We start from the raw sequence: 86,684 nt of genomic DNA, 5'->3' as shown, positions 1-86,684 counted from the left end.
AGGCGCTTTTTTATAAACTGTCCGTAAATGGGGGTACAGTTCAAAGCCAGTGCCTGTTCTTATTTGAAAAATGCCAACCTGCTCCAGATCCAGCTCTTCTTCAACTAGATCCAGATAAGTATTTACCACTACTATATGTACCTGCGTACATAGGTCATCCTAGACTATTGATTTATCTGCAGTCTAAAACTAGTTTCAGATAAAACCTCTTGAACAAGGGATGCTACTTGCTGGTTGGATTGATCATCCTTTATATACTGTGATTCATCGAAGCTGCGGGCATTGACAATTACTTGTTCTGTCAGGACATTGGCATGCAGGCTTCTTATGATTAATCTGAGCTGGTTTAGTGCATTGAATCCTCCGACAGCACCGCCTTGTGCTGGTTGTAATTGCAACTGTCTTTTTCTTTAATTGTTCTATGCCCAGGAAGTCTAGGGCGGGAGATTGCTTCAATCTTTAATTCCTGTAACCCTCAATTTTTTTCAAGTTACACTGAGACAGGGTCCAAGTGTATAACTTCGGAAATATGATTGATTATTAATGTCTGCAGCAAACTTTGATGTTTAGCTGGGATACCCCACGTCAACAGCCAGAATATGATATAATTCAACTGATAAAACTAGAACCGGGTGAAGTTATGTTATTATCAGTTGTGATTCCTTGTTTTAACGAGGAGGCTGTAATCGATCGTTTTTATGAGGAGATAAATAGGGTGCTGGATACTGCTGATTTTGGGTATGAGCTGATTTTTGTAAATGATGGCAGCAGTGATCGTACGCTTGATAAAATAAAAGCTTTGGCCGGGGCTGATTCCCGGGTCCGGTTTATATCTTTTAGCCGGAATTTTGGCAAAGAAGCAGGGATGCTTGCCGGACTGAAGTATGCATCAGGGGATGCGATGCTGATTATGGATGCGGATTTGCAGCATCCTCCGGCTTTGATTCCGCAGCTGGTGAAGGGCTATGAAGAGGGCTATGATCAGGTGATTGCGAAAAGGAACCGCAAAGGGGATGCGGTTGTGCGTTCTGTTATTTCAGCGATTTATTATCAGATGATGAACCGGTTTGTTGATATTGAACTGACAGATGGGATCGGAGATTTTCGTCTGCTGAGCCGGAAAGCGGCGGACGCATTATTATCCCTTTCAGAATATAATCGTTTCTCTAAAGGATTGTTTGCCTGGATTGGTTTTAAGGAATTAGTGATAGAGTATGAAAATGTGTTAAGGGAAGAGGGCAGCAGCAAGTGGTCTTTTTCGAAGCTTTTAAATTATGGAATGGATGGAATTATTTCCTTTAATAATAAGCCGCTGCGCCTTTCTATTTATTTGGGCTTCCTGGTTACCTTTGGCGGCCTTTTATATGTGCTGCTGACGCTGATTAATATTCTTATGCACGGAATTGACGAACCGGGCTATTTTACTCTTATTGCTTCCATTCTATTATTCGGCGGCATTCAGCTGATTTTTATGGGTATTATAGGAGAGTATATCGGAAGGATTTATTATGAAACCAAAAGGCGTCCGCACTTTATCATCTCTGAGGAAAATATGACAAAAAAGATTAAGGAAGTTGATTAATGTTTGTTTTCAGCAAGCAATTTTGGCGGTTTGTAATGGTTGGATTTACAAACACCTTCAATTATTATGTATTATACCTGTTTTTTAATCATCTTTTGAATATGCCATATTTAGGCGCTCATATATTAGCGTTTTTGATCAGCATGGTTGGCTCGTTCTTCTTAAATTCTTATTTTACGTACAAAACAAAACCGACGTTAAAAAAGTTTCTGCAATTTCCGTTAACCTATGTCGTTAATTTTGTAGTTACGACGTCCGGGGTATTCATTCTGGTGGATATTTTAAAGCTGGACGAGAATATTTCCCCTTTGCTTGCATCTGTTATTGCTATTCCATTTACATTTATTGTTTCGAAGATGATCTTATTAAAAGAGGGATAAAACAGAACCTTGCTTAAGATGGGCAGGGTTCTTTTGCCGTAATGAGGAGGAGCGGTCGTGGTACATACTATAAAAAAGCATATCCTTGCGCTGCTGATTATGATCGGAGCCGTTTTCATCATTCATATCTATTTCCTGTTATCGGGTTCGTATTATAGTCCGCATAAATCAGATGCCGGGAAACAATTTGTCTTTTTTCGGTACTTTCTGCATCAGCTCTTCTCAGATGGAGAGTTTTTCTGGTCCTGGAAATACGGGCTCGGCGGGGATATATGGGGGCAATTTGCTTATTATTATGCTTCATCTGTATTTTTTTGGATCAGCATGCTTTTTGATATTCAAAATATTAAAGATGTTTTAAGTCTTAATCTGGCATTCAGTTTCATCAAGACCTTCCTGGCGATGGCATTTGTTTATGGACTTCTTCAATATAAGCAGAGAAGCAGGACAGGATCCATCCTTGCTGGATTATTATATGGAGGAGTTATTTTCTTTTCGGTGTATTCCCTGAGGGTCGATTATATGGCTGAAGCTTTTATCTGGCTTCCGCTTGTCATATTGGGATATGAAATTTATTTAAAAAAGCAAAATCCCATCTGCTTTATTTTGGGTGTATTTCTGATCGTTATCACGAATTTTTATTTTGCATTTATTACAAGTATTTATATTAATTTATACTGCGTTTTTGTTTACCTGCGGAATCATAGGCAATACCGCTTTAAAACTTTTATCAGACATTACAGCAAGATGGTGTTTTATTACGGGATTGGGTTTGGCATGGCCGGCATTTCTTTTCTCCCGTCAGTTTACGCCTTTTTGCATGCGGACCGGTTTTTTCAGGATTATCAGATCCCGCTTTTATTTGATCTGAAAACCTATAAAAGCTTCTTTTTTACACTCTTTTTCCCGGGAGAGTTTCCTATTACCGAACTGTTTAACTACACATTAGCGATGCCGCTGCTGGTTTTTGTTCTGCTGGCTGCCGGTATGACATTACATCGCTGGGAATCCCGCATTTATGCTGCCTTTTCCGGTTTCTTTCTATTGCTATATTTTTTGCCGTATTCGTATTCATTTTTCAATGGCCTATCAGCAATGCAGCCCCGCTGGCTTTACTTGTTTGTTTTTACAGTCAGTCTGGCCATCGCATTTATATATGATGATTTGCGCCTTGAGACAAAAAACATGAAACGGACAGGGATAATAGTTGGATCGGGAATCACTATCTTTGGATCTGTCATCCTGAAAAATGAATTAACCGGGAATCCTGCCAGAATGGTGGATGTATGGATTATGCTGCTTGGAATGGTTGGTGTCTTATTGCTGCTAATCAGCAGAAAAGTTCCGCAAAGGTTCACTTCCGCAGGTTTAGTTGCTGTTATGCTGTGCCATATCGGCACCGCCAATTATCATTTTTTTACGGAGCATTTAGGGCCTTATTCAGAACAGGCAGCGAAACATGAAATGAACTTCACCAATAGCGGCTATGACAACGAAGATGAGAAGGAAATAGCAGCATATCTAAAAAAACGGGATGCCGGTTTATATCGTGTAACCTGGATGAACCAGCTGGAAAGCAATACGCCTATGCTTTACGGCTTCAATGGATTTAGCACCTATCAAAGCCTGGTTTCTGCCAATATTCATCAATTTATGAAAGAACGCTTTAATATCCTGCAGCCTGTAGACTCTCCAAGCATCTTTCATAATCTGGATGAAAGGCAGTATCTGGAGACAGCTTTAAGCAATAAATTCTATATCATTCCGGAAGCAAACGGATACCGTCCATTTGGCTATCAGCTTGTTCAAACGATGAATGGGTTCAATATCTATGAAAATGAATACTTCCTTCCATTTGGCTATTTGTTAGAGTACGGCATAAACCAAAGTAAATTTGAGAACCTGAGCCCGCCTGAAAAAGATCAGCTGCTGTTCTCGGCAGCTGTTGCAGAAGATCTGGAAAAGATGAACCTTCTGCCGATGGATGAAGAAAAGCTGGATACAAAGCTGGTGCATCAAGGCTTTGAGGGAGTGGAGCTTCATGATATAAAAAGAGAAGGTTCAACTTTTCGGGCTTCCGGTGAAAAAGCCTATTTGAACTTAAAAATCGATAAACCGGAGGAACCGGGAGAACTACTGGTCGAATTGAAAGTGAAAAGTCTGGAAAACAAACAGTTTACCGCCAAAGTGAACGGCAAGCAGTTTGTAAAACGATCTCCGAAGGATAAATATGCGTATCCAAAAGAAACATTTTTGGTAAAAATAAACCCTCACTTAATCAAGGAGAATATTCATATCTTTCTGTCTGAGGGACGATATGAAATAGATCAGTTAAAGGTGTATTTTAATTCCTACAAAAACTATGAATCCCTTGCAGAGGAGCGGGTAAACCAAAGTTTTCAAGTTGAGGAATACTCTGAAAGCTCTGTGAAAGGCCAAATTCAAGCCGAGAGGGACAGTATGCTTTTCTTCCCGATACCATACAGCGAGGGATGGACCATTGAAGTTGACGGCAAGCAGGTTCCTTTTCACGAAGTAACCTATTCTTTTATAGGGGTTCCGGTGGAAAAAGGGAGCCATGAAGTGGTTCTCGCCTATAAAACCCCTTACTTTAACCTGGGATTGAGCGTTTCTGTTATCTCATTAGCGGTGTTTTTAACCGTAATTATCTTACACAGAAGAAGAAAGACAGCCGGTTCTTGATGAACTGGCTGTCTTTTGCTTACTTAAGAGTGTTGCGTAGCTTTTCCGCTTCTATTAATAATTTACTGTTGAACTAGTTTTCTGGCATGATGCCTTTTATGAGAGAATTACCTTTGAGATGGTTTCTCATGCTTGATCTATACTGCCTTGATCCGATAGTGTTTGTACCTGATCTAATAGCGCTTCTTTAGGGCTCAATGTATGTTTTAGTTTTCAACATAAGTAAAACAGCTCTGCGAAAATACCTAGTAAAGTTTTCATGCTGGGACGTGGTGCCGTCCCCTTGGCCCTCCGACCATGATCATAATTGTACACGTGACAGTTGATGCAGGAGATTCCGAAATCATAGTATTTTTTATTCGGGCAGGAAGTTAACAAGCTAAATACGATGACAAGCAGTATAAAATCCCTGGGAATTTTTATAAAAAATAGTAATATAGTGCTATGATTATAAGTACATAATCATTAAGGGGGTTAAACGATGAGAAAATATATGGGTGCAATTATTTTAGCACTATTTGCTCTAACGTCTTGTTCTGAAGAAACCGGAAAGAGCGGAGATGAAAAAGAGAATAAAGAGCAAAATGAAACACTTGAAGCACCTGTTAAAAAAGAAGCCTCAGAGGCTAAGGAAAAAGAGGGCAAAGAAGAAGCTGCAAAAGAAGAGGAGTACACTTTTAAGGAGTTTGTTAAGTTAAGTGAACAACAGCAGCGAGAAACTATTATACCCATGGTTAATAAATTGGGCTATAAGGATGAATTAGGCTTAAAATTGTTGACATTTATTAATGAGGAAGATTCGGATCTTGCTGAATACTATAAAACTATAAATGAATATGTAACTTATTATATTGAAAACTCCAGTATGCCGTCTGTTCAATTAGAAACGGCAATAGCAGATAAAGGTTACCAGCTGCCAGAAGGTGTTAACCTGACAGAAGAAATCATTAACAAGAGAATTGCCGCAGTAAAAGGAAAACCTTTATTTGAGATTACAGAGACTGATCAGCTGACCATCTTGGGGATTGGAATTGGTGATTCCTATGAGGGGGTTGCTGCAAAGTTAGGTGAGCCAGACCATGTAAATAGAATTAAGCAAAGTGGTGTAACACACAATGAATACCATTTTCATATACCAGGAAATACACTGGCAGAAGGGTTGAACCGATATCAGTTTATCTTACGATATTAAGATAATGGAGAAACGCCAGATGCGATCAGTAAGATTAAATTGATTGTAGATAATAAAGACGATATTAAACCATCGGTAGAATTACCAAGTGAGTTTACAGCCAGGTTTTCAGGCGAAACTTATATTCATAGTCCTGTAGACTTTGCGTTTACTAATTATGGTGACAACTTTACGATTAATTTCTTACATTATACGGGCGTTTATCAAGTGCTTGAATTCCTTTCGAAGGGGAATGATTTCGACTTAACTGCAAGTGTATGGGGTTATGATGAGATGCAGGTATTCGAAAGAAATAAGGGAAATATCTTTAAAGAAATTGAGTTAGAAAATGCTGAAAAAGTTCTGAGAAATGAAGAACCTGAAAATTAATAAAATAGGGGATACCATATAAAAAACAAGGCAGCTATAGGGGAATAGCTGCCTTGTTTGTGTTTCATCAGTAATCCTGAGAATCAATCAAAGTTATTTCAGCATTATCAGGATTCAGCGTCCATGTATTAAGAGTCCAAACCCCGTCAGCATTGTTATAGTCTTTTGTCTGATAAGTAAGCTTGTCAACCGTTGATGGACGTGTTGTATAGCCGATAGCGGCCCATCCGGAACGCATGACTCTGAATAGCTGGCCGTTATGGACATAATAAAGATCAGCTGATTCAAAGTTTGAGCTTTCTGTATTGGCAATCGCTAAGAGGTCCGGCTGGCCGATATAATAAGTAGGAACTTGGTACATCATCTTTCTTGATGCGTTATACACATAGTCCTTTATTTGAATTCCGGTATCAGCGATTACAGGCGAATTTTGTTTCTGTAAGTAGAGTTTGTAATTTCCTTTATAGAGTACATCTCCTTCTGAGATCCCAGCCCATACACTGTTCCAGGTTGCTGAGGAAGAAAAAGAACCGTAAGCTTTTTGCTCGTTGGATCCGACAGCATACACCTTATAGGAAATGCCTTTTGAGTCCTTAAGTGTGAAGGTTGCTCTGCTCTTATTGGCGATGGTGCATACCTGAATCTGTTTTACTTGCTCCAGTTTTGTTTTGGACGGAGTCTGGTAAGTGACGCGGCTGTCGCGTTCAACAAAGTAACCTCCCCCCACACTTAATAAACCTGGCTTAAACGCATAAATCCGGTAAAATTCCCCCGCTTTTAAAGTGCGGGAAAGTGTCCTTTTTTCACCATTAAGCTTGAATAAAGGTGTATCCTTTTTAATGGTTAAGCGGCCGATTTGGCCAGGCTTTAATTCAATGCCATCCCACCAGACCTTACTTCCGCTTTTGTAGTTTTGGCAGTTGTCTGCAGCGCTTGCAGAAGAAAAAAGACATAAAAATACGATTAATGATACTAAGAGCGCTCCGAATTTTTTCATAGGTCTTCACTCCTTCGTTATTTTAAGATGAAATTTATGAACTGAGTAAATTTTACCATAAATACTTTAGGAGAATTAGTTAAAATTGTAAAAACTGTGGAAGGTATTAAAAACATAAATCATAAAGAAATTCAGAAGAAATGGCAAAAGTTAATGATTAACAAACTATTCTGCAGCAGAACCACTATGCAGGACACTGCGTTGTATAAACTTGAAGGAGATAAAAAAGTTCCTGCCCGGACACTGAAAAAGGGTGAATTGTATCGAATTTATGCCTTTAAACCAGGAAAATTGAGTGTAGGCGGCGGGTATTATGTTGACCGGGATGTGAAAATCAAATACGAAACACCTTCGAAGACTAAGCTTGCCCAAGCAAATTGTTCTGTAAATAAATAGTCTGGAAAGTACTTAGTTTAATAATAGCTCCGCGGATCACCTGCGGGGCTTTTCTTAATGCATCAGCTGTATTTATTGACAGCAAAAAACAGCAACGAGGTACCTGTAACCATGGACCATATAAATTATTTGTAAATTTATCCGATAATAATTATGGGTACAGCCAAAGAAATTTGGTGTCACAAAGCTATAGGGGCTAAGGAGTGATTCTATGCCAGCCAGCTGCCAGGCCCTAAAATTTTGAAGGAGGAATAGGGAATGAAAAAATTTATACCTGCAGTAGCTGCCGTTCTTACATTGGGAATGGTGTTCTCAGGTCCGGCTTTTGCAGTACCAAAAGATAATCCTAAGCCGGAAAAGGTACAGAAAGTGAAGGAGAATCAAGAGTCTAACAAAGGTCAAACTCAGCAGTTAAAATCTATTGACAAGCAATTAGATAAGATTGAAGAAAAATTAACCCATTATCAGGAAAAGCTGCAGAATCTTTATAAACCTATTGAGGATTTGGAAGAAGAAACTGCCGATCCAACAGTAGAAGAAGAGACTCCTGAAAGCAGTGATCAAGGAGCGGAAGAGCAATCAAGCGAACAAGAGGACACAAATGCTCTAAGTGAGTCTGGCACAGAAGAAACAAATGAGGATTCCAGTGAAAATGAAAGTAATGTTGATGCTGCCGCAGATAATGAGGATGAATCTGAAGAGGAACCTATTAGTGAAGATGATAGTGACAGTATAGACAATGATGAAACAACTGAAGTCGATGAAGAAGATAGTTCAATTGACGAAGAAGCTGGGGAAGTAGAAGAAGAATTAAATGAATACCCTGGTTATGCCGGCAAATTCAATGCACTTCAAAACCGCTTAGATGCAGTAAATAATCGTCTGGATTCACTCGCTGCAAAAGGAACAGCTACCGAAGAATTGCAATCTCGTTATGGCAGAATTGAATTGCTTAGTACTCAGGTTAACGTAGTTTTAACGGCGCTTAAAGAATTACAGAATGATGTACAAGAAAAAGTGGATAATGATGAATCTGCAGAAGAGATGGAACCAGCAAAATCAGAGGTCCCGGCATCAAAAGAATGGAACATAAAATTTGCTCAAAAACTAAATGAAAAAACACTTTCAAACTTAGATATAATCGTTCTTGATACAGCGGAAAACCTTATTGAGACATCAATCAGTTATTCTGAAGAAACAAAATCAATAACAATCAAACCAGCCCAGCCGTATAAAGCAGGCGAAACTTATACACTATACATCGGCAAGGATATCTCAGGGGAAAATGGCTTAAAGCTAAAGAACTCTGTGAAAATGACTTTTTCAATTGAATGATTTGGAGCCTCACTCAGTATCGAAAAGCTCAATTTTTCATAGTTGAGAGCTAAATGAAGTTTTAATGAAGCTCTGGTGCTATGAACTAAATTCAAAGAGAAAGAAGGGAACTTCTTGAAGTTTTTAAAATTATTTTTATCTCTCATTCTGCTTCTGGTCATTAGTGCAAATCCTTCAAATATAAGTGCGGCCGGTACAGAGGACGATTTTTGTTCCCAATTTAAAGGACAATCAAAAATTTGGTGGGATGGGATTGAGTTAAAGCCAGGGCAAATCGGACGATTGAGTATTAAGCAGAATACACCTCTGTTTAAATTAGAAGGAGAGAAAAAGATTATTTCCCGTACGTTGAAAGCAGGAGAGTTTTACCGTATCTATGCTTTTAAGCCGGGTATGCTAAGTGTGGGTGGAGGATATTATGTTGATCGTGATGTAAAAATCACCTATCAAACTCCAAGTAAAACAAAACTAGCAGCGGTAAAATGTATCAACAACTCATTAAAAGCTGTTTCTTATAAGGAACTTGAGAAAGCAGTCATCTATGAAGGAGACCTTGGCAAAATTGAGAAATACCTAAGCAATTATGATGATAAAGATGATCTTTCTAAATTATTGGCTCAGGTATCTTATTTAAGTACGGATAGAAATAGCTTTGGATATAATGAAATTGCTGTCTTATTACTAAATAGCGGTGCAGATCCAAACTTCAAAGATTTTCAAGGGTTTACGCCACTGTCTCATGCCGTTCTCCAGCAAAACGCCGGTTTAGCCAAAATATTAATCGAAGCAGGTGCAAGCGCAGACTTTGTTAATCCTATTTCGGGTGAACAATTAATAGATGAAGTTTATGAAACTGGAAACTCCGACCTTATAAGACTATTCGAAGAAAACTGGGTAATTTCCGTCTCATAAACATCGAGACGGTTCTGCTGCTTCCTTTGAAGGAAAGCTCTGTGGAGAGAAACCTCTGCAGGGCTTTTCTTATTGCGGGAAACCGAATCCGTTCCATCTACAAGAAACCTGTCCCTTTGCTTTCATCATTCCATCACCTTTATTCCTGATTGCTTATTTCATATCCCTTAATTCTTCAACAGAAATGCCATAAAGCGCAGATAACTGTTCCATCCTTACTGCACTGGGAAAATATCGGTCATTCTCCCAGGCGGAAATCATATAAACGCTTACTCCTATTATTTTTGCTGCCTCTTTTTGGGTTAAGTTACGGGCCAATCGTTTCATTTTTAATTTGTGACCGATAGCTGGATACATATTGAAAACCTCTAAGAATGATATTTATAGGTATATTTTACTAATGAATGACAATTATAGTAGTTCTATTGTCACTTAATTAGGGAGGTTCTCGCCAAGAAAAGTGATGTTTATTAGTTTGTTCCTTTCAGTTTTATAACTTTAGGCATATTCTTACTACAGTTGAAATTCAAGTCAGGGATACTACGGCGCCCTTTTCGGCTGCTTTGGGAAGTTAAATGAGGATTTGACTAGTAAGAAAAAAATCACATTCAAAATCATTTATGTAAATTTGTAAATATACCAATTTTTGCTATAATCAACAATGTGAAAGGATAATAAAAGCTGCTGTTTAACTCCTACATAGACACCGGAAAAGAGGTGCAAAATTGAAACGTTTTTTGTTTTTCTTAATCCTGCTTTTAGCACTTTCTGGCTGTACTCAAAAAAGCGAAGAAGGAATTCGAACTGAAATTTACACAGCAGGAACAAACTATTTTGAATCCATGCAGAAAAGCGTGGAAGAACTCGACCAATCTCCATCAAAGAGTGTTATATCTAATTCAGATCACTTTAAGGATGTATGTACAAAAAAATTTGATTACAGTAAGCTCTCAAAAAAAGAAACAAAGTTTATTGATAGTGTTGGAGATTTAAGAATAGCTTACGAACACGTAACAGATAGCCGCAATCCTAAATATAAAGACAGTTTCAATGAAGAAGCAGCATTAAGCGAATTTAATAGTTTATCACAAAAATTTATAAATAATTATAAAGTAGATAAATAGAGTAAGATTATAGCGTATTAAGAGCAAAGGTCCAGCCAGAGCTGCCGCTTCCGGCAGCTTTTTCATTAATTATGAATGTCAAGGGTTGTGGACACCTTTTGTATATAAAATATAGCTGGGATAAAATAAGTTAGCTTTTTTATCTCTATTTAAATGAAGGCAGTTTTCGTAAAGTTTATTGCTTTTTCATAACTTTGTTTAATTTGCTGAGATGATTTTCGATGTGGGCACTTGATCCTCGAAAATGCTGACGCATTTCCTTCGTGCGGTGTTCATTCGAGGACGTTTATTCAATGTCCTGCGGGAGGAGAGGGAAGTGTGAGACCCCGCAGGCGAAGCCGAGGAGGCTCGCATTCCTCCCCGCGGGTTCGCTGCGTGCCTGGAGCGGAAATTAACGGGCAGAATTCATAAACCAAAGACAACAAACTTTGAAAAAAGAGCCTAAATGAAAGAAGGCGAACCAAATAGAAGTTCAGCAGAAAATTGATAAATTTAATGAGCTATTAGAAGATATGAAGAAATTTATCCAGCCTAAAAGAGAAAAAACCGTGTTTTCCATAGGCGGAAGAGGGCATTATGAAAATCCCATCAGTGATGTAATGGCTTTTTATTTGGATCCAAGTGAAGAGCATAATTTTGGGACACTTTTCATATCAAGTTTCTTAAAAGTGTTAGGGAAGAACTTAGAGATTATTGAAGAGAGTCCTATCGAAAAGATAGAACGTGAAGCAGTAACTCTCTCCGGGAACCGTATCGATATTGTGGCTGCAAGCGAGAATTGGGTTCTTGTTATCGAAAATAAAATATATCACTCTTTGCTTAATCCGTTAGATGACTATGAATTATATGTAAAGGCGAAATACCCTAATAAAGACCATATACTGGTTGTGTTATCGTTAAATGGTTTATCGGGCATTCCTGACAATTGGAATAACATCTTGTATCAAGAACTGATAGAAGAAATTAAAAAACAGGCTGGGCCTTTCATGTTCACCTCGGGTAATGCCAAATGGTCCTTTTTCTTAAGAGATTTTATATTGAATTTAGAAGAATTAATAGGAGAGCAAAAAGTGGACAAACAATTAATGGATTTTGCGCAAAAAAACTATAGCAGAATGCTCGAGCTCATTGAGATTAAAGAACAATATATTGATTCCTTAAGAAGGATGTTTTCATCAAGTTTATTAGAGACCACAGGCAGCGCTGTGCTGGATAAGGTTCATAACTGGTCAAAAAGAACAGCTATACGATTCTATTGTCCCGATAAATGGGGAGAGAAAACAAATCTTGTTTTAGTGGTGCTTCCCCAAGGCGATTTCAAAATTTATTATTATGTTTACGGAATTGAAGAACAGCATCATGAGGCTGAAAATAAAAGATTGATAATGAATGACTATAACCATTGGAAGGAAAATAAGGGAACAATATTATGCTATAAATCAGAAAAAAGATTTGATATGGAAGGTGCAGAAGTAGAATTTACATTTGCGGCACAGCAACTGAACCAGTACTTTTCCTCTTAGGAAACAGTGATTTCTATTATCCAAATGAAAACTTCAGGAGGAGATTCGAGAATGAAATTTAAATTATATTTAGCAGCGATACTGTCAGTTATTACTTTTGTATTTTCCACAGTAAATGCCGAAGCTGCATCTGCAAAGGTCTGGTGGGATGGTACAGAATTGAAAAAGGGACAAATAGGCAGAGTGACGATGCTGAAAACCGGGTTCTCTATCTTTAAATTAGAAGATGGGGAAATGGTTCCAGCCCGTTATGTGAAAAAGGGTGAAGTATTTCGCGTTTATGGAATCTACCGTGATGACTACACAACAAATTATGCTTTGGGAGCCAACCTGTTTGCCTATAGAAGCAGCCACCGATTGGATGGCAGCAACGAATATTTTCAAAAGAATTTATTCTATGAGACACCTTCTATAGCTAAGCTGGGGTTAGTAAAACAATTAAATAACTAGAATAATAGCCAGATTATAAGCTGGCTACTTTGATGCAGTTACAGTACTGACGGGCTAATAAGCGTAATAAATAATTTTATGTGATAGGAGTATATTTAATCTATCTCTTAAGACCGGAAATCCAGGCTGGAGGCATTGAACTTTGGATTTACAGCTAATTGGACTAATATTACTCACGTTAATCATTCATTTAATTGATACTCTGGCATATTCCGTTCGCCTTAATTCTGTTAAGAGCGGAAAATTTGCACTCTCCATTTCATTGTTTAATATCTTTGTGCTGTTATCAAGAACGGCAAACATGTTTCAGGCACCTTTAATCGGCGGTTTAATCGGCGCCAATATTGCTGCTGGACAGGATTCGCTTCCTGATATCAGGCTGGTCATTTTTTCTTCAACAGCCGGTACACTGCTAGGTATACTATGTATTCCTACTTTTCTCAGGATTTTTTCTAAAGCTGTTGACAAGCTTGAGGTTACTGGATCTGTTCCGTCTATTGTAGCAGAGTCCTTGAAGATAAATACGATAAAGCGAATAGTTAAGAGCACAGCAAGCCCTCGAAGAAGGATACTTTTTAGCATCAGATATAAGCAGATACCCAAGCGTTTCCTGCTCCTAAATACAATTATAACCGCCATATATACGATTGGTGTTTTGTCTGCTTATTATGCAGCCTCTTTTGTGCCTGAAGAACATCGCCTGGCTGCCTCTGCATCTTCCGGTATGATAAATGGTATTGCAACAGTTCTATTAACATTATTGGTTGATCCGCAGTCAGCTATTATTACAGATCAGGCACTTAGACAAAAGCGGCCATATGAAGATGTGAAAGCACTTGTTATTTTGCTTATTGGTACAAAATTGCTGGGAACTTTAATTGCACAGATATTTGTATTACCAGCTGCAAAAATTATTGCGAAATTCTATAGTTAGGAAGTTGCCATCGAATTGAATGACGATGGATCCATCTCCATTGAAAATATACAAAAGTTGGAGCATATATAGGAACATTCTATGAAGTACAAGACCAATTCTTCGAAATTTTATTGTTTAGATGAATAGCTCAGCGATTGGAGAGTTAAGCGGGAGTTTAATTCTGTTAAATAAATAATCTAACGAAATTAGTAGCCAGCTGCTTAGCTGGCTATTTTAGTGTGAACAGCATTGTTCCTCAAAGTGAAATACTCATCTCTTTCTAATCCGGGAACACCAAATTTTATAAATTATTAATACCATTTACCTATATAAAATTACCTAATTTATGTATAATTATGTTAAAATAAACTAATTTTAATAGGTATAAAGAATCTTTGTGGTGTTCTTTTGTTTATCAGGAGAAGGAGAAGGATAATGAATCATCTGAGGATTTATTTTGCAGGAATTATTTCAGCATTAATTCTGTCCATGCTTTGGTTGCCCAATGCATCGGCAGTTGATCAGCGCATTGTGGATAATAATAGGAATGGTTTAGATGATAATTGGGAAAGAAGATATAACCTGAAATCAGGCAAAGAGACGGAATTAGAAGATCCAGACAAAGATGGCTTGAGTAATTTTTTTGAGTATCAGCTTAATTTAAGTCCGATCACAAATGATACAGATAAAAATAAGGTCGCGGATGGGTTTGAGGATTTTGATAATGATGGATTATATAATCTTGCCGAAGTAAAAATGGGACATAATCCGAAAGTGCCACATATGGATAAAAATAAAGTTTTACATGTGTCGGATTTGATTGATCAGCCCCTTGCTAAGAATAATCGCGATATGACGGAGCTATTACAAAAAGCATTAAAGCTTGGAGCCGGCAAAATTGTGGTTTTACCACATGGAAGTTCATTTAAAATCAGTGGGTTAAAAATCCCGGACAATACTATTGTTGTCGGCTATGGATCGAAGATATACAACGATAAAACACACCAGACCCTGCTGACGATTGGCAGCGGAGTAAAGCTTTATGGAATCGAGCTGCAGGGTGCAGGCAATAAAAAGGCGGACAGCAAAGGAATTGGGATAAGGGTTAAGGGTGCAGATGTTAAAGGTTATGCCAAAAATATTATCATCGAGGATGTAATTATTCACAATATGGGCTTCTATGGTATCCTTGCTGAATTTGCTGATGATGTAAAGATATCAAATGCTGCTATTCATGATATTGGTTTTGCAGGTGTTGGGGGACTTTCTGTAAAAAATATGCATATTGATAACAGTCACATAAAGGGAATTTCACCTGGAAGCAAAGGGAATGCCTATGGTGTTTTTTATTCGCGAAAGGGTGCTGAGAGCAGTCTGAAAACGCATCCTAGAAGTGCGGATAGTTCGGTGACAAACAGTATCATAGAAGACATTCCGTTATGGGAAGCACTGGATACTCATGGCGGGGAGAATATTGTATTTAACAATAACACGATACGCAATGCGAAGGTTGGCATCGCATTTGTTAATGCAACCGGGAAAGGCGGAAATGAATTATTTGGTTCTCAAAAATGTACGGCAAAAAGCAACCGGATAGAAGGAATCGGTAAGGGGTATGGAATTGTGGTAGCCGGATCTTCATCTGATAACAGCAGAGGCTGTATAATTGAAGGAAACCAATTAACAAAGGCCGGACAGCAGGGAAATAGCATATCGGGTGCTATTCAGGCGTCTTATAGCAGAGACTTAGTTATAAAAAATAATACATTGGTCCATTCCTATGCAAATGGCATTCACTTATATACTCACAATCAGGAGTTTTCAATTGTGGGGAACAAGGTAGAAGATGTACAGGATAATGTGTATAAGGTGCCATCTGCCATCGCCTTTCGATCTGGCCATAATTCAGGGACTATATCAGGAAATACCCTCTTAAGAAAAAACGGGAAATTAAACGCTTATGTCTCTTTGAGAGGGATCAACATTTCTACACAGGAAAGAATGGATCTGGTGATTGGCAAAAATAGCAACAACTTTGTTCTTCCTGTAGCTGGAGGAGCAGGTAAACATGTGAAGTATATTTTAAAGTAAAAGCCCTCTGTATGGACGAAGAGGGTTACATCATTGCTGAGATAATTATTCTCTCTTAAATAATTGAAATAAATGAAGGAGCTTCCGTTATTCGGAGGCTTTTTTTGTTTTTTCCCTATATGTACCCTCCACATAATGACCCATCTCTTTCTTCCTCTTTCCCCTGATTTTTCAAAAAGTTAATTGTGATAAAAGAATTGTTTGAATAGTAGTATTGTTCCAATTTTCAATAATTAAGTTTTATAAAAAAAGTCAGTGGTATAAACGACTGTGAAATAAATTCCAATATTGGTTAAAAAACTTATTTATGTAAGAAGGAGTGAATCCCAGGCAATAAAATGATTATTTCATCCAATAGGGTGAAGGACTGCTCAGCCAAGGATTCAATAGCTGGCAATACATAAAACTGAGTCGATTGGTAACCCCTTCAGCTGCTGATACAAGAATAATCTCTTGCATATTCATGATCAATCCGTAAATGGATTGGCCATTCTTAAAGGGGGTGGTTAGCTGCAATTTAAAGATACTTAACAAGCTCCAGGCAAGAGAATGGAGTTCAAGTAAAAGAGGATTGGAAGGTGACAAGGTGTTATTAAAAAATAAGCTTAAAAAGGGATTGAGGATCACAGCGCTGAGTCTCGGAATTACTGCCGTATCTGCCTGGCCAATGACAACGGCAATGGCAGACAGCAGCGCAGACACTCCAGCGCAGCAATTAGTTGATTCATTGAATGTAATGAAGCTTGATCATGTTGATTATTTGTATGCATATCTGCAATCAGTTGAACTGTCGGAAAATGAATATAGCCAGATAAAAGACAATACAGGCCGGGCAAATCAAATTATCCGGAATACCAGCAGTATAGACAGCCTGCCGAATTCAGCAAAATTGGAGCTTTTGCGTATCTTTATGGACAATATTAAGCTTCTTCAGCTTGATGCCAGGATGGTAGATGATTTCGGCAATGAAATTAATATTTTGAACTATGAGCCTGGAACTACTGGTGTAAAGATTCAGCTTCTTGACAGAGACGGAAATTTGCTTGCCATTATGGATCCAACAAGAGAAGATTTGTCCCCTGAAGTCCTGCTTGGCAAAATCAATGCATTGCTTGAGGCGGTTGAAGCCTTGAGAGAAATGAGTGAGACTGGAGTCTTTGTTCCAATGCCGGCGGCTGAATTGCCGAATACGGCAACTGCCCTGCCAAATATGATCATGCTTGGAGGTTTGCTCATTGCCATTGGCGGGACAGCTCTTATTCCTGCAGTCGCAGTTTCAAGAAAATCGAAGAAACCGGCAGAGGCATAAATTGAATGAAAAAGAAAAGAAAAAGGCGGAAGGTATGGAAGTGGATTCTGTTTGGTATTCCAATCTCTATCATCATTTTAGGAGTTGGGATTGTCGGTTTTTTTGGAATGGATTTGACCAAGCAGTCTGTCATGCTGGCCCGATCAGCAACAGCCGAGTATGAACCTGAAATGCCGCCAAAAAAATTCAAGCAGGCTTGGCCGGAGCTTCCTGCACCTGGTGAAAGTCTTGGGGAGCTTAACTTTCCATCCCTTGATTTAGCTGTGCCTGTGGTGCAGGGAACACATGATGAAGAATTGAAAAAGGGAGCCGGGCATTTTGCCGGCAGTGCCCTCCCCGGTCAAGGAGGCCATGTCCTATTAAGCGGCCACCGCGACACGGTTTTCACTAAGCTTCAGCACTTAAAAGAGGGTGATCAGGTGACCTTCAAAACTGAATACGGGGATTTTGTATATGAGGCAGTCAAGTTTGAAATTGTTCCTGCCGATGACATGACCGTTAATGTGGCAAAAGATTATGAAGCTCTGACGCTTACAACCTGCTATCCTTTTGATTTTATTGGAGATGCGCCTGACCGCTACATCGTGTATACCAAATTGGTTTCCATGCCTGAAATAGATACATGACTGTAGCTATGGGAGCTATGGAGAAAGGAGAATAGGGCAAAGCACTTGGCCTTATTCCCTTTTTCTTCTCATTCGTTATTTTGATAACCTTTATTTCTTTTATATCTCATTAGCTGGGTTTTAAACATTGTAATCGTTTTTTACATATACAAAAATACTCTGTGCTTCATTTTGTTAGGAGGAACCTATGGAAGAAACCATTAGTTTAAGAGAATTACTGCACACACTCAAGAAAAGAATGTTTTTAATTCTTTCTATTACTTTTACTGCTGTCCTCCTGAGCACTTTGTTCAGTTTATTTTTTCTAACGCCAATCTACCAGTCATCAACACAGCTTCTGGTCAACCAGGCCAAAAATGATCAGCCGGTCTTTAATCCAAGTGAGATCCAAACCAATCTGCAGCTGATTAATACGTATAACGTCATAATAAAAAGTCCTGCCATTTTGGATCTGGTTCGCCAGGAGCTGGACCTGGACTTATCAGCCGATCAGCTTGATTCAAAAATATCAGTGGCCAGTGAAAAAGAATCGCAGGTTATTGCCATTACTGTTCATGATCCTGATCCCTATACCGCCGCCGACATTGCCAATACCACTGCAAAGGTATTCCAGAATGAGATTGTCAATATTATGAATGTCGACAATGTCAGTGTGCTGGCAAAGGCATCGGTAAAGGAGAATGTTGCCCCTGTGAAGCCAAACACTCTTTTAAACGCTGTAATTGCTTTTATTGTCGGGTTAACGGTAAGTATTGGACTGGCATTTTTACTTGAATATCTTGATAACACAATTAAAAACGAACAGGATGTGGAACAAAGCCTTGAAGCTCCACTCCTGGGTGTTATTTCTGTTATTGAGGATTCCGGCAGGGAGAGAAGAGTGGAAAGGGCAGAGGGCATTAAAAAAACAGGCGGTGAGAGCATTGTTTAAATGGAAAGCCAAAAAAAAGACAGGGGAAAATAGCCGGAAGCTAGTCACCATGATAAACCCAAAATCCCCGATTACAGAACAGTACAGGACCATTCGGACCAATATACAATTTTCGTCAGTTGATAAGGAGATCAAGTCCATAATGGTGACTTCTGCGGGCCCTGGAGAAGGAAAGTCCACCACTGTTTCAAATTTAGCTGTTGTTTTTGCAAATCAGGAAAAAAAGGTGCTACTGGTGGATGCCGATTTACGAAAACCCACGGTGCATTATACATTTAACTGCAGCAATATTACTGGATTAACCAATGTACTGACAATGAAAACGTCAATGAATAGTGCCATTGTAGGAACAAACGAACCCAATTTGTCTGTGCTGACGAGCGGGCCTATTCCTCCCAATCCGGCTGAGCTTCTTGGTTCCTTAGCCATGCAGGAATTTCTTAAAGCGGCCTATCAGGAATTTGACATTATTCTATTCGATACACCGCCAGTATTGGCAGTTGCAGATGCACAAATAATGGCCAACCTTTGTGATGGAAGCATCCTGGTGGCTCGCAGCGGTGAGACAGAAATAGATAAGGCGAAGAAGGCAAATGACTTAATAAAGTCGGCTAAAGGAAAGATTCTTGGAGTTGTTTTGAACCATAAAAAATTGAAGGATTCTACTTATTACTATTATGGGGAGACAGATAAATAGAGCTGTTGCAAGTTTATTAGTTTCCAGGTAAGGAGGAAATCCTATGATTGATATGCACTGCCATATCCTTCCCGGTTTGGATGATGGTGCACGAGATATGGATGAAGCCATTCATATGGCGAATACTGCAGTTAAAGAAGGAATCAGTACAATCATTGCGACACCCCATCATAAGAATGGCCGATATGATAATAGCAAAAAGGATGTTGTTGGAAATGTTAAGGTGCTTAATGAAGTGTTAATGGCTAAAGGAATCCCATTGGAGGTTTTGCCTGGCCAGGAGTGCCGTATTTTCGGCGAATTCCTTGAGGAATATGAATCCGGAAACATCATGTCGCTTGCTTGTTCCCATTTTGTTTTGATTGAGCTTCCTTCAGGCCATGTGCCGCGATACACCGAACGCCTGCTTTATGATATACAAATGAAGGGTTTGACGCCAGTCATCGCCCATCCGGAACGGAATTCAGAGCTTACGGAGCGGCCGGAATTACTATATAGCTTAGTGAAAAATGGCGCGTTATCCCAGATTACTGCTGCCAGTGTGTGCGGTTATTTTGGAAAGAGCATCAAGAAGTTCTCACGGCATTTAATTGAAGCAAATCTGGCACATTTAGTTGCATCAGATGCCCATAATACGGCCAGCAGGTCTTTTTGTATGGAAGAGGCATTTCAAATAATTAATGCTAAGTATGGCGTTGAAATGGTTTGCCTGTTAAAAGAAAATGCAGAGCTGCTCGTTAGAGGACAAACTGTAATGAAAGAAATTCCCGAGAGAATTCAAAAGAGAAAATTTCTTGGATTGTTTTAATAAGTCATTAAGAATCAGGTTTCCCATAAGTACAGGAAATGCATCGGAAAGGCATTGATGAATTGCTTGTAAAGCGTAATAAAAAGGAGGATTGCGAATTGACCTATCAAAAACGGCTGACACTGCTGATGTTTCTGGATTCCGTCATCGTATTAGGTGCTATTTACCTTAGTGTGTTAATGCTGGTTCCAGCCATTCGGATCTTTCATTCAGAAACCCTATTGGTCAGCTCGATCACACTGCTGCTGAGCCACCATATTTTCTCCTTTATGTATGGGCTGTACAACAAAGCCTGGGAGTATGCAAGTACAGGTGAATTGCTGACGATTACTAAGGCAGTAAGTTTATCGGTTATTTCGACTGCATTTATGCAGCAGATTCTCGTACAGGATGTTTATTTCAGGGCTCTGGTGCTGACATGGATGCTTCATGTTCTGCTGATTGGCGGTTCCAGGTTTTCATGGAGAATCTACAGAGATAGGTATATTAAGCCAAAGACAACCCAGCAAAGGGCTTTAATTATTGGTGCAGGTGCAGCAGGAACGATGCTTGCCCGTCAGCTGCTAAAGAATCGTGAAGCAAGCATCATGCCGGTTGCATTCATAGATAATGATCCGCAAAAGCATAAGTTATATATACACGATATACCCGTTGTTGGATGTACAAAACTAATAAAAAGGACGGTTGAGGTATTAAAAATAAGTAAGATCGTAATTGCCATTCCGTCCCTGAGCAAAGAGGAAATGAAGCGAATATATGAGGAATGTGCAGGAACAAATGCCAAAACGGTCATTATGCCAATGGCAGAAGACGTATTGCTTGGCAAAGTATCTGTTAATCAGTTCCGTGATGTTCAGGTTGAGGATCTGCTGGGACGGGAGCCGATTGAACTTGATATAAAAAGGATTTCCAAAAAGCTCACAGGGAAGACCATTATGGTAACAGGCGCAGGCGGATCGATTGGATCTGAAATTTGCCGCCAGGTATGCAGGTTTAAGCCGAAAAAGATTCTTCTGCTCGGGCATGGAGAAAATTCGATCTATCAGATTGACATAGAATTAAGGAGCAAATATAAAGAGGAAATTGGAATGGTACCGGTGATTGCGGACATACAGGATAGAAACCGGATCTTTGAGGTGATGGAAGATCATAAGCCTGATGTCATCTATCATGCTGCTGCCCATAAACATGTGCCTTTGATGGAATATAATCCAAAAGAAGCTGTGAAGAACAATGTTATTGGAACAAAGAATGTAGCAGAAGCTGCTGACACTTATGGTGTTGAAACTTTTGTGCTTATTTCTTCAGACAAAGCTGTTAACCCGACAAACGTTATGGGATCGACAAAGCGAATTGCCGAAATGGTTATTCAGGAGCTGGACAGAAACAGTGCTACGAGGTTTGTGGCCGTCAGGTTTGGAAATGTGCTGGGGAGCAGAGGCAGTGTGATTCCTTTATTTAAGAAGCAGATTCAGTCCGGCGGGCCAGTTACAGTCACTCACCCGGAAATGACCAGATACTTTATGACGATTCCGGAAGCATCACGGCTGGTCCTTCAAGCAGGTGCCCTGGCAAACGGAGGCGAGATTTTTGTTCTGGATATGGGTAAGCCTGTCAAGATTGTGGACTTGGCGCGAAACCTGATTACCCTTTCAGGCTATAAAGAAGATGAAATTGAGATTCGTTTTTCAGGCATTCGTCCAGGTGAAAAAATGTATGAAGAGCTGCTTGGCAAGAATGAAGTGCATGAAGAGGCTATTTATCCTAAGATCTTTATTGGGAAGGCAGTTCATATTAATTTCGGCCGGGTGACTTCATTAATAAAAGAATATGATTCTTATAATGATTCAGTACTGGCAGATTATGTTCTTTCCATAGCAAATAATAAAGAGCCGCTGTTAATGACAAGTGTTAACTAGATCGGCCCTTTCCGGAAAAGGGCGGTATAAAATGAAAAACTTATTAAACCTGATAGGCGGGAATGTAGTTTCCCACCTGATAACTTTTGCAGCTGCGCCTCTTATTACAAGACTTTACTCTCCCGGTGAATTGGGAGATCTATCAATGATGATAGCAGCTCTAGCCATATTAAATGTTTTTTCTACATTGAAATTTGAACTGGCTATTCCTTTGGCAAAAAATAATAAAGACACAGCGAACCTATTGGTCATTTGCTTCGCTGCTTTACTGGCAACTTCAATCATATACCTATTGCTTGCAGTCGGATTTGCTTTATTAAGCCCTGGGAACAGTTTAGGTATGGCCGTTTTATTATTTCCCATTATGCTTTTGGGAGAAGGTCTTTTTACGATTGCAGTCCATTACGGATTAAGGTTCAAAAAATATAAACATATTTCATTAATAAAGGTGAATAAAAGCATCATAATGAATTCAGGACAAATTGGATTCGGCTTAATAAGCAGCAGTTCTTTTTCGATAATAATGGGAGATTTGATGGGCCGGCTGCTGGGTGCAAATAAAATGTTAATGGACATGAAAAGCTATATAGCTTCCCATAAAGCATTCATTAGCAAAAACAGCATGAAAAAGGTTGCTGTTGAGTTTAAAAATTATCCATTAGTTTCTTCCTTCTCTTCCTTTTTAAATAGCATATCCTTACAGGCTTTTCCGCTCATGCTGGGAGTTTTGTATGGTTCAGCCTCTTTGGGGATTTATGCACTGTCCCAGAGGATCCTAATTGGGCCGCTATCATTAGTTTCGCAGGCTTTTTCACAGGTTTTCCTAAGTGAGGCAGCGGAAAACATCAGGAATGGAAGCACCAGGGGACTAGTAAAACTCTTCATGTATACTGCGGTAATATTGCTTCTGTTTGTATGCATCATTCTTTCTATTTTCCTTTTATGGGGAGAGGAAATTATTAATCTCGTATTTGGTTCTGATTGGACCGGATCTCATGACATTATTAAATATATGAGCATCATGATCCTGTTTCAGTTTGTAGCAAGCCCTTTATCACAAACATTAAATCTGCTGAGTAAACAAGCATTTCAATTTTATTGGGATTTAGCGAGATTTATCATCATCAGCTTATTTTTGCTCGTTATTTATTTGTTTGGAGTTGGATTTTACCTGACAATTTTCATCTATAGTGTACTAATGGCCATTATGTATATCACTCTATTTGGGATCATTATCAAACAATTATTCAGTCTTGAAAAGAGGAGCATATGCTAAAAAATAAGATTCTGCCGTTTACAGCATCCGTCATTGCTTATAAGGCATTATGTGATTATTTCTATATAAATTTTGTTGCTGAGCTATTTTTCTATGATGGCTATTATGTAAATATCAATTACCTCAAATATATAGAGACATATTTGCTTATTATTTTTTCGGCGTGCATTCTATACGCCTCCTTAAGAAATTACACGGGGCCGAGCAAGATCATTCTTTATATATTTTATCTAAATTTAATTATCCCCCTCATATCTATATATGCATTGGAAGACCAATCGAGAGTGTATATCTATACGATTATGCTAGGATTTCTTCTTACATTATCTCTGACCAGAACCAGGAAGGTCAGGCTTCCGGCCGTTCAAAATGGGAAGCTTCTGTTAACCGTTTTCTTTGCCTTAATGACAACCTATGTTTATGGATATTTAATAGCTACTGGCGGGTTATCCAGAATGAACTTTGACCTGAGCTTGGTATATGAAACAAGAGCTCAGTATTCCAGTACTGCCAATGGCTTGTCTTCCTATTTAATTCCCTGGCAGGCGTATGGGGTTAATAATATGATCATTGCCCTGGGCATCATCTTCCGCAAGCGGTTTTTATTGCTTCTGGGTCTTGGCCTCCAGCTATTATTGTTTGGAATGATAGGGCAAAAAAGTTTTTTATTTGCCCCAGTGCTCGTCATTTTCCTGAGTTACTTTTTAAAAAAGAAATTTATTTACAATAACATCATGACATTGATTGCTATTGGATTTTCAGTTATTACGCTCCTTGGCTTTCTGCACTACAAGTTTACCAGCGACCCGCTGATGGGATCCATTTTTATAAGGAGGCTGCTTTTTACTCCTGCAAAGCTGCATTACATCTATTATGAATACTTTTCAGAGATGCCTAAGATGTATTTATCCCACAGCTTTTTCTCGTCCTTTGCGGAAAATTCATATAGGATGGGGCCGGTAGAAGTAATAGCGAATCAAATATATGGCAGAGATTTTAGCCCGAATGTGGGCTTTTATGGGGATGCGTACCTGAATTTTGGCTTAGGAGGAATCCTTTTTTATTCCATTATTCTGGGGATTATTCTAAAACTGCTGGATGGAATTTCTTTAGGCCTGCCAAAGAATATTAGTATAACCATCGTCATTATACCGTTTATGGCCATGCTAAACTCAGCTCTGCCAACAAGCCTTGCGACGCATGGCATATTGTTTTCTCTTTTTTGCTTATGGATTTTGTCAGGAATATTAAAGCAGTATAAGCCGGTAATAGAAATGAATGGAGGGATGGGGAAATGAAAGTTTGCCATATTACCACGGTACATCCATATAAAGACATAAGGATTTTTATAAAAGAAGCCAAATCCCTTCAAAAAAATGGTTATGAAATGCATCTAATCGCGCCAAATGCTCCTTCTGCCATCATTGATGGTATACAAGTTCACGGAATTAATCTGAAAAGGGGAGAAAGGCAAAATAGACTTGGCCGGATGATAAAAACCACCAATCTCGCCTATAAGAAAGCGATGGAAATTAACGCTGACTTATATCATTTTCATGATCCTGAATTAATTCCTGCCGGCCTGAAATTAAAGAGGCAGCAGAAAAAAGTCATCTATGATGTTCACGAAGATGTTCCCCGCCAAATACTGCAGAAAAATTGGATACCAAGAATATTAAGAACAACAATTTCCGGTGTTTTTGAAGAATACGAGACAAGGGCAGTGAAAAAATTGGATTTTGTTGTAGCTGCTACCCCTTTTATAAAGAATCGATTTACTTCAATTGGATGTAATTCAATAGATGTTTGCAATTATCCGATACTTTCAGAGTTTGGTCATGGACATTCTGAAGAAACGGTGAAGGAAAATGCTGTTTGTTATATTGGGGCTATATCGAAAATAAGGGGAATTTTTGAAATGGTTGATTCTATGAGCCTAGTACCCGATGTTCACCTGTTTCTGGCTGGGAAATTTGCATCTGATACCGAAAGGGAATTGGTGAAACAGCGTAGCGGATGGAAAAAGACATCAGAAATGGGATACCTCGAACGTGAAGAAATACGGAGTGTGCTTTCCAAATCTTTAGCAGGTTTAGTGGTACTACATCCCACTATTAATTATAAAGATGCCCTGCCTATTAAGTTATTTGAATATATGGCAGCAGGCATCCCTGTTATAGCTTCAGATTTTCCGTTGTGGAGGGAAATTGTAGAAAAGAGCGATTGCGGTATATGTGTAAATCCTTTAAATCCCAAAGAAATTGCGGATGCCATTCAGTTTTACATCGAGAACCCTGGAGAGGCTGAAAGAATGGGGGAAAACGGGAGAAGGGCAGTGGAGCAGATATATAATTGGGATTTGGAAAGCAAAAAGTTAGTTTCGCTATATCGGACTCTGCTTCCGGAGAATCGGGTTGTAAAGAACAGGGATGAGGTTTTAGGATGAATATCTGGATATTTAATCATTATGCTGCCGCTCCCGCACATGTGGGGGGAACCCGGCATTATGACCTTGCCAGGCATTTACTCGAAAAGGGGCACGATGTAACCATTTTTGCCTCCTCATTTAACCATTTCTCAAAAAAAGAAATGATTTTTAAAGATAATAATAGCAATTTTCAATTGGACACAATCAATGGGGTCAATTTCATATGGGTTAACACTCCTTCCTATAGAGGCCTCTTAGGAAGAGCCAGAAATATACTGAGTTATACAATTAAAAGCTTTCAAAGGGCGAAAAGGGATTGTGGAATGAAAAAGCCCGATTTAATTATTGGTTCAAGTGTTCATCCGCTGGCTGCTGTTATAGGATATCTTTTAGCGAAAAAAGCGAAATGCCGTTTTTACTTTGAAGAGAGAGATCTCTGGCCTCAGACGTTTGTGGATTTTGGGAAAGTATCCGCTAAAAACCCCCTTGCTGTAGGGCTCTATAAATTTGAAAAGTTCCTATACCAAAAAGCGGACAGGGTTATCGTCCTGTTTGATAAAGCTCAGAATTATGTCCGCTCAAAAGAGACCGACCATAACAAGGTTATCTATCTTCCGAATGGAGTTGATCTATCAAATTATAAAAAATTAAAAAGATCAGATTCTGCTGATCGCATTTTTAAAAGTTTAGAAGATAAGTTTGTGATTGTCTATACCGGATCACATGGAATAGCCAATCATCTGGAACCCGTCATTGAACTGTTTTTCAGATTGCAGGATAATCCCAGGCTTCATCTTTTAATGGTTGGAGATGGTGCGAGAAAGAAGGAATTAATCGCGCTTGCTAACGAAAAAAGAATGAAAAATATCACTTTTGCGGATTCCATTCCGAAATCTGAGATACCTTATTTATTAAATAAAGCGGATATGAGCATTATTTCTATAATGGATTCTCCTTTATACAAATGGGGATTCAGCATGAACAAAATCTATGATTATATGGCTGCCGGGCTTCCTCTCGTTATGATCGCAAACCCCAGTAATGCAGGTTCGCTGCTGGAAGTTCCTGGTATAAAAGCCAGCAATGTACTGGAAGAAAATGAACGAGCCATCAGCCTTTATTTCAATAATCCGGACACGCTTAAACACGATAGCAGGCTATTAAAAGACTATGTGAGAAAGCATTATTCCTGGGAAGTGCTATCAGACAAGCTGGAAAACTATATCTATCAAGATGTTGATAAGGAGGAAGCAGATGAAAAGATTATTTGATTTTAGCTGTTCCTTGATTGGCTTAATCATCCTATCCCCTCTTTTATTAGTTGCTGCTTTGCTTATTCGGGTGAAATTGGGATCGCCAATTCTCTTCAGGCAAATGAGACCAGGATTGTATGGAAGACCATTTTTTGTCTATAAATTCCGCACAATGACTGATGAAAGAGATGAAAATGGAAACCTGCTGCCGGATGAGGAAAGGTTAACCCCGTTTGGGCAGTGGCTTAGAAAATTCAGTATAGATGAATTGCCTCAGTTATTTAATGTATTGAAAGGAGATCTTAGCCTGGTGGGTCCCCGCCCATTATTAATGGAATATCTAGAGCTGTATTCACCTGAACAGGAACGCCGCCATGAAGTCAGGCCAGGCATCACAGGCTGGGCTCAGGTTAATGGACGGAACACTATTTCATGGGAGGAAAAATTCAAATTAGATGTATGGTATGTGAATCATCAATCTTTTTTTCTTGATATAAAAATAATTTTCCTGACTGTTTATAAAGTGTTCAAGCGGGAGGGAATCAGCCAGCAGGGGCATGTGACAATCGAAAAATATTCTGGACAAAAGGCAGGAAAGTCATTATGAAGCCAATTGCCATAATTGGTGAAGGTGGCCATAGCAAAGTCATCAGGGATTTAATTAAATTAGCAGGAGAATACGAGATTATTTGTATTCTGGATGATAAGTATGATGAGCCAGTCCATATGAATGGAGTTACCTTTGCTCCAGTCTCCTATGCTTCCCAGCTGATTGCCGAAGAAAATCCTTATTTTTTTATAGCTATTGGAGATAATGCTGCCCGGAAGAAAATAGACGAAGAGCTTTTGAAAGCAGGTGCTCATTTTGCAGCACTTATTCACCCTTCAGCTGTAATAAGTCCGTCGGCAAAAGTGGGGGCTGGGACAGTCGTCCTGGCTAACAGCGTTGTGAATGCGGATGCAGTCATCGGCAGACATGCCATTATAAATTCCTCATCAGTAATTGAGCACGATAATAGGATTGGTGATTATGCGCATATCTCTCCAGGGGCTATATTAGCAGGGAATGTTCAGGTTGGAAATGGCACACACATAGGAGCAGGGGCTGCTGTTATTCCGGGAGTGAAAATTGGAAAGTGGTCAATTATTGGTGGGGGATCTGTGATAATCAGGGATCTTCCAAGCAATGTTACTGCAGTGGGTGCACCTGCAAAGATAATCAAAAATCAAAAACAAAATGAGGTGAAACGCATGGCAGAGCCATCAAAGATTTTTCTTTCTCCTCCTCATATGAGCGGGGAGGAACAGAAATACATAAATGAAGCATTTGAAACAAATTGGATTGCCCCCCTTGGACCCAATGTGGATGCATTTGAAAAAGAGCTTGCCGAATATGCGGGGGTCCGTGATGCGGCTGCTGTCAGCTCGGGCACAGCTGCTATTCACTTGGCTCTGCGCCTCCTGGATGTAAAGCAGGGGGATGTGGTATTCTGCTCGGCGTTAACCTTTGTCGCAAGTGCAAATCCAATCTTATACCAGGGAGCCGAGCCGGTTTTTATTGATTCTGAACCTGACTCATGGAATATGTCACCTGATGCACTAGGGAGGGCAATGATCAGAGCCGTTAACGCTGGAAAACGGCCAAAGGCAGTGATCATTGTAAATTTATATGGGCAAAGTGCAAAAATGAATGAGCTGCTGGCCATTTGCAATCAATATAATGTTCCAGTAATTGAGGATGCGGCAGAATCACTTGGAGCAGAGTATCAAGGCAAAAAAAGCGGGACGCTTGGCAAGTTTGGAGTGTTTTCCTTTAACGGTAATAAAATTATTACTACATCAGGCGGAGGAATGCTCGTTTCGAATGATGAAGAAGCTCTGCAAAAGGCACGCTTTTTGGCCACTCAGGCACGAGACCCAGCTGCCCATTACCAGCATAGCCTGGCAGGGAATAACTATAGAATGAGTAATATATTGGCCGGAGTCGGCAGAGCCCAGCTAAAGGTGCTTGACGAGAGGGTAAGAGCAAGACAGGAAGTATTTAAACGCTACAAAGAGGCATTAGGTAATATAGAAGGCATCACATTTATGCCCGAACTCCCAAATACGATGCATAACAGATGGCTGACTACACTTACAATTAATACTAAAATCCTCGGTTTAACACCTATAGACATAATTAATTTTCTTGCTGATAAAAATATTGAAGCACGTCCAGTGTGGAAGCCTCTGCATCTTCAGCCGCTATTTAAAGGAGCAGAATATTTCCCTCACACATCCACAAGAAGTGTTTCAGGTGAGCTCTTTCATTCTGGAATCTGTCTTCCTTCAGGTTCAAATCTTTCGGAAGAACAGCAGGCGAGAGTTATTGAAGGTGTGATAAGTGTCTCTCAGAGTCAATTGAAGTTTACTTCACGGAAGGGCTGAATATAGCGTTTCACTAGTTAAATGGAATAAGTGGAAAAAAGTGTAATGTTTTTTAAAAAGGGAAGTAAAGAGCTCAGCTGCAGATATTTCGGCTGGGTTCTTTTTTGTCTTGAAAATTTGAAAATAGTGAAAAAATATCTCCCTGATAATTAAAAATCGTATATAATATCACAAACATTGGGGCGGTTCTGCTGCTTCCTTAGAAGTAAAACTCTGTAGAGAGAAATCTTAACAGGGCTTTTCTTTTTGCGAGGAACCGAATCCGTTCCATTTACAAGAATTCTGTCCCTGTGCTTTCATCAATTTGTCGATTGGTGGAATGATGATCTCGTTGTCTATACACTTTATATCAACAAGGCAGCTATCTAAGTGGATAGCTGCCTTGTTTTCAAATAGATTCCTATCTATACAAAAGGCAAAATTTACTTTCCAAATATTTGCCTTCCCATAACAGCGTGACTCACCCCAATTGCTTTAAGAGAGTCTAGCTTATCATAAGTGATAGCCCCATCCACCCAAATGTCGGTTTTCTGGTTAAAACTCCGGACAGTATTAATTTTTTCTGCCATTTCAGGGATGAACATCTGGCCTTTCCCATCAGGTTCAGCTGTCATTATGAGAACACCATCAACATTATTTAACAAATACTTATACTGATTCACTAATGTCGACGGGTTGAATGCAATGCCGCATTTAATACCCTTTCTCCTGACACGCTGGATAATATCGCTCATATAGTCAACTGACTCAACGTGTATAAAAATGATACTGGGGTTTAATGAGAAGATGTCTTCTAAATATCTATAAGGATCATTAACCATTAAGTGAAAGGAGAAAGGGAGAGATGTTATGGATCTTAGTGATTTAATAGTCTTCATGCCAAAAGTAATGTTAGGGATAAAGTTTCCATCTTCAATATCTATATGAAGATCTTGATAAGAGTGTTCGATGCGTTTTACTTCCTTTTCCAAACACAACTGATTAGCTGAAGCAATTGATGGAGATATAATCATCTGTTTTTTCTGCAATGCTTATACGATCCTTTCTCTATTATCAATGCTGTGGCAACATCATTGTCCTGCCTCTTCTTGTGCTTCCTCTAAATTCTTGCCTTTACGGAAGAAATACAGCATTCCTCCTGTTAAAAGGACAATCAGGATGGCGCCAATAAACTTTAACTTTGCAAACATTAAAATCACATATGCAATCCAGTTGCCTGCTGAAAGTGCTGTGATTTTAGCAGCACCTTCTGGGAATTGGAATCCAGTATTCATAGCTGTTTCGGTAATAATTGGTGCGAAATAACTGGCGAATGCTAATACAACTCCCATCACGATTGTTCCGCTTATTAATGTTCTGAAAAAATCTCCTTTGTGAATGGGAGTAGCCATTGCTATAAAAAAGGCGGTGGCGGCCAAATCGCCGAATGGCAATGTAGTATTAAAGGGAAGTACCATTGCTAGAATAAGTGCTACAGGTATTAGTAAAATTCCAACTGTGATTGTATTTGAATGGCCGAGGAGAACTGCTGAGTCTAAACCAATATAAAATTCAGAGCCTTTAAAACGTTTTTGCATGAAGGATTTGGCTCCATCTGAAATCGGAATCAAACCTTCCATAATGACTTTAACCATTCTAGGTAATAGGAGCATTAGTGCTGCCATAGCAATTCCAAGCTCAGCGGTTTGTTTTAGATCATATCCAACTGCGATTCCGATGATAATACCTAGAACTAGACCTATCATTAATGGTTCGCCCATAATTCCCAACTTCTTGTTAATGGCTTCGCTATCAACTCTTCTATTCTTGAATCCGGGTAATCTATCGTATATTTTGTCTAATAGCATATAAATGGGGACTGTAGTGATCGCAAACCCTTGAGGAATTGAGACTCCAGGAAGACCCAGCTCATCTTGTACTCTTTTAGCGGAAATATCAGCAATTTTTAAAGCAATGACTGCGTGGGCAGCAGCACCTAGTAATCCGTACCAAAAGCTGCCGGATATGGTCATAATGACCCCGCCGGTAAAAGCAAAGTGCCAGTAATTCCATATATCAATATTGACCGTTTTTGTCTGTTTCGTGATGAGCATGAGGATGTTGACTAGTATAATGAAGGGGATGATGACTACTCCGACTTTGGTAGCAAAAGCTAGCCCTGCTGCTGCTGGCCATCCGGCATCCACAACTGAAAGGTTTAAGTTGAATTTTTCAATAAGAATAGTGGTGACAGGCCCAATATAATCCCAAATCAAATTTAATACGAGATTTAAGCCGATGAATCCTATCCCGACCATGACTCCTGCGCGTATGGCTTTTAATATACTTAATCTAAATAAAAGCCCAACAATAGCGATCATGACGGGGATCATAACAATTGAACCAAGATTGCTGATGTAATCAAAAAGATTAACAATTAAATCCATAGAAGTTCCCCTTTTCTATTAAAATTTAGGAGTTTAAATGACTCAATATCAAGCTTTCGGTTTCCTCTTGCCCAACTCCGGTAATAAAAGACACTGCTGTAATAGAAGGGATTTCAAAGTTTTTATTCAATTTCATCGATGTGACAATAAGGTCAGCATATTTCGTATGACCTTCAATTTCTCCAAGGTTACATTGGATAATTTTTGCTCGAATTTGATGATTCTTTAATAGGCTGTTTAGTCTATCAACAATAAGAGTTGAAGTAGCAACACCTGCACCACAGGCAACTATGATTGTCTTCATATATTAATCACCTCCCAATAACAAGGTCTATAGCAATTACAATTATGTTTTCTCAAAGATGATCTATAAATAACCCATAAGGGATTATCCAAATTTAAATTAGAATCACATCTTAAGAACGATAATATTAAAGATCATTAACTTCTGTTTCTTAAATAACGATAGAGCTCTTCGGGAGTAGAGGATGAAGTTAAATGTGATAGTGCTTCTTCATCTTGGAAAACCATCATTAATTCCTTTAATACATTTAAATGACCATGGGGATCTTTGAGAGCTAACATAAATACAAGATTGGTTTCTATCTTTCTTTGGGGATCTTCCATGCTGCAAAAGTAAACAGGCTCTTTTAGAACTCCTATAGCAATAATATTCCTGTTCACATGTTCAATGTCAGTATGGGGTATGGCGATTCCCGCTGATTTGGTTTGTAAGCCGGTAGGAGAGGTTTCTTCTCTCTGTAAAACAGCTTGTTTAAACGAGACATTCACTACTTTCTTATCGAATAAATAATCAGCGAGAATTGAAATTGCCTCCATATCTGTAGAAGCACTAACATTTAGAAAAATAAACTCTGGACTAATTAGATCTGAATGGTGCAAAATTATTCCCTCCTATTCCGCTATTAAAATTTCCACACCCTGTTCTTTAAACTGCTTCACTGAGATCTTTTTATGGATTCCATTATCCGTAATAATGAAATGAACAGCAGAAACTTCATCAATTTTCATGAAAGCAGCACAATTAAATTTACTGCTGTCAGCTAATAAAATTATGCTATTTCCTATAGTAAGCATTGTTTTTTTGATATTGGATTCATCGATATTTGAGTTAGTAATTCCATTTTGCAAATCGATTGCATCTGCACCAAGAAATACCTTATCAACATGTAATTGATTTAGAATGGATTCTGTTAAGGGGCCAATTAGGCTATATACTCCTTTACGCCTTTGTCCCCCTAGAACAACTAAGTCAATAGAATCATTCTCGGATAAGCACATTGCTATTTTTATATCATTAGTAATCACAGTGATGTTCTCAAAGTTCACAAGCTGTTTGGCCAACATTAATGTGGTTGTTCCGCTATCAAGGAGAATTGTTTCCCCAGGCTGCACCAGCTCTTTAGCTTTTATTGCTATACTCTCTTTTTCTGAGTAGGAGGTCTGTTCTTTTGTCATATGTGTTGGTTCAAAATTCGTACCTTTATGAATACTTTTGGCTCCTCCGTGAGTACGAATGATGGAACCGTCTTTTTCTAATTTTAATAAGTCCCTTATAATAGTAGGTTTTGAGACTTTGAATAAATCAATAAGTTCATTGGTTTTGACAAACCCCTGTTTGTTGATGTATTGAACGATTCTTTCGGTTCTTTCATCTTGAAGCATGAATTTCACTCCTTCTAATGAAAGCATATGAATCGAAATGATAAATAATGATAAGGGATGAGAAAATTATCTAGGAGGTAAGTTGTGTATAATTAAAATTCAGAATGATCAAGTAATGATCATTTGTGATCGTTCATATATTTAAATATAGAAAAATGATTATTTTTTATAAAAAAAGAGTCAATTAAACACGGTTTGAGGGTTTAATAATTATTTTTTAAAAATTTTCAGATAATTATTGATCATTTATGATCATTTGTGATAAATTAACTACAAGGAGTTTGATATAAATGCTTATTGGAAGACATAAAACAATCTTAAACCTTCTGGAGGATGTTTCTACACTTAATGTAGAAGACTTGGCGTTAAAGCTGAAGGTTTCTGAAGTGACTATTCGAAGAGATCTGTCGTTTCTTGAGAAACAAGGATTAATTGTGCGTGAAAGAGGAAAGGCGACTCTGCAGGTACCTGGGTTTGAGCCTTTGTATAATCAAAGGCAAAGGAAGCATATCGAAGAGAAAAGAAAAATTGCCAAATACGTGGTAGAGCAGATAAAAGAAGGGGAAGTAATAGCTCTGGATGTCGGAACAACAACAGCGGAAATTGCCAAGGAACTTTTAAAAAGATCAAATATAACTATTTTTACATCTTCCCTGCAAGTCGCGAACATACTTTCACGGAGCAGCAGTCTTGAGGTTTACATGATTGGCGGTTTAATTAGGAAAAATGAGATGTCTCTAATTGGAAGTATGGCTCTTGAGACAGTCAAAAAGTTTAACTTTGATAAGTATTACTTCGGTGCTGCCGGGATGGAATTTGAATCTGGACCAACTGATTACAGTATAGAAGAGGCTGAAGTTAAACGTGCTTTTATATCACGGTCAAGGAAAGTCATTGCTGTAGTAGATCATTCAAAGTTTATGGAAAAGGCGCTAGTGAGATTATGTGATTTTAATCAGATCGATGAAATAGTAACGAATGCAAGAGAAAGTCACCCATTACATCCTGGTTTAAAAAATATCACGAATGTCACCTTCGTCTAATATATAAAGAGGTGGTGTAGCGGTTGTCCTACGTTATGGGAGTTGACATTGGAACCTACGAGTCAAAAGGCGTTCTTGTAAATCAAGCAGGAGAAATAATGATTAGTTATGCTGTACCTCATCGGCTTGAAATACCATACAAGGGCTGGGCAGAACATGATGCACATCAAAATTGGTGGATGGAGTTTGCGGAAATCAGCCATACTCTCCTAACCAGGGGGGAAATTGAGCTTGGGATACATGCTTCTGATGTTAAGGCAGTAGGAATAAGTTCTATTGCTCCAGCCGTTGTACCTGTGGATTCAGAAGGGAATCCTTTAAGGAAGTCAATTCTTTACGGAGTGGATACAAGGGCTGGGCAGCAAATACTTCATTTAAATGAGCGAATTGGGAAAGACAAAATTCATAGTATCACTGGCCATAGTCTCTCTTCTCAATCAGCAGGGCCGAAGATATTGTGGATAAAGGAGAATGAGCCGGAAGTCTATAAAAATACCCGGACATTTCTTTGCGGTTCAGGGTTCATTGTATATAAACTAACTGGGGAAAAAACAATAGATCATTATACCGCCGTATCTTATTCACCTCTTTATGATATCCATAAAAAAGACTGGAATGAAGAAATGCTTCTGCACATTACTGAAAGGGATAAACTGCCTAGATTAGCTTGGAGCTGTGATATTGTGGGGGAGGTTACGAGGGAAGCTGCCAATATTACGGGGCTGCAAGCCGGAACGAAGGTTATCGCCGGAACAGCGGATGCTTTATCAGAATCTATTAGTGCAGGAGCGGTAGAAGAAGGTGATTTGATGCTTATGTATGGGAGTTCCACTTTCTTTATTCTTGTTACAGGCTTATTAGCTCAATCAGAAAAACTCTGGCCAAATTTACATGCAGTTCCAAAGTTAAGTACCCTAACAGGAGGCACGGCAACTGCAGGTTCCCTTACCCGCTGGTTTATTGATCAATGGAGAGACGAAAGTGGAGTGAATTTTAATGAACAATCAGCTATGAGTATAAGTGAAAGTTATCGGTATTTTACAGAACTGGCAGCTAAAAGTCCTGTTGGATCAAATGGCCTTATAACTCTGCCGTATTTCAGCGGCGAGCGCACACCTATTCATCATTCAAATGCCAAAGGTGTATTTTTCGGCTTAACTCTTCAGCATTCAAAAGGGGATATGTACCGATCCATTTTAGAAGGAGTAGCTTGTTCTATTAGGCATAATCTTGATGAAATGTTAAGAAGCGGATTTAAAATAAACCGTATATTCGCAGTTGGCGGGGGAACAAAGAATAAGCTTTGGCTTCAGTGTGTAAGCAATATTTGTGGATTAACTCAGATTGTGCCGAAAGTTTCGATTGGGGCTGCTTATGGAAATGCCTTTTTATGCTCGCTTGCATTAGGCTGGAATGAAAGAATAGAAGAAATGGAAAAATGGGTGTCAGCAGATTACGAGGTTAGGCCAGAGCCAGATAAAGAACAGGTTCTTGAAGGTACTTACAAATTATATAGGAAACTATATGAGCAGACTAGGGATCTCATGGACATTTTGTAACTTGAAAAAGGAGGTTGAATAATGGAACAAAGACTTGAAGATATGATAGAAAGACTAAAAGAATTAACATCAATTATTGCTCTGTCGGGTTATGAAGATTCAATGATCAACTATGTATCTGAGAAATTGGCTCCTTTAGCAGAGGAATTAAGCATTGATCCACTAGGAAACGTAATTGTCCAGATGAACAGGTCAGAGGATAACAATCCATTTAAAGTTCTGGTCTTCGCCCATATGGATGAATTAGGGCTTGTTGTGAAAAAAATAGAAAAAAATGGTTATCTCCGGCTTGAGCGATTAGGGGGTATTCCTGAGAAAAGTCTGGCAGGTACACCTATTATTATAGAGACAGAGAATAAAACCTGGCAGGGGGTCATCGGAGCAAAATCTCATCATGTGACAAAGCATGATGAAAAATACCGTGTTTTGCCTGTAAATGAAATATATGCTGATTTTGGGTTCCAATCAAGCAGTGAAGCATTGCAGGCAGGAATTGATATTGGTACGCCTGTAGCTTACGCAAGACAATTTTTTAATAATGAAACTTTGGTTTTTAGTAATTCTCTCGATAACCGGGCAGGGTGTTTATCATTGCTTGAATTGGCAGATCGTATGAAAGATAAAGAGTTTCCTTGCGAAGTTTACCTGGTGTTTTCAGTGCAGGAAGAATTTAATTTGAGGGGGGTGCTTCCGGCTATAAGGAAAATAAAACCTGATATCGGAATTACATTGGATATCTCTATTGCAACAGACACCCCGGATTTAGGAAATGAGGGAAATGTTCAGCTGGGAGGAGGGCCGACTATTGGGTTATATACTTTCCATGGACGAGGCACATTAGGTGGAGTAATTCCTAATCCAAAATTTGTAAAGTATATAAAAAATATAGCAAATGAAATGAGCATGCCACTTCAGCCAGCAGTTTGCATGGGGATACTTACAGATGCATCATTCAGTCAACTGGAGAATGATGGGTTTCCAATCGTAGACTTGGGTTATCCAGCCCGCTATTCTCACTCTCCAATAGAAGCAATAAACTTAAAAGATGTAGATCAGTTAACAGATTTACTTGTAAGCATTTTACATTCGCTAGATGGCACAAATAAGTTTGCAAGAGGATAGAATATCAAGTTTTATCAACGACAAGGGGGAATTTATTATGACATGGTTAAATGAAGTAATCGGAACAGAAAAGGCTATTATTGCTATGTGTCACTTGCAGCCTTTGCCGGGAGATCCGCATTATGATAAGGACAGAGGAATGGACTATGTGGTTCAAATGGCGCGTAGAGATTTACATGCTCTTCAAGAGGGCGGCGTTGATGCTGTAATGTTTTCCAACGAATTTAGTCTTCCGTACTTAACAGACGTGAAAACTGAAACAGTCGCGGCAATGGCAAGAGTAATTGGAGAATTAAAATCTGAAATTAAAATCCCTTTTGGTGTCAATGTCTTATGGGATGCGAAAAAGTCGCTTGATTTAGCTGCAGCTACGGATGCACTATTTGTCAGGGAAATCTTCACAGGTGTATATGCAAGTGATTTCGGAACTTGGGATACGAATGTAGGAGAAACCATCCGCCACCAACATCGGATTGGTGCAGAAAATGTTAAGCTTCTTTATAATATTGTACCGGAAGCGGCCAAATATCTTGCTGATCGGGATATAGAGAGTATTGCGAAATCTACAGTTTTTAACAATCGTCCGGATGCTCTTTGTGTTTCTGGTATGACAGCAGGTGCTATGACAGACTCTCAAACGCTGATGAAAGTGAAAAAGGCAGTTCCGGAAACTGTTGTTCTTGCCAATACAGGAGTCAGGATTTCAAACTTGGAGCAGCAGCTGACTATTGCTGATGGGGCAGTGGTAGGAACGACTTTTAAGGTTGATGGGAAATTTGAAAATATGGTGTGCCAGGAGCGGACAAGAGAGTTCATGGATAAGGTAAAAGAATTTCGTGCAGCAAAAGTTTACTGAAAATAAAAATAATTGCAAAACATCTTTAGCTTATACTAAGTGATTGTCTATATTGAAATATTTTAGTAGCAAAAAACAAGGGGGAATTTGTCAATGAAAAAAGCAAGTTATTCTATCTTAAGTATGCTGCTTATCCTTACTTTAATTCTCGCCGCCTGTGGAAATAACGGAGAAGAGCAAGTTACAGGTGAAGAAAAAGATGGTGATGGCAAATATAAGATTGCCACAGTTGTTAAATTGACTGGAGTTGCCTGGTTTGACCGTTTAGAAGAGGGCATAGAAAAGTTTGGGGAAGATACTGGACATGAAACTTTTATGCAGGGGCCGCAAAAAGCAGATGCAGCTCTTCAAGTGCAAATAATTGAAGACTTAATAGCGCAAAAAGTGGATGCCATTACAGTAGTTCCATTCTCGGCAGAAGCGTTAGAACCGGTATTGAAAAAAGCAAGGGACAAAGGAATAGTGGTAATTACCCATGAAGCAGATGGAATGAAAAACACTGACTTTAATATTGAAGCTTTTGATAACTATGAATACGGCGCCTTTTTAATGGATAATCTCGCTGAAGCCATGGGAGAAGAAGGCGAATACATGACAACAGTTGGAAGTTTAACAACTCAATCCCACATACAATGGGAAGAAGGCGGCTATAAACGGCAATTGGAGAAATATCCAAATATGAAAGCGGTTGCCAGGAAGCTGGAAACAAATGATGACCTTAAAACAGCGAGCGAAAAGTTTAGAGAGACTATAAAGGCATATCCTAATTTAAAAGGCTTCCAGGGTTCTTCCGGTAATGATGCCGCAGGAGCTGCACTGGCAGTAGAAGAGATGGGGCTGAATGGAAAAGTGAGTGTTGTTGGAACAAGTGTTCCTTCGGTTAGTAAACAATACTTAGAGAGTGGAGCCATGTCACAAATTGGGTTCTGGGATCCTGCTGATGCCGGTTATGTGATGAATAAACTTGCTGAAATGGTACTGGATGGAAAGAAAGAGGAAATTAAAGAAGGGGCAGATCTTGGTGTGCCAGGATATGAAAATATTAAAGTTGTGGATGGAAAATATATCTTTGGCAGTGCATGGGTAGGCGTCGGGAAAGAAAATGCATCTGACTACAACTTCTAAAATCCGCTTCTGGAATAGGAAGGATGATTAAGGAATGGAAAGTCCGCTTATTCAATTGGAGAATATAACGAAGTCCTTTGGTGGAGTTAAGGCATTAAAGGGAGTCAGCCTGACAATTCAACCCGGAGAAATCCATTGTTTGGCAGGTGAAAATGGCTGCGGGAAATCAACGTTAATAAAGGTCATGTCCGGTGTGCATACACCGGACCATGGCCAAATTTTTATCAATGGCAAGAAGTATAAACATTTAAGTCCATTAGAAGCCATTAAAGAGGGAATTCAAGTAATCTACCAGGACTTTTCAATATTCCCAAACTTAACAGTAGCTGAAAATATAGCTTTGGGCAGTGAACTTTCTGCTAAAAGAAAAGTAGTCAGTTGGCCAAATATGAGGCGTATTGCAAAGGAAGCACTGAGTAAAATAAATGTGGATCTTGAGTTAAACGAAAAAGTTGAAAATCTATCTGTTGCAGATAAACAGTTAATTGCTATTTCAAGGGCACTGATGCAGAAGGCAAAATTAATTGTTATGGACGAGCCGACTACCGCGCTTACACATAAAGAGGTTGACGCGCTATTCAAAGTAATTAATGGATTAAAACAGGATGGCATCTCTGTATTATTTGTAAGCCATAAGCTTGAAGAGATTTTTGCAATTTCGGAACGCATCACGATCCTGAGAAATGGCTCCAATGTAATTTCAGAACAGGCCAAAAATATGGATACAGAGAAATTAGTTTATCATATGACTGGCAGAAAGCTGCAGGATAAATACTATGATGTTGATGTCAAAAATAAGGTGCCAATTCTAAGAACAGATAAATTTGGTTTAGATCATTCCTTTGAGAATGTCTCAATCGAAATTTATCCTGGTGAAATAGTGGGGCTTACTGGTTTACTAGGTTCAGGGAGGACTGAGCTCGCTGAATCATTATTTGGATTATTGCCAGCAACCAGTGGAAGGGTTTTTATAAATAGCAAAGAAATTAAGATAGATTCAGTGCAAAAAGCGGTAAAGGAAAAAATTGTATACGTACCAGAGGACCGTCTTACTGAAGGTCTGTTTTTAGAACAATCTATAGAGAGAAATATTATTGCAAGTACAGTGGTTAGTCTCTTGACCAAATTAAAAATGTTAAATCAGGACAAAATAAATCAATCCGTTGAAAATTGGATTGACAAACTAGGGGTTGTTACACATTCCTCCAAGCTTCCGGTCAAAGCACTATCAGGAGGGAATCAGCAAAAAGTTGTATTAGCAAAATGGTTATCCAGCAATCCAAATATTTTAATATTGAATGGGCCAACTGTCGGGGTTGATATTGGAGCTAAGGAAGATATCCACAATATCATAAAGGATTTAGCAAAGGATGGATTAGGTGTGCTATTAATTTCAGATGATCTGACTGAGCTAAGGCAGAACTGCAATCGTGTTCTGGTTATGAATAAGGGAAGAATATCTGGTGAGGTAAGAGGCAGAGATTTTAATCAGAAAACATGGTCAGAACTTCAAGAAGCTTAGAAGAGTTATCAGAAAGAAGGTGTTCTATGTATAATAAATTCTTTCAGACTACTGAATTTTATTTAATTGTAATTATTAGCTTACTGTTTTTGACGATTGGCAGCCAAAATAGTGCTTTTTTTTCAATAAATAATATGTTTGATTTGATTAGAAGCGGCATTGTTCCTGGAATCTTTGTAGTTTGTGCTTTGATTGTCCTTGTATCAGGGGGGATTGACGTATCATTTCCTGCCATTGCAGCATTTAGCATGTTTACTACCACCACGATTTTATCAGAAGCTGGTTTTAATGGTCCTATTATTGTTCCCTTTCTCATTGGAGGTGCAATAGGGTTTATTCTGGGAATTATTAATGCTGTTTTTATAGCTTTATTTAAGCTTCCCACACTTATTGTCACTCTTGGTACATCCTCATTATTTAGTGGTTTTTTACTTACGTTTATTGGAAGCAGCCAAATTAGCAATCTTCCAACTTCAATGCTTAACTTCTCAAAAATGCAAATTCTGAAATTTACTGATGAGACAGGTATTGTGGTAGGTCTCCCTATATCTGTATTAGTAACAGCAGGTATAGTGATTTTAGTCTCGTTATTATTGAAATATACGATGATAGGCCGTTCCATTTATGCCTTCGGAGGAGATCCGGCATCAGCAGAAAGAGTTGGTTTTTCACCTGTCTTTATTCAGTTTTTCGTGTATTCCTTTGTTGGAATGTTGTCCGGCATAGCCGGAATTATGCATACAAGTATGATGAGAAATTCTAATCCTGTGGATTTGATGGGGTCAGAGCTTTTGATCATAGCAGCAGTGGTCCTTGGGGGAACACGAATCTCTGGCGGGCATGGAACCATTAAAGGTGCACTATTAGGCCTTCTTCTTGTTATAACAATTCAAAATAGTTTAATTTTAATGGGAATTCCATCTTACTGGCAGCGATTTGTAATCGGAGCGCTTATTTTAATTGGAACTGGTCTTACAGCTGTTCAGGTAAAAAAGACAAATGCAAAGAGAAAATCGATATTAACATAAGCAGTACGTCAGGAGGTTATTATGTTAAATATTCCAAAGCCAAACCCTGGACCTTTAGAACCTGGCCAAAGAAAACAGTTGATTCTTCCAATTTTAAACAAAGACGGAAATTTAACACGTCTATTCTTTATTATGATGTTTGTTTTTATTTTAATGGGCAGCATTAGTCCTTCAACATTTCTATCCTTAGATAGTTTTATTTCGATGGCATACCAATTCCCTGTATTTGGAATTCTGTCTATAGCTATGATGATTACTATGGTGTCAGGAGGAATAGACCTTTCAATTGTCAGTATTGCGAACCTGACATCAATTCTTGCAGCTGGTATTATGGTGAAGTTTCTTCCTCCTGATGCGTCATTAATGACAAGTATACTAATTATTGCAGGGGCAGTAGCTTGTTCGGTTATCATGGGTTTACTATGCGGCTTGGTCAATGGGATCGCTGTATCATTAATTGGAATTCCTCCTATATTAGTAACCCTTGGGACAATGCAGCTGTTTATGGGAATTGCAATCGTAATAACAAAAGGCCAGGCAATTGTTGGACTGCCGATGTTATTTTCCGATATTGGAAATGGAAGTCTTGGGATTATCCCCTTCCCTCTGATAATGTTCATAATTTGTATCATCCTGGCCTACATTCTTCTTAACAAGCGGGCATTTGGCTTAAAGCTTCAATTAGTAGGTACCAACCCGGTCGCTTCTAAATACTCTGGCATTAGCAATTCAGTTGTTTTATTAAAAACGTATGCTTTCAGCGGATTATTTGCTTCAATAGCAGGATTGCTTATTATAGCAAGTACGAACTCTGCAAAAGCTGATTTTGGTACCTCATATATATTACAGACCATTCTTGTTGCCGTTATGGGGGGAGTAAATGTTAAAGGCGGATTTGGAAAAATATCCGGAGTAGTTATGGCAGTTTTAACATTGCAATTTTTATCAACCGGGTTAAATGCGCTGCATGTTGGGAATTTCTTCAAGGATTTTATTTGGGGTATAGCTTTACTTTTGGTAATGGTTATAAATGAAGTGAGTAATCGGATTAAAGAGAAGAAACTGGTTAAGCAAAATTAAATAAAACTTAAAAATAAAGGGGTTAGACCGGGAGAGCCAAATTTGGCTGTCTTGGCAGCCTCTTTTAATACATACATCGGGCATAGGCTTATCGGGAAGAAAGAACAAAAATGCTGCCTCTTGACTCAACAAAAAACCGATAGGAAACCTATCGGCTAATGAACAAATGGATTGTGTACGAAAATAAAGTTATCAGAAGGAAATTGGTCTGCAGTTGGGTCCAGGTAGAGCACTTCCGCTTTTTTATGATCATCCCCGATTTTCAAAGGATTTCCGGCTATGCGTTCCTTATAAAATCCCTTCTCAATTTGAAGCAAACTAAACAGCTTTCTAGGTTCTTTTAAAGCATGGATAATCACATCATGCCTTATAGGACACCAATGATACCAAATAAAAATTTGAATGTTATTTAGGTTAGAAAGTTCTCGTGGGTGACTGTAGCTATTTCCTTTATTGTTCGTGTACTTGATGCTTTTTCTAACAGGTAATAACAACCTTTCTGATTCATAGCGGCAGGCCTTAATTTGAACGTTTATTTGCATTGGATTTTCCGGATAATTAAAATCAGGATGGGAAATTGATAAAATTTTGTCAACGCAATATACCCGGTCCAGATATTCGCTGGCATTCTTAATACTCCAGTTCCATAAGTCTGGGGAAAAGTCGGAAAATTCCTTCGCATAATGCAGCATAATCGACTCATAAAGGTTATATTTATAAGCAGCAAAGTTATCGACAAGTATAGAGATATGATTATTTAGGTCAAAATCATATCCTTTGTAATTATCCTTAGCTTCGTAAGCATTTACCACTTCTGATTGCAATTCCAGTATCCTCTGGAGGCGGTTTTTCTCTTCGTCCTTCTTCGGTGAAATCTGTTGAATTTCTTCATGCCAACTAATAAACTCCATTTTCACTCATCCTTCCATAATCATGTAAAAAAGCTTGATGGAAGGACTCCATAAAGGAGATGCCCCAACCATCAAGCTATAAGGTTGGAGCAAGCTCCAGTATGAAATTGTCAAAGGTCAGTCATGCATTTGATTCGAATATTCCAATCTTATTTTTTTATTATCTGCCGACTCTTTTTCTATTCTTTTTTTGCCTATAGGTCAGTTGTGAATCGACCCAGCATCCTGAACACCGGAGGTTATGGGGTTGATTTTCTGCTGCATTGAATCTGGATTTATTCATTCTTTTTACCTCACTTTATATTTTTTTTTAGTACTACGATAATGATATGCAGAAAAACCTGAAATAAGAACAAAGTTTTTTAGATGGCTCTGTCTACAGGTGGTCACCTTTATGAAAAATTGGAGAATACACCCAATTTTTTAATAATCATATATAATACTAATATACTAGTTGTTGGGGAGTGAACAGATGAGAAAAGGACTAAAAGCACTGATTGTGTCCCTTATTATGCTTGCGGGATTTTATCAGCCGGCAAGCGCAGCGGGAGAATGCAATGCCTACAAAGAAGCCACAAAGATATGGTGGGATGGCGTGGAACTGAAAGAGGGCCAAATCGGCAGGCTGAATATCGAGAAGGATACACCCTTATTCAAGCTGGATGGCAATAAAAGAATCACTTCAAGAACTCTGAAAAAAGGGGAGTTCTACCGGATATATGCCTTTAAGCCAGGAATGCTGAGCGTCGGAGGCGGCTACTATGTGGACCGTGATGCGCGGGTCACCTATGAAACGCCAAGCAAGGCTAAATTAAATGGAGCGGATTGCGTACATAACCGTTTTGTAAACCTGGGCTCACAGATACATAATACAATTGCCATCACTGGTGCAGCCGGATATGCGCCTGATGGGACAGCTCTCATGTATGTGCTGCTGCAGGGGGAGCCGGCCAAGTTTGTGGCGATCGATATTGTTAAAAATAAAGTATGGGATGAAAAAACTTTGAATGGTGCTACAAGTGCCTGGGCAGTATCTGCAGACAGCAGCGGGAATGTCTGGATTGGCGGTACACCGAACGGGCATTTATACCACTATAGCTCTAAGACAAAATCGTTAACAGACAGGGGCAAGGCAACAGTGAAAGGGACATCCATCCATGACCTTGAAGCAGCAGGTTCAGGTACTGTTTTTGGCAGCACCTCCCCGAATGGAAGCGTGTTTAAATATGAAACCGGCAAAGGATTCACAGACCTGGGACAGGTTTTATCCGGAAAAACGTTAGCGAGAAGTCTGGCGTATAACGAAGAAACCAATACACTATTTGCCGGGGTGGGGGCAAAAGCCCAGCTGGTGGCATGGAATCTAACCACAAATAAAAAGCAGAGCATCCTTCCGGGTAAATACCAGGGTGAAACATCTGTTTACGATTTAGATGAAGAAAATGGCCTTCTTTTTGCCAAACTGGAGCCGAGCAAAAAGATCCTGGTATTTGACAGCCGCACCTATGCTTTTAAGGAGGAAATTCCTGCGAGCTCCCGAGGAGTTTCACAGGTTAGTGCGGATGAGAACTCTGTCTACTATTCACATGGCTATGCTCTTCGCAAGTATAACCTGAGCAGCGGTGAAACAAGCAGCATACCGGGAACACTCAAAGGAACCGAAGCTGTTTCCATTGATTTGATTGATTTGAAGCATAAAGATTACCCGGGCGACACAGTGGTTGGCCTTTTAGGGAATTCAGGCACGTATTTATTGTACAACCCAGCCAAGGGTGAACTGCAGGTAAATAAGCTGAATCTGCCGAATCAGTCCATTCCGATTTACAATATAGAGCGGGGACCCCGGGGACAGATAATCTCAAATGGTTTTGTCTCAGGGCAGGTAAGTGCATACAATCCGCAGACGAAGGAAACGAAAGAGCTTTTAAAAGTAGGCCAGGCAGAATCGATGACGGCATTAAATGACAAGCTATATCTGGGAGTTTACCCTGGTGCGAATTTATTTGAGTACGATCCATCAAAGCCTGTTTCCGGCGGAAAACTTCTTCCGCTCTTTAGTATAGGAAACGGACAGGATCGCATTGTGGCTATGGCAGCTGATGAAACAACTAAGAGCCTGTTCATGGGAACACATCCGAAAAACGGCGAAACTGGCGGAGCGTTAGCTGTATACAATCCTGCTTCCAAAAGCAAAACGATCCGGAGGAATATAGTCCCTGAACAAAGTGTTGTATCGCTGGCGTCAAGCGGCGGCTATATTTACGGAGGAACTACAATTTTCAGCAATGGCAAAAAAGAATCGCAGAAAACAGCTGTATTCTTCCGTTTAAACGGCAAAAATCCAAACGGGAAAATAGAGCAAATACCGCTGCCTCTGACAAAGCCAAGGATGATTCATAGCCTGGCTGCTGCTCCTGATGGCACGATTTGGGGCTTATCGGACGGAAACTTGTTTGCTTACGACCCAAAGACGAAAAAAACAAAAACAATGAACATCACCCCAGCCACGAGCGGCCGATTCAAAAATGGAACACTTGTGATTGGCAAAGATGGCATGGTATATGGGACTGTCGAGGAGAAGCTGTTTTTGGTGAATCCGAAGACAATGAAAAAGACCATCTATCCTGGTGTTGCAGCTTCCGACATTACAATGGATAACAGCGGGAATGTTTATTTTAAAAATGGGGCAGATTTGTGGATGTTTAGGTAAAGCTTCTCTCTTTTATAACAGATTTTTTGAAGGCTCATTTCTCTTTTAGAGACAATGAGCCTTTTATGAATCTAAAGGCCTATGATATATGTCACCAATAATTCTCATATTCTGCTATAATAGGAAAGTCATAATATGTAAATTAAGGAGGATTTTTGGTGCATAAAAGATTTAAGTCTATTACTTTTGTCATAATTTTGGCTTTCGTGCTAAGCAGTTTTTCTTCCAGTTCTTATGCGCAGAGTCAAAATGAAAATATTGCTGGTTCACCGGTGCTCACTTCAAGCCAGATGGGGGATTTTGTTTTGATGCATAATCCATCTCCATTGCTGCAGGGAGTAACGATATATCAGCTGGCTGATTATTATTTGAACATTGGACGGGTTGAGGGAATTCGCGGTGATATTGCGTTTGCCCAGGCGATTAAGGAGACCGGTTACTTTAAGTTTGGCGGAGATGTCATTCCTGAGCAGAATAATTATGCAGGTATTGGCACAACAGGCGGCGGTGTGAAGGGTGCTTTCTTTAAGACTGCTGAGGAAGGGGTCCGCGCCCAAATTCAGCATTTAAAGGCATATGCTTCAAAAGAGCCGTTAGTTACGGAGAATGTCGATCCTCGTTTTCACCTCGTTACACGGGGGATTGCACCAAAATGGACAGACCTGAATGGCCGCTGGGCTGTGCCGGGAAATAATTATGGCCAGGAAATTCTCGAAATCTACAATAATATGGAGAAGATGACAATCCAGATTCCGAATGTGTCTTTGCCTTCCAACCATAAATTGCCGGTGGCCAAGCTGGTGCCGCGCAGAAATGTGGCGATGTATGCTCCGGATGGCAGGCCTTATAATACACTGCAGAAAGATGTTCATTACCGTGTATACGGTGTGAAGGGAACCTATTATGATGTGGGCGGCGGCTACCTGGTTAAGGGAGACAGCAGCAAAGTGGGAATTTATATCGGAAGAGTCTACATAAAGGATACAAATATTCCTCTTTATGGTCCGGATCACAAAATCAAACGATACCTGAAACGGGGAGAAACGGTCCGCGTTTACAGCTATGATCACAGCCGTTATGACGTAGGCGGCGGTTATTATATTAAAAAAGGAAGCAACCAGACCTATTATTTAGGCACAGCAACACTCAAGCAAAATACCGTTCTTTATGATAAGAGCGGAAAGGCTGTCCGCACGCTTAAAAAGAATGAATCATACCGTGTATATAAAATAGACAGCAGAAAGCTCGATCTTGGCGGCGGCTATTATATTAACTATGATAAAAAGATGATAAGCTATGTGAATTAAAGGGGAAGAACAAAAGGCCGGCAAATTTTTTGCCGGCTGTCTTCTTATTTCAGCTTAAATTGATGCGGTGTCATGCTTTCATTCAATGGCGCCAGAACATAGCCGCGCTTCTTTAATTGGGATAACAGTGACGGCAGGGCATTTACTGTTGCTTTGCGGTCATGTATCAGAATGATGGGAGCCTGGCCTTTTTTCTCCTGCATATCCACATAATGAAGAGTGTAGTTAACATAGCTGGAGCTATTAAACTTCCAATCCAGGCTGTCTACATTCCAATCCCACATGATGAAATACTCTTTAGTCATCGCATTTCTGTAGTTTTGCTTCATATAAGGGATGCTGCCATAAGGTGTCCTGATCAGATTGCTGGTAACGCCTGTTACTTTCTTAATGGAATTCCTTGTAGTCTTCATTTCACTGACAGCTGCTGCCGGGGAGCGGTAAAATTTATTTTTATCATGTGTCACACTATGCGATCCTACGGCGTGTCCTTCAGCTACCATACGTTTAACAGCTTTCGGGTATGTATTGATGTTGCCATTGACCATAAAAAAGGTCGCTTTTGCATCGTATTGATTCAGTGCATCCAAAAGTTTATTTGTATAGACGGTCGGTCCGTCATCAATGGTCAGGTAAGCGACCTTCATTGGCCGGCTGGTTACTGACTTTCCGGGAATCCAGCCTTCCAGTCCCTTTCCTGCAGAGACTTTATACCAAACGTCCCCGGATCCATTCATGAACTCTGAAGTAATTTTCACTTGTTGACCATATGTAAGATTACTGACAGTTTTGTAAGATGCAGATGCTCCGCGCCGGATAGCAGCACTTTGATCTTTAACATACATGTAAGCAGAATAATTAACCTGGTTCGCAACAGAATCAGCCGGAACCCAGCCGGTTCTCTTGCCATCGGCTATTCGATGCCAGACTTCTTTCCCGTTAATAAGCGTGCTTTGGATAGTAACCTCCTTTCCTTTCTTAAGTGTGTAAACTGCTTTTGCAGCGGATGAAGCTCCTCTTTTTACTTGTGTATCACTTTTAACAAAAACAGGTTTGTTTAAATAGTTTTTTGTTCCCTCGAAGAGCTCCAAATCCTGAAGCCTGGACCATCCTGTCACATTACCATTGGACAAACGAACCCATATTTCTCCATTTTCACGGATGAAGGTGTCAATGATCTTTACCATTACTCCATGCTTTAGATCCCCTGTGTGCTGATAAGATAGGGAAGCACCTCTTCTGATCGGAGTGTTAGCTGCTGAACTGGTTAAATACTGGGCGTTCAGGTCCATTCTTCTGATTCCGGTATCTTTGATCCAGCCGGTTTCTCCGTCATATTTAATACGAAGCCAATGTTCATTTAAGGAATTAGTGAATTCTCCTATAATAATGAATTCACTGCTCTTAGAAATGAGTGCTTTTGCTTGGTATTGATCGCTTGCACCTGAATGCATGGTGATATCCGCTTGAGCCGCAGCTGCGGGACTAAGGTCTGAAGCCATGGTGCTGCCTGTAAATGGCATGAACAGGAAAGCACAAATTAAGATTAAGATTAGCCGTTTGTTACTCATATTTATCTCCCTTACTATATTTATATAAAAGTATAATATAGGTAAAATTTGCTATATTCAATAAAAAATTACAAAAATATAGTCTTTTATTCCTATAAAAAGGAGAGAATATGATTGTGGAAGAATCGTTTTATAGGTATAATCAGCTTAATTACTACAGCAAACTACTAGATTTGCTTAGGGATCAATAGGTTGGAGGATAATAGAAATGAATTTTAAAAAATGGGTATTAAGTGTTCCGTTTGTATTAGTGCTTATGTTAGGCTTTAATGTCGATGCAGAAGCAGCCGAAGCGCCAATCGGTGTAAAATGGGGAAATTCCATCTTGATTAAAGGTCAAATCGGAAAAGTAACTATCTTAAAAGATACAGATCTTGTAAAAGAAGAAAAAGGGAAGCTTAGTGTAATCCGCAAGCTTAAAAAAGGAAGCGAATTCCGCGTTTATTCCTATAAAGACCGTGATGGCGGAATTTACGGCCTTGGAGGCGGTGCTTTTGTAAAGAAAACGGCTTCTGTTAAGTATGAGACGCCTTCCCAGACAAAAAAGAACCAGATTGCACGCCTGAGCATGTTCCAGGAGGGCTTCCTTGCATCTGCAAAGAAAGGAATCCTCAAGGGCCAGCCGATTCCAATAGGCGGATATGAAGATTTGTATGATGTGTATGATTATTATGGCATGTATCCAACTTGGGAAGGCTACGTGGATGGCGGTCTTGGAAGAGCATTTGGAGATGACAGCAATTATATCTATTATACGGGCGGGGAAGATGATGCTGAACTGTCAGGCATCGACTGGTGGAATGACGATCTCGTTTTCCTGACACCTTACATCATTAAGAAGACAGTCGGTGTGCCGACTTCAGAGGGCATTGATGAGATGGAGCAGACGTGGTACATGTATTACGACTGCGGTGACTACGATTTGTACTTCCTATTTGAAGATGGAAACCGATCCAACCTGGATTTCGTAAGACTTAAATAATAGAAAAGGAGAGCGTGAGTGCTCTCCTTTTCTATTCCATTACAATTATCGGCTTCTTAGCAGGCTCAAGCCACTGCAGGATTTTCGCCAATTCTTTTTCCTCAATAGCTATACAGCCTAAAGTGTAAGCAGTGCCGGAAGTTCTGATATGCAAAAAGATGGCGCTGCCTTCACCTTTAATAATAGGGTCTTCATTGTACCTGATGACTACTCCGTATTTATAGAGAGGATGTTTCATTCTTTCGAAGGATTTCCAGCGCGTATTCGGATCTCCGGTGTAAGTGATCCATTTGTTATAGTCCGCTGAAGCTACATCATCCACCCAGTAATCATTAGACGTTACAGCCTTAAAAGGGTAGCTCATGCCTGAGGGCTTCGGGCCCCACCCAAAAGAGGTTCCAAGCCTATAGGTCCCATAAGGGGTCCTGGCATCTCCTTCTTGGGTTTTTCCCATGCCTTCTTTTCCAATTACTGCGGAGATAGGGGAGGAAGCCTGCACCCATTTCCCGTTTTGTTTCTGATAGGTTTGCAGTGTGGCGGCTGTCTTCACGGATGATTTCTTCACGACAATCATCTGCTGTGCTTCATTCTTCAGCTGTGTATCTTTCTGATAGACACATGCCGCGATCTGCAGCTTGGTTTTAGAAGGAGTCTGGTAGCTGATCAGGGCATCACGCTTCACATACAATCCTCCTCCAACACTTAAAAGCCCCGGTTTAAAGGCGTACACCCGGTAAACCTCTCCTGCTTTTAAAGTGCGGCTGTAGCTCAGCTGATCTCCATTTAACTTATATAGCGGCGCATCCTTTAGGACCGTGATTCTGCCGATTTGTCCCGGCCGGAGCTCGGCGCCATCCCACCAGACCTTTGTGCCGGTTCTGATTTCATTGCAGTCTATGTCTGCAGCCTGAGCAGGATTGCTGTATAGCAGAGCGGCCATTCCAATTAAAACCAATAATAGCTTCACATATTTTGACATATATTCACCTCATTTTAGTCATAATCATACACGAAGAAGCATTCATAGGCATCTATCATTTGGCGTATTCAATATATTTTTAGGCATCTTTTCCTGCATTTTTATCTTCACACAAACATATGCATAACAGTAGGAATCAGGTTATAAGCAGGAGGTTTGATGATGAAGATAGGCAAATTACTAGTTATGTTTTCCTTTGCAATGGCTTTACTGCTGTTCTCCAATCAGGAGGCTCAGGCGGGATCAGCCCCAATCGGTGTAAAGTGGGATAACTCCATTCTTATTCAGGGCCAGATAGGAAGGGTCACCATTCTTCAGGATACCGCTCTTTACAAATATGAAAAAGGCAAACTGATTACGATGAAAACTCTCCGAAAGGGAAATATCTATCGGGTCTATTCCTATAAGGATCAAAATGGCGGTGTATACGGATTAGGCGGAGGGGCTTTTGTCAAGAAATCCTCATCTATCAAATACGAGACACCTTCTAAGACCAAGCGCATTCAGCTTGCCAGAATTGTATTTTTTGATGAAGGAGATTTTCTGAAGCTGGCCAAACAGGGCGTTATGAAGGGGCAGCCGTTTTCACTTAAAAATGATGATTTGAATGATGTGTATGATCACTTCGGAAACACTCCATCATGGGAAGGGTATTATGAGGGAGGGTATGGCAGGCAATTTGGGAACTACATTTATTTCACCGGCTGGGAAAATGATCCGGAATTTACAGCGTTCATGTGGGCAAATGATGGGTTGACGCCTTTAACGCCCTATATTATAAAAAATACAGTTGGAAAGCCATCCTGGGAAGGCATCAGCGAAATGGACGGACATTGGATGATGTATTACGATTTGGGCTATTATGAGGTTTATTTTTCATTTAATGGGGATAATCGCTCGGATTTGTATAGTATTTTGCTGAAGAGGAGTTACAGATAGCTGCGGGGCAGGGGGAAACCTCTGTCTTTTTTTGTGAAACCGAGTGTGAAAGCTAATAAATAAAAGAAGTAAATTTTATATTGACAGTCATTTTAGAAAAGTCTATTATTATGTTAACGCTAACATAATATTTCCTGCAGAAGTATTTTTTTTAACGAAAAAATGTTAACGTTAACATTTTGAAAAGAGTAAGAAGGATGATGCGGGTGACTCGAAGTTCAAATTTAATAGAAGTCGCAAAAGCTGCCGGAGTTTCTAACATGACCGTATCCAGAGTCATCAATAATAGCGGAAATGTTTCAGAGAAAACCAGGCAGAAAGTATTAAAGGCAATAAAAGAGCTTAACTATCAGCCCAATTTAATTGCCAGAAGTCTTGCAAGGAAAAAAACGAACATCCTTGGGCTTGTCGTGTACACCGAAAAAGGCGTCCACCCTGCTTTCTACAATGAGATTATTAACGGTGTTCAGAAGGGGGCATCTGAATTAGGGTATGATCTGCTGGTTTTCGCCAATCGTGAAGACCAATCATACAGTGACCGGATCACTCATTCGAGCTTTGTTGATGGTGTGATATTTATGGGTGTAAAGATTAATCAGCATGATATCAGGAATGTACATGAAAAGGGATTTCCTTATGTCTTTATTGGTAAGAGGGAGATTGAAGGAATTCAGCCTTATTTCATATCGCCTGATTATGTAAAAGGCACGAGGATGGCAACTGAACACTTAATAGAGCTGGGTCATACGAAAATAGGATTCATAGGACAATCAAGAATCATTGAACCTGACTATGATAAATTGCTCGGCTACCAGGAAGCTTTGTTTAAGCACCATGTTGTCTATAATCCTCAGCTTGTGTTTGAAGAAAGCCAGACACAATTGGATGGCTATAACGCCATGAAAGAATTGCTGAAACAGAAGCCCACAGCTGTGATTATTAACAACACGTATGCAACGATCGGGGCAACGACTGCCATTAAGGAAGCAGGCCTTCAGATTCCGGAAGATATCTCTGTCATTGGATTTGATGATAACCAGGAGCTTAATGAACAGTTTAATGACTTTATTGGGCTGGAGCTTTCCACTATCCGAATTCCTAAGGTGGAGCTGGGCAAAGAGGCAGCTAAGATGGCGATTTCTTTACTGGAAGGAAATGAAACGCCTAAGGCCAATTTTATCGATCTTCACTTTATGAAAAATAGTTCATGTAAAAAATTATAAATTCATATTTTTTGAGGAGGATTAAGATGTTAAGAAAAAGTAAAATGTCTTTGCTGTTCGCATTCGTCCTTATTTTATCCCTGTTTGTAAGCGCTTGCGGAGGAAATGAGACCGGGGGCAGTGAAGATGGAAAAGTCGAACTCCGCTTCATCCTTAATAATGACAGCCCAACTCTTGTAGAGCAAATAAAGGAATTTGAAAAAGAAAATCCCGACATTAAAGTAAATGTTGAAAAGATTCCTTTAGATCAATTCTTTGAAAAAATTGAAACCATGATTGCTGGAGGCAGAACACCTGACTTATTATACACTCCAGTACTAGCAACTCAGCGATATGCCAATATGGATCTGCTTCTGGATGTTTCCGGCGATCTTAAGGAAGAGAAGGATGATTTTCTCCCTTCTGCTCTTGTAAGTGTAAAGAATGGAGATAAAGTAGTAGGAGTTCCTCATTTTACAGACAGCATTGCCGTTTTCTATAATAAAGATCTTTTTGAAAAAGCTGGCGTGAAAGTTCCTGAATCCATTGAATCAACATGGAGCTGGGAAGAATTTGCTGCAGCTGCGGAAAAAGTAAAAAGTGCCAACAACTTAAAATATGGTGTCAGCACAGGAAGTGATGTATCACAATTCCTTCCATTCCTTTATCAAAATAAGGGAACTGTCTTAAGTGAAGACCAAAAGTCTGCAGGAATCAATTCTGACTCCTCCATTGAGTCCATCGAATTTTTCAAATCATTATTTGATAAAGGTCTTGCTTCCAAAGAATCCTTTATCGGGTCAGAAAAATCAGATGAGCTCTTCAAGCAGGGGCAGCTGCCAATGGTCATCACTTTCTCTGGACTGATCAATTCATTTGAGAAAGATATTCAAGGGTTTGAATACGGCGTGACATACTTGCCGAAAAAAGAAGTAACAGCAACGAAGCTGGGCGGGGCAAATATTGTTTCCTTTAATGAGACAAAGCATCCAAAAGAAGCAGTCAAACTGATGAAATATTTAACAAGCGAAGAGAAAATGGCTGAATTTGCTGCAAAAGAAGGAGTCGTTCCTACCCGGACGAGTGCACAGGAATCTGTGGATTATGGGGCCATTGATGAAGGAATGCAAACTATTATTAACGAGATTAATAGTGTTCCTGAATTTGCAGTGAAAGATTTTTCAATTCCTGAATACTTAGGCTATAAATCCATTCTGACGAGCGAAATGCAATCCGTTATCTTAGGTGAAAAGTCTCCGAAAGAAGCTGCTGAATCTATGGAAGAGCAAATAAACAATTCGGTGCTGAAAAAATAATGAAGGATGGAGGGGCAGCTTCCCCTCCTTTCTAATTCCAGGGGTGATATTACATGGATTTGGTCAAGTCAATAGAAGTGAAAGAGGGACGCAAACATCTGGCGGCAAAACGAAATAAATGGAAACAAAAGTTAACTCCGATAGGATTTATGTCACCTGTTCTTCTTATTTTCTCCCTATTTTTATTCTTCCCGGTTTTATTTGCTTTCTTTATGAGCTTCCACCAATGGGGAATGATTGGAACGCCGGAATTTGTAGGCGTTGAAAACTATGTGCGTCTATTTAAAGATCCGCTTTTCTGGATTTCGATTAAGAACACATTAATCTTCTCACTTTCTGTTCCTTTAAAGGTCGCTATCGCTTTATTTATTGCAGTGCTTTTGAATCAGAAGATAAGAGGCTTAGGATTTTACCGGGCTGCCTTTTTCTTCCCGGTCGTTCTTTCCATGGTTGTCGTCGGATTGGTCTGGCAATGGATGTTCAGTCCAAGCTACGGATTTATCAACTATGTATTAGAAAAGCTTGGCTTGCCACTGCAGAATATGCTGATTGATTCAGATCAGGCAATGATTGTTCTGATTATCGTAAGTATCTGGAAAGGACTGGGGAGCAACCTGCTGTTATTTCTTGCCGGTTTACAGGCCATTCCGAGCAGTGTATATGAAGCTGCAGAGATTGATGGCGCTAATTCCTGGCAGAAATTTTGGCATATTACCGTACAGCTCCTGAAGCCTACAACTTTATTTGTACTCATTATTACGTTAATCGGTTCATTTAAAATATTTGATCTGGCATATGTCATAACAGGCGGCGGACCTGGCACGAGCACAATGGTTCTTGTTCATTATATTTATCAGGAGGCATTCCAGCGTTTTGATATGGGGTATGCATCTGCAGCAGCATATGTATTCTTTATCATTCTATTTATTTTAACGCTTGTTCAAATGAGAGTGTTTAAATCCGACAGTGAATTCTAGGAGGGACCTGCTATGAGCAATAGAAGCAGAGCGATGTTAAAGCGAATACCTTTATATGCATTTTTGATATTAGGTTCAATTGGGATGCTTGTTCCATTTGTCTGGATGATTTCAAGTGCTTTGAAGCCCAATAATGAAATCTTTACAAGTCCTCCTACATTCCTGCCCAAGGATGCAAATTGGGGAAATTTTATAGCAGCATGGAACTCGGGAGACTTCACTCAATACTTTATTAACACGTCGATTATATCGGTATTAACAACAGTTATTACCTTATTTATCTGTTCTTTGGCGGGCTACACGTTTGCGAAGTTTAACTTTATGGGAAAGAAATTGCTCTTTCTGTTATTTCTGGGAACGATGATGATCCCTATGCAAGTCATTATGATTCCGATTTTTCTGATGATGTCAAAAATTGGATTATTAAATTCTTATTGGTCTGTTATCCTGCCGCTGGTGGCAAACGCTTATGGGGTTTTCCTGATGAGGCAGTTTATGAGTACCATTCCAACTGAGCTTATGGAAGCGGCCCGAATTGATGGATGCTCGGAATTCCGGATTTTCTGGCAGATTATTTTGCCTTTAACCAAACCGGCACTGGTCACCTTGGGAATCTTAACATTTCTTGGAGCCTGGAATGAATTTTTATGGCCATTAATTATGCTGGATTCACCGGATATGATGACGCTTCAAGTCGCCTTAACTCAGTTCCAGGGGCAGTATGAGGTGAAATGGAATCTTTTAATGGCGGCATCTGCCTTATCCATGATTCCAATTGCTTTAATCTTTATTGTTTTTCAGCGTTATTTGGTAGAAGGAATCGCATCATCAGGGGTAAAGGGATAGGAGGAATTGGAGATGGAAATGTATACTCAGATAAAGAATATAGAGATTTCAAAACATGCAGATGTAATCGTAGCTGGCGGTGGCCCTGCCGGGATTGCGGCTGCCATTGCATCAGCAAGGCAGGGCGCCGATACGATCCTGCTTGAACGCAATGGGTTTTTAGGAGGAATGGGTTCCGCTGCACTTGTAAATCCGTTTATGAGTTTTTCTTCAGGGAAAACCCAGCTGGTGAAAGGCATCTTTCAGGAAATGATTGATCGTCTGAAAGAGGCGGGAGCATTTGGAGGAGGAGGACATGCCTGGTCCTTTGATCCTGAAGTTTATAAATATGTCCTGAATGAAATGGCTCTTGAAAGCGGGGTCCGGCTTCAATTCCATTCTTTTGTGGTCGATGCGGTGACAGAGGGGAATCTGATTTCAGGGATAATCATTGAAAGCAAATCGGGACGGCAGTTGTTAAAAGCAAAAACATTCATTGATTGTACGGGGGACGGCGACCTGGCAGCCAGAGCAGGAGCGGAATTCAAGATTGGACGTGAGTCTGATGGCCAGTGTCAGCCTGCAAGCATCATGTTCAAAATGGGCGGAGTCACAAACCGGAAAAAAGCTTGTGAGTATGCAGTTGAAGATGAAAGGCTTCCACAGGGAAGGGTATTGTTTTTTAAGATGCCCCGTGAAGGAGAGGTCATGATTAATATGACCCGCATTGTCAACGTGGATGCCCTGGATGTGGATGATTTAACGAGAGCTGAAATCGAAGGCAGAAAGCAAGTCAAAGAGATTGTTGAATATATGCAGGAAAACGTGGAAGGGTTTGAGAACTCTTACCTGGTTACGACAGGTCCGCAAATTGGCATTCGTGAATCACGCCGGATTATCGGTGAATATGTTTTAACTGCTGATGACGTACTGGAATGCCGAAAGTTTGATGATGCTATTGCTTCCTGCTCCTATATGATAGATATTCATAATCCAACAGGAGCCGGGACTGAGAAGGTGATTCTGCCGAAGGGTCAATGGTATGACATCCCTTACCGCTGCCTGCTTCCAAAGGATTTCGATAACCTTCTGGTAGCAGGGAGATGCATTTCTTCTACACATGAAGCTCATTCTTCCCTCCGTATTCAGCCGACATGCTATGCAATGGGCCAGGCAGCAGGCATGGCCGCAGCTATGTCCGTCGATCAGGGCATTCATCCTAAAGCACTTAATACGGATGAGTTAAGAAGCAATCTATTAAAAGAGAATTGCTTTATCCGGGAAAGTATTTCATCAAGCTGACTTATTTGTCAGGATGTGTGAAGGCGGGGAAAAGTATTGAAAAAAACATGGTGGAAAGAAGCGGTGGTCTATCAGGTATATTGGAGAAGTTTCTATGACTCCAATGGAGACGGGATCGGCGACCTGGAAGGCCTTCTGTTAAAGCTGCATTACATTAAAGATCTTGGGGCGGACGTCATCTGGCTGAATCCTATGTATCAATCTCCTGACAAAGATAATGGGTATGATATTTCGGATTATTATGGCGTAATGGAAAAGGCAGGGGATATGGAGACTGTCGAGCGGTTAATCACAGAAGTTCATAACCTTGGTATGAAGATAATTATGGATTTAGTCGTTAATCATACATCTGATCAGCATCCATGGTTTCTGGAGTCCAGGTCTTCGAAGGATAACCCGAAAAGAGACTGGTATATCTGGAAAGATGCTAAAGATGGAAAAGAGCCAAACAATTGGCGCTCCTACTTTGCCCCCTCACCCTGGACGCGGGAGGAGAAGACGGGCCAATATTACTTCCATTCTTTTGCTGCAGAACAGCCTGACCTGAACTGGGAAAATCGCGAAGTGCGCGAAGAAATCTACAGAATCATGCGTTTTTGGCTCGATAAAGGGATAGACGGATTCCGTATGGATGTTATTAATCTGCTCGCAAAACAGAAAGACTATAGAGATGCGGCTAACCCTTATGACCTCTCCTACTTAGGCAATAATCCGGGCATACATGATTACCTGAAGGAAATGAACCATGAAGTCCTTAAGCATTATGACATTATGACGGTGGGGGAAATTCCATTTGTCACGCCTGAAGATGGTTTATTATACGTTGGAGAAGATCGAAATGAACTTCATACCTTATTCCATTTTCAGGTGGCTGATGATATGCCATCCTGGGATATGCTTCGATACAAGGAAATTCAGAAGCAGTGGTATGAAGGGTTAAAGGGGAAAGGCTGGAACTCGCAGTTTTTAAATAATCACGATCATACCCGGCAGGTAACCAGATATGGCGATGATGGGGAATATCGGGTGGAATCGGCTAAATTACTCGGTACGCTAGTTCATACCATGCCGGGAACTCCCTATATTTTTCAAGGGGAAGAAATAGGAATGACCGGTGTATGTTTCGAAGATATTTCGGACTACCGGGATATCGCTATGAAAAATAAGTACAATGAGCTGGTGGGACGGGGAGAAGATCCTGTTCAAGTCCTTAAAGATCTGCAGCCGCTAAGCAGAGATAACTCACGAACACCTGTACAGTGGGACGACAGCGAAAACGCAGGTTTCACAAGCGGGATACCCTGGATAAAAGTAAACCCGAATTACAAAGAAATCAATGTAAAAAGGGAGCTTGAAATTCCGGACTCCGTCTTCCATTATTATAAAAAGCTGATTGCATTGCGGAAAGAAAATGAAGTCATGGTTTACGGTGATTATGCAGATCTGTCTGATGGCCAGGAAGAATTGTATATCTATTCCCGGTCGTTGGGGAATGTTACATGGATGATAGTCCTTAATCAAAGTGAAAGAACAAATGAGGTCAAATTACCGGAGATTGCACAGGGTACCGGGAAAGAACTTATGCTTGGAAATTATACTGAAATCCCTGATGGAGATTCTGCAGAAATGCTGGTTTTGCGGCCTTATGAAGCAAGGATTTATAGAGTATAAATTTTGAATAAAATGCATGAAAAAGGAGATGCCCCACAGCATCTCCTTTCCCATTTTACGGATTAACCAATTTCAGCTTCTCTTTCGAAGGTGTTTTATAGTTCACATAGCCATCCATCTTCGTTACATAATACCCGCCGCCGACACTGTACTGCCCGCCGAAATTCCCGTCATAGCCATACACACGGTAAGTTTCGCCTGCATTCAGTACCCGGACAGCTTTTAGCTTCCCGTCAGCACGAGTCCATAGGTTAATCGGTTTATCAATCATAAGCTTTCCAATCTGTCCTTTTTTCAGCACCATGCCTTCCCAGTAGACAACGGGAATCTCTTTATCCTCTTCCTTTGGTTCCTCAGGAGCAGGCTTTTCCGGCATTTCAGGGTTCATAAATGTCCAGAACAGGTCTGCAACAGCTTTATAGCCTTCTTCACTCAGATGCACATCCTGCGGGTTCGGAAGGTATCCGATATTGGCAGCGATGGTCTGTGAAATAGAGATATAACTGGAACCTGATGCTTCTGCAATTTTCTCAATAATCGTATTCAATACAGCCAAAGAGTTATTCAGCAGCGGCTGATATTGTGCAGGAAGGTGCGGTAAAGGATTATAGTAGCCCATTATGTAAATCTCTGCAGTGGGGTTAATCGCTTTAATGGCCAGGACTGTATCTGTCAAGTTCTGCTGGACACCCGCCATCGCTTTTTGAACTTCCGCTTCATCGAACGTAACCGCTTCAGTTGTGCGGTCAATTTGAAGCTGGCGAAGAAGATCATTGGCGCCGGCGTTCAGGGTGATATGAGTCGCTTTCTTCAGCTCGGCCTGGATTCCGGCATTTTGGCCAATCGTGACATTATTGCGGATATCGTCGAGGACCTGTTTGGATGTATAGCCGGACTTGGCATAGCTTTTAACAAATCCATCCAGAACACCAGCTTCTTTAAATTCAGCTGCGATAAAATCAGGATAGCCCTTTCCTATAGAACCGAATGGTGTCTGCCCGGCTGCCAGGGAATCACCCAGCGCTATATAATATACTTTTTTATTGCTATCCCAGAAAGCGGAAGCGGGACTGGCCAAACCTAAGATAAGCGCAAAAATAAGACAGATTTTTGTAACAAACTTGATCAATTAGAATCCTCCTTTTTGTAAAAATGGAATATATAACTATGTTACTAGACTTTTAGAACTATAACTAGAGCAATCGTTGTGAAAATAACGACAAATAACGGAATATACCGACATCCAAAGGTGACATCCATATGGTATAATACCTACTAAATATGAATATTTTACCATTAAAGGAGAATTCAATGAGAAGCTTAAAACGATGGACGTTATTACTGATATGTTTTATCCTATTAATTCCAATAAGTGCATCAGCAGAGGAGAGCTGCAGCGGGATTAAGAAGGGGCAGAAAATCTGGTGGGATGGTGTGGAGCTGAAGCCGGGCCAAATTGGACGTTTAACTGTTGCCAGGGATACCTATTTATATAAGCCTGAGGGTGAATTCAAGGTAACCGCACGTGTTCTTAAAGCAGGGGAGAAATATCGCATTTATGCTTTTAAGCCGGGTATGTTAAGTGTGGGAGGAGGTTTATATGTTGATCGGGATGCAAAAGTGAAGTATGAAACCCCATCTAAAGGAAAGCTTTCCAATCTAAAGTGTGCGAATCCGGATTGGTACAAGCCTGCACCTTCCCCGGTAAAACCCCCGAATGATGAAACAAAAGAGGAAACTCCCTCTCCCAAACCCCAGGAACCGGCAGAACCAATGACGTGGAAACTGGAGTACAAAGGGAAACAAAACGTGTCAGACAGGGAACTCGCACCTTATTACCTAAAAAACTTAAACACATATGAACTAAAGTTTCAGACCGGCTACCCCATTAAAATTTATGTAACAGATGACTATATTAATAGATTTGGTGAAGGGTATGCCTATGAAGAAATTGGCGAAATGATGGCCAGCCTGTCTGAAGTCCGGAAAATGAAGCCGTTTGAAGATATGAAATCGTCCCTTCGGTTTTATTTCTATACAAATGAGTCACAGACATCGCTTCCAAAAGACAGCCAGGCTTTTGCCGGCTATCAGGATAATCGGAATGGGGGAAGAGATTATTATATTGTCATGAATGGCAGTACCATGCCTTATGATTTCCGTGCTACTCTCCAGCACGAAATTTACCATTATTTTGATCAGAATACCTATATCGGGCACCATCAATATCAAAATGTATTTCAGAATTACTGGGGTCCTGACTACCGATTCTGGCTGATGGAAGGTGCAGCAGAATACAGCTGTTATTTTCTGCACAGTTATCCTGAAAATACGAAGAATGGGCTGAGAAAACAGATGGTGCAGCCTGCAAAAGAAAGCATTATTGCCTATGCTAAGCAGCAGGGCGGCAATGAAAAAGATTTACTTTGGGAAAATGAACTGAATTCCTTCGACGATATTATGAATGCATCCGGGAATAACTATGGAATTACTCTTTCTTTATTCTGGTATTTGACTGAAATGTACGGCTATGAAAATATTTATCAATATGTGGAAGATGTTAAGAACACCTTCTGGAATCAATCAGCAATCAGCCAGATAGAAAAAGATAAAATGGCCAAAAAGCATTTCGGAAAAACTGAAAAAGATGTGCTGAATGACTGGGTGCAGTACTTTGATACATTTAATGGAGAACTTAAGGAACGCTTTGATATTAAGACCGGAACGGTTAACCATATAATGAATATTGATGACCCGTTATTGCCGGCCAATATCCGGCAGGAACTTGAAGGCGGGACGAGCAGAGGTAAGCTTTTTGTTGTGAATTTAAAGGAGTGGAATCCTGATTATAATTACAAGCAAATGCATGAGTTCAGAAATAAAGCAACCTGGGAATTTGAACTGCGCGCTCCAGGCGAATTGTCTGTAAAAGCCCAGCTGACGGGCGGATTCTTCAGTGATTCGGTGTTGACAAACGGTGATGTTCTGAATGCCTGGTCCATTGCGATCCCTCCGGAAGAAGCATCCAAGCTCCAAAGCGGAATTGCGTATACCCTTCATGTCGATAACAATAATTCAGGATTTGAATGGGTGATTTCGGAGGAACTGGCCATTACATTTAAATAAATTAATTCTACAAAGGACTTCAAATCGGCTGAAGTTCTTTTTAAGTTTGACTCTAACAAGGACGAGGGGACAGGTTCATTGTCCACCATTAAGAATTTAGTAATGAAAAGTTCTGCTTATAAAAAGCACCTTTACTATTATTAAAAAGGTAACATGGTAGAGTAAGGGTGCAACTGAATTTTATGGGTAACCTAACAAGCCAGATGAGACAATGTATACAACCAGCGCCCTAATGGTATTACTTACAATATTTCCATAAAAACAGAGGTATGAAATCCTTATAAATAAAATTATTACTTTAATCAAACGTTTGATTAAATTCTATTATTAAAGTTACACCGATTTTACAGGTTAATGGGTCAAAAGAAAGGCATTTAATAATGCTAAAGAAACGGCAGTTTAATCTGATGGAAAGAAGGTTTCTGTTCTATTATTTATTATAATTTTCTAAAAATAACAAAAAATATCCTTCCGTTCCCGAATAAATTTTGGCATAATAGTTAAAAAGATTTAATATAAAAAAGTAAATAGAGGGGGGTACTGTGTATGACTTTTGATGATACGATAATTTGTACGGGTTATTCTCGATTGCCTGATGGAATGACTGCTAAAAATCTTTATGGTGTCATGGGTGTTGGATTTGAGGTTGACCCAAAAACGGATTGTATTTTGAATGCTTCTAGTACCTTTGTCACAAATATGTGTACTGATTTTATTAAAAGTATTTTTACCGGCCACGATTTAAAAGAAGGTATAGAGGGCCCAATTGAAAGATTTGAAAGAAGGTATTTTGGTCTGGGAAAGAAAGCGATTGTAGCTGCAATGCGGGATGCATACAATCAATATTCTATTTATAAGTCAATGAATGTTCCAGTATAAAAAATTTAAAAATAGCTATTGATTTACGATTAGTAATCTGTATAATTAAAATATATAGAATAATTAAAATAATTTAATTTTTTCAGCGAGCCTGAAGTTCGGTGGATAGGCATCCCCTATTCATACAAAGAATTTTAAGACCAAGCTGTTCGAAAATACCCTTTTTGTAAGGTGTGTTTCGACATGGCTTGGTCTTTTATATTTTATACGAAAAGGAGTGAAAGTGATTGAGATCAAATCCATCAAGAATAATTAGGAGTATGCAGGAGACAGAGTTAAATGGATATGATCATTTAGTTGTCTCGTCAACCTATAACCTAAAGTATCTTTTAGGAGCTAATTTTGATACTGGGGAACGGATGACCGTGCTGCTTTTAACACCGGGGAAAAAGGCAAAACTCTTTATACACCAAATGTTCTCCGATCAAATTCCTGAATTAAATGGAATTGAAATCGTGTACTACAGTGATGATATGGATCCTGTAAAAACGTTAGCTTCCCATTTTTCAAACAAGGAAAGGTTAGGAATTGATCAGACGTGGCTTTGTTCCTACTTTATTGACTTATTAAAGCATCTTCCAGAAATAAAATTCGAGAAAAGTACCATTGTAGAAAAGTTAAGAGAAATAAAAGACGCACAAGAGATTGATACACTACGCCAATCCGCAAAGATTGCCGATGCGGTTATGTATCAAATTCTTCAGCTGCAGCATTTCCCCTGTACTGAGAGGGATGTTGCGGCTACCATTAAGAGTTTCTTCGCTGAAAACGGTGTAAATGAATTATCTTTCAAGCCGATCATTGGTTTTGGGAAAAATTCTGCGAACCCTCATCATACGATTTCTGATCAAGTCTGTCAGCTGGACCAGCCAATCTTAATTGATATGGGAGGATTGTTTAAGAATTACTGCTCCGATATCACGAGAACCTTTTATTTGGGCAGGAGAGATCATAAATTTGAGGACATATACAAAATCGTTCATGATACGCAGCTGCAAGCAATCGATAGGGTCAAGCCAGGCATTGCTTTTTCAGAAATTGACATGTTTGTGAGGAGTTCTTTTGAGAAGTGGGGATATGAGGAAAATTTTATCCATAGAACAGGGCATGGGATTGGACTGGAGCTGCATGAAGGTGTATCAATCCATAAAAACAATCATGATTTAGTTTCCCCGGGAATGGCTTTTAGTATCGAACCAGGGCTATACTTTCCGAATCAATTTGGAATTCGGATTGAAGATATAGTGGTTGTTACAGATGATGGCTGCGAAGTGCTGAATAATAGTTCCAAGGAGGTGCAATATTTGGAGTTAATCGGAGTTTAAAAGGTTTTATGATTTAAATTAATTGATAAAAGGGAGGAATATTAGAATGAATAAGAAAAGCTGGTTTTCCATTTTGTTTGTTATGATGTTCATTTTCTCTGCTTTTCTAGCAGGCTGTTCCTATGAAAAACCAGCCAGCAATAATACAGGTTCCGCAGGATCTGATGATGGAGATGCTGGCGCAGCAAGGGATGAAATTAAGGTCGGGCTGGATGTGGATGCAGGCACGATGGACCCTCGGCTATCAAAAGATACATCTGCCAAAAGGGTTTCCGAGTTAGTCTATGATGGACTCATTCGACTATCGGCTAATCTGGAGCCTGAACCTGGACTTGCAGAGAAATGGGAAAGTCCTGATCCAACAACATGGGTTTTTACCCTTCGCGAAGATGTAACCTTTCATGATGGTGAACCATTCACGGCAGAGGATGTAAAGTATACATTTGATAGTTTAATTGATCCGGATTTTCAGGCACCATATGCTTCACTTTATGAGCCGATAAAGTCTGTTGAAGTAGTAGACGATTACCAAGTGAAATTTACTTTAAAAGAGCCATCCGCACCACTATTAAGCTATTTGGACATTGGGATTGTACCTAAACATATTGGTGAAAAGAATGATAATACTTTATCCAATAATCCAATTGGGACAGGTCCTTATAAGATGGTGAAGTGGGATAAAAACAGCAAAATCTCATTTGAAGCAAATGATAAATACTGGGGCGGCTCACCTAAGACAAACAAGCTAACCTACTTTATTATTCCTGATAACTCCACTCGTGTTGCCTCATTAGAATCAGGAGATATTGATATCGTACATTCTCCTCTATCTCCTCAGGATATCAAAAGAATAAAAGAAAATGATCAATTTGAGGTTATTGAAACAGAAGGACTTGGATTTACTTATTTGAACTTTAATCAAAAACACCCAATATTATCTGATCTAAAAGTGCGCCAGGCAATTGCCCATTTAGTCAACAAAGAGATTATCTCCTCTGATATTTATCAGGGAATGGATACACCTGGTAAGTCACCGCTTATTCCAGCTTCATGGGCATATGATGAGTCCATTTCCGGCTTTTCTTATGACCCGGCTAAAGCAGCGGCGTTATTTAAAGAAGCTGGCTGGGAAGATAGCGATGGAGATAGCATTCTGGACAAAGATGGGGAAAAATTAAAAATTACTCTTTCCACTCATAGTGAAGATCCAAACCGTATGCAGGCAGTGGAATATCTGCAAAACGAATTCACTAAAAATGGGGTAGAAACTGAAGTGAAAACTAGTGAATGGCCAACTTTCAGTACTGGTCTGACGGAAGGTAACTTCGATATTGCGTTAGTCGGATGGCTAAACCTGGTTGACCCGGATCGCTCTTTCTATAACCCTTTCCATACGAATGGTGGAAGCAATTACGGCAAATACAGTAATGCAACTGTTGACGAATTAATTGAGAAGGGAAGAACTACCCTGGAACAGGCTGAACGTAAATCCTTCTATCAGGAAGCTGCAAAGATTGTTACAGAAGAAGTAGCATATGATGTCCTATTGTACCAAGGCTATATTGCTATGTATAACAAGAACCTTAAAGGCTTTACTGAGCATCCGGCGGGCAGTTTCTATGGACTTAAAGATGCTGAGATAACAAATTAAGGAAGGCTGAAGCAGGGAAGGGGAGGTTTCCCTCCTCTTGCCTTAAAGTCAGGAGTGATTTAAATGGCAACATTTATTGTAAAGAGATTCTTTCAATTTATCCCTGTTTTATTAGGAATTTCAATCTTAGTCTTCTTCCTGCTGCATCTTATTCCTGGTGACCCTGCCCTAACCCTTCTCGGGCAAGATGCAACAAAAGAGGATCTTGAACGATTGAGAAATGTTCTTGGGTTAAATGAGCCTCTTTATATTCAGTTAATGGTTTTTCTTAAAAATCTATTTCAAGGAGACTTGGGAATCTCTATTTTTCAAGACACCCCTGTTATTACACTGATTTCCACCCATCTCCCTGCTACTCTGGAGCTTGCAGTTGTTGCAATGATCATAGCACTTTTAATTGCGATTCCACTGGGGATCATATCTGCGGTAAAACAATTTTCCTGGCTTGATTACGGCAGCATGTTTTTTGCGCAGATTGGTGTATCGATGCCGGTTTTCTGGATGGGACTGTTATTGATAATTGGCTTTTCTGTGAATTTGAATATCCTTCCTTCCTTTGGAAGAGGAGAGCCGCTATTAGATGCGTTCGTGCAAACGATTCAGACCGGAAATCTCTTCTATTTAGTCGATAGTTTACAGCATATTATTCTTCCTGCCTTCACTTTAGGCGTAATGAGTGCTGCACTCATTACCCGAATGGTCAGATCAGCAATGCTTGAAGTATTGAAAGAAGATTATATCCGAACAGCCGAGGCAAAAGGAGTTAGAGGAATTGTTGTCATCATGAAACATGCTTTTCGGAATGCCTTAATTCCGGTAGTAACCATCGTTGGACTTCAGTTTGGAAATTTACTTGGCGGTGCCATTGTCACGGAGACCGTATTTGCTTGGCCGGGAATCGGCCGGTTAGTCATTACGGCGATCAGCCAGAGGGATTTCCCGGTGGTTCAAGGCTGTGTCTTAATGATTGCGCTTATTTTCGCTTTAATTAACTTGATTGTGGATATTTTGTACGCCATTATCAATCCAAAAATTCAACAAGGATAAGGAGGGAGATGATGGAACTTTCAAAACAATACCAAACAGAGAACCAAACAGGAACTCTCCCCAAGAAAGGCTTTGACTTTAAAGACTTTTTCCAGCTTATCACCCAGAGTAAGTCCGTTTTAATTGGCGGTGCTTTTGTATTAGTGGTTGTGATTTGCGCCATTTTTGCTCCTGTCATTTCTACTCATGATCCCTATGAAATGAATATGAGTGAACGGCTGCTGACACCAATGGAAGATGGTCATATTTTAGGAACCGACCAGTATGGCCGGGATTTGTTTTCCAGAATCATATACGGGGCAAGGGTTTCTCTTGAAGTGGGATTAGTTTCAGTAGTGCTGGCCATGGTTATTGGTGTTACGCTCGGTTTGGTATCTGGATATTACGGTGGCTGGGTTGATACGCTGATTATGCGCGTCGTTGATATCTTCCTTTCATTTCCTGTATTGCTCTTAGCCATTGCCCTAGTTGCGGCTCTCGGTCCGGGTATAGAAAATGTGATTTTGGCCCTCGGCTTTGTATACTGGACCAATTATGCGAGGATTGTACGGGCAAATGTTCTGGCTATTAAGGAAGAGGAATATATTCAGGCGGCAAAGACGATTGGTTCGAATGATTTTCGCATCATCTTTTTAAATATTTTGCCCAATTGCCTCGCTCCGATTGTTGTTGTAGCCACACTTGGGCTCGGGACCGCTATTGTTTCTGAAGCGACACTAAGCTTTCTTGGTCTTGGCATTCAGCCGCCGGAATCCAGCTGGGGCTGGACACTGGCATTTGGAATGAAATTTATCAGGGAGGCCCCGCATTTATCGGTCTATCCAGGCTTAGCGATCATGTTCACAGTATTAGGCTTTAATTTATTGGGAGACGGAATCAGGGATTTAACCGATTCGAAATTAAAAAGGAATTAATTCAAGGAGGAATTATCATGACAGTTACATCTACACGCGAATATAAAGAGGTTGTTGTTACACATTTATCCAATGGAACACCGCTTTCTTTGCCAATCCATACCATTCAAGGGGTAAAAGAGGGACCGGTTCTTGGCATTTCTGCCCTTGTACATGGTGATGAAATCATTGGAGCGGAAATCATCAGGCGAGTATATAACCGCTTAGATGAATCTGAATTATCAGGCACGATTAAGCTTCTCCCTGTTTCCAATCCGTTGGCATTTGAAAGTATGACTAGAAATACACCTCTTGATATGAATAATTTAAACAGGGTGTTTCCGGGAAACAAAAACGGCTGGGTAACAGAGCAGCTTGCCAATTCAATGGTGGAAAACTTTTTAGAACATATTGATGTCTATATTGACCTGCATGCTGGCGGTGCAACTCCGGTTGTTGATTATGTATACATTCAAAATAATGAAGAATTATCACGGGCATTTAACTTCCCGATTTTATACCGTCCTTCGCATCCATATGAAGGCACTACAGCTACTTATACGTTAGAAAAAGGCATCCCAAGCATTACAGTCGAGGTAGGAGGAGGACCTAACCACGATAAAGACATTGAAAGAGGAGTAGAAGGGATTTTCAATGTGATGCGAAAGCTGAAAATGATTCCCGGTGAGGTCGCGCCTCCTCCAAAACAAAAAGTTATGACTGAAATTACGATTATTCGTCCGAAGCACGGGGGAATCATGGTGCCGGAATTTGACTTTAGTGCTGTAGGCACCGTCATTGAAGGAAATCAGGTTCTGGCAAGAACTTATAACCCAAGAACATTTGAAGAGCTGGAAGTCATTCGGGCCCCATTCCAGAATAACGTGGTGATTTTAACAAGAGGCCTCTTTAATAAAGTAAGTCCGGGAGATTATGGATTTATGCTTGGTAATCTTGATAGTGCGGAGGAAGAATAATGAGAACTGAAACGGTCCATTTCGAGTCCTTGGACCACAAATTGTCACAGGAATATACGCAAATTGTACTGGGGATGGATGATTTTTATCGGAAAAACCTCCCATCCGGCTCAGAAGCTTCACTTGATCAGGAAGGATTAGTACCCATTAACTTAACGAGAGAAACACCAAATTCCTACAGCAGCTGGAATGAGATTTTTGCAGATTTCGAGGATTTAAGAAGCAGCTATTCAGCTATACAATCCGAGGTTCGCAGAAACTATATGCAGCAGCAAATCGGTTCACTCCTAAGGCTGGCAAGATGGCGGAGCGGTGAGGAGATTCCCTTCAGGGAGAATGTTAGAGGTCTGTTATATGTAAATGAAAATCCCTTTTCAGAGGCAGAAAGAAAAGAGCTTCATAATAGGCTTGAATCTTTATTAATCCAAAAGGGATTCTCAGGAACGCTGAAAGAGAAAGTAAAGAAGTGGGAACAAGCACAGCATGTCCCTTCACAACAGGTGGAATCTGTATTAAAAGATTTACTTTCTCAAGGAAAAGAGCGTGTTGTTCAAAAAATGTTTAAAGAGATGGAGGATGTGGAGGTAACTCCAGTGGTCGTGAACGTTGTGCCGTATAGTGCCTATTGTGACTATGTTGGCGGGAAAATGTATATAAATGGCGATCTGTCCTATACCTATGAATCTTTAAAACATTTAGTCACGCATGAATCTTTTCCGGGCCATACTACACATATGAGAATAAGAGAATTAGGTGTCCAATCCGGTGATATCCCGCTTGATGCCGGGTTAGTCATCACCAATACAGCAAGCAGTTCCGTATTTGAGGGGATTGGAGATAATGGGATCGATTTCATTGATTGGACGGATTCCCTGGATGATGAAATCTACAAAGTTTATCAGGAAATCAAATCGATCTCAGGAATAAATGCTGCACATATGATCCATGCAGAGGGGAAGCCAGATGAAGAAGTTTCTGCATTTCTAAGAGAGTTTGCATTTGGTGAAGAAAATTGGATTCTTTCCAGGCTCCGCTTTTTCAAACATACCTTAAGAGCTCCGTTTATTTATTCTTACTGGAGAGGAAATGAAGCGGTAAATGAGATCTATAAAAGATTGTCTGAGGATAGAAAGCAAGCTTTCTATGAGTTTTTATATAAAAATATGTTATCTGCAGATACAGTTAAACAATTCAGATAGGATGTGACAGGATGGAACTAACTAGATCAGAAGAGTTATTTACAAGAGCGGTAAAATCAGTGCCTGGAGGGGTGCACTCGAATTCCCGTTTCCGCAATCCACACCCCATCTATTACCAAAAAGCAGAGGGGGCTTACCTGACTGATGTGGACGGCAATCGATATATTGATTGCATTATGGGGAACGGGGCTGTCATTCTTGGTCACAATGATCCGGATTTCAATGAACGGATGCAATTCTATAGTACTTCAGGAATCGTGACTGGTGTGGAGACGGAACTTAGTGTTAAAACGGCTGAAAAGTTTTTATCCATGGTTCCGACAGCTGAACAAATCCGTTATACCAATACAGGAACAGAAGCGGTTATGCATGCAATGGCTATGTCCAGAACGTATACACAAAAACCGGATATTGCCGTAATTGAAGGAGCATATAACGGCTGGCACGACGCTGTATTTGTCAGTACCTGGCCTGATCTGCAAAAGGCAGGTGACAAGTCAGAGCCAAAGTCACTTCCCGGTGCATCGGGGCTAATTGAGGATGTAGTAAAAAGCACCCTCGTCCTGCCATTTAATGACCTGGAAACGGCTGAACGCCTTCTGACAGAAAATAAACACCGGATTGCTGCATTAATTATTGAACCAACTATGATAGATATTGGTTATATCCCCGCCAAAAAAGATTACTTGCAAGGGCTAAGAAGGATCTGTGATCAATTAAATATTGTCCTGGTGTTTGATGAATTATTAACCGGGTTTAGAGATTCTCCTGGTGGAGCTCAAGGATATTACGGTGTGACACCTGATCTTTCTACATTCGGCAAGGCGATTAGCAATGGCTATATACTGGCCGCTTTGGCTGGAAAAGCGGCCATTTTCGAAACGGTCACCCCTGGGAAAGGAACATGTTCTTTTGTGGGGACTTATAATGGCCATCAGGTGTCATTAGCTGCTTCATTGGCCTTTATGGAAATCTATGAAGAAAAACAGGTTTTTCGTACATTGCAAAATAGAACGGAAAAACTGATCGCTGAATTCGCAAAATCAGCAGAAAAATATCAGGTGAAAGCTAGAATGCAAGGAAGAGGCGGGCATTTTCATTGGTACTTCACCGACCAGGAAATAACAGACTATCGCAGTGCTACACATAGTGAAAAGGAAAAATATGCAGCGTTTATTGCAGCATTTACACAGAAAGGTGTTTATTGTTCACCAAACTATCTGCTCCACCATGCCATATCAGTTGCACATACAGATGAGATTATTCAACAGTTAGTGGGGTATATGGATGCAAGCTTGCAGCAAACTGCTGGGGTTAAAGCAGGTTCATAAGGGGGAATGATTCGTGAATTCGAACATCCTGGAAGTCAAAAATTTAAAAACCACCTTCTCCTCTAGAAAGGCTTCTTTTAACGCAGTCGATGGCATCTCCTTTCATGTCGCGAAAGGAGAAACCCTCGGCATAGTTGGAGAATCAGGCTGCGGAAAAAGTGTAACTTCACTATCCATAATGGGCCTTGTTAAACCTCCTGGAAAAGTATCGGGAGATCAAATTGATTTTAACGGTGTCAACCTCCTGAATTTGCCCAAAAGAGAGATGAGAAATCTTCGCGGCAATAAAATCAGTATGATTTTTCAGGAACCCATGACTTCACTCAATCCTGTCTACAGTGTAGGAGAACAAATAGGAGAAACGTTAAAAATCCACAAAAAGCTTAAAGGTGAAGAGAGAAAAAGAAAAGTTGTTGATTTATTAAAACAGGTTGGGATCCCTCGGGCAGATGAAATTTATGATAATTACCCGCATCAATTATCAGGGGGAATGCGGCAAAGGGTTATGATTGCCATGGCAATGGCTTGTGACCCTCAGCTGATTATTGCGGATGAACCGACGACTGCTTTGGATGTTACAATTCAGGCCCAGATCCTTGAGCTCATGAAGGATCTGCAAAGCAAAAAAGGGATGTCCATGATTCTCATCACCCATGACCTTGGTGTGGTATCAGAAGTTTGTGACCGTTTGATTGTTATGTATGCCGGTAAAATTGTAGAGACAGGACCTGTAAAAGAGGTATTGAATAATCCATCCCATCCCTATACAAAAGGCTTATTGGCTTCATTGCCAAAAAAGGGCCATAAGGAAAAACGGTTACACTTTATTCCCGGTCAAGTCCCTGCACCAGCCAATTGGGGAAAAGGCTGCCGTTTTTCTGATCGCTGTCCTTATACAATGAGCCAATGCGAAACAAGTCTTCCTCCGCTTATGAAAGCCGGTGAAGCGCAAGAATCTGCCTGTTGGCTAATACCTGATGAAGAGGGGAGTACTCACAATGGCTTTATCGAAGCTACAAGATGACTATATTTTAGAAGTGCAAAATGTAAAAAAGTACTTCCCTATAAAAAAGGGGATATTTTCTAAACAGGTGGGCGCTGTGAAAGCAGTTGATAATGTTTCTTTTCAGTTGCGAAGAGGAGAGACCTTAGGGGTTGTAGGCGAAAGCGGCTGCGGCAAATCGACCATGGCAAGGCTGATTATCCAGTTATTGAAAGCAACGGAGGGCCGCATTAAGCTTGAAGGAAAAGATCTAACAGCCATTTCAAAGGAAGAACTTCGAGCAACCAGAAGAGATATTCAAATGGTTTTCCAGGATCCTTATGCATCCCTAAACCCAAGATGGACAGTTGAAAAAACGCTATTAGAACCAATGAAGGTATACAATATTGGCACCAAAAGCGAAAGAAAAGAGAAGGTAGCCGACTTGCTGAACAAAGTAGGCCTTGATCCAAGTTATGCTAAACGCCATCCCCATGAATTCAGCGGCGGACAGCGCCAGAGAATCGGAATTGCCAGAGCATTGGTTCTCAACCCAAAAGTGATTATTGCGGATGAACCCGTTTCAGCACTTGATATTTCCGTTCAGGCACAGGTCATTAATCTTATGCAGGATCTTCAGGAACAATATAATCTCACTTATATGTTCATTACCCATGATTTGTCGGTTTGTGAACATATATCCGATCGCGTGGCTGTGATGTATCTTGGAAAAATTGTGGAGCTGGCAAGTAAAGATCAGCTTTTCTCAAATCCTCTCCACCCTTACACGCTAGCGTTAATTTCTGCTGCACCAGAGGTGAATGCAGGCCATAAAAGAGAAAGAATCATTCTAAAAGGGGATGTTCCAAGCCCGGCCAATCCTCCATCTGGATGTGCTTTTCACACTAGATGCCCAAGCTGTATGGAAATATGCAAGGCAGAAACACCAGCGCTGACTGAAAAAGAACCAGGACAGTTTGTAGCCTGTCATCTATATCAATAAGGATAGAGGGAGTTTCTATGAGATTATCCATTTCAAAAAAAGAAATTAAGACCAGGCAGAAAAGGTTCTGGGAAAATCTGCAGCAGCAGGACCTGGACTGTGCAATCATTTTTAGCCCCATTGATATATTTTATTTAACCGGTTTCTTTTTTCACCCGACAGAGCGGCCGATCGCCTTTTTTGTGGACTCCAATCAGAAAACCCACTTATTTGTTCCATTTTTAGAAAAAGAACATGCTGAAGAATTTTCAGGTTCTATAAACTTTGTACATTCCTACCCTGAATATCCAGGAATCAGGCATCCGATGGAGTATTTTAAGGAAGATTTAATAGCTGCTGGGTTTCAGGGAAAACGTGTAGGAGCTGATAGCCTTGGATATGCTTCAGCATCAGGATATAGAGGACCGTCAATTGACCAATTACTGGAGGCTAAGGAGTATCAGTCAATAAAGGATATGGTTCCAGCGTTAAGGATGATTAAATCGGACGAAGAGATTGAATTGATTAAAGAGTCCTGCCGCTGGGGAAATCTTGCCCATCGTTTATTGCAAAAATACTCTAAGGCAGGAATAAGTGAGCTGGAGATTACAAGCAGAGCCAGTACAGAATCAACCTTGGCCATGATTGAAACCTTAGGTCCGGAGTACAAACCTCATGGGGAAACAGCCTTTGCCCTGTTTAGAGGGCAGGTCGGGGAGCTGTCAGCTTATCCTCATGCAGTTGCTCAAAATGTGACTTTAAAGAAAGGCGATACATTAGTCACTGCAGCTGCTGCGAGTATATGGGGCTATAAAAGCGAGTTAGAAAGAACAATGTTTGTTGAGGAGGCAAGCAGTGAACAAAAAACATACTTCCAGCATATGTACAATGCGCAGGAAGTGGCTTTTCAGCATATCAAACCTGGGAAGCCTTTATCATCAGTAGAAGTGGAGGTTCAAAGGTATTTTAAAGAAAATAATATTACCGAATTAACTAGACATCACACTGGCCACGCAATCGGCTTGTTATTTCATGAATCACCTTTTTTTGATTTAGGTGATCACACGATCATGGAGCCGGGTATGGTTTTTACAGTCGAGCCAGGCATATATGTAAACGGGGTAGGAGGTTTCCGCCACTCAGATACAATACTAGTAACAGAAGACGGAATGGAAATGTTGACATACTATCCAAGGGATTTGGAATCATTGATTTGCTCCTAGTGGCAAAATGCTACAACAGTAATCACTTTAATAACCAACCTGTCCTTAAGTGATGATGTAACAGCTATAGCTACAGAAGAAAAAGAAAAATTAAACTGGGAAAGTGGTCATAACTATCTCAACGGTGAAATGACGGATGAGTTAATAGTCTTGGAAGCGTTGCAAGGAACACAAACAATAGATGGAGTATCTGCTATCCTTAATTTAGGAGAAACATTTACTATTCAAGATGGGATTGTAACCTTAAGCTAAGGAAAGGCATCTACAAAGCCCCCAGCCATTGCGTGGGGTTTTACTATTAATTAAGGGAAGGTAATTATGGATATAATAAATGATTAGAAAACCATTTCAACCAAAAACACGGGGACGGACCACTTAAGCTAGTAGGCGGACAATGGAGGACAGGCTCATTTCCTATCAAGGTTTAGGGTAGGCCTGGGAGAATGAAACTGTCTTACTGTCCTCTATATATAAAAACTTGCTAACTTTTGAAGTGCAAAGGTGAAAATTAGAATAAAGTGATAGCCGCTGATTGATGTGACAAAGAAGCCAACCAAGTATGTATGATAGGTTGGCTTTTTACATTTTTACAAAACAATCAAAATTCCCGACTTATCATCATGCTGCTTCAAACGTGGAAAGTAAAAGCAAGCAGGATCAGATTCCTCATCTTTAATAATCCTTTTTTCCAGTTCAGTTAGGCCAGATTTAAAGGCAGACTGAGCGGTTGTCAGCCACGTTTCTTGTTTAGTGGAAGTACGTTCTGTATGAATCTTTAACCCATCTGAAAGCAGAAGGATTTTATTGACGGAAATTAACGGAATACGACCGTATTCAAAGAATTTCATAGCTTCATGATCACCATCAATAATCCCGTATCCATCAATTGTATTTAATTTATTGCGGTTTTCCTGAAGAATATGCTGAACATTTCCCCTTAATTCTTTCTGTTTTTCTTTAAGCTGCTCAGGAGAGAAGGAATCAATAGATTTTTCTTTAAGAACTTTCTCCCAAGTGTTTTGCATTAACTGAATGGCCACAGTATCAAGCCGGTCAATATGATCGTACGTAATCTGTCTAATAGAACCATCCTTAAATTCCAAAAAGAGCATGCAATCTCCGGCCGATACATAGTCTAGTGAATTTACCTTACCAACTTCATCCAGGTGGATCTGGATAGCAGCAAGCCCGCAGGAACTTCTTTTATATTTGGGGATTTGATCCAGGGACGTTCCTATATTCTTCTCTGCAGCTGCCAGAAGCTGTTTGTTTCCTTCTTTAACCTTCTCAATAAGGGGTATTGAAGTATTTTTTTCAAGATATTCTTTCACAATCCCTGAGGCAAGGGAGCCTGGCAGTCCGCCAAGCCCAGTTGCCCCATCAATCACCGCAAAGATGTTTTGATCCGTATCTACGACAATGGCATCCTCATTTATTTCTCTGTTTCCTTTTGTATAGACTGTGCTAATTTTCATGTATGAAACCACCTAATTAATAAAGTAATAAGCCGCCATTGAGCCTACAATTACCCCTAATGACAGCAGGCTGATGATGACTGTCCTCCATGGGTGCTGATTCTTTGTTTGAAAAAGGAGTCCAAATCCGACGAAGGCCAATACAAGAGCGCCCGACAAGATTAAAATTAACAAGGCACTCTCAAGGAAGTTTTTATCCCCAAGAATGTTGAAAGATCCGATGGTAAAGCTGATGATGGCTGTGAAGAACCCCAGCATCTGCAGGTTTTCAGATTTCAGTTTGGAAATGGACTGATCAATTTCATCCTTCGCTTCATCAAAGCTTTTTTCTGTTAAGGCAATTTTATCAGAAAACACCTGTGAAAACTCATTGGTTTGCACTCTGCTTAAGTGGTAAAGATAGTCATTGATCCGGATCGCATAGTCTTTTTTTGAGGATTCCTCCATGTCAATGGCCTTGCGGATGGCTTCTTTTGCTTCATTAAATTTTCCGAGTGCTGCTAAAATTCTTCCCCTGGTACAATGGAATTTTGCATAGCGCGGGGACAGATGGACTACCCGGTTAATATAGTTATAGGCTTCCTGTAGCTCTTCCTGGCTGACCATGAACCCATGTTCTTTTATATGTACAACGGCTTCTGCATAATTGTGGAGTACACCAACCTGATTTGGGAGCTTTTGTGTGGCCTCTCTTGCAAAGGCCACAGCCTGCTCGATGGCATCATTCGTTCCGATTTCCTTATACAAAAGAGACAGGATATGAGGGTACAAAGGAAAATCAATGAATTTTTCACCAAACCGCTCCACGATTTCCCTGAACTGGCTGATATTCTTCATTCTTCTTGCATAAATAGTCAAAATGACAAAGGATGCAAAGAGAATTTGATTGGCAGTTTGGGATGCTATTCTATTTTCCAGGTAAAGCATCAGCTGGCTGTATTCTGTTTCTTCAAGAGTCTCGGCTATTTTGGTCAGTGTTAATTCGAAGTCTCGTGTCGTATGTTCCGGAAGGTTATCCAGTTTTTCAATTATTGACTGCTCTGAGAGAGAAGTTGCTTCCATCATGATCACCCTTTACAGCACTGCTGAAAAGCAGTTTTTATTTCGTCTTGTGTAAAATAGTTCTCCAGGAGTGCCCAAACTCCGGCAGCAGATGTGGGAGAGTACTCCAAATAGATGAGATAGGGCATGATTTTATCCAGTTCAAAAGGAATGAACAGCAGGCCATCCTCTTCAATTTCATCTTTATCTGCGGCTGCTTTCGCTTTTTTAAGTACTTCATCTTTTGAAATAGGAAGCTCACCAGAAACGAGGAAATTCGGCTGCTTATCGATTGCCTGCATACAGAGGCCATCCAGCTTTAATTGGCTGCGATTTATATCGAGCCCAAGCTCTTCTTTTGTCTCACGGATAATGGTTAAAATCGGATCAGGCTTACGTGTTTCCATATGAAAATCAGTCCATTTTTCACCGCCGCCCATAGCTCCGGAAACGGAAGCCGACATGCAGTTACGGTAAGTGCTGACATTTGAACTCCTTTTAGTCAGCAGCAGGTATTTCTCCTGGCCATCGTGAATGATAAAGGTGCCGATTGCTGCCAATTCATTTGCAAGAAGAGGGGAAATGGGAAAGTGATCCTTCACTTTTTCTCTTATTGGTAGATACGTACCAACCATCATATTGGTTCCAAGAAACTGTGAAAAGTCACTCCATTGGGTTCTCATTTCTATATGATCATCTTCAATAGAAATGCTTGAGCAGCGAATATGATACTCCTCGTTAAAGGAGAGTCCGGAAGCCTTTTCTTCAATAAAGGGTTTGAAATATGAATCGGGCTGGTATCTGGTATCGCTATGAATATAGTTATACTGAAACTCCCCGTCGGATAGCCTAATAACAGGATACGCAAGACAGCCTACCGACAAGCAAACATCAGTTTGTTCGATGGTTAAAGCATCGATATGGTGTGGAATAATGTTATGGTTCCGATTATGTAATAACATGTTTTGAATGATAGACATAGTTCTCTCCGATTCTTAGTTAATTACATCTGGCTTGCTAATGCAAAGGTAGTATGGTCGATGCGAACCAAATCCCAGGAAGTGACGATTCCAATTGGCTTTTGTGTCCGGCTGCCATGCTCTGTGATTAGAATGGCTTCCAGTTTTTTATTGCATTCAAAGCTCTGTTCAAATGCATCTTCGAGGTCATAAATAGACGAGCCTCTGCTTAAAAATTTGACATTATGCTTCTTCTCCAATGGAAGGATGTCCTTTACCAGCACATCTTCAATGGAAATGGTTCCGCGTACTGCGTTGAGGGACAGCCATTTGGCAATACCGCCTTCAGTCAAAAGCCCTTGGAAGTGATTGTCTTCATAGATAGGAATCTGTGAAAATCCCTTTGTATCAATAATCTTCAGAATATCCATTAAGGAAGTCTCAGGTGAATGGGTAATCACCGGCTGTGAGGCAATGCTCAAAGCAAGCGGCGGCTTCATCAGCGTTTCACTGATTCTCTCAATCTCCTCAATGACCTCATCATGAGGCTCTGCTATATAAAAATCTTTCTGAATCCGTTCATGAACAATGGCATTCCGCAGCTTCCCGAACAAGCGCAACAAATCATAATGCGTTCTTACCACATTATGCAGATTCCTGGCTGTATATAAAACTTCTCCATAAGGCGCGTGTTCCCGCGGATCCTTCACCAGCTTTTTAAGCTGGACATGAATCCGGTTAAACGCTGCTTCAAAACGGGCAATTTTCTCTGACTGGGTCATCGTTTTCATTGTGTAGCTCCTTTATCATATATACCTTTTCTTAACCTAGGTTGTTTATACTATATTATATAGAAACATGGGGACGGTTCTACTGTTTTTCTTAAAAAGGTTCCTGACCCCGGATACGGTGAAGTGTTAAAGTGAGAGGTGGGAATTCACAGGTGACACGGTGACGGTTCTACTGTTTACCTGATTAACAGCTATAAAACAAGCTATCAGATATTATGCACCCGTATATCAGGCTGTTTTTATGAGATGATCCTCGATAGTATAACTAATCTGGATTAATCATCTGTAGGCAGTATTATTTTGCCAATCCGTGATTAGAAATATCAATTAATATATCTTAATAGGCTTTCGGTATGCTTTTGTAATATTATTTTCAATCAAACGTTTGATTGAAAATGGGAGCGGAAGTTATGATGACCATGTTTATTTTAAGAAGCTCTTAGCATTTTTGACTGGTCGGATGCAGGTGTATTGTTAAGCATTTAGACTACTGAAGTTACTGTATTTACTAGGATCAAAACCTAGCAGTCTATTGTCGCTAGGTTTTTTTATTTGAAGCTTGTATGCAATTGAGGTGAAATGAATATTCTAAAAATTCTATGTTGACTGAATTCACTCTCGACTGTATCATATATTATATATCATATATGATATATGATTTTATACTTCATTAGATAAAAGGAGAACGGCGGATTGAGTATGTACCGAACAAAAAAAGAAATGATTTACCAAACTCTTAAAGAAGAGATCCTGAGCGGTCAATATGAATTTGGTGAAAAGCTGGTTATCAGCCGTCTCGCTGTAAGATTCCAAAGCAGTGAAATCCCGGTGAGGGAAGCGATCAGTCAATTAGATTCTGAAAAGCTGATTGAATTTAAGCCCCATGTGGGAGCTGTTGTAAGTACATTATCTTCTAAGGATATTCAGGAGATTTTTGAATTGCGGGTAGAATTGGAAGGGCTTTCAACGAGATTTGCTGTAGAAGGAATGACTGAAAGCCTCTTGGCTGAACTGAGGGAGATTTTAGATGAGTCCATTGAAGCTTTCAATGAAAAGGATTACGCCCATTTTGAAACATTGAATGTAAAGTTTCATAAAAAAATCTATTCAGCCTGCAATAATCAGCTGCTCATTCGGACCATTGATGAGCTTTGGGCAAATACAAAACGGTATCCTTCGCTTTTTAAGGGCAATGACGAGCATATTCAAGCTTCCATCGAAGAACATGAAGAGATCTACCAGGCTTTATTGAAAAAAGACAGCATGCTGGCAGAAAGCTATATGATTAAGCACAAAACACGTGCAGGACGAGAAATTCTCAGACTGAACCAGCGGAAATTTTACGACAAGGTGAACAGCCTTATTCCAAATCAAAGCTCTTAAATTAAAAAACAAGGAGGAAGAAACATTGAAATATGTACGCTTTTCTAAAAACAATCGGAATTTATTTGGAGTTTTAGAGGGAGAAACGATCACACAATTGGATGGGGATTTTTTGTCAGGTACAGCTAAATCAACGGGTGATACTTTTCATCTGGAGGAAGTAACGCTTTTGGCTCCAGTAGATCCTCGGCAGGTTGTGGCGATCGGTTTAAACTATGCTCTTCATGCTGAAGAGAGCGGCAAGCCGATTCCGGATGAACCGATGATGTTTATGGTATCCCCAACATCGGTTGTTGCAGATGGAGATGAAATTATTTTGCCAAACCTTGAGCATCGCATCGATTATGAAGCTGAGCTGGCCATCGTGATCGGCAAGCAGGCGAAGAATGTTCAAATAGAAGAGGCTTTGGATTATGTGTTTGGCTATACGGCCTGCAATGACGTTTCGGATCGCAACCTTCAGAAAAAGGATGGGCAATTTACCAGAGCCAAGTCATTTGCCACTTTTAAGCCGCTAGGACCTGTTATTGAAACAGATCTGAACCCTAATAATGTTGAAATCAAACTGACAGTGAATGGAGAAGTTAGGCAGCATTCCAATACAGATGATTTAATTCATGATATCGAATCCCTGATTGTGAAGGTGACCGAAGTAATGACCTTAAATCCTGGAGACATCATTATTACGGGTACTCCATCAGGAGTGGGACCGTTAAAGCCAGGGGATGATGTTGTTCTTGAAATAGAAGGAATTGGCCAATTAAGAAATAAAGTTGTGGATGGCACAAAGGGGACAAATAGACCGGCAGAAGAGACACAGTCAGCATAAGGAATCTTTTAAAGGGGGATTGAAATGAATATCAATATTGATAAAATCCGGCAATTTTCCAACCGATTGCTGATGCAGGTCGATGTGCCTCAGGATGAAGCAGAAATTATAACGGAAGTTTTGCTGGAAGCGGATTTGCGAGAAATACATAGTCACGGCTTTTTAAGGCTTCCGATTTATGTGGAGCGGATTCAAAAAGGGTTGATTACAAACAAGGTTAATTTAAACGCAGAGCAAGAGAATCCAGTATTGGCCCTGTTGGATGGGAATTATGGAGCCGGCCAGGTAGTGGCCCATAAAGCAATGGAAATATCCATTGAGAAAGCGGAAGAATCGGGCATTGGTTTAGTTGCCGTAAAAAACAGCAACCATTTCGGGATTACAGCTTACTATTCGCTGATGGCTGCCAAGCAAGACAAAATTGGTATAGTTATCAGCAATGTGGCCCCTTTAATGCCTGCAATTGGGGGAGCTGAAAAGGTGATCGGGAACAATCCGATATCCATTGCAGCGCCAGCAGGTGAAGGAGATCCCATTGTATTGGACATGGCTCTGAGCAACACGGCATTTGGAAAGATTCTCTTTGCGAAGGAGAAGAATCAGCCAATTCCTGAAGGCTGGGGTGTAGATGCTAAAGGTGTGCCTACCACCAATCCAGATGATGTCATTAATGGAGGATTCCTCTCACCGGTAGGAGGTCCAAAAGGCTTTGGGCTGGCACTTATGGCTGAAATCCTGACTGGTGTTTTATCCGGAGGTCATTTTTCTAAAATGATTCCTTCCATGTATGATGTGAAGCAAAAACAATCCATCTCTCATTTTATGCTGACAATCGATATTAAACAGCTTATTCCTCTAGAAATCTACTACAGCAGTGTCAAACAGCTTGTTTCCTATATCAGAGATTCCAAGAAAGCGGAAGGTACCGACCGCATTTACCTTCCTGGTGAAATAGAGTTTTTAAAAGAGAAGCGGAATAAAGAATCAGGTGTTCCGATGGAAGAGAAAACGTTCAGCAGCTTGAATGAATTAGCCAGAACACTTGGTGTTGACGAGTTAACGGTTTAATTTAATAAAAATTTTACAAGGAGGAAGAGGTATGAGTGAAACAGTTCTGTCACAGGAAAGTGCAGCGAAAAAGACTCAATTTAAAGTAATCGATACGGACATTCATCATGATATCGCTTCTGTAGACGATTTAGTTCCTTACTTATCGGATCATTGGAAGCGTTATATTACGGAATACAATTGGAAACCGATTAAAACCACACCTTTTCATCAAGTTCGAAGCGGGACAAAGTATAGAGGAGACTCTTTCGGAGAAAGTAAAAGACCGCCGGGCTCTGATTTTGAATTATTAAAGAAACAATTGCTTGATGAGCATGAAATCACTTATGGCGTTCTGGGAGGATGGTTCCACGAAGCAACCGTTGCTACTGGGTGGTTTGAGTTTGCGGCAGCCAGGGCAGCAGCCTACAACGACTATACGATTGAACAATGGCTTAACAAAGATGAGCGGTTGCTGGGATCCATTACGATTCCTGCAGACCCTGTGGCAGCAGTCCGCGAAATTGATCGCGTTGGACCTCATCCGCAGATGGTGCAGGTCATGATGTCCATTGGAAACTTTGCCTGGGGAGACCCTCGCTTCCACCCGATCTTTGAAGCCGCGGAACGTCATGGACTTGCCATCGGCATGCATTTGTCAGCTGATATTACTTTCCAGGGAGGAGAGTTTCTAAGGTATTATGTTGCATGGCGTGCTGCACACCCGCAGGCCTACATGACACAAGTAATCAGCCTGATTACAAATGGTGTGTTTGATAAATATCCAAATTTGAAGGTCGCATTAATTGAAGGCGGCTTTGAATGGGTGCCATTTATGATGAATCGAATGGATGCAGCCTACAAGGGTCTCCGGCAGGAAACACCATGGGTAAAGCGCATGCCGAGTGACTACTTCCGTGATAATATGCGGTTTAGCACGCAGCCATGGCATGATATCTCAGCAAAGCATTTCCTGGACATCATCGATATGATGGGGTCAGATAAGATGCTGATGTTCTCAACTGACTATCCGCATTGGGATTTCGATGCACCGAAACGCACTTTGCCGCCTAAAATATCTGATGATTTAAAAAACAAAATTTTATACGAAAATGCAAGGGAACTATATAATCTTTAATTTTTAAGAAGAAAGGAGGGTCCCTCTTTGAAATACAGCGTTTGTAAAGCAGAAGATTTACAAATCGGTCAAATGAAAGCCTTTACAGTCGAGCGAAAATCGATTGTGGTTGTTCGCTCCCAGGAAGGGGAATTATATGCGCTGCGAAATGTTTGCCCTCATAAGGGGCCGGCTCTTTCAGAAGGATCACTCGATGGAACGTGTACGGCAAACGAGCCTGGCGAGTACAATCTTGAAAAAGTTGGTGAAGTAATTAAGTGCCCATGGCACAATTGGGAGTTTGATATTAAAACAGGGTGCTCCATTTTTGATCCGGAAAACGTGCGTGTTAAGACCTTTGATGTCATTGAGGAAGAGGGGACGGTTTTCGTCCAGGTATAAATGAATACCAGGAAACCAGTTCTGACATTCTTCTAGAATCTGGTGATGAAATAATCAAGAGTAGATTTAGAGAAAGATTGTTTAGATGCAAAACGGAGGCATATCTCTTTGCCTATTGTTTTTCTCTATCGGCTAAGAAGGGATGGTTAAAATGGGAAGGCTTCAAAACAAAGTAGCTCTTATCACCGGCTCTGCCGGCGGCCTTGGTTTGGAAATTGCGGTACATATGGCGAAAGAAGGGGCGAAAGTCATCCTGAATGATGTCAATGAGGAGCTGGTGAAGGAGTCGGCTGCAGCTTTAGAGGCTGATTATGAAGCAGATTATGTTGTTGGGGATGTTTCCAGCAAAGCGGATGTAACCAGGATGTTTGACCAGATCATCGAGCGCCATGGACAAATTGACATACTTGTAAATAATGCAGGGGGAAGCCTTCATACTCCCCGTATTCTTGAAGAGATTGAGGAGGAACATTGGGACAAGGTGCTCAATGTCAATTTAAAAGGAACATTTCTGACCTCACAGGCTTTTGTTAAACACACCAAAAGTAACGGAGGCGGAAAAATCATCAATATGTCTTCCATTGGCGGAAGGACTGCCAGCTTGATTACCGGTGTAGCATACGCAGCAGCTAAGGGTGGAGTTATTAATTTTTCGAGAAGGCTGGCAAAAGAGGTTGGGGAGTTTGACATTAATGTGAACGTGATTGCCCCTGGATTAATTATAAGCGGTGAGCGGATGCGCCATTTGTTTTATGAGGAAAACTCAGAGGAGCAAAGGCAGCAAACTTTTTCGGAGATCCCTCTTAAGACACTTGGAGAAAAAGAAGATATTGCGAATGCTGCTGTTTTCCTGGCATCAGATGAGTCCCGCTATATGACAGGTGCGGTTCTGGATGTAAATGGCGGAAGGTTTATGGGATGACTGACTGATTGCTTGTTGCTAATTATTACTATTACAAAAGTGAATATAGAAATTGTCTTAATCCTATTAATATACTTTTAGCTAAAAGCAGAATCAATTAGGGAGGTGTCAATAGTGTTTAAAGTGGTTTCTTCATCACCGACTTTCGGTTTGTTTTCAAAGGATCCTGTCACATTGCTGGAATCTAAAAACTATCATCTTGAAATTCTGCCCAAAGAGGTTACATCCAATGAAGAGAGTTTTGCAGAAGCATTGAGGGACGTGGATGCCTTAATAGTTGGAGTAGAAAAAATTACTCCAGCTGTGCTAAAACATGCAGAAAAATTAAAGGTGATCGCAAAGCATGGTGCCGGTGTTGACAATATTGACTTGGGAGAAGCAGCAAAAAAGGGGATCATCGTGACGAACGCTCCTGGTGCGAACCGGCATGCTGTTGCAGATCTGGTATTTGGTTTATTCCTATCGATTGCACGTCAAATTCCGGCAGCTTTTCAGGAAGTGAAGGAAAGTGGATGGCCCCGGATTGTTGGAAACGAAATCTACCAGAAGACTCTTGGCGTTATTGGAACAGGGAAGATAGGAAAAGAAGTGATCCGCCGGGCTCAGGGTTTTAATATGAATGTCCTTTGTTACGATCTTTTTCCGGATGAGGGAATTCAGGAACAAGGGCTTGGAAAGTATGTATCCTTTGAGGAACTGCTGGAAGGCTCAGACTTTATTACCATTCACACGGACTTAAATCAGGAATCGCAGGCCATGATTGGCAGCATGGAATTAGCTCTCATGAAAAAAAGTGCCTACATTGTGAATACGGCCCGCGGTGGGATCATTGATGAGCAAGCTTTATATGCTGCATTGGAATCCGGCTTAATTAAAGGGGCAGCAATGGATGTTTTTGAGAAAGAGCCGTTATCTGAATCACCGCTCCTCAAAATGGAGAATTTTGTTGCAACCCCTCATATGGCGGGCTATACGGAAGAGGCGCTTAGAGAAGTGGGGATGCTGACCGCACAAAATGTCATTGATGTTCTCGAGTCCAGGGTGCCTGTTTATCCTGTTACATAAATGGCATGGGAGGAGGAACAGGTATGCTTGATATTTTTCAAGCATTAAAAGAAAAAGAAGAAGCATCTTTACACCTCTTGAAGGAATTTGTCGAACTGGAGTCCTTCTCCTTTGATAAACAGGGGGTGGATAACCTGAGCACTCACCTTATCCGAGTTTTCTCCGAGTTTCCTGTAAAGGCTGAAAGCTTAAAGGAAGAGCACTATGGAAATCATCTGCGTTTTCAGCTTGGGGAGGGTGAAAAGCAACTATTGC

At 40.2% G+C, this 86,684-nt stretch carries 79 protein-coding genes, 2 pseudogenes and 1 riboswitch (1 of these 82 only partly in view); of the genes and pseudogenes, 64 read left to right on the top strand and 17 right to left on the bottom strand.

The window, feature by feature from the left end; all coding sequences use genetic code 11:
• Positions 1–164 precede the first annotated feature (164 nt).
• Positions 165–398: a hypothetical protein gene (locus PBF_RS16550; protein WP_035331082.1), complete on the bottom strand. Its 234-nt coding sequence runs from the start codon at positions 396–398 to the stop codon at positions 165–167.
• A 242-nt stretch (positions 399–640) separates the two neighbouring features.
• Between PBF_RS16550 and PBF_RS16545 the strand changes: the two genes are divergently transcribed.
• The 5 genes from PBF_RS16545 (at position 641) to PBF_RS16525 (ending at position 6,226) form a co-directional block, all read left to right on the top strand.
• Complete coding sequence (locus PBF_RS16545; RefSeq protein WP_035331126.1) at positions 641–1,582, top strand: glycosyltransferase family 2 protein; 942 nt, start codon at positions 641–643, stop codon at positions 1,580–1,582.
• Positions 1,582–1,962: a GtrA family protein gene (locus PBF_RS16540; protein ID WP_035331080.1), complete on the top strand. Its 381-nt coding sequence runs from the start codon at positions 1,582–1,584 to the stop codon at positions 1,960–1,962. Before PBF_RS16545 ends, PBF_RS16540 begins: the two co-directional genes overlap by 1 nt.
• A gap of 57 nt (positions 1,963–2,019) precedes the next feature.
• Positions 2,020–4,665: a YfhO family protein gene (locus PBF_RS16535; protein WP_035331077.1), complete on the top strand. Its 2,646-nt coding sequence runs from the start codon at positions 2,020–2,022 to the stop codon at positions 4,663–4,665.
• 481 nt (positions 4,666–5,146) lie between these two features.
• Positions 5,147–5,857 carry a hypothetical protein gene (locus tag PBF_RS16530; RefSeq protein WP_035331072.1) on the top strand — a complete coding sequence of 237 codons (711 nt, stop codon included), beginning with the start codon at positions 5,147–5,149 and terminating at the stop codon, positions 5,855–5,857.
• A gap of 39 nt (positions 5,858–5,896) precedes the next feature.
• Positions 5,897–6,226: a hypothetical protein gene (locus PBF_RS16525; protein WP_035331070.1), complete on the top strand. Its 330-nt coding sequence runs from the start codon at positions 5,897–5,899 to the stop codon at positions 6,224–6,226.
• Positions 6,227–6,293: 67 nt separating this feature from the next.
• On the opposite strand, the gene PBF_RS25005 is transcribed toward PBF_RS16525, so the two are convergent.
• The gene (locus PBF_RS25005) at positions 6,294–7,223 is read right to left on the bottom strand and encodes a hypothetical protein (protein ID WP_051488928.1); all 930 of its coding nucleotides are present in this window, start codon (positions 7,221–7,223) and stop codon (positions 6,294–6,296) included.
• Between the two features lie 201 nt (positions 7,224–7,424).
• On the opposite strand from PBF_RS25005, the gene PBF_RS25525 reads away from it, so the two are divergent.
• From PBF_RS25525 to PBF_RS26550, 3 genes are all read left to right on the top strand, one after another.
• The gene (locus PBF_RS25525; RefSeq protein WP_235192279.1) at positions 7,425–7,619 is read left to right on the top strand and encodes a hypothetical protein; all 195 of its coding nucleotides are present in this window, start codon (positions 7,425–7,427) and stop codon (positions 7,617–7,619) included.
• 146 nt (positions 7,620–7,765) lie between these two features.
• Positions 7,766–7,849, top strand: a riboswitch (cyclic di-GMP riboswitch).
• A 28-nt stretch (positions 7,850–7,877) separates the two neighbouring features.
• The gene (locus PBF_RS16510) at positions 7,878–8,954 is read left to right on the top strand and encodes an Ig-like domain-containing protein (RefSeq protein ID WP_035331066.1); all 1,077 of its coding nucleotides are present in this window, start codon (positions 7,878–7,880) and stop codon (positions 8,952–8,954) included.
• A 114-nt stretch (positions 8,955–9,068) separates the two neighbouring features.
• Positions 9,069–9,866 (top strand): ankyrin repeat domain-containing protein, encoded by a 798-nt coding sequence (locus PBF_RS26550; RefSeq protein ID WP_051488927.1) that lies wholly within the window; start codon positions 9,069–9,071, stop codon positions 9,864–9,866.
• 153 nt (positions 9,867–10,019) lie between these two features.
• Here the strand turns inward: PBF_RS26550 and PBF_RS16500 are convergent, their stop codons facing one another.
• Positions 10,020–10,223 carry a helix-turn-helix transcriptional regulator gene (locus PBF_RS16500; protein WP_051488926.1) on the bottom strand — a complete coding sequence of 68 codons (204 nt, stop codon included), beginning with the start codon at positions 10,221–10,223 and terminating at the stop codon, positions 10,020–10,022.
• A gap of 368 nt (positions 10,224–10,591) precedes the next feature.
• On the opposite strand from PBF_RS16500, the gene PBF_RS16495 reads away from it, so the two are divergent.
• From PBF_RS16495 to PBF_RS25905, 18 genes and pseudogenes are all read left to right on the top strand, one after another.
• Positions 10,592–10,990, top strand: a complete 399-nt coding sequence (locus PBF_RS16495; protein ID WP_035331064.1) for a lipoprotein — start codon at positions 10,592–10,594, stop codon at positions 10,988–10,990.
• A gap of 512 nt (positions 10,991–11,502) precedes the next feature.
• On the top strand, positions 11,503–12,513 hold the full coding sequence (locus tag PBF_RS16490) for a PD-(D/E)XK nuclease family protein (RefSeq protein ID WP_035331062.1): 1,011 nt from the start codon (positions 11,503–11,505) through the stop codon (positions 12,511–12,513).
• A gap of 51 nt (positions 12,514–12,564) precedes the next feature.
• Positions 12,565–12,963: a hypothetical protein gene (locus PBF_RS16485; protein WP_035331060.1), complete on the top strand. Its 399-nt coding sequence runs from the start codon at positions 12,565–12,567 to the stop codon at positions 12,961–12,963.
• A gap of 142 nt (positions 12,964–13,105) precedes the next feature.
• Entirely contained in the window at positions 13,106–13,897 is a 792-nt protein-coding gene (locus PBF_RS16480; protein ID WP_035331058.1) for a lipid II flippase Amj family protein, read from the top strand.
• A gap of 417 nt (positions 13,898–14,314) precedes the next feature.
• Positions 14,315–15,970 (top strand): right-handed parallel beta-helix repeat-containing protein, encoded by a 1,656-nt coding sequence (locus tag PBF_RS24995; RefSeq protein ID WP_051488925.1) that lies wholly within the window; start codon positions 14,315–14,317, stop codon positions 15,968–15,970.
• 586 nt (positions 15,971–16,556) lie between these two features.
• A complete protein-coding gene (locus PBF_RS16470) occupies positions 16,557–17,279 on the top strand; it encodes a hypothetical protein (protein ID WP_035331057.1) in 723 nt (240 codons plus the stop codon).
• A 5-nt stretch (positions 17,280–17,284) separates the two neighbouring features.
• The gene (locus PBF_RS16465; RefSeq protein ID WP_035331055.1) at positions 17,285–17,905 is read left to right on the top strand and encodes a class D sortase; all 621 of its coding nucleotides are present in this window, start codon (positions 17,285–17,287) and stop codon (positions 17,903–17,905) included.
• A gap of 187 nt (positions 17,906–18,092) precedes the next feature.
• Positions 18,093–18,836, top strand: coding sequence for a YveK family protein (locus tag PBF_RS16460; RefSeq protein ID WP_035331053.1), 744 nt, complete (start codon positions 18,093–18,095; stop codon positions 18,834–18,836).
• 49 nt (positions 18,837–18,885) lie between these two features.
• Positions 18,886–19,533, top strand: coding sequence for a CpsD/CapB family tyrosine-protein kinase (locus PBF_RS16455; protein WP_051488936.1), 648 nt, complete (start codon positions 18,886–18,888; stop codon positions 19,531–19,533).
• Between the two features lie 43 nt (positions 19,534–19,576).
• On the top strand, positions 19,577–20,341 hold the full coding sequence (locus PBF_RS16450) for a tyrosine-protein phosphatase (protein WP_035331049.1): 765 nt from the start codon (positions 19,577–19,579) through the stop codon (positions 20,339–20,341).
• Positions 20,342–20,439: 98 nt separating this feature from the next.
• Positions 20,440–22,260 carry a polysaccharide biosynthesis protein gene (locus PBF_RS16445; RefSeq protein ID WP_035331047.1) on the top strand — a complete coding sequence of 607 codons (1,821 nt, stop codon included), beginning with the start codon at positions 20,440–20,442 and terminating at the stop codon, positions 22,258–22,260.
• A 31-nt stretch (positions 22,261–22,291) separates the two neighbouring features.
• On the top strand, positions 22,292–23,536 hold the full coding sequence (locus PBF_RS16440; RefSeq protein WP_035331045.1) for a lipopolysaccharide biosynthesis protein: 1,245 nt from the start codon (positions 22,292–22,294) through the stop codon (positions 23,534–23,536).
• Entirely contained in the window at positions 23,530–24,834 is a 1,305-nt protein-coding gene (locus PBF_RS16435; protein WP_051488924.1) for an oligosaccharide repeat unit polymerase, read from the top strand. Before PBF_RS16440 ends, PBF_RS16435 begins: the two co-directional genes overlap by 7 nt.
• The gene (locus PBF_RS16430; protein ID WP_035331042.1) at positions 24,831–25,982 is read left to right on the top strand and encodes a glycosyltransferase family 4 protein; all 1,152 of its coding nucleotides are present in this window, start codon (positions 24,831–24,833) and stop codon (positions 25,980–25,982) included. The genes PBF_RS16435 and PBF_RS16430 overlap by 4 nt, the downstream gene beginning before the upstream one ends.
• Entirely contained in the window at positions 25,979–27,235 is a 1,257-nt protein-coding gene (locus tag PBF_RS16425; RefSeq protein WP_035331040.1) for a glycosyltransferase family 4 protein, read from the top strand. Before PBF_RS16430 ends, PBF_RS16425 begins: the two co-directional genes overlap by 4 nt.
• Positions 27,219–27,824 (top strand): sugar transferase, encoded by a 606-nt coding sequence (locus PBF_RS16420; RefSeq protein WP_035331038.1) that lies wholly within the window; start codon positions 27,219–27,221, stop codon positions 27,822–27,824. Before PBF_RS16425 ends, PBF_RS16420 begins: the two co-directional genes overlap by 17 nt.
• Positions 27,821–28,420, top strand: a pseudogene (locus tag PBF_RS25910) (acetyltransferase); the annotation flags it as partial. The gene PBF_RS16420 and the pseudogene PBF_RS25910, both read left to right, overlap by 4 nt.
• A 48-nt stretch (positions 28,421–28,468) precedes the next feature.
• Positions 28,469–29,644: a DegT/DnrJ/EryC1/StrS family aminotransferase gene (locus PBF_RS25905; protein ID WP_035331116.1), complete on the top strand. Its 1,176-nt coding sequence runs from the start codon at positions 28,469–28,471 to the stop codon at positions 29,642–29,644.
• A 422-nt stretch (positions 29,645–30,066) separates the two neighbouring features.
• Here PBF_RS25905 and PBF_RS16410 read toward each other — a convergent pair whose 3' ends face one another.
• The 5 genes from PBF_RS16410 to PBF_RS16390 form a co-directional block, all read right to left on the bottom strand.
• Complete coding sequence (locus tag PBF_RS16410; protein WP_051488923.1) at positions 30,067–30,672, bottom strand: ribulose-phosphate 3-epimerase; 606 nt, start codon at positions 30,670–30,672, stop codon at positions 30,067–30,069.
• Positions 30,673–30,714: 42 nt separating this feature from the next.
• Complete coding sequence (locus PBF_RS16405; RefSeq protein ID WP_035331036.1) at positions 30,715–32,070, bottom strand: PTS galactitol transporter subunit IIC; 1,356 nt, start codon at positions 32,068–32,070, stop codon at positions 30,715–30,717.
• 25 nt (positions 32,071–32,095) lie between these two features.
• A complete protein-coding gene (locus tag PBF_RS16400) occupies positions 32,096–32,374 on the bottom strand; it encodes a PTS sugar transporter subunit IIB (protein ID WP_035331035.1) in 279 nt (92 codons plus the stop codon).
• 137 nt (positions 32,375–32,511) lie between these two features.
• Positions 32,512–32,973, bottom strand: a complete 462-nt coding sequence (locus PBF_RS16395; protein ID WP_051488922.1) for a PTS sugar transporter subunit IIA — start codon at positions 32,971–32,973, stop codon at positions 32,512–32,514.
• A 12-nt stretch (positions 32,974–32,985) separates the two neighbouring features.
• Positions 32,986–33,756: a DeoR/GlpR family DNA-binding transcription regulator gene (locus PBF_RS16390; protein WP_051488921.1), complete on the bottom strand. Its 771-nt coding sequence runs from the start codon at positions 33,754–33,756 to the stop codon at positions 32,986–32,988.
• 290 nt (positions 33,757–34,046) lie between these two features.
• On the opposite strand from PBF_RS16390, the gene PBF_RS16385 reads away from it, so the two are divergent.
• The 8 genes from PBF_RS16385 to PBF_RS16350 all read left to right on the top strand — a co-directional run bounded on the left by PBF_RS16385 (position 34,047) and on the right by PBF_RS16350 (position 43,091).
• Positions 34,047–34,799, top strand: coding sequence for a DeoR/GlpR family DNA-binding transcription regulator (locus PBF_RS16385; protein WP_051488920.1), 753 nt, complete (start codon positions 34,047–34,049; stop codon positions 34,797–34,799).
• A 23-nt stretch (positions 34,800–34,822) separates the two neighbouring features.
• Positions 34,823–36,358 carry an FGGY-family carbohydrate kinase gene (locus PBF_RS16380; RefSeq protein WP_035331031.1) on the top strand — a complete coding sequence of 512 codons (1,536 nt, stop codon included), beginning with the start codon at positions 34,823–34,825 and terminating at the stop codon, positions 36,356–36,358.
• A 21-nt stretch (positions 36,359–36,379) separates the two neighbouring features.
• A complete protein-coding gene (locus PBF_RS16375; RefSeq protein ID WP_035331029.1) occupies positions 36,380–37,480 on the top strand; it encodes a M42 family metallopeptidase in 1,101 nt (366 codons plus the stop codon).
• Positions 37,481–37,517: 37 nt separating this feature from the next.
• Positions 37,518–38,336, top strand: a complete 819-nt coding sequence (locus tag PBF_RS16370; RefSeq protein WP_035331027.1) for a BtpA/SgcQ family protein — start codon at positions 37,518–37,520, stop codon at positions 38,334–38,336.
• Positions 38,337–38,429: 93 nt separating this feature from the next.
• Positions 38,430–39,461 carry an autoinducer 2 ABC transporter substrate-binding protein gene (locus PBF_RS16365; protein WP_035331025.1) on the top strand — a complete coding sequence of 344 codons (1,032 nt, stop codon included), beginning with the start codon at positions 38,430–38,432 and terminating at the stop codon, positions 39,459–39,461.
• Between the two features lie 34 nt (positions 39,462–39,495).
• A complete protein-coding gene (locus PBF_RS16360; RefSeq protein WP_035331024.1) occupies positions 39,496–40,983 on the top strand; it encodes a sugar ABC transporter ATP-binding protein in 1,488 nt (495 codons plus the stop codon).
• A 26-nt stretch (positions 40,984–41,009) separates the two neighbouring features.
• Complete coding sequence (locus PBF_RS16355; RefSeq protein ID WP_035331023.1) at positions 41,010–42,011, top strand: ABC transporter permease; 1,002 nt, start codon at positions 41,010–41,012, stop codon at positions 42,009–42,011.
• A 21-nt stretch (positions 42,012–42,032) separates the two neighbouring features.
• Positions 42,033–43,091: an ABC transporter permease gene (locus tag PBF_RS16350; protein ID WP_081757302.1), complete on the top strand. Its 1,059-nt coding sequence runs from the start codon at positions 42,033–42,035 to the stop codon at positions 43,089–43,091.
• Between the two features lie 155 nt (positions 43,092–43,246).
• Here the strand turns inward: PBF_RS16350 and PBF_RS16345 are convergent, their stop codons facing one another.
• Entirely contained in the window at positions 43,247–44,008 is a 762-nt protein-coding gene (locus tag PBF_RS16345; RefSeq protein WP_152539693.1) for a hypothetical protein, read from the bottom strand.
• A gap of 466 nt (positions 44,009–44,474) precedes the next feature.
• On the opposite strand from PBF_RS16345, the gene PBF_RS26545 reads away from it, so the two are divergent.
• Positions 44,475–46,712 (top strand): hypothetical protein, encoded by a 2,238-nt coding sequence (locus PBF_RS26545; protein ID WP_035331019.1) that lies wholly within the window; start codon positions 44,475–44,477, stop codon positions 46,710–46,712.
• A gap of 158 nt (positions 46,713–46,870) precedes the next feature.
• The gene (locus tag PBF_RS25205) at positions 46,871–48,019 is read left to right on the top strand and encodes a glucosaminidase domain-containing protein (protein ID WP_064503419.1); all 1,149 of its coding nucleotides are present in this window, start codon (positions 46,871–46,873) and stop codon (positions 48,017–48,019) included.
• A 44-nt stretch (positions 48,020–48,063) separates the two neighbouring features.
• On the opposite strand, the gene PBF_RS24990 is transcribed toward PBF_RS25205, so the two are convergent.
• Positions 48,064–49,590, bottom strand: coding sequence for a polysaccharide deacetylase family protein (locus PBF_RS24990; RefSeq protein ID WP_051488919.1), 1,527 nt, complete (start codon positions 49,588–49,590; stop codon positions 48,064–48,066).
• A 208-nt stretch (positions 49,591–49,798) separates the two neighbouring features.
• Between PBF_RS24990 and PBF_RS24985 the strand changes: the two genes are divergently transcribed.
• Positions 49,799–50,572 carry a hypothetical protein gene (locus tag PBF_RS24985; RefSeq protein WP_051488918.1) on the top strand — a complete coding sequence of 258 codons (774 nt, stop codon included), beginning with the start codon at positions 49,799–49,801 and terminating at the stop codon, positions 50,570–50,572.
• Between the two features lie 31 nt (positions 50,573–50,603).
• Here the strand turns inward: PBF_RS24985 and PBF_RS26840 are convergent, their stop codons facing one another.
• Positions 50,604–51,551, bottom strand: a complete 948-nt coding sequence (locus PBF_RS26840) for a L,D-transpeptidase family protein (RefSeq protein WP_235192277.1) — start codon at positions 51,549–51,551, stop codon at positions 50,604–50,606.
• A gap of 159 nt (positions 51,552–51,710) precedes the next feature.
• Between PBF_RS26840 and PBF_RS24980 the strand changes: the two genes are divergently transcribed.
• From PBF_RS24980 to PBF_RS16280, 7 genes are all read left to right on the top strand, one after another.
• A complete protein-coding gene (locus PBF_RS24980) occupies positions 51,711–52,490 on the top strand; it encodes a DUF4309 domain-containing protein (RefSeq protein ID WP_081757300.1) in 780 nt (259 codons plus the stop codon).
• 197 nt (positions 52,491–52,687) lie between these two features.
• Positions 52,688–53,713 (top strand): LacI family DNA-binding transcriptional regulator, encoded by a 1,026-nt coding sequence (locus PBF_RS16305; RefSeq protein ID WP_035331018.1) that lies wholly within the window; start codon positions 52,688–52,690, stop codon positions 53,711–53,713.
• Between the two features lie 26 nt (positions 53,714–53,739).
• Complete coding sequence (locus tag PBF_RS16300) at positions 53,740–55,008, top strand: ABC transporter substrate-binding protein (protein ID WP_035331017.1); 1,269 nt, start codon at positions 53,740–53,742, stop codon at positions 55,006–55,008.
• 53 nt (positions 55,009–55,061) lie between these two features.
• Positions 55,062–55,985 (top strand): carbohydrate ABC transporter permease, encoded by a 924-nt coding sequence (locus PBF_RS16295; RefSeq protein WP_035331015.1) that lies wholly within the window; start codon positions 55,062–55,064, stop codon positions 55,983–55,985.
• Between the two features lie 12 nt (positions 55,986–55,997).
• The gene (locus PBF_RS16290; RefSeq protein WP_051488916.1) at positions 55,998–56,831 is read left to right on the top strand and encodes a carbohydrate ABC transporter permease; all 834 of its coding nucleotides are present in this window, start codon (positions 55,998–56,000) and stop codon (positions 56,829–56,831) included.
• Positions 56,832–56,843: 12 nt separating this feature from the next.
• Entirely contained in the window at positions 56,844–58,112 is a 1,269-nt protein-coding gene (locus tag PBF_RS16285) for an FAD-dependent oxidoreductase (RefSeq protein WP_035331013.1), read from the top strand.
• 36 nt (positions 58,113–58,148) lie between these two features.
• Positions 58,149–59,783: a glycoside hydrolase family 13 protein gene (locus PBF_RS16280; protein WP_035331012.1), complete on the top strand. Its 1,635-nt coding sequence runs from the start codon at positions 58,149–58,151 to the stop codon at positions 59,781–59,783.
• Positions 59,784–59,838: 55 nt separating this feature from the next.
• Here the strand turns inward: PBF_RS16280 and PBF_RS26835 are convergent, their stop codons facing one another.
• Complete coding sequence (locus tag PBF_RS26835) at positions 59,839–60,186, bottom strand: hypothetical protein (protein WP_235192281.1); 348 nt, start codon at positions 60,184–60,186, stop codon at positions 59,839–59,841.
• Positions 60,187–60,195: 9 nt separating this feature from the next.
• Positions 60,196–60,861 (bottom strand): annotated as a pseudogene (locus tag PBF_RS26830) (SGNH/GDSL hydrolase family protein); the annotation flags it as partial.
• A 233-nt stretch (positions 60,862–61,094) separates the two neighbouring features.
• Between PBF_RS26830 and PBF_RS26540 the strand changes: the two are divergent.
• The 12 genes from PBF_RS26540 to PBF_RS16215 all read left to right on the top strand — a co-directional run bounded on the left by PBF_RS26540 (position 61,095) and on the right by PBF_RS16215 (position 75,398).
• Positions 61,095–62,909 carry a hypothetical protein gene (locus tag PBF_RS26540; protein WP_051488914.1) on the top strand — a complete coding sequence of 605 codons (1,815 nt, stop codon included), beginning with the start codon at positions 61,095–61,097 and terminating at the stop codon, positions 62,907–62,909.
• A gap of 546 nt (positions 62,910–63,455) precedes the next feature.
• The gene (locus PBF_RS16265) at positions 63,456–63,788 is read left to right on the top strand and encodes a DUF3870 domain-containing protein (protein WP_035331011.1); all 333 of its coding nucleotides are present in this window, start codon (positions 63,456–63,458) and stop codon (positions 63,786–63,788) included.
• A gap of 227 nt (positions 63,789–64,015) precedes the next feature.
• Positions 64,016–65,113: a M24 family metallopeptidase gene (locus tag PBF_RS16260; protein ID WP_152539692.1), complete on the top strand. Its 1,098-nt coding sequence runs from the start codon at positions 64,016–64,018 to the stop codon at positions 65,111–65,113.
• Between the two features lie 46 nt (positions 65,114–65,159).
• Positions 65,160–66,764 (top strand): ABC transporter substrate-binding protein, encoded by a 1,605-nt coding sequence (locus tag PBF_RS16255; protein WP_051488913.1) that lies wholly within the window; start codon positions 65,160–65,162, stop codon positions 66,762–66,764.
• Positions 66,765–66,827: 63 nt separating this feature from the next.
• Complete coding sequence (locus tag PBF_RS16250; RefSeq protein WP_035331008.1) at positions 66,828–67,811, top strand: ABC transporter permease; 984 nt, start codon at positions 66,828–66,830, stop codon at positions 67,809–67,811.
• 11 nt (positions 67,812–67,822) lie between these two features.
• Positions 67,823–68,725: a nickel transporter permease gene (nikC, locus tag PBF_RS16245; protein ID WP_081757299.1), complete on the top strand. Its 903-nt coding sequence runs from the start codon at positions 67,823–67,825 to the stop codon at positions 68,723–68,725.
• A 17-nt stretch (positions 68,726–68,742) separates the two neighbouring features.
• Positions 68,743–69,681, top strand: coding sequence for a succinylglutamate desuccinylase/aspartoacylase family protein (locus tag PBF_RS16240; protein ID WP_035331007.1), 939 nt, complete (start codon positions 68,743–68,745; stop codon positions 69,679–69,681).
• Complete coding sequence (locus PBF_RS16235) at positions 69,681–70,880, top strand: hypothetical protein (RefSeq protein WP_035331005.1); 1,200 nt, start codon at positions 69,681–69,683, stop codon at positions 70,878–70,880. The genes PBF_RS16240 and PBF_RS16235 overlap by 1 nt, the downstream gene beginning before the upstream one ends.
• Positions 70,881–70,891: 11 nt before the next feature.
• Entirely contained in the window at positions 70,892–72,211 is a 1,320-nt protein-coding gene (locus tag PBF_RS16230) for an aspartate aminotransferase family protein (RefSeq protein WP_035331003.1), read from the top strand.
• 13 nt (positions 72,212–72,224) lie between these two features.
• Entirely contained in the window at positions 72,225–73,235 is a 1,011-nt protein-coding gene (locus PBF_RS16225; RefSeq protein ID WP_035331001.1) for an ABC transporter ATP-binding protein, read from the top strand.
• Entirely contained in the window at positions 73,210–74,196 is a 987-nt protein-coding gene (locus tag PBF_RS16220; RefSeq protein WP_035331000.1) for an ABC transporter ATP-binding protein, read from the top strand. Before PBF_RS16225 ends, PBF_RS16220 begins: the two co-directional genes overlap by 26 nt.
• Positions 74,197–74,213: 17 nt before the next feature.
• Positions 74,214–75,398, top strand: coding sequence for a M24 family metallopeptidase (locus tag PBF_RS16215; protein WP_035330998.1), 1,185 nt, complete (start codon positions 74,214–74,216; stop codon positions 75,396–75,398).
• Positions 75,399–75,985: 587 nt separating this feature from the next.
• Here the strand turns inward: PBF_RS16215 and PBF_RS16210 are convergent.
• Genes PBF_RS16210 through PBF_RS16195 form a run of 4 tightly spaced genes read right to left on the bottom strand, consistent with a single transcriptional unit; the run spans position 75,986 to position 79,664 of the window.
• Positions 75,986–76,873: a hypothetical protein gene (locus PBF_RS16210; RefSeq protein ID WP_035330997.1), complete on the bottom strand. Its 888-nt coding sequence runs from the start codon at positions 76,871–76,873 to the stop codon at positions 75,986–75,988.
• Positions 76,874–76,885: 12 nt separating this feature from the next.
• Positions 76,886–77,938 carry a hypothetical protein gene (locus PBF_RS16205; RefSeq protein WP_152539691.1) on the bottom strand — a complete coding sequence of 351 codons (1,053 nt, stop codon included), beginning with the start codon at positions 77,936–77,938 and terminating at the stop codon, positions 76,886–76,888.
• A gap of 2 nt (positions 77,939–77,940) precedes the next feature.
• The gene (locus tag PBF_RS16200; RefSeq protein WP_035330993.1) at positions 77,941–78,894 is read right to left on the bottom strand and encodes a hypothetical protein; all 954 of its coding nucleotides are present in this window, start codon (positions 78,892–78,894) and stop codon (positions 77,941–77,943) included.
• Positions 78,895–78,917: 23 nt separating this feature from the next.
• The gene (locus PBF_RS16195) at positions 78,918–79,664 is read right to left on the bottom strand and encodes a CBS domain-containing protein (RefSeq protein WP_035330992.1); all 747 of its coding nucleotides are present in this window, start codon (positions 79,662–79,664) and stop codon (positions 78,918–78,920) included.
• A 699-nt stretch (positions 79,665–80,363) separates the two neighbouring features.
• Here PBF_RS16195 and PBF_RS16190 point away from each other — a divergent pair.
• The 8 genes from PBF_RS16190 to PBF_RS16155 form a co-directional block, all read left to right on the top strand.
• The gene (locus PBF_RS16190; protein ID WP_235192280.1) at positions 80,364–81,047 is read left to right on the top strand and encodes a GntR family transcriptional regulator; all 684 of its coding nucleotides are present in this window, start codon (positions 80,364–80,366) and stop codon (positions 81,045–81,047) included.
• A 25-nt stretch (positions 81,048–81,072) separates the two neighbouring features.
• On the top strand, positions 81,073–81,876 hold the full coding sequence (locus PBF_RS16185; RefSeq protein ID WP_051488911.1) for a fumarylacetoacetate hydrolase family protein: 804 nt from the start codon (positions 81,073–81,075) through the stop codon (positions 81,874–81,876).
• 24 nt (positions 81,877–81,900) lie between these two features.
• A complete protein-coding gene (locus PBF_RS16180) occupies positions 81,901–82,944 on the top strand; it encodes an Ldh family oxidoreductase (protein ID WP_035330990.1) in 1,044 nt (347 codons plus the stop codon).
• A gap of 31 nt (positions 82,945–82,975) precedes the next feature.
• Positions 82,976–84,061, top strand: a complete 1,086-nt coding sequence (locus PBF_RS16175) for an amidohydrolase family protein (RefSeq protein ID WP_051488910.1) — start codon at positions 82,976–82,978, stop codon at positions 84,059–84,061.
• A 27-nt stretch (positions 84,062–84,088) separates the two neighbouring features.
• Positions 84,089–84,442: a Rieske (2Fe-2S) protein gene (locus PBF_RS16170; protein ID WP_035330988.1), complete on the top strand. Its 354-nt coding sequence runs from the start codon at positions 84,089–84,091 to the stop codon at positions 84,440–84,442.
• Positions 84,443–84,593: 151 nt separating this feature from the next.
• Positions 84,594–85,364 (top strand): SDR family NAD(P)-dependent oxidoreductase, encoded by a 771-nt coding sequence (locus tag PBF_RS16165; protein WP_035330987.1) that lies wholly within the window; start codon positions 84,594–84,596, stop codon positions 85,362–85,364.
• A 114-nt stretch (positions 85,365–85,478) separates the two neighbouring features.
• Complete coding sequence (locus PBF_RS16160) at positions 85,479–86,429, top strand: phosphoglycerate dehydrogenase (protein WP_051488909.1); 951 nt, start codon at positions 85,479–85,481, stop codon at positions 86,427–86,429.
• Between the two features lie 23 nt (positions 86,430–86,452).
• Positions 86,453–86,684, top strand: the 5' portion of a protein-coding gene (locus PBF_RS16155; RefSeq protein WP_051488908.1) for a M20 family metallopeptidase. It continues 920 nt past the right edge of the window; only the first 232 of its 1,152 coding nucleotides appear in the window; the start codon lies at positions 86,453–86,455; its stop codon lies beyond the right edge, outside the window.

Origin of the sequence: Cytobacillus firmus DS1, from assembly GCF_000565285.1 — a bacterium.
In the GTDB taxonomy this organism is placed as follows: domain Bacteria; phylum Bacillota; class Bacilli; order Bacillales; family Cytobacillaceae; genus Cytobacillus; species Cytobacillus firmus_A.
Note: the sequence above shows the minus strand (reverse complement) of the source record. Positions and strands in the feature narration are given on the sequence as shown.

Coding starts and splice junctions, on each gene's coding strand:
- PBF_RS16290 (WP_051488916.1), top strand. CDS start 55,998: ATGAGCAATAGAAGCAGAGCGATGTTAAAGCGAATACCTTTATATGCA.
- PBF_RS16420 (WP_035331038.1), top strand. CDS start 27,219: ATGAAAAGATTATTTGATTTTAGCTGTTCCTTGATTGGCTTAATCATC.
- PBF_RS16400 (WP_035331035.1), bottom strand. CDS start 32,374: ATGAAGACAATCATAGTTGCCTGTGGTGCAGGTGTTGCTACTTCAACT.
- PBF_RS16385 (WP_051488920.1), top strand. CDS start 34,047: ATGCTTATTGGAAGACATAAAACAATCTTAAACCTTCTGGAGGATGTT.
- PBF_RS24980 (WP_081757300.1), top strand. CDS start 51,711: ATGATGAAGATAGGCAAATTACTAGTTATGTTTTCCTTTGCAATGGCT.
- PBF_RS16465 (WP_035331055.1), top strand. CDS start 17,285: ATGAAAAAGAAAAGAAAAAGGCGGAAGGTATGGAAGTGGATTCTGTTT.
- PBF_RS16460 (WP_035331053.1), top strand. CDS start 18,093: ATGGAAGAAACCATTAGTTTAAGAGAATTACTGCACACACTCAAGAAA.
- PBF_RS16180 (WP_035330990.1), top strand. CDS start 81,901: ATGAATATCAATATTGATAAAATCCGGCAATTTTCCAACCGATTGCTG.
- PBF_RS25005 (WP_051488928.1), bottom strand. CDS start 7,223: ATGAAAAAATTCGGAGCGCTCTTAGTATCATTAATCGTATTTTTATGT.
- PBF_RS16500 (WP_051488926.1), bottom strand. CDS start 10,223: ATGTATCCAGCTATCGGTCACAAATTAAAAATGAAACGATTGGCCCGT.
- PBF_RS16235 (WP_035331005.1), top strand. CDS start 69,681: ATGAGAACTGAAACGGTCCATTTCGAGTCCTTGGACCACAAATTGTCA.
- PBF_RS16450 (WP_035331049.1), top strand. CDS start 19,577: ATGATTGATATGCACTGCCATATCCTTCCCGGTTTGGATGATGGTGCA.
- PBF_RS16295 (WP_035331015.1), top strand. CDS start 55,062: ATGGATTTGGTCAAGTCAATAGAAGTGAAAGAGGGACGCAAACATCTG.
- PBF_RS16255 (WP_051488913.1), top strand. CDS start 65,160: ATGAATAAGAAAAGCTGGTTTTCCATTTTGTTTGTTATGATGTTCATT.
- PBF_RS16370 (WP_035331027.1), top strand. CDS start 37,518: ATGACATGGTTAAATGAAGTAATCGGAACAGAAAAGGCTATTATTGCT.
- PBF_RS16250 (WP_035331008.1), top strand. CDS start 66,828: ATGGCAACATTTATTGTAAAGAGATTCTTTCAATTTATCCCTGTTTTA.
- PBF_RS16365 (WP_035331025.1), top strand. CDS start 38,430: ATGAAAAAAGCAAGTTATTCTATCTTAAGTATGCTGCTTATCCTTACT.
- PBF_RS16540 (WP_035331080.1), top strand. CDS start 1,582: ATGTTTGTTTTCAGCAAGCAATTTTGGCGGTTTGTAATGGTTGGATTT.
- PBF_RS16305 (WP_035331018.1), top strand. CDS start 52,688: ATGATGCGGGTGACTCGAAGTTCAAATTTAATAGAAGTCGCAAAAGCT.
- PBF_RS16455 (WP_051488936.1), top strand. CDS start 18,886: ATGATAAACCCAAAATCCCCGATTACAGAACAGTACAGGACCATTCGG.
- PBF_RS16265 (WP_035331011.1), top strand. CDS start 63,456: ATGACTTTTGATGATACGATAATTTGTACGGGTTATTCTCGATTGCCT.
- PBF_RS16390 (WP_051488921.1), bottom strand. CDS start 33,756: ATGCTTCAAGATGAAAGAACCGAAAGAATCGTTCAATACATCAACAAA.
- PBF_RS26840 (WP_235192277.1), bottom strand. CDS start 51,551: ATGTCAAAATATGTGAAGCTATTATTGGTTTTAATTGGAATGGCCGCT.
- PBF_RS16545 (WP_035331126.1), top strand. CDS start 641: ATGTTATTATCAGTTGTGATTCCTTGTTTTAACGAGGAGGCTGTAATC.
- PBF_RS16215 (WP_035330998.1), top strand. CDS start 74,214: ATGAGATTATCCATTTCAAAAAAAGAAATTAAGACCAGGCAGAAAAGG.
- PBF_RS16435 (WP_051488924.1), top strand. CDS start 23,530: ATGCTAAAAAATAAGATTCTGCCGTTTACAGCATCCGTCATTGCTTAT.
- nikC (WP_081757299.1), top strand. CDS start 67,823: ATGGAACTTTCAAAACAATACCAAACAGAGAACCAAACAGGAACTCTC.
- PBF_RS24985 (WP_051488918.1), top strand. CDS start 49,799: ATGAATTTTAAAAAATGGGTATTAAGTGTTCCGTTTGTATTAGTGCTT.
- PBF_RS16300 (WP_035331017.1), top strand. CDS start 53,740: ATGTTAAGAAAAAGTAAAATGTCTTTGCTGTTCGCATTCGTCCTTATT.
- PBF_RS16375 (WP_035331029.1), top strand. CDS start 36,380: ATGGAACAAAGACTTGAAGATATGATAGAAAGACTAAAAGAATTAACA.
- PBF_RS16485 (WP_035331060.1), top strand. CDS start 12,565: ATGAAATTTAAATTATATTTAGCAGCGATACTGTCAGTTATTACTTTT.
- PBF_RS16355 (WP_035331023.1), top strand. CDS start 41,010: ATGTATAATAAATTCTTTCAGACTACTGAATTTTATTTAATTGTAATT.
- PBF_RS16230 (WP_035331003.1), top strand. CDS start 70,892: ATGGAACTAACTAGATCAGAAGAGTTATTTACAAGAGCGGTAAAATCA.
- PBF_RS16510 (WP_035331066.1), top strand. CDS start 7,878: ATGAAAAAATTTATACCTGCAGTAGCTGCCGTTCTTACATTGGGAATG.
- PBF_RS16350 (WP_081757302.1), top strand. CDS start 42,033: ATGTTAAATATTCCAAAGCCAAACCCTGGACCTTTAGAACCTGGCCAA.
- PBF_RS16240 (WP_035331007.1), top strand. CDS start 68,743: ATGACAGTTACATCTACACGCGAATATAAAGAGGTTGTTGTTACACAT.
- PBF_RS25905 (WP_035331116.1), top strand. CDS start 28,469: ATGGCAGAGCCATCAAAGATTTTTCTTTCTCCTCCTCATATGAGCGGG.
- PBF_RS16200 (WP_035330993.1), bottom strand. CDS start 78,894: ATGTCTATCATTCAAAACATGTTATTACATAATCGGAACCATAACATT.
- PBF_RS16490 (WP_035331062.1), top strand. CDS start 11,503: ATGAAGAAATTTATCCAGCCTAAAAGAGAAAAAACCGTGTTTTCCATA.
- PBF_RS16165 (WP_035330987.1), top strand. CDS start 84,594: ATGGGAAGGCTTCAAAACAAAGTAGCTCTTATCACCGGCTCTGCCGGC.
- PBF_RS16220 (WP_035331000.1), top strand. CDS start 73,210: ATGGCTTTATCGAAGCTACAAGATGACTATATTTTAGAAGTGCAAAAT.
- PBF_RS16190 (WP_235192280.1), top strand. CDS start 80,364: ATGTACCGAACAAAAAAAGAAATGATTTACCAAACTCTTAAAGAAGAG.
- PBF_RS24990 (WP_051488919.1), bottom strand. CDS start 49,590: ATGAGTAACAAACGGCTAATCTTAATCTTAATTTGTGCTTTCCTGTTC.
- PBF_RS26540 (WP_051488914.1), top strand. CDS start 61,095: ATGAGAAGCTTAAAACGATGGACGTTATTACTGATATGTTTTATCCTA.
- PBF_RS16430 (WP_035331042.1), top strand. CDS start 24,831: ATGAAAGTTTGCCATATTACCACGGTACATCCATATAAAGACATAAGG.
- PBF_RS16285 (WP_035331013.1), top strand. CDS start 56,844: ATGGAAATGTATACTCAGATAAAGAATATAGAGATTTCAAAACATGCA.
- PBF_RS26545 (WP_035331019.1), top strand. CDS start 44,475: ATGAGAAAAGGACTAAAAGCACTGATTGTGTCCCTTATTATGCTTGCG.
- PBF_RS16175 (WP_051488910.1), top strand. CDS start 82,976: ATGAGTGAAACAGTTCTGTCACAGGAAAGTGCAGCGAAAAAGACTCAA.
- PBF_RS16195 (WP_035330992.1), bottom strand. CDS start 79,664: ATGAAAACGATGACCCAGTCAGAGAAAATTGCCCGTTTTGAAGCAGCG.
- PBF_RS16205 (WP_152539691.1), bottom strand. CDS start 77,938: ATGATGGAAGCAACTTCTCTCTCAGAGCAGTCAATAATTGAAAAACTG.
- PBF_RS16440 (WP_035331045.1), top strand. CDS start 22,292: ATGAAAAACTTATTAAACCTGATAGGCGGGAATGTAGTTTCCCACCTG.
- PBF_RS16210 (WP_035330997.1), bottom strand. CDS start 76,873: ATGAAAATTAGCACAGTCTATACAAAAGGAAACAGAGAAATAAATGAG.
- PBF_RS16360 (WP_035331024.1), top strand. CDS start 39,496: ATGGAAAGTCCGCTTATTCAATTGGAGAATATAACGAAGTCCTTTGGT.
- PBF_RS16405 (WP_035331036.1), bottom strand. CDS start 32,070: ATGGATTTAATTGTTAATCTTTTTGATTACATCAGCAATCTTGGTTCA.
- PBF_RS24995 (WP_051488925.1), top strand. CDS start 14,315: ATGAATCATCTGAGGATTTATTTTGCAGGAATTATTTCAGCATTAATT.
- PBF_RS16425 (WP_035331040.1), top strand. CDS start 25,979: ATGAATATCTGGATATTTAATCATTATGCTGCCGCTCCCGCACATGTG.
- PBF_RS16530 (WP_035331072.1), top strand. CDS start 5,147: ATGAGAAAATATATGGGTGCAATTATTTTAGCACTATTTGCTCTAACG.